103 protein-coding genes and 6 tRNA genes (2 of these 109 running past the window's edge) are annotated in these 113,441 nt (G+C 63.9%); 39 read left to right on the top strand and 70 right to left on the bottom strand.

What is annotated here, in order from left to right; all coding sequences use genetic code 11:
* The 4 genes in view from P2869_RS07400 to tsaB are tightly spaced (each overlapping or abutting the next) and all read right to left on the bottom strand, a layout consistent with a single transcriptional unit that may run on beyond the window.
* Positions 1-875, bottom strand: partial view of a DUF1853 family protein gene (locus tag P2869_RS07400; protein ID WP_277597895.1) — the 5' portion only. The gene continues 307 nt to the left of window position 1, outside the view; 875 of the gene's 1,182 nt are visible here — the first part of the coding sequence; its start codon is at positions 873-875; its stop codon lies off the left edge, out of view.
* Positions 872-1,909 carry a uracil-DNA glycosylase gene (locus tag P2869_RS07395; protein ID WP_277597894.1) on the bottom strand — a complete coding sequence of 346 codons (1,038 nt, stop codon included), beginning with the start codon at positions 1,907-1,909 and terminating at the stop codon, positions 872-874. The genes P2869_RS07400 and P2869_RS07395 overlap by 4 nt, the downstream gene beginning before the upstream one ends.
* On the bottom strand, positions 1,896-2,390 hold the full coding sequence (gene rimI / locus P2869_RS07390; protein ID WP_026122113.1) for a ribosomal protein S18-alanine N-acetyltransferase: 495 nt from the start codon (positions 2,388-2,390) through the stop codon (positions 1,896-1,898). Before rimI ends, P2869_RS07395 begins: the two co-directional genes overlap by 14 nt.
* Positions 2,387-3,229 carry a tRNA (adenosine(37)-N6)-threonylcarbamoyltransferase complex dimerization subunit type 1 TsaB gene (gene tsaB / locus P2869_RS07385; RefSeq protein WP_277597893.1) on the bottom strand — a complete coding sequence of 281 codons (843 nt, stop codon included), beginning with the start codon at positions 3,227-3,229 and terminating at the stop codon, positions 2,387-2,389. Before tsaB ends, rimI begins: the two co-directional genes overlap by 4 nt.
* Positions 3,230-3,368: 139 nt before the next feature.
* Between tsaB and P2869_RS07380 the strand changes: the two genes are divergently transcribed.
* The 3 genes from P2869_RS07380 (at position 3,369) to aceA (ending at position 7,404) form a co-directional block, all read left to right on the top strand.
* A complete protein-coding gene (locus P2869_RS07380; RefSeq protein WP_017778111.1) occupies positions 3,369-3,638 on the top strand; it encodes an acyl-CoA-binding protein in 270 nt (89 codons plus the stop codon).
* Between the two features lie 375 nt (positions 3,639-4,013).
* Positions 4,014-5,675, top strand: coding sequence for a DEAD/DEAH box helicase (locus P2869_RS07375; RefSeq protein ID WP_277597892.1), 1,662 nt, complete (start codon positions 4,014-4,016; stop codon positions 5,673-5,675).
* A 418-nt stretch (positions 5,676-6,093) separates the two neighbouring features.
* A complete protein-coding gene (gene aceA / locus P2869_RS07370) occupies positions 6,094-7,404 on the top strand; it encodes an isocitrate lyase (RefSeq protein WP_017778109.1) in 1,311 nt (436 codons plus the stop codon).
* Positions 7,405-7,706: 302 nt separating this feature from the next.
* Here the strand turns inward: aceA and P2869_RS07365 are convergent, their stop codons facing one another.
* Together P2869_RS07365 and P2869_RS07360 are read right to left on the bottom strand one after the other, a co-directional pair.
* On the bottom strand, positions 7,707-8,141 hold the full coding sequence (locus tag P2869_RS07365) for a universal stress protein (protein ID WP_026122112.1): 435 nt from the start codon (positions 8,139-8,141) through the stop codon (positions 7,707-7,709).
* A 184-nt stretch (positions 8,142-8,325) separates the two neighbouring features.
* On the bottom strand, positions 8,326-9,234 hold the full coding sequence (locus P2869_RS07360) for a LysR family transcriptional regulator (protein WP_017778107.1): 909 nt from the start codon (positions 9,232-9,234) through the stop codon (positions 8,326-8,328).
* A gap of 164 nt (positions 9,235-9,398) precedes the next feature.
* On the opposite strand from P2869_RS07360, the gene P2869_RS07355 reads away from it, so the two are divergent.
* Both P2869_RS07355 and aceB read left to right on the top strand, forming a co-directional pair.
* Entirely contained in the window at positions 9,399-10,178 is a 780-nt protein-coding gene (locus P2869_RS07355; RefSeq protein WP_277597891.1) for a haloacid dehalogenase type II, read from the top strand.
* Positions 10,179-10,261: 83 nt separating this feature from the next.
* Complete coding sequence (aceB, locus tag P2869_RS07350; protein WP_277597890.1) at positions 10,262-11,854, top strand: malate synthase A; 1,593 nt, start codon at positions 10,262-10,264, stop codon at positions 11,852-11,854.
* Between the two features lie 126 nt (positions 11,855-11,980).
* On the opposite strand, the gene P2869_RS07345 is transcribed toward aceB, so the two are convergent.
* Positions 11,981-12,391, bottom strand: a complete 411-nt coding sequence (locus tag P2869_RS07345; protein ID WP_017778104.1) for a gamma-glutamylcyclotransferase family protein — start codon at positions 12,389-12,391, stop codon at positions 11,981-11,983.
* Positions 12,392-12,407: 16 nt separating this feature from the next.
* Positions 12,408-12,899: a ribonuclease E activity regulator RraA gene (gene rraA / locus P2869_RS07340; protein ID WP_017778103.1), complete on the bottom strand. Its 492-nt coding sequence runs from the start codon at positions 12,897-12,899 to the stop codon at positions 12,408-12,410.
* A gap of 237 nt (positions 12,900-13,136) precedes the next feature.
* Between rraA and P2869_RS07335 the strand changes: the two genes are divergently transcribed.
* Entirely contained in the window at positions 13,137-14,036 is a 900-nt protein-coding gene (locus P2869_RS07335; protein ID WP_277597889.1) for a helix-turn-helix transcriptional regulator, read from the top strand.
* A 102-nt stretch (positions 14,037-14,138) separates the two neighbouring features.
* Here the strand turns inward: P2869_RS07335 and P2869_RS07330 are convergent, their stop codons facing one another.
* The 7 genes from P2869_RS07330 to gltX form a co-directional block, all read right to left on the bottom strand.
* On the bottom strand, positions 14,139-14,603 hold the full coding sequence (locus P2869_RS07330; RefSeq protein ID WP_026122111.1) for a GNAT family N-acetyltransferase: 465 nt from the start codon (positions 14,601-14,603) through the stop codon (positions 14,139-14,141).
* A gap of 203 nt (positions 14,604-14,806) precedes the next feature.
* Positions 14,807-14,883, bottom strand: a tRNA-Asp gene (locus tag P2869_RS07325).
* Between the two features lie 86 nt (positions 14,884-14,969).
* Positions 14,970-15,045: transfer RNA gene (locus P2869_RS07320), tRNA-Glu, on the bottom strand.
* A 59-nt stretch (positions 15,046-15,104) separates the two neighbouring features.
* Positions 15,105-15,181 (bottom strand) — tRNA-Asp (locus tag P2869_RS07315).
* A gap of 81 nt (positions 15,182-15,262) precedes the next feature.
* Positions 15,263-15,338, bottom strand: a tRNA-Glu gene (locus tag P2869_RS07310).
* 181 nt (positions 15,339-15,519) lie between these two features.
* A tRNA-Ala gene (locus tag P2869_RS07305) sits at positions 15,520-15,595 on the bottom strand.
* 106 nt (positions 15,596-15,701) lie between these two features.
* The gene (gltX, locus tag P2869_RS07300) at positions 15,702-17,111 is read right to left on the bottom strand and encodes a glutamate--tRNA ligase (RefSeq protein ID WP_277597888.1); all 1,410 of its coding nucleotides are present in this window, start codon (positions 17,109-17,111) and stop codon (positions 15,702-15,704) included.
* A 308-nt stretch (positions 17,112-17,419) separates the two neighbouring features.
* Between gltX and P2869_RS07295 the strand changes: the two genes are divergently transcribed.
* Positions 17,420-18,556, top strand: coding sequence for a patatin-like phospholipase family protein (locus P2869_RS07295; protein WP_277597887.1), 1,137 nt, complete (start codon positions 17,420-17,422; stop codon positions 18,554-18,556).
* 239 nt (positions 18,557-18,795) lie between these two features.
* Here the strand turns inward: P2869_RS07295 and P2869_RS07290 are convergent, their stop codons facing one another.
* From P2869_RS07290 to P2869_RS07270, 5 genes are all read right to left on the bottom strand, one after another.
* The gene (locus tag P2869_RS07290) at positions 18,796-19,470 is read right to left on the bottom strand and encodes a C40 family peptidase (protein ID WP_277597886.1); all 675 of its coding nucleotides are present in this window, start codon (positions 19,468-19,470) and stop codon (positions 18,796-18,798) included.
* Positions 19,471-19,584: 114 nt separating this feature from the next.
* Positions 19,585-21,231: a dipeptide ABC transporter ATP-binding protein gene (locus P2869_RS07285; RefSeq protein ID WP_277597885.1), complete on the bottom strand. Its 1,647-nt coding sequence runs from the start codon at positions 21,229-21,231 to the stop codon at positions 19,585-19,587.
* Positions 21,228-22,307 carry an ABC transporter permease gene (locus tag P2869_RS07280; protein ID WP_017778094.1) on the bottom strand — a complete coding sequence of 360 codons (1,080 nt, stop codon included), beginning with the start codon at positions 22,305-22,307 and terminating at the stop codon, positions 21,228-21,230. Before P2869_RS07280 ends, P2869_RS07285 begins: the two co-directional genes overlap by 4 nt.
* Positions 22,308-22,335: 28 nt before the next feature.
* On the bottom strand, positions 22,336-23,373 hold the full coding sequence (locus tag P2869_RS07275; RefSeq protein ID WP_017778093.1) for an ABC transporter permease subunit: 1,038 nt from the start codon (positions 23,371-23,373) through the stop codon (positions 22,336-22,338).
* A gap of 78 nt (positions 23,374-23,451) precedes the next feature.
* Positions 23,452-25,245 (bottom strand): extracellular solute-binding protein, encoded by a 1,794-nt coding sequence (locus tag P2869_RS07270; protein ID WP_277598069.1) that lies wholly within the window; start codon positions 25,243-25,245, stop codon positions 23,452-23,454.
* Positions 25,246-25,542: 297 nt separating this feature from the next.
* Between P2869_RS07270 and fabI the strand changes: the two genes are divergently transcribed.
* The gene (fabI, locus tag P2869_RS07265; RefSeq protein ID WP_126875680.1) at positions 25,543-26,334 is read left to right on the top strand and encodes an enoyl-ACP reductase FabI; all 792 of its coding nucleotides are present in this window, start codon (positions 25,543-25,545) and stop codon (positions 26,332-26,334) included.
* Between the two features lie 196 nt (positions 26,335-26,530).
* On the opposite strand, the gene P2869_RS07260 is transcribed toward fabI, so the two are convergent.
* Positions 26,531-26,893, bottom strand: coding sequence for a hypothetical protein (locus tag P2869_RS07260; RefSeq protein ID WP_026122109.1), 363 nt, complete (start codon positions 26,891-26,893; stop codon positions 26,531-26,533).
* 424 nt (positions 26,894-27,317) lie between these two features.
* Between P2869_RS07260 and P2869_RS07255 the strand changes: the two genes are divergently transcribed.
* Positions 27,318-28,169, top strand: coding sequence for a MipA/OmpV family protein (locus P2869_RS07255; protein WP_199541507.1), 852 nt, complete (start codon positions 27,318-27,320; stop codon positions 28,167-28,169).
* Positions 28,170-28,458: 289 nt separating this feature from the next.
* Positions 28,459-29,934 (top strand): glucose-6-phosphate dehydrogenase, encoded by a 1,476-nt coding sequence (gene zwf, locus P2869_RS07250; RefSeq protein WP_199541506.1) that lies wholly within the window; start codon positions 28,459-28,461, stop codon positions 29,932-29,934.
* A 38-nt stretch (positions 29,935-29,972) separates the two neighbouring features.
* On the opposite strand, the gene P2869_RS07245 is transcribed toward zwf, so the two are convergent.
* Positions 29,973-30,575 carry a LysE family translocator gene (locus P2869_RS07245; protein ID WP_277597884.1) on the bottom strand — a complete coding sequence of 201 codons (603 nt, stop codon included), beginning with the start codon at positions 30,573-30,575 and terminating at the stop codon, positions 29,973-29,975.
* A gap of 60 nt (positions 30,576-30,635) precedes the next feature.
* The gene (locus tag P2869_RS07240; RefSeq protein WP_026122107.1) at positions 30,636-31,892 is read right to left on the bottom strand and encodes an NAD(P)/FAD-dependent oxidoreductase; all 1,257 of its coding nucleotides are present in this window, start codon (positions 31,890-31,892) and stop codon (positions 30,636-30,638) included.
* Between the two features lie 117 nt (positions 31,893-32,009).
* Here P2869_RS07240 and P2869_RS07235 point away from each other — a divergent pair, with 117 nt between their 5' ends.
* Positions 32,010-32,747, top strand: a complete 738-nt coding sequence (locus P2869_RS07235) for a class I SAM-dependent methyltransferase (RefSeq protein WP_277597883.1) — start codon at positions 32,010-32,012, stop codon at positions 32,745-32,747.
* 61 nt (positions 32,748-32,808) lie between these two features.
* On the opposite strand, the gene P2869_RS07230 is transcribed toward P2869_RS07235, so the two are convergent.
* The 25 genes from P2869_RS07230 to cysS form a co-directional block, all read right to left on the bottom strand.
* On the bottom strand, positions 32,809-33,249 hold the full coding sequence (locus P2869_RS07230) for an excinuclease ABC subunit A (RefSeq protein WP_017778084.1): 441 nt from the start codon (positions 33,247-33,249) through the stop codon (positions 32,809-32,811).
* A 17-nt stretch (positions 33,250-33,266) separates the two neighbouring features.
* On the bottom strand, positions 33,267-33,725 hold the full coding sequence (locus P2869_RS07225; RefSeq protein WP_017778083.1) for a hypothetical protein: 459 nt from the start codon (positions 33,723-33,725) through the stop codon (positions 33,267-33,269).
* Positions 33,722-35,023, bottom strand: a complete 1,302-nt coding sequence (locus tag P2869_RS07220) for a beta-ketoacyl synthase N-terminal-like domain-containing protein (RefSeq protein ID WP_277597882.1) — start codon at positions 35,021-35,023, stop codon at positions 33,722-33,724. Before P2869_RS07220 ends, P2869_RS07225 begins: the two co-directional genes overlap by 4 nt.
* Positions 35,020-36,246, bottom strand: a complete 1,227-nt coding sequence (locus P2869_RS07215; protein WP_277597881.1) for a beta-ketoacyl-ACP synthase — start codon at positions 36,244-36,246, stop codon at positions 35,020-35,022. Before P2869_RS07215 ends, P2869_RS07220 begins: the two co-directional genes overlap by 4 nt.
* The gene (locus P2869_RS07210) at positions 36,246-36,971 is read right to left on the bottom strand and encodes a 3-ketoacyl-ACP reductase FabG2 (RefSeq protein ID WP_199541500.1); all 726 of its coding nucleotides are present in this window, start codon (positions 36,969-36,971) and stop codon (positions 36,246-36,248) included. The genes P2869_RS07215 and P2869_RS07210 overlap by 1 nt, the downstream gene beginning before the upstream one ends.
* Complete coding sequence (locus P2869_RS07205; RefSeq protein WP_277597880.1) at positions 36,968-37,465, bottom strand: hotdog family protein; 498 nt, start codon at positions 37,463-37,465, stop codon at positions 36,968-36,970. Before P2869_RS07205 ends, P2869_RS07210 begins: the two co-directional genes overlap by 4 nt.
* Positions 37,466-37,473: 8 nt before the next feature.
* Positions 37,474-38,673, bottom strand: coding sequence for a beta-ketoacyl-[acyl-carrier-protein] synthase family protein (locus tag P2869_RS07200; RefSeq protein ID WP_277597879.1), 1,200 nt, complete (start codon positions 38,671-38,673; stop codon positions 37,474-37,476).
* Positions 38,670-41,066, bottom strand: a complete 2,397-nt coding sequence (locus tag P2869_RS07195) for an MMPL family transporter (protein WP_277597878.1) — start codon at positions 41,064-41,066, stop codon at positions 38,670-38,672. The genes P2869_RS07200 and P2869_RS07195 overlap by 4 nt, the downstream gene beginning before the upstream one ends.
* A 23-nt stretch (positions 41,067-41,089) precedes the next feature.
* Complete coding sequence (locus P2869_RS07190) at positions 41,090-41,797, bottom strand: outer membrane lipoprotein carrier protein LolA (RefSeq protein ID WP_277597877.1); 708 nt, start codon at positions 41,795-41,797, stop codon at positions 41,090-41,092.
* The gene (locus P2869_RS07185) at positions 41,785-42,216 is read right to left on the bottom strand and encodes a thioesterase family protein (protein WP_277597876.1); all 432 of its coding nucleotides are present in this window, start codon (positions 42,214-42,216) and stop codon (positions 41,785-41,787) included. Before P2869_RS07185 ends, P2869_RS07190 begins: the two co-directional genes overlap by 13 nt.
* The gene (locus P2869_RS07180; RefSeq protein ID WP_277597875.1) at positions 42,213-43,805 is read right to left on the bottom strand and encodes an aromatic amino acid ammonia-lyase; all 1,593 of its coding nucleotides are present in this window, start codon (positions 43,803-43,805) and stop codon (positions 42,213-42,215) included. Before P2869_RS07180 ends, P2869_RS07185 begins: the two co-directional genes overlap by 4 nt.
* Positions 43,792-45,507, bottom strand: coding sequence for a glycosyltransferase family 2 protein (locus tag P2869_RS07175; protein ID WP_277597874.1), 1,716 nt, complete (start codon positions 45,505-45,507; stop codon positions 43,792-43,794). The genes P2869_RS07180 and P2869_RS07175 overlap by 14 nt, the downstream gene beginning before the upstream one ends.
* The gene (locus tag P2869_RS07170; RefSeq protein ID WP_277598068.1) at positions 45,504-47,228 is read right to left on the bottom strand and encodes an AMP-binding protein; all 1,725 of its coding nucleotides are present in this window, start codon (positions 47,226-47,228) and stop codon (positions 45,504-45,506) included. The genes P2869_RS07175 and P2869_RS07170 overlap by 4 nt, the downstream gene beginning before the upstream one ends.
* Positions 47,225-47,926 carry a hypothetical protein gene (locus P2869_RS07165; RefSeq protein WP_017778071.1) on the bottom strand — a complete coding sequence of 234 codons (702 nt, stop codon included), beginning with the start codon at positions 47,924-47,926 and terminating at the stop codon, positions 47,225-47,227. Before P2869_RS07165 ends, P2869_RS07170 begins: the two co-directional genes overlap by 4 nt.
* A complete protein-coding gene (locus P2869_RS07160; protein ID WP_017778070.1) occupies positions 47,926-48,177 on the bottom strand; it encodes an acyl carrier protein in 252 nt (83 codons plus the stop codon). The genes P2869_RS07165 and P2869_RS07160 overlap by 1 nt, the downstream gene beginning before the upstream one ends.
* Before the next feature lie 3 nt (positions 48,178-48,180).
* Positions 48,181-48,480 carry a phosphopantetheine-binding protein gene (locus tag P2869_RS07155; RefSeq protein WP_017778069.1) on the bottom strand — a complete coding sequence of 100 codons (300 nt, stop codon included), beginning with the start codon at positions 48,478-48,480 and terminating at the stop codon, positions 48,181-48,183.
* A complete protein-coding gene (locus tag P2869_RS07150; protein ID WP_277597873.1) occupies positions 48,455-49,249 on the bottom strand; it encodes a 1-acyl-sn-glycerol-3-phosphate acyltransferase in 795 nt (264 codons plus the stop codon). Before P2869_RS07150 ends, P2869_RS07155 begins: the two co-directional genes overlap by 26 nt.
* Positions 49,233-49,961 carry a beta-ketoacyl synthase chain length factor gene (locus P2869_RS07145; RefSeq protein WP_277597872.1) on the bottom strand — a complete coding sequence of 243 codons (729 nt, stop codon included), beginning with the start codon at positions 49,959-49,961 and terminating at the stop codon, positions 49,233-49,235. Before P2869_RS07145 ends, P2869_RS07150 begins: the two co-directional genes overlap by 17 nt.
* A gap of 536 nt (positions 49,962-50,497) precedes the next feature.
* The gene (locus P2869_RS07140; protein WP_277597871.1) at positions 50,498-51,364 is read right to left on the bottom strand and encodes a polysaccharide deacetylase family protein; all 867 of its coding nucleotides are present in this window, start codon (positions 51,362-51,364) and stop codon (positions 50,498-50,500) included.
* Positions 51,365-51,665: 301 nt separating this feature from the next.
* Positions 51,666-51,759, bottom strand: a tRNA-Ser gene (locus P2869_RS07135).
* Positions 51,760-51,985: 226 nt separating this feature from the next.
* Entirely contained in the window at positions 51,986-53,236 is a 1,251-nt protein-coding gene (locus P2869_RS07130; protein ID WP_277597870.1) for an aspartate kinase, read from the bottom strand.
* A 486-nt stretch (positions 53,237-53,722) separates the two neighbouring features.
* A complete protein-coding gene (gene tilS, locus P2869_RS07125) occupies positions 53,723-55,153 on the bottom strand; it encodes a tRNA lysidine(34) synthetase TilS (protein ID WP_277597869.1) in 1,431 nt (476 codons plus the stop codon).
* 55 nt (positions 55,154-55,208) lie between these two features.
* Positions 55,209-56,180, bottom strand: a complete 972-nt coding sequence (locus P2869_RS07120) for an acetyl-CoA carboxylase carboxyltransferase subunit alpha (protein ID WP_017778063.1) — start codon at positions 56,178-56,180, stop codon at positions 55,209-55,211.
* A 150-nt stretch (positions 56,181-56,330) separates the two neighbouring features.
* Positions 56,331-57,422: a DNA-3-methyladenine glycosylase gene (locus tag P2869_RS07115; protein WP_126875701.1), complete on the bottom strand. Its 1,092-nt coding sequence runs from the start codon at positions 57,420-57,422 to the stop codon at positions 56,331-56,333.
* A gap of 45 nt (positions 57,423-57,467) precedes the next feature.
* Positions 57,468-58,865, bottom strand: coding sequence for a cysteine--tRNA ligase (gene cysS / locus P2869_RS07110; protein ID WP_017778061.1), 1,398 nt, complete (start codon positions 58,863-58,865; stop codon positions 57,468-57,470).
* A 225-nt stretch (positions 58,866-59,090) separates the two neighbouring features.
* On the opposite strand from cysS, the gene P2869_RS07105 reads away from it, so the two are divergent.
* The 4 genes from P2869_RS07105 to P2869_RS07090 all read left to right on the top strand — a co-directional run bounded on the left by P2869_RS07105 (position 59,091) and on the right by P2869_RS07090 (position 61,980).
* Positions 59,091-59,789, top strand: coding sequence for a tetratricopeptide repeat protein (locus P2869_RS07105; RefSeq protein ID WP_017778060.1), 699 nt, complete (start codon positions 59,091-59,093; stop codon positions 59,787-59,789).
* Between the two features lie 75 nt (positions 59,790-59,864).
* Positions 59,865-60,446: a peptidylprolyl isomerase gene (locus tag P2869_RS07100; RefSeq protein ID WP_026122101.1), complete on the top strand. Its 582-nt coding sequence runs from the start codon at positions 59,865-59,867 to the stop codon at positions 60,444-60,446.
* A gap of 166 nt (positions 60,447-60,612) precedes the next feature.
* Complete coding sequence (locus tag P2869_RS07095) at positions 60,613-61,107, top strand: peptidylprolyl isomerase (RefSeq protein WP_017778058.1); 495 nt, start codon at positions 60,613-60,615, stop codon at positions 61,105-61,107.
* 75 nt (positions 61,108-61,182) lie between these two features.
* On the top strand, positions 61,183-61,980 hold the full coding sequence (locus P2869_RS07090) for a UDP-2,3-diacylglucosamine diphosphatase (protein ID WP_277597868.1): 798 nt from the start codon (positions 61,183-61,185) through the stop codon (positions 61,978-61,980).
* A 58-nt stretch (positions 61,981-62,038) separates the two neighbouring features.
* On the opposite strand, the gene cysE is transcribed toward P2869_RS07090, so the two are convergent.
* A complete protein-coding gene (cysE, locus tag P2869_RS07085; RefSeq protein ID WP_199541487.1) occupies positions 62,039-62,917 on the bottom strand; it encodes a serine O-acetyltransferase in 879 nt (292 codons plus the stop codon).
* A gap of 246 nt (positions 62,918-63,163) precedes the next feature.
* Entirely contained in the window at positions 63,164-63,943 is a 780-nt protein-coding gene (locus tag P2869_RS07080; RefSeq protein WP_277598067.1) for an RNA methyltransferase, read from the bottom strand.
* 407 nt (positions 63,944-64,350) lie between these two features.
* Between P2869_RS07080 and P2869_RS07075 the strand changes: the two genes are divergently transcribed.
* From P2869_RS07075 to P2869_RS07065, 3 genes are all read left to right on the top strand, one after another.
* Positions 64,351-65,148 (top strand): inositol monophosphatase family protein, encoded by a 798-nt coding sequence (locus P2869_RS07075; RefSeq protein ID WP_277597867.1) that lies wholly within the window; start codon positions 64,351-64,353, stop codon positions 65,146-65,148.
* Positions 65,149-65,401: 253 nt separating this feature from the next.
* Positions 65,402-66,700, top strand: a complete 1,299-nt coding sequence (gene lplT / locus P2869_RS07070) for a lysophospholipid transporter LplT (RefSeq protein WP_277597866.1) — start codon at positions 65,402-65,404, stop codon at positions 66,698-66,700.
* A 790-nt stretch (positions 66,701-67,490) separates the two neighbouring features.
* Positions 67,491-67,736 (top strand): hypothetical protein, encoded by a 246-nt coding sequence (locus tag P2869_RS07065; protein WP_277597865.1) that lies wholly within the window; start codon positions 67,491-67,493, stop codon positions 67,734-67,736.
* Between the two features lie 60 nt (positions 67,737-67,796).
* Here P2869_RS07065 and P2869_RS07060 read toward each other — a convergent pair whose 3' ends face one another.
* Together P2869_RS07060 and P2869_RS07055 are read right to left on the bottom strand one after the other, a co-directional pair.
* Positions 67,797-68,108: a hypothetical protein gene (locus P2869_RS07060; RefSeq protein ID WP_277597864.1), complete on the bottom strand. Its 312-nt coding sequence runs from the start codon at positions 68,106-68,108 to the stop codon at positions 67,797-67,799.
* The gene (locus P2869_RS07055) at positions 68,105-68,890 is read right to left on the bottom strand and encodes a hypothetical protein (RefSeq protein ID WP_277597863.1); all 786 of its coding nucleotides are present in this window, start codon (positions 68,888-68,890) and stop codon (positions 68,105-68,107) included. The genes P2869_RS07060 and P2869_RS07055 overlap by 4 nt, the downstream gene beginning before the upstream one ends.
* A 217-nt stretch (positions 68,891-69,107) precedes the next feature.
* On the opposite strand from P2869_RS07055, the gene P2869_RS07050 reads away from it, so the two are divergent.
* From P2869_RS07050 to P2869_RS07040, 3 genes are read left to right on the top strand one after another with little or no spacing between them, the layout of a single operon-like run.
* A complete protein-coding gene (locus tag P2869_RS07050; protein WP_277597862.1) occupies positions 69,108-69,647 on the top strand; it encodes a PAAR domain-containing protein in 540 nt (179 codons plus the stop codon).
* The gene (locus P2869_RS07045) at positions 69,644-70,378 is read left to right on the top strand and encodes a VRR-NUC domain-containing protein (RefSeq protein ID WP_277597861.1); all 735 of its coding nucleotides are present in this window, start codon (positions 69,644-69,646) and stop codon (positions 70,376-70,378) included. Before P2869_RS07050 ends, P2869_RS07045 begins: the two co-directional genes overlap by 4 nt.
* Positions 70,379-70,413: 35 nt before the next feature.
* On the top strand, positions 70,414-71,508 hold the full coding sequence (locus tag P2869_RS07040; RefSeq protein ID WP_277597860.1) for a type VI immunity family protein: 1,095 nt from the start codon (positions 70,414-70,416) through the stop codon (positions 71,506-71,508).
* A 162-nt stretch (positions 71,509-71,670) separates the two neighbouring features.
* Here P2869_RS07040 and P2869_RS07035 read toward each other — a convergent pair whose 3' ends face one another.
* On the bottom strand, positions 71,671-72,126 hold the full coding sequence (locus tag P2869_RS07035; protein WP_277597859.1) for a helix-turn-helix transcriptional regulator: 456 nt from the start codon (positions 72,124-72,126) through the stop codon (positions 71,671-71,673).
* Positions 72,127-72,289: 163 nt separating this feature from the next.
* Between P2869_RS07035 and P2869_RS07030 the strand changes: the two genes are divergently transcribed.
* The 3 genes from P2869_RS07030 to P2869_RS07020 are packed head-to-tail and all read left to right on the top strand — an operon-like array spanning position 72,290 to position 74,512.
* A complete protein-coding gene (locus P2869_RS07030; protein ID WP_277597858.1) occupies positions 72,290-73,402 on the top strand; it encodes a CAP domain-containing protein in 1,113 nt (370 codons plus the stop codon).
* 13 nt (positions 73,403-73,415) lie between these two features.
* Positions 73,416-74,114, top strand: a complete 699-nt coding sequence (locus P2869_RS07025; RefSeq protein ID WP_277597857.1) for a hypothetical protein — start codon at positions 73,416-73,418, stop codon at positions 74,112-74,114.
* Positions 74,115-74,140: 26 nt separating this feature from the next.
* Positions 74,141-74,512, top strand: coding sequence for a hypothetical protein (locus P2869_RS07020; protein ID WP_277597856.1), 372 nt, complete (start codon positions 74,141-74,143; stop codon positions 74,510-74,512).
* Positions 74,513-74,651: 139 nt separating this feature from the next.
* Here P2869_RS07020 and P2869_RS07015 read toward each other — a convergent pair whose 3' ends face one another.
* From P2869_RS07015 to P2869_RS07005, 3 genes are all read right to left on the bottom strand, one after another.
* Entirely contained in the window at positions 74,652-75,395 is a 744-nt protein-coding gene (locus P2869_RS07015) for an ankyrin repeat domain-containing protein (protein WP_277597855.1), read from the bottom strand.
* A gap of 220 nt (positions 75,396-75,615) precedes the next feature.
* The gene (locus P2869_RS07010; protein ID WP_277597854.1) at positions 75,616-75,939 is read right to left on the bottom strand and encodes a hypothetical protein; all 324 of its coding nucleotides are present in this window, start codon (positions 75,937-75,939) and stop codon (positions 75,616-75,618) included.
* 57 nt (positions 75,940-75,996) lie between these two features.
* Positions 75,997-78,030 (bottom strand): type IV secretion system DNA-binding domain-containing protein, encoded by a 2,034-nt coding sequence (locus P2869_RS07005; protein WP_277597853.1) that lies wholly within the window; start codon positions 78,028-78,030, stop codon positions 75,997-75,999.
* Positions 78,031-78,220: 190 nt separating this feature from the next.
* On the opposite strand from P2869_RS07005, the gene P2869_RS07000 reads away from it, so the two are divergent.
* A complete protein-coding gene (locus tag P2869_RS07000; protein WP_277597852.1) occupies positions 78,221-78,877 on the top strand; it encodes a hypothetical protein in 657 nt (218 codons plus the stop codon).
* 158 nt (positions 78,878-79,035) lie between these two features.
* On the opposite strand, the gene P2869_RS06995 is transcribed toward P2869_RS07000, so the two are convergent.
* Complete coding sequence (locus tag P2869_RS06995; RefSeq protein ID WP_277597851.1) at positions 79,036-80,109, bottom strand: site-specific integrase; 1,074 nt, start codon at positions 80,107-80,109, stop codon at positions 79,036-79,038.
* On the opposite strand from P2869_RS06995, the gene P2869_RS06990 reads away from it, so the two are divergent.
* The 4 genes from P2869_RS06990 to P2869_RS06975 all read left to right on the top strand — a co-directional run bounded on the left by P2869_RS06990 (position 80,108) and on the right by P2869_RS06975 (position 85,441).
* Positions 80,108-80,365 carry a hypothetical protein gene (locus tag P2869_RS06990; RefSeq protein ID WP_277597850.1) on the top strand — a complete coding sequence of 86 codons (258 nt, stop codon included), beginning with the start codon at positions 80,108-80,110 and terminating at the stop codon, positions 80,363-80,365. The two genes, P2869_RS06995 and P2869_RS06990, sit on opposite strands and share 2 nt — an antisense overlap.
* A 342-nt stretch (positions 80,366-80,707) precedes the next feature.
* Positions 80,708-81,136, top strand: coding sequence for a hypothetical protein (locus P2869_RS06985; RefSeq protein ID WP_277597849.1), 429 nt, complete (start codon positions 80,708-80,710; stop codon positions 81,134-81,136).
* Between the two features lie 27 nt (positions 81,137-81,163).
* The gene (mobF, locus tag P2869_RS06980) at positions 81,164-84,496 is read left to right on the top strand and encodes a MobF family relaxase (protein WP_277597848.1); all 3,333 of its coding nucleotides are present in this window, start codon (positions 81,164-81,166) and stop codon (positions 84,494-84,496) included.
* Between the two features lie 153 nt (positions 84,497-84,649).
* Positions 84,650-85,441, top strand: a complete 792-nt coding sequence (locus P2869_RS06975; protein WP_277597847.1) for a hypothetical protein — start codon at positions 84,650-84,652, stop codon at positions 85,439-85,441.
* On the opposite strand, the gene P2869_RS06970 is transcribed toward P2869_RS06975, so the two are convergent.
* The 4 genes from P2869_RS06970 to P2869_RS06955 form a co-directional block, all read right to left on the bottom strand.
* Complete coding sequence (locus P2869_RS06970) at positions 85,442-86,083, bottom strand: hypothetical protein (RefSeq protein ID WP_277597846.1); 642 nt, start codon at positions 86,081-86,083, stop codon at positions 85,442-85,444.
* A gap of 227 nt (positions 86,084-86,310) precedes the next feature.
* Complete coding sequence (locus tag P2869_RS06965; RefSeq protein ID WP_277597845.1) at positions 86,311-86,847, bottom strand: hypothetical protein; 537 nt, start codon at positions 86,845-86,847, stop codon at positions 86,311-86,313.
* A gap of 200 nt (positions 86,848-87,047) precedes the next feature.
* The gene (locus P2869_RS06960) at positions 87,048-87,401 is read right to left on the bottom strand and encodes a DUF1493 family protein (RefSeq protein WP_277597844.1); all 354 of its coding nucleotides are present in this window, start codon (positions 87,399-87,401) and stop codon (positions 87,048-87,050) included.
* Positions 87,401-87,838 (bottom strand): STM2901 family protein, encoded by a 438-nt coding sequence (locus tag P2869_RS06955; protein WP_259555414.1) that lies wholly within the window; start codon positions 87,836-87,838, stop codon positions 87,401-87,403. Before P2869_RS06955 ends, P2869_RS06960 begins: the two co-directional genes overlap by 1 nt.
* Positions 87,839-88,432: 594 nt before the next feature.
* Between P2869_RS06955 and P2869_RS06950 the strand changes: the two genes are divergently transcribed.
* The 6 genes from P2869_RS06950 to P2869_RS06925 all read left to right on the top strand — a co-directional run bounded on the left by P2869_RS06950 (position 88,433) and on the right by P2869_RS06925 (position 95,254).
* A complete protein-coding gene (locus tag P2869_RS06950) occupies positions 88,433-89,080 on the top strand; it encodes a hypothetical protein (RefSeq protein WP_259555412.1) in 648 nt (215 codons plus the stop codon).
* 990 nt (positions 89,081-90,070) lie between these two features.
* On the top strand, positions 90,071-90,748 hold the full coding sequence (locus tag P2869_RS06945; RefSeq protein ID WP_277597843.1) for an ImmA/IrrE family metallo-endopeptidase: 678 nt from the start codon (positions 90,071-90,073) through the stop codon (positions 90,746-90,748).
* A gap of 175 nt (positions 90,749-90,923) precedes the next feature.
* Complete coding sequence (locus P2869_RS06940; protein ID WP_277597842.1) at positions 90,924-92,018, top strand: patatin-like phospholipase family protein; 1,095 nt, start codon at positions 90,924-90,926, stop codon at positions 92,016-92,018.
* 1 nt (position 92,019) lies between these two features.
* Positions 92,020-93,045: a cyclic GMP-AMP synthase DncV-like nucleotidyltransferase gene (locus tag P2869_RS06935; RefSeq protein ID WP_277597841.1), complete on the top strand. Its 1,026-nt coding sequence runs from the start codon at positions 92,020-92,022 to the stop codon at positions 93,043-93,045.
* Positions 93,042-94,769, top strand: a complete 1,728-nt coding sequence (locus P2869_RS06930) for a ThiF family adenylyltransferase (protein WP_277597840.1) — start codon at positions 93,042-93,044, stop codon at positions 94,767-94,769. Before P2869_RS06935 ends, P2869_RS06930 begins: the two co-directional genes overlap by 4 nt.
* Positions 94,754-95,254, top strand: coding sequence for a Mov34/MPN/PAD-1 family protein (locus P2869_RS06925; RefSeq protein ID WP_277597839.1), 501 nt, complete (start codon positions 94,754-94,756; stop codon positions 95,252-95,254). Before P2869_RS06930 ends, P2869_RS06925 begins: the two co-directional genes overlap by 16 nt.
* Before the next feature lie 429 nt (positions 95,255-95,683).
* Here P2869_RS06925 and P2869_RS06920 read toward each other — a convergent pair whose 3' ends face one another.
* The 6 genes from P2869_RS06920 to P2869_RS06895 all read right to left on the bottom strand — a co-directional run bounded on the left by P2869_RS06920 (position 95,684) and on the right by P2869_RS06895 (position 103,421).
* On the bottom strand, positions 95,684-97,141 hold the full coding sequence (locus P2869_RS06920; RefSeq protein ID WP_277597838.1) for a hypothetical protein: 1,458 nt from the start codon (positions 97,139-97,141) through the stop codon (positions 95,684-95,686).
* Positions 97,138-98,811 (bottom strand): VPA1262 family N-terminal domain-containing protein, encoded by a 1,674-nt coding sequence (locus tag P2869_RS06915; RefSeq protein WP_277597837.1) that lies wholly within the window; start codon positions 98,809-98,811, stop codon positions 97,138-97,140. The genes P2869_RS06920 and P2869_RS06915 overlap by 4 nt, the downstream gene beginning before the upstream one ends.
* Positions 98,812-98,893: 82 nt before the next feature.
* A complete protein-coding gene (locus P2869_RS06910) occupies positions 98,894-99,991 on the bottom strand; it encodes an HNH endonuclease (protein WP_277597836.1) in 1,098 nt (365 codons plus the stop codon).
* A 140-nt stretch (positions 99,992-100,131) separates the two neighbouring features.
* A complete protein-coding gene (locus P2869_RS06905) occupies positions 100,132-101,844 on the bottom strand; it encodes a serine/threonine protein kinase (RefSeq protein WP_277597835.1) in 1,713 nt (570 codons plus the stop codon).
* Positions 101,825-102,580, bottom strand: a complete 756-nt coding sequence (locus P2869_RS06900; protein WP_259552924.1) for a hypothetical protein — start codon at positions 102,578-102,580, stop codon at positions 101,825-101,827. Before P2869_RS06900 ends, P2869_RS06905 begins: the two co-directional genes overlap by 20 nt.
* 7 nt (positions 102,581-102,587) lie before the next feature.
* Positions 102,588-103,421, bottom strand: a complete 834-nt coding sequence (locus tag P2869_RS06895; protein WP_277597834.1) for a vWA domain-containing protein — start codon at positions 103,419-103,421, stop codon at positions 102,588-102,590.
* A gap of 357 nt (positions 103,422-103,778) precedes the next feature.
* Between P2869_RS06895 and P2869_RS06890 the strand changes: the two genes are divergently transcribed.
* From P2869_RS06890 to P2869_RS06880, 3 genes are all read left to right on the top strand, one after another.
* Positions 103,779-105,866, top strand: a complete 2,088-nt coding sequence (locus P2869_RS06890; protein ID WP_277597833.1) for an AAA family ATPase — start codon at positions 103,779-103,781, stop codon at positions 105,864-105,866.
* A complete protein-coding gene (locus P2869_RS06885) occupies positions 105,863-107,629 on the top strand; it encodes a UvrD-helicase domain-containing protein (RefSeq protein WP_277597832.1) in 1,767 nt (588 codons plus the stop codon). Before P2869_RS06890 ends, P2869_RS06885 begins: the two co-directional genes overlap by 4 nt.
* A 346-nt stretch (positions 107,630-107,975) precedes the next feature.
* Positions 107,976-108,104 carry a hypothetical protein gene (locus tag P2869_RS06880; protein WP_277597831.1) on the top strand — a complete coding sequence of 43 codons (129 nt, stop codon included), beginning with the start codon at positions 107,976-107,978 and terminating at the stop codon, positions 108,102-108,104.
* On the opposite strand, the gene P2869_RS06875 is transcribed toward P2869_RS06880, so the two are convergent.
* From P2869_RS06875 to P2869_RS06865, 3 genes are all read right to left on the bottom strand, one after another.
* On the bottom strand, positions 108,101-108,460 hold the full coding sequence (locus P2869_RS06875) for a hypothetical protein (RefSeq protein ID WP_277597830.1): 360 nt from the start codon (positions 108,458-108,460) through the stop codon (positions 108,101-108,103). The genes P2869_RS06880 and P2869_RS06875 overlap by 4 nt on opposite strands.
* Before the next feature lie 203 nt (positions 108,461-108,663).
* Positions 108,664-109,251, bottom strand: coding sequence for a helix-turn-helix domain-containing protein (locus P2869_RS06870; RefSeq protein WP_277597829.1), 588 nt, complete (start codon positions 109,249-109,251; stop codon positions 108,664-108,666).
* A gap of 21 nt (positions 109,252-109,272) precedes the next feature.
* Positions 109,273-110,823 carry a tyrosine-type recombinase/integrase gene (locus P2869_RS06865; RefSeq protein ID WP_277597828.1) on the bottom strand — a complete coding sequence of 517 codons (1,551 nt, stop codon included), beginning with the start codon at positions 110,821-110,823 and terminating at the stop codon, positions 109,273-109,275.
* Positions 110,824-111,065: 242 nt separating this feature from the next.
* Here P2869_RS06865 and mutS point away from each other — a divergent pair, with 242 nt between their 5' ends.
* Positions 111,066-113,441, top strand: partial view of a DNA mismatch repair protein MutS gene (gene mutS, locus P2869_RS06860; protein ID WP_277597827.1) — the 5' portion only. It continues 345 nt past the right edge of the window; 2,376 of the gene's 2,721 nt are visible here — the first part of the coding sequence; its start codon is at positions 111,066-111,068; its stop codon lies off the right edge, out of view.

The raw sequence follows: 113,441 nt of genomic DNA, 5'->3' as shown, positions 1-113,441 counted from the left end.
GCGAGTTCGGGTGCGAGTTCGGGCACAAGCGCCTCCGCGTGGCCAGCAGCGTCGGTGGGCAGGTTCTCCGCCTGATAGAACAACCAGCCTTTGATGAACATCCGCGCCTCCCACGGCCCGCGATGCCCGAGCGTCCCGAACTCCTCACGTCCGCTGAGCGGCAACTGATGATCGAGCAGGTGGGACAACTTGATGTCGAAGCGATCCTGCAGATTCGGGCCGACGTAATCCGCGAGGCGCGCGTGCCCCTCGCCCGCATGCAGGTAGCACTTCACAGCCAGTTCCCAATGCAGGCGGCGACCGCTCTGAGTCTCCACGAGAAAATCGCATTCGCCGAGCGTGACGCCCGCGCGGCGTAGCGCGACGTTCGCTGCCACGAGCCGTGCGGCGGGACCGTGCTGGAGAAACCAGCCAAGCAGACATTCGGCATAACGGCCAAGACGCGTCACGCGCGCCGCCGCGATGGCGCTGTGCAGCGCGAGCGCGTCGCGATCGAGCGCAGCGAGCCAGTCGATGGTGGCGGCACGCTCGTTGGCCGATTCGAATGGATTCGCGAGCAGGTCGGCAAGCGGCTGCGCGCACAACAGGCCAGGACTGAAAAGCAGCCACGCGAGGTCTCGCACGGCGGTATCGCGCAGCGCATCGAGACGGGCATCGTCATGGGCATGTTCGCTGGGCTGCGACCGCGAGTCCCAAACGATATTGGATGGCCTGTCAGGTCGAACGTCGGTTGGCCGTTCGGCTGTCGGGTCGGGCTGAGCCTGCGAGGGCGACCCAACGTGCGCGCCCGCGTGCACCGACGTCTGCGACCGGGCCGGCAGTGCCGGCTCGTCCGGCACGGTGGCGTCGGACTCGCCCGGCACGCCGGTCTTCATTTCTCGCCGCCCCCGCCCTTGCGCCACGTGTCGCGGGCGAGGCAAAGGTCGGTCCACGCCTTCGCCTTGTCGTGGAGACTGCGCAGCAGGTACGCGGGGTGATACGTGACGATCACGGGCACGCCTTCGTACTCATGCACGCGGCCGCGCAGCGATGAGATGCTGGCGTCGGTCTTGAGCAGGCTCTGCGCGGCGAAGCGGCCGAGCGCAACGATAATCTTCGGCTTCACGAGCGCGACCTGGCGCTGGAGGTAAGGCTCGCAGCGCGCGACCTCGTCGGGCTCGGGATTGCGGTTGCCGGGCGGGCGGCACTTGATGACGTTCGCGATGTAGACGTTGTTGCCCCGCGCAAGCGCGAGCGCACGCAGCATGTTGTCGAGCAGCTTGCCCGCCTGGCCGACGAACGGCTCGCCCTGACGGTCTTCGTTCTCGCCGGGCGCCTCGCCGACCAGCATCCATTCGGCCTCGCGGTCGCCCACGCCAAACACCGTGTTGGTGCGTTTTTCGCAGAGGCGGCAGCGGTGGCAGTCCGCCACGCGGGCGGCGAGTGCGTCCCAATCGAGCGTCGAGACGGACGGCGCGTCGGGCGCATCCTGAGCTGCTGGCGCTTCCTGCACCGGCGCGGACGACGGAGCATCGAACCAGGCAAAGTCGTCTTCGGCGGGCGGTGGTTCGTCGACGAACGGAGCGGTGGTGGCCGAAGGCGGGACCACCGTGTCGGCGTCGGCTCCCCCGGACGCTTTAGCTGTCGGGGCGTTCGCGACGGCCGCAGCGCTGCCCGACGTTCGAGCCACCGCGGGCGATACGGCCACTGCCGGGGCGAGAACGCCCGAAGCCTGCGCCTCGTGCCGTGCGGCCGGCGCCGCGGCGCCAGGCGCAACGTCCGCATCACGATCCCCCGCCGCCACCGCTACCGGCGGCAGATCCGCACGAGATTCGGCGCTCGCGTCGGCAGGCCTTTGGTCTTGCGCACCGCGACGCACCCACAAAGGCGCGAGGCCCAGTTCTTCCAGCACGGTCTCATGGAGCGTCATGCGCGCCCTCCTCTGCAAACGAAAAACGCATCACGATCGCGTCCTCCCGGCTGCGATGGCGCGCCGGATAGTAATTCTTGCGCCGCCCGATCGACTTGAACCCGAAACGCTCGTACAGCCGGATCGCCCGATGATTCGACGGTCGCACCTCGAGCAGCAGTCCCTCGAGCCGTTGATTGCGAGCCGTGCGTACCGCCTCGCGCAGCAGCGCGAGCCCGGCGCCCGCGCCCTGCGCGCTGGGCGCCACGCAGAGATTGAGCACGTGCAGCTCGTCGACCACCGGCATCAACACGCAGTAGCCGAGCAGCGTGCCCGTCACGTGCCGCATGCAGATGCCGAAGTAGCCATTGCGCAGCGAGTCCTCGAAGTTGCCGCGCGTCCAGGGGAATTCGTAGGCGACCTTCTCGATCGATACGACTTCGTCGAGATCGCTTTCCGTCATCGGAGACAGATAGCGGTCGGCCAGCAACACGCCACTCATCGCGTGCCCTCGGAACCATCGTGGGCAACGGCGCCCCCCTGGCCGCCGCGCGCCTCGCGAGAGGCCGACGCGGCCGTGGTGCCGGCATGGGCTTGAGCCGACCTGGCCGCGAGGCGCTCGGCTACGGTTTGCGCAACCTTGTTGCGCACGTACTCGGGCGCGGCTTCGTCGGGGCGCACGGTGCGGCCGGCGCGCAGTGCACGCAGCGCCGCGGTCGCGACCGCTCGGGCATGCGGTACGGCATTGCCATCCACGCGCTGGGCATGTGCCGCTGCGGGCAGGCGCTCGCCGAACGCCGCCGCGGCATTGCCGGCGAGCGTGAACGGCACATCGGGAATTGAAAGTTGCGCAGGCGCATCCAGCGACGCTGCCTGAATCGTGCGCCATTCTTGCTGCTCACCGTCCCATGCGAAGTCCGCCCAGTAGACCTCGTCCATGCGGGCATCGAGCGCCGCGAGCACCCGCGTGACCGACGGGTCGGCAAGCCGCGCCGCCTCGGCGCATGCGAGCAGCGTGCCGACCGGCACGACCGGCATCCCGAGTCCGAATGCGAGCCCCTGGGCGACGCCCGTTGCGGTGCGCAACCCGGTGAACGAGCCCGGTCCGGCGCCGAATGCAATCGCGCCGCAGTCGGCGAGGACGAAGCCCGCCTCGTCGAACAGTTCGCGAATCGCGGGTAGAAGACGGGTGCTGGATACCGCGCCGGTGGCCTCGTGGCGCATCCAGATGCGCGGCGCGGCGGGTGCGGAAGCGCCGGACGTATCGCCGGCGGAGCAAAGCAAGGCGACCGAGCAGAATTCGGTCGATGTATCGATGGCAAGCAGCACGGTCTGAGTCATGCCCGCTATTGTAATGCCCCGCCCTTGCCCCCACGGGCGGTGGTTGGCCTGCGCGCCGTTTGGAAGGGTTGCTCCAGCGTCACGGGCAGCGCGGCTGTTACCATCGACGCCCATTCCCGCTACTGCCATGGAGAAAACGATGAGCGATGTCGATGCCCTGTTCGCACAAGCCCAGGAAGACGTGAAACAGCTGCCCGAACGGCCCGGCAATCTGACGCTGCTGCGTCTGTACGCGCTCTTCAAGCAGGCAACCGAAGGCGACGTACATGGCGACAAACCCGGTTTCGCCGATATCGTCGGCAAATACAAGCACGACGCCTGGGCCGCGCTCAAGGGTACGCCGCAGGAAACGGCGCGCCAGCAGTACGTCGAACTCGTGGAGTCACTGAAAAACGGCACGGCTTCCTGACGCTCGCGAGGCCGGGCGCAAAAAACCGAAATGAATGTGGCGCAGCGCAACAAATCTCTTTATAATGCGGGCTGCGTTTTGCCTTGGCCTCGGTGCAAACCGGTTTCGCGGCACAGCGCTTCGTAGCGTTATGCTCCAATCCAGTTTAGAACCTGTCCCCCTCTGCCTTGGCCCTGTTCGGGCCGTCAAAGATCAGGCTGGCGGCTTACCATCCCGGTGCGTCGCATCCGAAACAGCTTCTAACTAGAAACTCGCTCACAATTGCGAGTTGCCCCCGTTTTTCGATTTGCTCGCGGCTTCATGCCCGCTGAATCCGACGACCAGGGTTGTGTCGATTGGCGCCGACGTTCCATTTCCTGCGTTCCAAGGATTTACATGACTTCGAGTAACACCCCCAGCCCGCTGACCGCCCTCGCCAACGAAGTGTTCGCTGCCGACGAACAGCAGGCCGCGCCTGCGCACGACGCCGCTGCCACGCCGGAAGGCCCGACGTTCGCGTCGCTCGGCCTCTCGCCCGAAATCGTCTCGGCGCTCACCGCAGCGGGCTACAAGGCTCCGACGCCGGTGCAGGAGCGCGCCATTCCCGCCGCCATCGCGGGCCGCGACCTGCTCGTTTCGAGCCCCACGGGCTCCGGCAAGACCGCAGCGTTCATGCTGCCCGCCATCGAGCGCTTCGCCCAACTGCAGAAGGCACAAGCCAGCCAGCCGCGCGAGCCGCGTTCGGCCGATGGACAAGGCGACCGCCGCGGCCGCCGTCCGCAACCCGTCGCGCGCCCCGGCCTCCTCGTGCTCACGCCCACGCGCGAACTCGCCATGCAGGTAACCACCGCCGCGTCGACCTACGGCAAGCATCTGCGCCGCCTGCGCACACTGAGCATTCTGGGCGGCGTCGCCTATGGCCAGCAGTTGATGCTGCTCGCAAAGAACCCCGAGATTCTCGTTGCGACGCCGGGCCGTCTGCTCGATCACCTCGAGCGTGGCCGTATCGACCTGTCCGAACTCCAGATGCTCGTGCTCGACGAAGCCGACCGCATGCTCGACATGGGCTTCATCGACGACATCGAAACGATCGTCGCCGCCACGCCGGCCACGCGTCAGACCATGCTGTTCTCGGCCACGCTGGACGGCAAGATCGGCTCGCTCACGGGCCGCCTGCTGAAGGATCCCGAGCGTATCGAGATCGTGCAACGCATGGAATCGCGCACGAACATCGCCCAGACGGTGCACTACGTCGACGACCGTGACCATAAGAACCGTCTGCTCGACCATCTGCTGCGCGACACCGGCCTCGACCAGGCCATCGTGTTCACGGCGACCAAGATGGACGCTGACCAGCTGGCCGGGCGTCTTGCCGACGCCGGTTTCGAAACGGCCGCGCTGCATGGCGACCTGCCCCAGGGCGCCCGTAACCGGACCATCCGCGCGCTGCGCGAGCGCCGCGTTCGCGTGCTCGTGGCAACCGACGTGGCTGCGCGCGGCATCGACATTCCGGGCATCACGCACGTGTTCAACTACGACCTGCCGAAGTTCGCCGAAGACTACGTGCACCGCATCGGCCGTACGGGTCGTGCGGGTCGCTCGGGTATCGCGGTGAGCCTCGTGCATCACGCCGAGCAAGGCGCGCTCAAGCGCATCGAACGCTTCGTGCACACCACGTTACCCGTCAACGTGGTCGAAGGCTTCGAGCCGCGCAAAACGGCGCCGGCCAATCGCGGTTTTGGCCGTGGCCGTCCCGGTGGCGGCAACGGCGGCGGTAACAGCGGTCGCCGTTTCGGTAACGGCAAGCCGGGCGGTGGCTACGGCCAGGGCGGTCAACGCACTGGCGGCTGGGCCAACAAGTCTGCGGATGGTGCTTCTCGCGGCGGTTACGGCGCGCCGAGCGGCGGCCAGTCCCGCGATGGCTACGGCGCGCGCGACGGCCGCCCCGGCGGTCAGCGCAGCGGCTCCGGCGACTCGCGTGGCTTTGGTGGTTCCCGCGAAGGTGGCTACAGCGGCCGCCGGCAGGATGGTCCGCGCACCTCGCGCCGCGGCGACTAATCCCCGTTCGCGTCAAACGCAACACGCCTGATTTCCCGACCGGCGGCCTCTTGTGCCGCCGCAAAGGTTCTAAAGACCGGTGCCCCTGGCACCGGTCTTTTTTTATGCCTCGCCAAATTTCACGATATGAAAAAATCTTTTGAGTCGTAAAATTTCGTGCTGCGTGGCACAAGCTACCGCGTTCCAGGATGGAAAACGACATTTCTCATCATGGAACGAGCAAACCAAATATTTGATTTTAAACAATAATAAATCTCTCAAAAACCTGACTTCCGCCCTGTTGCAGCCGTCTGCTTTTGCCTAGACTCTTATATAAGACTTCACGAAACGAATCGCCCCGCTCCCCTCCCAGGGTCGCCGTTTCGCGAAGACAGCCAGTCCATCGATTCACTTCAAGGCAATCTAAGGAGAGCACATCATGACCACGACGCGTCAACAACAGGCTCAGGAACTGCAGCAGCAATGGGAAACCGATCCGCGCTGGAAAGGCATCAAGCGCGGCTATAGCGCCGAGGACGTCGTGCGCCTGCGCGGCTCGCTCCAGGTCGAGCACACGCTCGCGAAGCGCGGCGCCGAAAAGCTGTGGCAACTCGTGAACAACGAGCCGTTCGTGAACGCGCTCGGCGCCCTGACCGGTAACCAGGCCATGCAGCAGGTCAAGGCCGGCCTCAAGGCGATCTACCTCTCGGGTTGGCAAGTAGCGGGCGACGCCAACGTGGCCGGCGAAATGTACCCCGACCAGTCGCTGTATCCGGCGAACTCGGTGCCGCTCGTCGTGAAGCGCATCAACAACACGCTTACGCGCGCCGACCAGATCCAGTGGTCCGAGGGCAAGAACGAAGGCGACGAAGGCTACGTCGACTTCTTCGCACCCATCGTGGCCGACGCCGAAGCCGGCTTCGGCGGTGTGCTCAACGCATTCGAACTGATGAAGGCCATGATCGAGGCCGGCGCCTCGGGTGTGCACTTCGAAGACCAGCTCGCCTCGGTGAAGAAGTGCGGCCACATGGGCGGCAAGGTGCTCGTGCCGACCCGCGAAAACGTGGCCAAGCTCGTCGCCGCGCGCCTCGCCGCCGACGTCTGCGGCACGCCGACCGTGCTCGTCGCGCGTACCGACGCCGAAGCTGCCGACCTCATCACGTCCGACGTCGACGACAACGACAAGCCGTTCCTCACGGGCGAACGCACGGTGGAAGGCTTCTTCCGCACGAAGCCGGGCCTCGAGCAGGCCGTGTCGCGCGGTCTCGCCTACGCGCCGTATGCCGACCTGATCTGGTGCGAAACGGGCAAGCCGGATCTGGAATACGCGAAGAAGTTCGCCGAGGCGATCCATAAGCAGTTCCCGGGCAAGCTGCTCTCCTACAACTGCTCGCCGTCGTTCAACTGGAAGAAGAACCTCGATGACGCAACGATCGCGAAGTTCCAGAAGGAACTCGGCGCGATGGGCTACAAGTTCCAGTTCATTACGCTCGCCGGCTTCCACGCGCTCAACTACTCGATGTTCAATCTCGCGCACGGCTATGCGCGCCAGCAGATGAGCGCGTTCGTCGAACTGCAGCAGGCCGAGTTCGCCGCCGCCGAGAAGGGCTTCACCGCAGTCAAGCACCAGCGCGAGGTGGGCACGGGCTACTTCGACGCCGTCACGCAGACGGTGGAGCGCGACGCCTCCACCACGGCGCTGCACGGTTCGACGGAAGACGAGCAGTTCTTCGACAAGAAGGTCGCCTGACCCAGCGGGTTGCCGGCGGATTGCCGGGTCCGGTCCCCGGGCCCGAATAATCCCGGCTTCGAAAAACAAATCAGGGAGGAGGCGCGGCGGGTGGATACCTCAGGTACCACCCGCCCCCACACCAGGCTGCGCGTTGAGGTACGCGCGTTCGCAGGCCAGTATGGTCGACCCCATACGACGGACTGCAAGCCTGGAAAAAATGCCAACGCGGCACAACCGCGACAGCACGCAAAAGAACGGAACGCGCCGGACCACCGGCGCGATTTCGCTGCGGGCCGCGTTTTTGACGGCCTCGCTTGTCGCTATCGATACACGATCACAGGAATCTTCGTATGGGTCAGCACGCGCTGCGTCTCGCTGCCGATCAGCAGGCTGCCCAGGCCACGCCGTCCGTGCGAGGCCATGAAGATCACGTCACAACCGCCCTGTTCCGCGGCTTCGATGATCCCGAGATACGGTGACGGGTGCACGCTCGTCTGGCAGTCGCAGGCCACGCCCGCGCTGCGCGCAGCTTGCTCGACCTCCTGCAGATGCACCTGCGCTTCACGTTCGCTGCGCTGCTGGAAATCGACGGGCGGCTCGATCACGACTTCGGAAAACGGCGAGTACGGATATTGCGGCAGGCACGCATACGCCGTCACGCGCGCCCCCACGGCTCGGGCGAGATCGATGGCGCCGTCGATCGCCTTCTTCGACAGTTCCGATCCGTCGGTTGGAACGAGGATGTGCCTGAACATGGCGCCCTCCGTGGTGGGCAGCGGCGCGATCTGCACAGCGCCGGACTGCGGCGGTGGTGTCGGAATGGTCTCGCATCGCGGACCTCTTGCTTCGATTCTAGTGCGCCGAAAAACGCCCCAGCACACGGGTGCGGGTCTGTACCCATATCGGAAACCCGCGCGCAGCGCGGCGCAAGGCGGGGCGTCAACCTTCGCCCCAGTAGCCGGGCTGCTCGTAGGTATGTTTGAGGAAATCGAGAAAGAGCCGCACGCGCAGCGGCAAATGGCGGCGCTGGGGAAACACGGCGTGAATGCCGATGGGTGGCGCGGCAAAAGCGTCGAGCACGCTCACGAGCCGTCCGGCCAGTACGTCGGTGCCGACTTCCCACCAGGAGCGCCACGCGAGCCCGTGCCCTTCGAGACACCATTCGTGCAGGACCGCACCGTCCGAGCATTCCATGGTGCCCGAGACGCGGATCGAGACCACCTTGTCGTCCTGCTGGAACGTCCAGCCACGCTGCTGGTTGGCGCTCGCCGCCAGCGCAAGGCAATTGTGATGGGCGAGATCGGCAAGCGTGGCCGGCGCGCCGCGGCGTGCGAGGTAGCCCGGCGAAGCCACGCAGAGCCGCCGGTTCTCGCCCAGCCGCAACGACACGAGCGACGAATCCGGCAATTCGCCGAGACGCACGGCGCAGTCGAAGCCTTCGTTCACGAGGTCCACCATGCGGTCCGAGAGATCGAGCGTGACCGAGACGTCGGGATGTGCCACGGTGAACGCGGGCACGAGCGGCGCCACGTGGCGCCGTCCGAAACCCGCCGGCGCCGAGACGCGCAGGTGGCCGCTCGCCTTGACCCCGCCCGCCGACACGCTCGCTTCGGCGTTCTGCATCTCATGCAGCACGCGCTGGCAGTCTTCGAGAAACGCGGAGCCTTCGAACGTGAGCGTGATGCGCCGCGTGGTGCGCACGAGCAGTTTCACGCCGAGGCGCTCTTCGAGAGCGTCGATGCGCCGCCCGATGATGGCAGGCGCCACGCCCTCGGCCTGTGCCGCGGCCGAAAGGCTGCCCTTCGCCGCCACGGCAACGAAGGTTTCGATCTGTTTGAAGCGGTCCATCGCGTCACCGTAAGCGGTTCGAGCGTCGGAAAAATGAGTTTCCGAGCGGTGAGCGACAGATTAGGTAGATAGAAGTAAAAGATCAAGTGACGATTCAGGGCTTTCTTTGCTTTTACCATCACGAATAGAATCGTCGTTGACCTCTGATAACGGAGCGCACGGCTATGTCGGCCACAACGACACCCTTTCCCAAAGCAGTGATTTTCGACGCGTACGGCACGCTCTTCGACGTGCATTCGGTCGTCGCCGCAGCCGAGCAGTTGTTCGCGGGCCACGGAATCGCGCTGTCGCAGCTGTGGCGGCAAAAGCAGATCGAATACACGCAGCTGCGCACGCTCTCCGACCCCGAAGGCGGCGCGCGCTACCAGCCGTTCTGGAACATCACGCTCGACGCCTTGCGCTTCTCCGCCCGCAAGCTGGGCCTGCCGCTCACCGCCACCGGTGAAAAGCGGCTGATGGACGAATACGCGTGTCTCTCGGCTTTTCCCGACGTGCTGCCCGTGCTGCGGCAGTTGCGCGCCCGCAATAGCAGCAATAGCGCAGGGCGCGCGCCGGGCCTCGCCATTCTCTCGAACGGCAATCCGCAGATGCTCGACATCGCCATCAAGAGCGCCGGCATGACCGGGCTCTTCGATCACGTGCTTTCCGTGGACGCCGTGCGCGCCTACAAGCCCTCGCCCGCAGCCTATGCACTCGGCACGCAGGCTTTCGGTGCCGCCCCGCGCGACATCGTGTTCGTTTCGTCGAACGGTTGGGACGCCGCGGGCGCCGGCTGGTTCGGCTACACCACGTTCTGGATCAACCGCCAGGGTGCGCCCGCCGAGGAACTCGGCGTGCGGCCCGACGGCACAGGCAGCGGCATGGCGGAACTCGCCGCATTTCTCGAAACCCATGCGCCGCCCGACCGGAGCGCGGCCCGCGTGCGCCACAGCCCCGGCGCATGAAGGGCCGCCGTTCCGCGTGGACGGCGTACGCAGTAACCGCTTTCACATCCGATTCACATCTGACCGACCAGGGAGCAGCCATCATGGCCAATTCGTTGCAGACACCGCAGGGCATGCAGATTACCGGCGAGATCGCGCCGGGCTTCGAAACGATCCTCACGCCAGAGGCGCTGGCGCTCGTCGCGCAACTGCATCGCGCGTTCGAGCCGCGCCGCCAGGAGCTGCTCAAGGCACGCGCCGAGCGCACGAAGCGCCTCGACGCCGGCGAGCGCCCCGACTTCCTCGCTGAAACGAAGAGCGTGCGCGACGGCGACTGGACCATTGCGCCGCTGCCGAAAGACCTGGCATGCCGCCGCGTGGAAATCACGGGCCCGGTCGAGCGCAAGATGATCATCAACGCGCTGAACTCGGGCGCGGACTCGTACATGACCGACTTCGAGGACTCGAACACCCCGAACTGGAACAACCAGATCACCGGTCACCTCAACCTCAAGGACGCTGTCCGCCGCACCATTTCGCTCGAGCAGAACGGCAAGTCGTATCGTCTCAACGACAAGATCGCGACGCTGATCGTGCGTCCGCGCGGCTGGCACCTCGACGAAAAGCACGTGACCGTGGACGGCCAGCGCGTCTCGGGCGGCATCTTCGACTTCGCGCTGTACCTCTTCCACAACGCGAAGGAATTGATCGCGCGCGGCAGCGGCCCGTACTTCTATCTGCCGAAGATGGAGAGCCATCTCGAAGCGCGCCTGTGGAACGACGTCTTCGTCGCCGCCCAGGAAGCTGTCGGCATTGCCCGCGGCACGATCCGCGCGACGGTGCTGATCGAAACGATCCTCGCTGCGTTCGAGATGGACGAGATTCTCTATGAACTGCGCGAGCACAGCTCGGGCCTCAACGCGGGCCGCTGGGACTACATCTTCTCGGCCATCAAGAAGTTCAAGAACGACAAGGACTTCTGCCTCGCGGACCGCTCGCAGATCACGATGACCGTGCCGTTCATGCGCGCCTACGCACTGCAGCTGCTCAAGACGTGTCACCGCCGCAATGCGCCGGCTATCGGCGGCATGAGCGCGCTGATTCCGATCAAGAACGATCCGGCCGCCAACGACAAGGCAATGGGCGGCGTACGTTCGGACAAGGCGCGCGACGCAGGCGACGGCTACGACGGCGGCTGGGTCGCGCACCCGGGCCTCGTGCCCGTGGCGATGGAAGAGTTCGTCAAAGTGCTTGGCGACAAGCCGAACCAGATCGGCAAGCAGCGCGACGACGTGCAGGTGACGGCGAAGGATCTGCTCGACTTCCGTCCGGAAGCGCCGATCACCGAAACGGGTCTGCGCAACAACATCAACGTGGGCATCCACTACCTGGGCTCGTGGCTCACCGGTAACGGCTGCGTGCCGATCCACAACCTGATGGAAGACGCCGCCACAGCAGAAATTTCGCGCTCCCAGGTATGGCAGTGGATCCGCTCGCCGAAGGGCACGCTGGAGGACGGCCGCAAGGTCACGGCCGAACTCGTGCGCGCCCTCGCGAAAGAGGAACTCGTGAAGGTGAAGAACGTGGTGGGGGGCGATACGGCGCCGTACGAGCGCGCGGCTGAAATCTTCGAGCAGATGTCGACGGCAGAGCAGTTCACGGAATTCCTCACGCTGCCGTTGTACGAGGAAATCTGAGTATCGTGACTGCTATTGCGGGGCCGGCCCGGCTGTGAAAGGCGGGCCGGCTTGCAGTAGCGGGCGGAATGGGTGGCGGCGTAGCGCACGCGGATTGAGAAACCCTCGGGCGACCTCAGACGTCGCTCAGCGCGCGCGACGATGCGCCACCCAGTCTCCGTTCCTGATCTCCGGCAATCCTCTCGTCGACTCCAGCGCGACGGGATAGAACCGGCAGGTGAATGCCACGCCGTGCAGCTCGACCTGCGTGTGGCGGGCGAGAAACAACCCTTCCACGCCCGGATACACCTCTTCGATCTCATCGAGCACGGCGACGAGCGCATCGTCGATCTCGTAGACGTCGCCCTTCACGGGCAACGCGCGATCGCCCACCTGCTCCACCACCAGGCCCGGATACGCGCCGAAGTCGAACAGCCTTCCCGGCACACAGGCCTCGCCCACGAGCACCGGCGTCGCGATGTCGTAACGCGCCGCGGCTGCATTGATGTCGTTGATCTCTCCCGCCCGCAAGGTGCCGTAGACGAACACGTACTGCATCAAGCGTCTCCCGACTTCAGAGCGGCACGTTGGCAACCAGCACGCCGTCCGCATCGGCGTAGACCCATTCGCCAGGCCGCACGGTGGTGCCGGGCAAGCGCACCGGCACGTCGCGCTCGCCGCCGCCGCGTTTCTGGCTGCGCTGCGGGTTCGTGGCCAGCGCGGCAATACCGATCTCGCATTCGTTCAGTTCGACCGTGTCGCGCACGCAGCCGTACACCACGATGCCCGCCCAGCCGTTGGTCTCTCCGAGCTTGCCGAGGTTGCCCCCGACCAGCGCGCATCGCAGACTACCTCCGCCGTCCACCACGAGCACGCGGCCCTCGCCGGGCTGTTCGAGCGCGGCACGCACGAGCGTGTTGTCTTCGAAGACCTTCAGCGTGGCGGCCGGACCGCAAAAGGCCGGCGTGCGGCCGAAGAAACGAAAGACCGGATCGAGCACGCGCAGCGTGCCGGCGGCGAGCTGGTCCTCGTGCGCGTCGCAGAGATCTGCAGTGGCCTGGGTCATGGAGCTTCCTCCCAATGGTTCGGGTTTGGCAATGGGTTCGATGCCGTCGAAATCGCACGCATTATGCCCGCATATGAGGCAGGGAAGAAAAGGCGGCGGCAACCGGCCGACGGGGCTCCGCATGGGGTTGTGCCCCGGCGGGCATGCGAGCCTCGCAGACGCGAGGAGCGAGCCTGCAGCGTGTGCTTCGCCCGCCTACAATGTCGGAGCCGCCGCCGTCCCGGAGCCGCGCCCGCCATGCTACTCGACGCCACCTCGCCTTCTTCCGACCAAGTCCACTTCGCCGACATTCCGCCGGACTTCGCGCCTACGCCGGTTCATCCCATCCGCGTGCGTTCGCGGCCCATGCCGGCTGGCGTGCGCATCGCGCGGCACACACACGGTTGGGCGCAGGTCGCCTACGCATCGCGCGGCGTGCTGCGCGTGGCCACCAGCGGGACGACCTGGATGGTGCCGCCCTCGCGCGCAATCTGGGTGCCGCCGCATGTGACGCACGAAGTCGTCATCGTGGAAGATGCGTTCCTGCGCACGCTCTATGTGGACGAGACGGTGGTGCCCGAGGGACTGGATGCGTGCCGCGTGGTGGAGGTATCGGGGCTGCTGCGCGAGGTGATCGCGGCACTCGATACGCAAGGGCTGCCTTCGTATCGTGAGCGGCTGCTCGGCACGCTGGCCCTCGATGAGATCACGCGCTCCGAGCCGTTGCCGCTCTCGGTGCCGATGCCCGCGGAAAAGCGGCTGCGCACGCTCTGCGAAGCACTGATTGCCGATCCGGCCGGCTCGGTGTCGCTGGAACACTGGGCGGCCAGCATCGGCGCGAGCACGCGTACCATCGCCCGGCTGTTCCGCCAGGAACTGGGCATGAGCTTCTCGCAGTGGCGCCAGCAGGCCATCCTCGCTCGTGCGATTCCCTTGCTGAACCAGGGGCGGCCCATGTCGCTCGTCGCGGAGGAACTCGGCTACCAGAGCCAGAGCGCGTTTTCGGCGATGTTCCGACGGGCCTTCGGGCAGAGCCCGCGCGCATTCATCGCACGCGACATCGCGCATCGCGAGGACAACGGGACCATGCTCGCCACTCCAGACGAGCTGTTGTCGTCTGATGTTGAGGCCGACACCGCGCCACCCGTGCGCACGTAATCTGCGGTGGATGCAACTGCGGTATCACGCAATTGCTGAAGCGGGTTGGCGGGCGCAGAAGAGCTGGTTTAGAGACTGACGAAAGCGATGGGATCCATCGCATTACACCTTGCGCGCCATGTGCCGAATGGAGCCGAGCCGGGCCAGCCGGGGGCCCGCGGGCCGATATCCCATGCGCTGATAAAGTTTTGCCGCCGGGTTGTCGACGAACACACGTAGCTGAAGCTCCTTCAGACCGCGTTCGCGCGCCCACTGATGCGAGATGCCGAGCAGGAAGGTGCCTGCGCCCTGATGTCGGTGGCCTTCGGCGATCTGTACGTCCCGGATATGCAGCGAGTCGTTTTCTTCAGTCACCCGCAGTACGCCGATCGCTTCGCCCTCAGCTTCCAGAATGAAGTTCTCGGATTCGCGCCAGCTCGCGAGAAACAGGTCGCCGCGCCAGACGAGATGGTGCCGCCGATAATAGCCGTCCATGTTCGTGCGCGTAAGCGCTTCGGCGAACTCGAAGTCTTCCATGGTGGCGCCGCGCAGGTGGAAGCGGGATGGAACGTCGTTCGGGGCAAACATGGCACACTGGCGAGAGAAGAACCTGCACAACGGTAAGGCAGGCCGCGTGTGCTGGCAATGGCTGTTTTTCCCGAAGCGGCGGGGAACGACGGACTGGCGTTTCGATCCGGCAAGTTCAAGGCAAGCTCAAACGCGACCGCCCGGTGCCCATGGGACAAACAACAAAAAAGCCCGCTGGGTACTCCCAGCGGGCTTCTCGTTTCTGGCGGAGCGGACGGGACTCGAACCCGCGACCCCCGGCGTGACAGGCCGGTATTCTAACCGACTGAACTACCGCTCCAAACTCTACAGCTTCGCGCACATCGCCTTGTGGCCGGGTACGCTGCATCGCCTCATGCTGCACGGCGCTGCTACCCTGTGTGTCTTTGGCGTCCCCTAGGGGATTCGAACCCCTGTACTCACCGTGAAAGGGTGATGTCCTAGGCCTCTAGACGAAGGGGACAACACAGGCTTACACCTTAATAAAAAAGCCCGCTCAAGTGCGCCTGAACGGGCTTTGTCTGGCGGAGCGGACGGGACTCGAACCCGCGACCCCCGGCGTGACAGGCCGGTATTCTAACCGACTGAACTACCGCTCCAGTCTTTACATCATGGCTTACGGGCGTCGGTTAGTTCCCGCATGCTGCTTCGCCGGTTACTGCTTGGCGCCGCTAATGTCCTGGCGTCCCCTAGGGGATTCGAACCCCTGTACTCACCGTGAAAGGGTGATGTCCTAGGCCTCTAGACGAAGGGGACATAATCTTTGCAGATTGACCGCTTCTGCATCGTATTGCTCATTGCGCTGCTTATTGCCCGCAACTTACTGCCAACTACCTGCAACAGCGAAGACCGCTATATTAACTGCCCTACCGCTGCTTGTGAAGCCTTTTTTCTACAAACACCCGGCTGGGCAGAAAGGACATTCACGATGTTCTGATGGTGGAGGTAAGCGGGATCGAACCGCTGACCTCTTGCATGCCATGCAAGCGCTCTCCCAGCTGAGCTATACCCCCTTGCAGAACAGAAGCGAGATTGTAGAGACCGAATTGCGGTTTGTAAATACCCTTTGAGCTTTCACACGCAACTTTCTCGCTCGCAACGAACCCGCAGCGACCCCGCTTATGCCAGCGCCTTGCTGATGCGCTCCACCACTACCTCGCGCGAGAAGAGCGAAAGTACGCTATCGATCGAGGGCGTGTGTGTGGTGCCCACCACCAGCAGACGAACAGGCATCGCGAGCTGCGGCATCTTGAGCTTGTGAGCAGCGAGCGTGGACTTCAGCGCGGCCGCGATGCCCTCCTTCGTCCACTCGGCGCTGCGCAACGCCGTGGCGAGATCCGCGAGTGCGCCACGCACGACATCGGTTACGTGCTGCGCCAGCGCTTCAGGTTCAGGCTGCGGCTCGCGGTAGAACATGACAGCGTTTTCCGCGATCTCTCTGACGGTCGACGCCCGATCCTTGAGCAACGCGATCACACCGTCCAGTGACGGGCCTGCCTCGATCATCGCCGCTTCGATGCCAAGCGTCGCGAAGAACGGCTTGGCCAGTTCGGCAAGACGCGCGCTGTCGGTCTCTTTGATGTAGTGATTGTTGAGCCAGTTCAGCTTGTTGTGGTCGTACTGCGCGGGCGACTTGCCGAGGTGCTCGAGGTCGAACCATTCGACGAACTGCTCACGCGAGAAAATCTCGGCGTCGCCATGTGACCAGCCGAGCCGCGCGAGATAGTTGAGCACGGCCTCGGGCAGATAGCCCTCGTCGCGATAGCCCATCACGCTCATGGCGCCATGACGCTTGCTCATCTTCTCGCCCTGTTCGTTGAGCACCGTGGGCAGATGCGCGTAGACCGGCGGCTGCGCACCGAGCGCACGCAGGATGTTGATCTGGCGCGGCGTGTTGTTCACGTGGTCGTCGCCGCGAATCACGTGCGTGATGCGCATGTCGAGGTCGTCCACCACGACGCAGAAGTTGTAGGTGGGCGTGCCGTCGGGACGCGCGATCACGAGATCGTCGAGTTCCTCGTTGGAGATTTCCACCCGTCCTTTCACGGCGTCGTCCCATGCCACAACGCCGGTCAGCGGATTCCGGAAGCGCAGCACCGGCTTCACGCCTTCCGGGGGCGTGGGCAGCGTCTTGCCGGGCTCGGGCCGCCACGTGCCGTCGTAACGCGGCTTGAGGCCCTCGGCGCGCTGTCTTTCACGCAGCGCGTCCAGTTCTTCCGTCGACATGTAGCAGGGGTACACGAGGCCCTGCTCCGCCATCTGCGCCAGCACCTCGCGATAGCGGTCCATGCGCTGCATCTGGTAGAACGGGCCCTCGTCGTAATCGAGACCGAGCCACGCCATGCCTTCGAGAATGGCGTCGACCGACTCCGACGTCGAGCGTTCCAGGTCCGTGTCCTCGATGCGCAGCACGAAGGTCCCTTTGTGATGGCGCGCGAACGCCCACGGGTAAAGCGCGGAGCGAATGTTGCCGAGATGGATGAAACCGGTGGGACTCGGTGCGAAGCGGGTACGGACAGAGGTGGTCATATGGATGAGCTCGGAGACGGCGTCGCGCGTGCGGGCAAGGCTGCCTCGGTCTCGTGAAGGACTCGCCGCAGTTGCCCGAGCGGCAGTGCAAGATGCCTGCCGATGACGCCCTGCGGCGTTTTGCCTGCGCGACGCGAATAAAAAATTCGACCTGCGATTATACCCGCCGAGGCTTCGGTGGACCGGGCGTGCCCACGCGGCTCGCGCGCAAACGAGGCCAGGCGCGCAGCGCTTGCTGCCTTCCAGGCGCGGCATCCGGGCATGCCGCATGTCCCTGGCAGGACGTTTGGCGTCCCGCCGGAACTAGCATGTCCGCTCGGTTCGTGTATCCGTCCACTGCTGCCCGTTTGCTTTATGATGTGCCCGCGCCGGCGCCCGTTGCCGACGCGGTGCGCGCCGCACGATACACCACAGCCTTCGCGCCGCGCGCGTTGCATGATCCGCGGCATACGCCCCGGCTACGGGCCGGCCGCGCGTTGCCGCAGTTGGAGAAATCGTTGAAGCCTTCCTCGCCATCCATGGGCCGCCGCGCGTTTTCGCTCGCTGCGGCCTCGGCCGTGCTCACCGCCTGCGGCACCGCAGGCACACAGACCCACAACGCCCCCAACACGCCGAATGCCGCGGCCACGCCACCCGTCAGCAAGCCAACGCGTCCGCTGCGGGTCGGGCTCGCGCTCGGCGGCGGCGCTGCGCGCGGCTTTGCGCACATCGGCGTGATCAAGGCGCTCGAAGCACGCAATGTGCAGATCGATCTGGTATGCGGCACGAGCGCGGGCTCCGTGGTTGCCGCGCTCTACGCTTCGGGCATGAGCGGCATCGCGATCAACAAGCTTGCCTTGACGATGGATCAGGCATCCATCAGCGACTGGGCCATGCCGTTTCGCGCGCGCGGCCTGCTGCAGGGCGTCGCGCTGCAGAACTACCTGAACACGACGCTGAACAACCGCCCCATCGAGAAAATGGCGAAGCCACTCGGCGTTGTCGCCACCGATCTGAGGACCGGCGAGCCGATTCTGTTCCAGCGCGGCAACACGGGCATCGCGGTGCGGGCGTCGTGCAGCGTGCCGTCGATCTTCGAGCCCGTGAAAATCGGCGGCCACGAGTATGTGGACGGGGGGCTGGTGAGCCCGGTGCCGGCCGCGTTCGCGCACAAGATGGGCGCCGATTTCGTGATCGCCGTGGACATCTCCGCCCGCCCGGAAACGGGACTCACGCAAAGTTCGTTCGATGTCCTGATGCAGACGTTCACCATCATGGGCCAAACCATCAAGGCCTATGAGCTCGACAAATATGCGGACTTCGTGATCCGGCCGAATCTGTCCGCCATGAGCAGCAGCGACTTCGGTCAGCGCAATGCGGCGATTCTCGCCGGCGAAGAAGCCGTGGCGCGGATCATGCCTGATCTCGAACGCAAGCTCGCGCAGAGCCGGGCCACGGTCGCGTAAGGCGCGCTTCGATCAGACGGCGGGACTGCGGCCGGGCGAGTCTTCCCAAACTGGAATTCGTCCCGCGCCGCCATCTGCCGCGCTGCTCGCCCCGGTAGCACGAGCGCCACGTGCTCGATGGTTTACTGGTGGGCGATTGAGCCCCACAAGCACAAAAAGCCCGCTTTCAAACGAAGCGAGCTTTCTGTCGAATTTCCGAAGACCCGGGGAAAGGAAACGCCCCAGCGAAGCAACTTCGCTCAGTTGCCGCCGATGGTCGCGCTCACGCGCTGCTTCAGGTCCTGCTGCTGCGGATAGGTGGTCTCGACGCGGCGTGCGCCCGTGAAACGCTTTTCCCAGTAGCCGTCATCCATATCGTCGACGCGGATCGTGCTGCCCGTGGAAGGCGAATGCACGAACTTGTTGTCGCCGATGTAGATGCCAACGTGCGAGAACGTGCGGCGCATCGTGTTGAAGAAGACGAGGTCGCCCGGCTTCAGCTCCGAGAGGCGTACCTTCTCGCCCACCCGGCTCATTTCTTCGGCACGGCGCGGCAGCGCAAGTCCCAGCGTGTCCTGGAATACGTAGCGCACGAAGCCGCTGCAATCGAGGCCCGAATCCGGCGTGGTACCACCCCAGCGATAGCGCACGCCGATCATGTTCAGCGCGCCCACGACCACGTCGCCGGCCTTGCCCGCCATGCCCGACAGAAAGGACCGGGTACCGCTCGTGCTGTCGCTCGCTGCGGGGGCCTGGGTGTTGCTGGTGAGGGAGGGAGACTGCGAATTCGTCGAGAATTGCGACGAATTTGAGGCATTCTGACTAAAACTGCTTGCTTCGTCGGCGAACGTGCCGGAACTTGCTGCCATCAGGACGCCGATGAACATCCCGGCGACGGCGCGTGCGCAAGCCTGGGTCAAATGTCTGTGGTGCATCGGTCGGTAGAATTTGCCCGAAAATCAGGGGGTTAGAAGAAAACTTTGGACGATACTAGCCAGTAAGTATTCGCGTGTCAAAACAAATAGAAAAAAACAATCATCACACGCACCTCATTGGGGAATATGCCCGCCGAGGGCCGCCTGGAGCAGCTTTCGCGTATAAGGATGGGTCGGCTCGGCGAATATCTTGCCCACCTCGCCGGTCTCCACAATGGCACCGTTTTGCATCACCACCACCCGGTGCGCCATGGCGCCGATCACCTCGAGGTCGTGGCTGATGAAGACGTAGCCGAGGTTGTACTTGCGCTGCAATCCGGCCAGCAGCTTGAGCACCTGCTGCTGGATGGACACGTCGAGCGCGCTCGTCGGCTCGTCGAGAATCAGGATGCGCGGCTCCAGCACGAGCGACCGCGCGATCGCGATGCGCTGCCGCTGCCCTCCCGAAAACTCGTGCGGATAGCGATAAAGCACCGTGCGGTCGAGCCCCACTTCGCGCAGCACCGCGACGACCTTGTCGCGCCGCGCCTTCGCATCGAGTTGCGGCCGATGCAGCGCGAGCCCCTCGCCCACAATCCGCTCGATGGTGTGCCGCGGCGAGAGCGAGCTGAACGGATCCTGGAACACCACCTGCATGTTCGAGCGCAATTCGGTCTGCTCGCGGCCGCGATAGCTCGCAAGCGAGCGTCCCTGGAACTCGATTTCGCCGTGCGCAGTGCGCTGCAGCCCGAGCAGCGCCATCGCAAGCGTCGATTTACCGGAACCCGATTCGCCGACGATGCCGAGCGTCTCGCCCTGTCGCACCGACACGGTGGCGTCGTCCACCGCGCGAAAGCGCCCCGTGCGAAACCAGCCGCGAATGCCCGGCAACGGGGTGGGGAAATCGACGCTTACGCCGCGCGCATCCAGCAGCACGGGAGAAATCGGCAACACGGGCACGACGGTGCGCTCAGGCCGGCTGTGAAGCAGCCGCTGCGTGTATGGATGCTGCGGCGACTCGAAGATCGTCTCGACAGGCCCGCTCTCCACCAGTACGCCACGCTCCATCACGGCCACGCGCTGCGCAAAGCGGCGCACGAGGTTCAGGTCGTGCGTGATGAGCAGCACGGCCATGCCGCGCTTCTGCGCTTCGTCGCGCTGAAGCTCCAGCAGCAGATCGACGATCTGCGCGCGAATGGTGACGTCGAGCGCCGTGGTGGGCTCGTCGGCGAGCAGCAACTGCGGCCGGCACGCGAGCGCCATCGCGATCATCGCGCGCTGCCGCTGCCCGCCCGAAAGCTGATGCGGATAGCTCGCCACGCGCCGCTCCGGCTCGGCGATGCCCGTGCGCGCGAGCAGCGCCGCGGCCTGACGGTACGCCTGCGGCTTCGTCAGGCCATCGTGCAGCATGATGGTTTCCGCGATCTGCTCGCCCACCGTGAAGAGCGGATTCAGGGCCGTCATAGGCTCCTGGAAGATCATCGCGATGTCGTTGCCGCGCAGGGCGCGCATCTCGCGTTCGCTCTTCGCGAGCAGGTCCTCTCCGTTGAAGCGGATCGCGCCGCTCACCTGAGCGTCCGCGAGCAGACGCAGTACGGAAAGCGCCGTGACGGTCTTGCCCGAACCCGATTCGCCCACCAGCGCCACGCGCTCGCCGCGCGCAATGGAGAGCGTCACGTCGTTGACGGCCACCGTATCGCCGAACGCCACCCGCAGCCGCTCGAGCGAGAGCAGCGGCGTACCGGCCGCGGGCGCGGCCTTTTCGCTGACGGCGGCGCTCACTGGTTGCCTCCCGCGCGCATGGCGTCGGCAATGCGCGTATCGAGCGCGTTGCGCAGCGCGTCACCCATGAACGTGAGCAGCAGCAGCGTCACGACGAGCACGCCGAACGTCGACATCGAAATCCACCACGCGTCGAGATTGGCTTTGCCCTGGGCGAGCAGTTCGCCAAGGCTCGGTGTGGGCGCCGGCACGCCCAGGCCGAGAAAGTCGAGGCTCGTGAGCGCGAGAATCGCACCGCTCATGCGAAACGGCAGGAACGTGATGACCGGCGTGAGGCTGTTGGGCAGCACGTGTCGCCAGATGATCTGCCAGTTGGAGAGCCCCATCGCGCGCGCTGCGCGCACGTAGTCCTGATTGCGATTGCGCAGAAACTCGGCGCGCACGTAATCGGAGAGGCCGATCCAGCCGAACAGCGAGAGCAGCACGATCAGCAGGATGAAGCCCGGCTCGAAGATCGAGGAGAAGATGATGAGCAGATACAGTTCGGGCAACGCGCTCCAGATCTCGATCAGGCGCTGGCCGACAATGTCGACCTTGCCGCCGAAGTAGCCCTGCACCGCACCCGCCAGCATGCCGAGCAACGTGCCGATGGCCGTGAGCACGAGCGCGAACTCCACCGAAACGCGAAAGCCGTAGACGAGCCGCGCGAACAGGTCGCGACCGCGGTCGTCAGTACCCAGCCAGTTCGCGCGCGAAGGCGGCGCCGGATTCGGGACTTTCGAGAAATAGTTGAGTGTGTCGTAGTAGTACGGATTGGGCGGGTAGATCGCGAAGTTGCCCGGCTCGTCGAAGCGATGCCGGATGTACGGATCGAGATAGTCGGCGGGCGTCGGAAAGTCGCCGCCGAATGCGGTCTCCGGATAGTCCTTGAAGAGCGGGAAATACAGCTGCCCCTCGTAGCGCACGACGAGCGGCTTGTCGTTGCACCACAGCGGCGCCGCAAGGCTCGCCGCGAAGGCGAACACGAAGACGACGAGGCTCCAGTAACCGAGGCGCTGCTGCCTGAAGCGCTGCCAGATGCGCCGCGCCGGCGACGGCGACACGAATGCGCGCACCGGCTGCGCGGAGGAGGACATCTCAGGGCCAACGCGGGCTCGGCTCAACTCAGTGCTCCAGATGCTCGAATTGAATGCGGGGGTCGACCAGCACGTAGCAGAGGTCGGAGATCAGTTTCGTCACCAGGCCGATCAGCGTGAACAGATAGAGCGTGCCCAGCACAACGGGGTAGTCGCGCCGGATCACGGACTCGTAGGAGAGCAGGCCGAGCCCGTCGAGCGAAAAGAGCGTCTCGATCAGCAGGCTGCCCGTGAAGAAGGCGCCGATGAACGCGGCCGGAAAGCCCACGATGAGCGGCAGCAAGGCATTGCGAAACACGTGCTTCCACAACACCGTGCGCTCGGAGAGGCCCTTCGCGCGTGCGGTCAGCACGTACTGCTTGCGCACTTCGTCGAGGAACGCGTTCTTCGTGAGCATCGTGACGACGGCGAAGCTGCCCACCACCGACGCAACGACGGGCAGCGTGATGTGCCAGAGATAGTCCAGAATCTTGCCGCCGAGCGACAGCGAATCCCAGTTGTCCGAGACGAGATTGCGCAGCGGAAAGAGCTGCAAGAACGAGCCGCCGCCGAACAGCACGAGCAGCAGCACGCCCAGCACGAAGCCCGGAATCGCGTAGCCGACGAGTACGAAAAGGCTCGTGACCAGATCGAAGCGCGAGCCGTTGCGCACGGCCTTCGCGATACCGAGCGGCACCGATATGAGGTAGGTGAGAAAGAAGGTCCACAGGCCGATGCTGATCGACACCGGCAGCTTCGAGACGATCAACGACCACACGCTTTGATGCCGGAAATAGCTATCGCCCAGATCGAAGCGCGCGAAGCGGCCCAGCATCATGAAGTAGCGTTCGAGCGGCGGCTTGTCGAAGCCGTACAGCGCCTTGAGTTGAGCGATCTGCTGGGCGTCCACGCCCGTGTGGGCGCGCATGCCGAACGGCAAGCCCTGCTCCGCGCCTTTGCGCAGATCATGCAGCGCCTGCTCCACCGGCCCACCCGGCACGAACTGGATCACGACGAAGGTCAGCGTCAGTACGCCGAGGAGCGTCGGGATCATCAGTAGCAGGCGCTTGAGGATATAGCTCGACATAGGCGGAATCCGGATGTTTGAACGGGACGGCGCGTGTGAGCGGCGCGTGACGGGTCCACTCTCGCGCAAACCGCTGCGCTAGTGGCTCGCCGCTGCCGCAGGCGGTGTCTTGAACCACCACGTCGAGATGATCCAGTCGCTCGCGGAATAGTACAGCGGCAGCGTACGCGGCCGCGCGAGCGTGTTCTTGAACGCCACGCGATGCACCGCGCTATACCACTGCGGCACCACATAATAGCCATGCATCAACACCCGGTCGAGCGCATGCACCGCGTCGACAAGCGCCTCGCGCGTCTGTGCCGCGACGATGGCGCGCAACAGCGCATCCACCACCGGCGACTTCAGGCCGATCAGATTGCCCGAGCCCTCCTCGTCCGCCGCCTTGCTGCCGAAGCGGTCCAATTGCTCCGTGCCCGGCACCTGGACGTCGGGATAGCGGATCGTCGTCATGTCGAAGTCGAACGCGTCGAGGCGCTTCTGATAGAGCGCGAAGTCCACGGCGCGATAGCTGACCTTGATGCCGAGCTTCTGAAGGCTGCGCTGATACTGCGCCATGATGGGCTCCCAGCGCGCCGACCCGCTCGTGTCGTCGAGCACTTCGAATTCGAAGGGTTTGCCTTGCGCGTCGCGCAGCGCCCCGTCCCGATAGGTCCAGCCGGCCTGCGCGAGCAGCGCGCGCGCCTTGAGCAGATTGGCGCGCAGTGACCCGGGCGGGTCGGTATCGGGCTGCACGGGCGGCGGCCCGAACACCGCGGGATCGAGCTTCGAGCGCCAGGGATCGAGCAGCGCGAGTTCGCCCGGCGAAGGCAACCCTTTCGCCTGCAGGTCCGTATTCACGAAGAAGCTATCGATGCGCCGGTACTGGCTGTAGAACAGTTGCCGGTTCAGCCACTGGAAGTCGAGCGCGAGATCGAGCGCCTCGCGCACGCGCACGTCCTGAAAGAGCGGACGGCGCAGGTTCATGATGAAACCCTGCATGCCGGCGCCGTTGTGCTGCTCGAACTCGCGCTTTTGCAGCTCCCCGCTGTCGAAGCGCTTGCCCACGTCGCGTCGCACCCAGTTGCGTGCGACGTACTCGACGAGCGCATCGTATTCGCCGGCCTTGAATGCTTCGAGACGGGCGACGTCGTCGGCGTAGAGCTTGTAGACGATGCGCTCGAAGTTGTACATGCCGGCACGCACCGGCAGATTGGCACCCCAGTAGTTCGGGTCGCGGCGATAGGTGATCGTGCGTGCGTTCGAGTAGCTCTCGATCAGATACGGACCGCTGCCGATGGGCTTTTCGAACGCGAGCTGGTCGAACGGGATGCGCGTACCGTCGGGCCGCAATCCCCATTTGTGCGAGAACACCGGCATGCTGCCTGCCATCAACGGCAGTTCGCGGTTGCGCGCGCGAAACTCGAAGCGCACGGTGGACGGGTCGACCACCACGGCGCGCGTGATGTCGGCATACGACAGAACGACGGGCGGCGCGGCCTGCCGGCTCTTGAGCATGTCGAGTGAGAACTTGACGTCTTCAGCGGTGACCGGGTCGCCGTTCGAGAAACGCGCGTGCGGATTGATATGGAACGTGACGGACATGCCGTCGGGCGCAACCCGAATGTCGTCGGCAAGAAGCCCGTACGCCGATGCCACTTCGTCGGAGCTTCCCGTGGTCAGGCTCTCCAGCAGCAGCCCGAGACCAGGCGCCGCGTTGCCGCGCATCGTGAACGGGTTGAACTTGTCGAAGCTCGTGAGCCGGTCGGGGTTCGCGAGCACGAGCGTGCCGCCTTTGGGCGCCGCCGGGTTCACGTAATCGAAATGGCTAAACCCGGGCGGGTACTTCGGTTCGCCATACTGTGCAATGGCATAGGCGCCCCAGGCCGGCTGCATCGCGGCGAAGGCAACGAGCACCGTTGCAGCCGATAACGCCACTGCGGCACGCCCTGTGTTGCGCCACGTCCGCCAGGCACCACGGGCGACACTACGGGCAGCACTCCGGACATATATAACGACCGCATGACGGCCTCTTTCGAGCGATGCCCCGCCCCGTCGCGAGCCAGTCGGCGAGCCAGTTGTCATAAGGGCTTGTTTATCCAGTTGGCGGTTGCAGTGTGAGAGAATTCTACCCAACCTGCGCGACGCCGCGCACCATAGACAGCGGCGCGCTGCCCCACATTAGGAGAATTCATGGGCTTTCTGGCTGGCAAACGCATCCTGTTGACGGGTCTTCTGTCGAACCGCTCCATCGCCTACGGCATTGCTCAGGCGTGCCGGCGCGAAGGCGCCGAACTCGCCTTCACGTACGTGGGCGAACGCTTCAAGGACCGCATCTCCGAATTCGCCGCGGAATTCGGCAGTGACCTCGTCTTCCCGTGCGACGTGGCCGACGACGCCCAGATCGAAGCGCTGTTCGTCTCGCTCGGGCAGCACTGGGACAGCCTCGACGGGCTCGTGCACTCCATCGGCTTCGCGCCGCGCGAGGCAATCTCGGGCGACTTCCTCGAAGGTATGACGCGCGAGAACTTCCGCATCGCTCACGACATCTCGGCGTACAGCTTCCCCGCCCTCGCCAAGGCCGCGCTGCCGCTGCTCTCGCAGGACGCGTCACTGCTCACGCTGTCGTACCTCGGCGCCGAGCGGGCCATCCCGAACTACAACACGATGGGCCTCGCAAAGGCCGCGCTCGAGGCGAGCGTGCGTTATATGGCGGTTTCGCTCGGCGGCAAGGGCGTGCGGGTGAACGGCATCTCCGCCGGCCCGATCAAGACGCTCGCTGCGAGCGGCATCAAGAGCTTCGGCAAGATTCTCGACTTCGTGGAACACAACGCGCCGCTCAAGCGCAACGTGACGATCGAGCAGGTCGGCAACACGGCGGCGTTCCTGCTCTCCGAACTGGCTTCGGGCATCACCGCGGAAATCGTCCACGTGGATAGCGGCTTCAATGCCGTGGTCGGCGGCATGGCGCCCACGGAAGAATGAGCGGTGACAACAGGCGTTGACTGTCCCGAGGCTCAGCGACCGGTTTGATGTTGGCGCTTCACATCCGGCTTCACATCCGGGCTTCACCTCTTCTTCTCGCCTCATAAAAAAACCGCTCTTCCGAGCGGTTTTTTTATGCCTTGCACCTACCGGCCTTCCGGGCGCCATTGACCACAAAAGCGCCCAGCCGTCGCCCTCAATGGCGCCATCCGTCGTGACCGCCGCCATGGTCATGATCCCAGCCGCCGTGGCGGCCGCGGTCCCACCCGCGGTGATAGCGGTACCACTCGTCGCGATTCCAATAGCGGCGGCCGTCCCAATAGCGATCGCCGTGCCAGCCAATCACGATGGCCGGCGCCGGGTACACGGGCGCGGGATAGATGGGCGCCGGCTGATAGACAACTGGCGGAGGCGGCGGCGCATAAACGGGAGCCGGCGCGACATACACGGGGGCCGGAATGCCGATGTTCACCCCCACGCTCACGCCGGCCATCGCCGCACCGGACACACCGATTGCCAGTCCTCCTGCCACCCATGCAACAACACGCGCGAACTTCATGATTCACCCTTTTTGCTGATGTGCTTACGACCTAATGGTTGCGCGGACTATACCGCAGGCTCGCTTTTCGCGTATTTCAGCTTTGTAATAACTGCTGCATAAGATCGCACGAAAGCCCGCACGGTTACGTCCCGTAACATAAGGTTGTCGTGCCCGAAAGCGCAGGCCCGCGAACCGCGCCGGCACTGAGTGGACCCGCTGCGCGCGCCGTGCATCAAGGCCGCGCACGAACCGGGGCCAGGCCGAAACGGCAGCGACGCGGTCCCATCACGGCGCTTCGGAACGGCTCTTGCTTACCCGGGTGATTGCGCCCCATTGCAAGGCCATGGCCTCGGCGGCGACATGCGCCACCGGCGGGCGGTGGCGTGTCGCGGCGCGGGACCGGTCGCCGGAATCGCAACGGGCCGTCTACAGGAGCTCATTCATGCATAAGCGTACGACCGCCGCAGCGGCATCGGTCATTGCCACGCTCGCAGCAGCAGTGGCCACCCCCGCCTCGGCACAGACGCCGTCGCCGCTCGCCGAATGGCAGTACACGGCGGGCATTCCGCTCGAAAAACTCATGCAGCCGTCGCTGCCGACCTGGCGTATCCGCGTCGGTCCCGCTGCGAGCTTCCGGCCCCTTTACGACGGCTCGGACCGCTATCACATGGTGGCCGGCCCCAGCATCGACATCCGCTACCGTGACCTGTTCTTCCTCTCCACCGGCGAAGGCATCGGCATGAACGTGCTGTCCGGGCCGAACTGGCGGGTCTCGCTCGGCGCGGCCTACGACCTGGGCCGCCGCGCACGCGACGACTCCAGCCGGCTCGGCGGCATGGACAACATCAACCCGGCCCCGGCGGTCAAACTCGCCGGGGAGTACGTGATCTCGAAGTCGTTCCCGCTCGTGCTGCGTGCGGACGTGAGGCGCTATTTCGGCGGCTCGAACGGCTGGGTCGCGGACCTCGGCGCCTATATGCCGATGCCGGGCAGCTCCCGAAAGTTCGTCTGGTTCGCGGGCCCCGGCGTCACCTTCGCCGACTCGCGCTATATGAATAGCTGGTTCGGCGTGACGCCGAACGAAGCGGCCCGCTCGGGCCATCCCGCCTACCGTGCGGGTGCGGGCGTCAAGTCGTTCGGCTTCGGCGTGAGCGCGACCTGGATCATCAACAAGCACTGGCTCGCGAGCGGCGACGCCGCGATCCAGCAGCTGGTCGGAGACGCCGTCCACAGCCCGATCACGCAGCGCGCGACCGGCACGGTGCTCGACATGACGGTGACCTACCAGTTCTGACGGCCGGCTGCCGAATATCCCCTGAATATCCCCTAAGATTACGCACAGGCGGCCGTGCGCCGGCCTGTGCGGCCTGCATCTCTTCCGCGCAACGCCCTCCTGCACGAACGCCGATAAACGGGCACCATAGCGTGCACCGCAGATACCTGCGGAAAGACGCCCGACGCGTGCCCGCATGCGGGCGCCCGCGGTCCGGATCGGTCCGGGTCTATCCTGATCGATCTCGCCCGGTGCCGACCCGCTCGACCCGTCCCAACCCGGCCCCTAACCGTCCACCTCCAAACGCACCATGACCACTCAGGCCCCAACCGCTGCGTCAGACCGCCCGCTCGACATGATCATCTTCGGCGGCGCCGGAGACCTGTCCGCGCGCAAGCTGCTGCCGGCGCTCTACATGGCCCACCTGCACGGCAACCTGCCGGCCGACACGCGCATCATCGCCATCGGCCGCCGCGACTGGACGCGCGAGCAGTATCTGTCCTTCATGGAAGAACACTCGCGCCCGTTCGTCGACAGCAAGGCGCTCGATGCGCTCGCGTGGGACAGATTCCTCGCGCTCTTCGACTACGTGCGCATCGATGTGGGCGCCCAGGGCGACTACAGCCGCCTGTGCGCAGCCGCGCGCCGCAGTGCGCAGCGCGTGTTCTATCTCGCGACTTCGCCCGAGCTTTTCACGACCATCTGCGACAACCTCACGGCCTGCGGTCTTGTGGACGACCACGCACGCGTGGTGCTGGAAAAGCCGCTCGGCCACGACCTCGAATCGGCGCGCGCGATCAATGCCTCGGTGGGCCAGCACTTTCCCGAGCAGCAGATCTACCGGATCGACCACTACCTCGGCAAGGAGACGGTGCAGAACCTCATGGTGCTGCGCTTCGGCAACGCCATCTTCGGACCGCTCTGGCAGGCGCCCTACATCAAGAGCGTGCAGATCACGGTGGCCGAAACGGTGGGCGTGGGCAGCCGCGCGGGCTTCTACGACCAGACGGGCGCCATGCGCGACATGGTGCAAAACCACCTGCTCCAGTTGCTGTGTATCGTCGCGATGGAGCCGCCCGTCTCGCTCGACCCCGACGCCGTGCGTGACGAGAAGCTGAAGGTGCTGCGCTCGCTGCGCCCCATGACCATGGCCGAAATCGCGCGCGACACCGTGCGCGGCCAGTACACGGCAGGCGCCGTGTCGGGCGAGCCGGTGAAGGGCTATCTGGAAGAGGACAACGTGCCGGCCGACAGCCACGCCGAAACGTTCGTCGCACTGCGCGCGCAGATCAACAACTGGCGCTGGGCCAACGTGCCGTTCTTCCTGCGCACGGGCAAGCGCATGCCGAAGCGTCGCTCGGAGATCGTGATCGACTTCGCCGACCTGCCGTTCTCGATCATCCCGAGCGGTCCGCGTAAGTACGGCAATCGTCTCGTGATCCAGCTCCAGCCCGAGGAATCCATCCAGCTGCAGATGCTCGCGAAGGAGCCCGGCAGCGGCCTGCACATGCTGCCCGTCAATCTGAATCTCGACCTCCAGCAGGCCTTCACGGGGCGCCGCGCGGAGGCTTACGAGAGGCTGTTGATCGACGTGATCCGCGGGCGTCTCACCCACTTCATGCGCCGCGACGAACTCGAGGCGGCTTGGGCGTGGGTGGAGCCGATCCTGAACGGCTGGAAGGAACTGGGCGACCGGCCGCGCAACTACACGGCGGGCACCTACGGGCCGGCTGCGTCGTCGGCGCTGATGGCGCGCGAGAACATGGCCTGGGCCGAAGAAGCCTGAACGTCGGCGCGAATGGCGGGCACGTCCTGTCGTGCCCGCTATCGATTGAGCACCGAATACAGCAGCGAACCCGAGAACGCGACCAGCACGACCGAGGCGCCGCGCAACAGCGTCGACGTGTGCCGCGCCCACCTGCGCCGCGCCATGAGCAGACCGCCGAGGCTCGACCAGCCGATGCCCACCGGGATCAGCACGATCCAAAACGCGGCGATGGTCATGACGAAATAACGGATCGACTGAAACGCTTCCAGCGGAAACAGCGTGCTCGCAAACAGCAGCGCCTTTGGATTGAGCAGCGTCGTCACGAAGAGATCGCGAAACGTGACAGGGCCACCCGGCACGTCGTGCAACGCGCGGCTCGTCCCCCACATCTTCACCGCGAGCCAGAGGATATAGGCCGCGCTCACTAGCTTGACCGCCACCGGCAGCCACGGCCGGCCCACGGCGAGCGCGCTCAGGAAGAATCCCCACGCGGCAATGCCCACGAAGTAACCGAGCGCCTCGGCGATCAGAAGCGGCCACGTCCCGCGCAGTCCCACCTTGAGCCCTGACGAGAGCAACAGCGTGTTCGTGGGGCCCGGCATGACGAGCACGAGCGCCACGTACAGCGACATCTTCAGCAATATGTCGAGATTCGGCATCGCACTTTCTGGCTCACCTGGTTCATCACGCTTGCGGCCCGCGCGTGCAGAGGACCGTGCTCATTGCGCGGGCCGAAACACGGTGCACGCATCGTGCAGCGCGTCGAGCCGGCGCACCGGGTCCGCGACATAAGGGTTCGATTCGTCCCACGCATATCCCGCCAGCACGGCGCTGATCATGCGGCGAATGCCGGGCGTCTGTTGCGGGTAGTAAATGATGTCCTGCAACTCGCCCGTGTACCAGCGCTCGACGAACGCGCGAAACGTATCGATGCCCTTGCGCAGCGGCACGTCGTAATCGCCATGCCAGTCGACTGTCTCGCCGCTCAACTGGCGCTCCACCGCCTTCACGGCGAGATGCGCGGAGCGCAGCGCAATGGTGACGCCCGAAGAGAACACGGGGTCGAGAAACTCGCCCGCATTGCCGAGCAGCGCGTAGCCCGGTCCATGCAGACGCTCGACGTTCGCCGAATAACCGCCGATCTGGTTCACCGGCATCAGGAACGGCGCATCGCCGATGAGACGGTTAAGCGTGGGCTCCTCGCGAATCAGCGTGCGCAGTCTGGCTTCGCGTGCCGATGCCTCGACGTTCAGGAACGCCGCATCCGCCACGCACCCCACCGAGGAACGACCGCCCGCGAGCGGAATCATCCAGAACCAGACGTCGCGCCGCTCGGGATGAGTGGCGATGCAGATCTTGTTGCGGTCGGTCGCGTCGAGCGGCAAGCCATCGCGCACGTGGCTGAAGATGGCCGAGCGCGTGGGCAGCCCCGTGGGCGCCTCGAGGTTCAAGAGGCGCGGCAGCACGCGGCCGAAGCCGCTCGCGTCGAACACGAAGCGCGCGTGCACTTCGTAGCTCTGACCGTCTTCGTCGGCGACCTGAAGCACCGGCGCGCTACCCGTTTCGATCGCACGCACCGTGTGGCCGAAGCGCACCTCGGCGCCCTGCTGCGCGGCGCAGCGAATCAGCAGGTCGTCGAACTGCGCGCGCTCCACCTGCCAGGTCGTGCCCCAACCGGGCGTGTGCTTGTCGCGAAAATCGAACGATGACGACTGGTCGCGCCACACGAAATGCGCGCCGTTCTTGTACTGGAAACCGGCTTCCACAAGCGTCTGAAGCATGCCGGCTTCTTCCAGATACGCCATGCTCTGCGGCAGCAGGCTCTCGCCAATCGAAAAGCGGGGAAAGTGCTGACGTTCCAGCACGAGCACCGAACGCCCGGCCTTTCTGAGCAACGCAGCCGCAACTGCGCCCGCAGGACCGGCGCCAATGATCGCCACGTCTACCGCCTTCCTATGGGATGAAATAGTGCTCACGGCTTCCTCTCGTTTCTTCGTCGTGTGTTCATCGTGCTCAGGTCGTGCCTGGGTCGCGCTTGCCATTACAATGTCGCGCAGCCGTTCTACTCACCCAACATGCGCGGGGAATAAACCATGTCGCCGTCCGAAACATCCAGTGTGCCTTTCGTGCCAGAGACGGCATTCGGTGTCTGGTTCCTGCGCACCCACACGTGGGAACACCACGTGCTACGTGTGGCGATCAACGACCTCAAACGGCTCATCGATACGCCTCTGCCGGCAGCGCCGGTCATTGTCGACGTGGGCTGCGGTCAGGGCAAGTCGTTCCGCCTGCTCGCCAACGCGTTTAGTCCGCAGCGCATCGTTGGCATCGATTATCACGCCGAGTCGGTCGCGCTCGCGGAGCAATCGGGCGAGGCGTGTCGCGCTCAAGCCGCCGCGCCGCTCGACATCGAACTGCTGCGCGGCGATTGCGCGAATCTGCCGCAGGCATCGGCCAGCGCCGACATCGTGTTCTGCCATCAAACCTTCCATCACCTCGTCGAGCAGGAGCGCGCGCTCGCCGAATTCCATCGCGTGCTGAAACCGGGCGGCGTGCTGCTCTTTGCCGAATCCACCGAGGCCTACATCAAGTCGTGGGTGATCCGGCTGCTGTTCCGTCACCCCATGCAGGTCCAGAAAAGTGCCGACGGCTATCTCGACATGATCCGGCAGGCAGGGTTCCGCTTCGGGCCGCAGAACGTGTCGCTACCGTACCTGTGGTGGAGCCGCGCCGCCGACTTCGGCCTCTTCGAGCGGCTCGGCCTTCATCATCCGAAGCCCGGCAAGCGGCGTGAAACGCTCGTCAACGTGGCGGCCGTCAAAGCGTCCTGAGCCTCCAGGCGCACAGCGGCGGCGCTCGCACCAATCGGGCCGCCGCCGACGCCACCCCCGCCTACTTCCCGCCCTTCAGCGTCACCACATCGCCCACCAGCGCAACGCCCGCGATAAACGCCCCCGCCCCGCACGTGAACTGCGTGGGGCTCTCCGTCAACTGGTTCCGGTAGTTGCTCTTGATGTTGATGACCGCATTGCCGCCTTCCTTGCGCGCGCGGTCCTGCAACTCGATCACGGCCGACAGGAACACGTGCTGGCAAGCCGCTTCGTCGGTCTTGTTGAAGGCGTTCGTCTTCTTGTTGGTGGCGAACTGACCGAACGACTTCAGCACAGCCGGATGCTTCTGGCCGGCGAAGTACAGCGTGACGTCGTCAGTCACCTTGCCGGGCTCGCTGCGCAGCGCTTCGTCGACGGGGTAGCTCGACACCGTGTCGCGCGCGAACGCGTGCGAGGTCGCGAGCGCCGCGCACAGCGCGGCCAGCATCAAAGGCTTTTTCATCGCAATCCTCACCGGGTTCAGTTGGCCTGGAGGACGACGCGCTCGCCCTCCACTGCAATCGCCGCCGCGCTCGGGCTCACGCCGCAGGTGTAGTCCGTGGCCGACGCCGTTTCCGTGGAGTGGAAACGCGTTTTCACGTTGACGACGGCGTTGGCGCCGTGCTCGCGCGCGTCGGCCCGCACTTTCTGCAGCGCTTGTGCCAGCGCCTTGTTACATGATGCTTCGGGGCCGTCGGTGGTGCGCGCGATGCGCACCGAGTACGAGACGCGGCCGAGTTGGCGCTGCACCGCCGGATGAGCCTGCGCGCCGAAATACAGCGCCACGTCGGCGCCTTGCGACGAAGCCGCGGACACGGGCGCGAGCGGCAGCGACTTCACCTGGGTCGCGCAACCGGCCTGCGTGAGGGTAACAAGCGTGACAACAGCCACGGCACCCACACCGGCCACCGAGCGTAGCGTAAGGGAGTTCTTCTTCATTTTTCTCCTCGTGAGATCAAGATCGCCTGTGGCGTCCTGCCGTCTTCCAGGCACGACTTCCAGGCGCTAAACATCAGGCTCGCGCAACTGCCGCCGAACCCGAACGAAACGGACATTGCATGATCGATGGCGGCGTCGCGCGACGCTCGCACGAGCGGCAGGCCGGCCGCGCGCGCGTCGAGCGATTCGATGCCCGCCGTGCCCGCCATGTAGCCCTCGCGCATCATCAGCAGCGTGTAAATGGCTTCGTGCGCACCACACGCGCCTGGCGGGTGGCCCGTCAGGCCCTTCGTCGACGAGAACGGCGGAATCGATTCGCCGAATACGGCGGCGAGCGCGTCCAGTTCCTCGACGTCCCCGCGCGGCGTGGCGGGCGCGTGCGTGTTGATGTAGTCGGGCCGCGTGCCGGCCTCGTCGAGCGCGGCGCGCATGGCACGTGCGATGCCGCTCGCGTGGGGCGTCACCATGCCCGCGCCGTCGGTGCAATGGCCGAAGCCCGTCAGCTCCGCGTAGATGCGCGCGCCGCGCGCGAGTGCATGTTCGAGCGATTCGAGCACCAGCACGCCCGCGCCCGACGCGATCACGAAGCCGTCGCGGCCGGTATCGTAGGGCCGCGAGGCCCGCTCCGGAGTCGCGTTGAAGCCGCGCGAAAGCGCGCCCATCGCGTCGAACAGCAGCGTCATGTTGTCGTGCAGCGCCTCGCTGCCGCCCGCGAGCACGAGTGCCTGGCGCCCGGTCTGAATCAGCTGCATCGCCTGGCCGATGGCAAGCGCCGACGTCGTACAGGCCGACGAAGGCGAGTACGTCACGCCCTCCACACCGAACACGTGCGCGACATTGGCCGAGGTCGTGCTGCTCATCGCCTGCGGCACCGTATAAGGCGGCACGCGGTCGAGCCCGCGCGTCTCGCCGATGGCGAGCGCACTGTCGTAGGCCGACATGGCGCCCACGCCCGAGCCGATCACGGCGCCCGCCGCAGGCGTGCGCAACGCGGCCGCGTCGAGGCCCGCATCGGCGATTGCGCTGCGCGCCGCGTGGCACGCGAAGCGCGCGGTATCGCCCATGAAGCGTTCGAGCTTGCGCTCGAAAGGCGGCTCCTGCGCCACCGACGCCACACCGGCAACCTGACTCGCGAAGCCGCGCTCGCGCCAGGCTTCGACCCGCACGATGCCGCCACGGCCCGCGCGCAGCCGCGCGGACACCTCATCGAGCGTATTGCCGAGGCACGACACGATGCCCATGCCGGTTACGACCACCCGTCGCATGCCGGTCGAGGTCACGAGAGACGGCTCGCTCATCCGGCGCGCCTGAACACGAGCGATGTATTCACGCCGCCGAACGCAAAGTTGTTGCTCATCACGTATTCGGTGTCGATGGTGCGCGGCGCCTTCACGATGTAGTCGAGGCTCGCGCACGCCGGGTCCACGTTGTCGAGGTTCAGCGTGGGCACATACCCGTTGCGCTTCATCATCTCGATGGTCCACCAGGCTTCGATGGCGCCGCACGCGCCCAGCGTATGGCCGATATAGCTCTTGAGCGAGCTGATGGGCATGTGTTCGCCGAAGGTCTGCGCCGTGGCGTGGCTTTCGGCGATATCGCCGCGGTCGGTCGAGGTGCCGTGCGCGTTGACGTAGCCGATGGCATCCGCCGGCAGGTTCGCGTCGCGCAGCGCGAGTTGCATCGCGAGGGCCATCGTGTCGGCCGTGGGCTGCGTGATATGCACGCCGTCCGAATTGCAGCCGAAGCCCACCACCTCGGCGTGAATGCGCGCGCCGCGCGCCATGGCGTGCTCGTACTCTTCGAGCACGAGCGTGGCGGCGCCCTCGCCCACCACGAGCCCGTCGCGGGCCACATCGAACGGACGCGGCGTGAGTTGCGGGTCGTCGTTGCGCGTGCTCGTCGCGTAGAGCGTGTCGAACACGGCCACGGCGGGCCCCGAGAGTTCCTCCGCGCCGCCCGCCAGCATCAGCGTCTGTTTGCCGTAAGCGATCGTCTCGTAGGCGTAGCCGATTGCCTGGCTGCCCGATGCGCACGCGCACGAGGTGGGCACGATGCGCCCCTTCAGGTCCCAGAAGAGACTCACGTTCACGGCGGTCGTGTGCGGCATCATCTGCACGTAGCTGTTCGACGTGACGTCGCTCATCGAGCCCGTGTCGAGCATCTTGCCGAACGCGCGAATCGGGTCCACGGAACCGGACGACGAACCGTAGGCCACGCCCATGCGGCCGTCCTTGATCGAGGGATCGTCGAGCAGCCCCGCATCGGCCAGCGCCAGTTCGCTCGCGCGCACGGCGTAGACCGACACGGGCCCCATCGAACGCGTCTTCTTGCGCGGATAGTGCGCGGGCACGGGCAGTTCGGGAATCGGGCAGGCGAGCCGCGTATGCAGCGACTCGAAATAGTCCCACGCCGGGATGCGCCGCACCGCGTTGCGGCCGAGTTTCAACGCGGCTTCGATCTCGTCCCACTTGTTGCCGAGCGCCGTGACACCGCCCATTCCCGTAATGACGACGCGCTTCATCACACCATCCCGCCATTCACGCCGATCACCTGGCGCGTCACGTACGACGCCGCATCGGACATCAGAAAGCCCACCACTGCCGCCACTTCGGCCGGCTGCCCGACGCGGTTCATCGGCACCGCCTTGAGCGCCTGGTCGAGCGGCACGCTGTCGAGCATGCCGGTGTCGATGAGCCCCGGCGCCACGCTGTTGACCGTGATGTTGCGCGACGCGAGTTCCACCGCGAGCGCCTTCGTCGCGCCGATCAAGCCCGCCTTCGCCGCGCTGTAATTGACCTGCCCGCGGTTGCCGGTCACACCCGACACCGAGGCCACCGTCACGATGCGCCCGCCTTTGCGCGCGCGCACCATCGGCATCGTCAACGGATGCACGACGTTGTAGAACGCATCGAGACCGGTTTCGATCACGACGTCCCAGTCTTCGTCGGTAAGCGCGGGGAACGCGGCGTCGCGCGTCACACCGGCACAGCAGACGATGCCGTAGTACGCGCCATGCGCCTCGACGTCGGCTTCGAGCACGGTGCGGCACGCGGCGCGCTCGCGCACGTCGAACTGCAGCACGGTGGCCGTGCCGCCTTGCGCCGTGATGCCGGCCGCGACTGCTTCGGCTTCCTGACGACCGCTGCGGCAATGCACCGAGACGGCGAAGCCGTCCGCGGCAAGCTGGTAGGCGATGGCGCGGCCGATGCCGCGGCTCGCGCCGGTAACGAGAACACGGCGGCTCATGGCTTGAAAGCCTCCTCGATAAAAGTCTGGAAATTGCGCGGCTGATAGACCTTGACGATGGCCTCGGCGCACACGGCGTCTTCGTGGCCGATCGTACACGCGTAGGCGCCGTGGCCTTCCTCGCTGCGCAGCACTTCGTTGATGGTGATGTGCAACTGCGCACCGCACGGAAATGCGGGCATACGCGCCTCATAGCGGCGCGTGCCGAGCAGCACGCCGGGCTTCACGCTTTCGCCGGCACGCATGGCGAGCAAACCGACATGCGCCGCAATGGCCTGCGCCATCAGCTCGACGCCGATCCACGCCGGCATGGCGCCCGCGCGGTCGGCGTACCAGGCGTCGCCGCGCACGCTCGCATGCGCCGTCAACGATTCGTCGCCGAATGCGCTCACCGAGTCGAGCAACAGCATCGTGCCCCGATGCGGCAGGAGTTGCTCGATGGGCGGCAGTGCCGTGTCGCCTTCGAAGGCATGGGGCGGAGTGGGTAGCGTCATCGCAGGCCTCACCGGGCGAGAATCAGGCTGACATTGCTGCCGCCGAACGCAAACGAATTGCTCATCACGTATGGCGTGCCGCCATCGCGCGGCAAATGGCGCTCGTCTTCGACGAGATCGAGCGTGGGCAGTGCGGGATCGGCCTCACCATCCCAGACGTGACGAGGCAATGCGACGTCGCTGCGCGCGAGCGTGAGCCACGCGAAGCCGAGTTCAGTCGCGCCCGCCGCGCCGAGCAGATGCCCCGTGAGCGGCTTCGTGCCGCTCGCGGCCACGCCTTGCGGAAAAACGCGCGTCATCAGGTGTGCTTCCATCTCGTCGTTCTTGATGGTCGCCGTGGCGTGCAGGTTCACGTAGCCCACCGCCGACGGCGCGATGCCCGCATCGCCGAGCGCGGCGCGCAAAGCCAGTTCGCCACCCACGCCCTGCGGATCGGGTGCCGAGATGTGATGCGCGTCGCTCGATTCGCCCGCGCCCGCGAGCCGCACCGGCCCTTCGTCGCGGCTCATCAGGAACACTGCCGCACCCTCGCCGATGTTGATGCCGCGGCGCTGCGCGCTCATCGGGTTCATGCGCACGGGGCTGGTCGAATCGAGCGAGGCGAAGCCTTGCAGCGTCAGCTCGCACAGCGAATCCACGCCGCCCACCACCACCGCGTCGCACAGCTTGAGCCGCAGCAGACGGCGCGCAGACACGAAAGCCTTCGCGCTCGACGTGCACGCCGTCGAGATCGTGAACGCCGGCCCGCGCAGGCCCAGCACCGCGGCCGCGAACGGCGCGGCCGTGCCGATCTCCATTTGCCGGTAGTCGAACGTGGACGGCATCGTGCCGGTAGCGGAACGCTCGCGCAGCGCCGCTTCGGCCGCGCCGATACCCGACGTGCTCGTGCCGAGCACCACGCCGATACGCTGCGCGCCGTAGCGCTCGCGCGCGGCCTCGATAGCCGGCGCGATCTGCGCGAGCGCGGCGAGCAGCAGACGGTTGTTGCGGCAGTCGTAGGCGGCGAGCGCTGCGGGCGCTGCGAACGCTGAGGGCGGTACGAAATCGAGCGACGCCGTCACGCGGCCGGCGAACATCGTGCCGATACGCGTCTCGATGGGTCCCATACCCGGTGCGCGGTCGTTCGCGAGCGACGCGACGATGGTGTCCACGTCGTCGCCGAGCGCATTGATCATGCCGGGCGCGTGCAGATAGACAGGCGCGTTCACGCGGCCCTCCGTTGAGTAGCAGGTATGCCGAGCGGCGCGAGCAGCACGGACACCAGGATGCCGAGCGAAAGCGTCGCGCCGAAGCTCTTGAGCGCCGGCATCGAACTCATGCCGAGCAGACCGAACGACAGCAAGGTGGTCGCCGCGGACAGCAGCACGCCGGTCCAGACGGCGCCGAGTTGCGCCGGGGCGCGCAAGGCGCCTTCACGCAGGAACACCGCGTAGTTCGCGCCCACGCCGAGCACGAGCATCAACGCGAGCGAGTTGAAGAGCGTGAAGCGCACGTGGGCATAACCGAACACGGCAAGCGTGACGCCTATCGCGACGAGCACCGGCAGCCCGGTCGCGATGCCGCCGCGCAGGCCATAGCGCAGCATCAGCAGCACGAATACGAGCAACAGCGCGCCCGCGAGCCAGATGGCGCTGTCGAGCCGCCAGGCGCCGAAAAGGCGCGAGACGCTCGCGGCCTTGTCGACAAAGCTCACCCCAGGCACCGTGTGCGCCGTGGCGACCAGCGCCGCTTCGTTCGCCGCCGAAACGCCCTGAGGAATGACGACGGCCGCGAATGCGTCCGGCGCGCTCTTCGAGCGTCCGAGCCAGAGATGGCGAAACGGCTGCGACCACGGTTCGGCCAGCCAGTCGTCGACGTGCAGCGTGGCCCCGTTCGATTGCTCGTAGGCGGCGAGCCACGTGTTCGCCACTTCGTCGCGAAAACCGGCTTCGGTCAACATGGCGCGCAACGCCGCGGGGTCGCGGAACACGTGCGTAGCGATGAGCGCGTGATCGGCCCGTTGCTGCTCTTCAGATGGGACGAACGATGCGACCGATTGCCAGCCGCTCACGAGCGGCGCGCCCGATGCGTCCGTGAGCGCACCGAGCTTCGTCGCGAGCGCCTCGGCACGTTCAAGTACGCGCTCCGGCGACTCGCCGCTCACCACGAAGAACTGCGAGCTGTTGTCGACGCCCACGGCCTGGGTCACCACACGCTCCTGGGCGACGAGCGACGGGTCGCGCTGGATCAGCAGATGGATGTCGTCGTCGCTGGCAAGCCGGAGCCAGCCGGGCACCGAGACGAGGACCACCGCGGCAGCAACGAGCCCGACCCGCAACGTGCTGCGCCCTGCGAGCAATGCATGCCATCTCGTCAGCATCGCGGCGGCCACGGCGAACAGCGTGCGCGGCGTATGCCGCGCGGGCCGCGCGAGCAGGCTCGGCAGCAGCCACAGCACCGACGCGAAGGCGGTCGCGATGCCCACCATCGCGAAACACGCAATCTGCTTGAGCGCGGGGAACGGCGCGAAGGTAAGGATCGCGTAGCCCAGCAGACTCGTGGCGAGCGCGACCGTCAGGGCCGGCGCGACTTCGCGCGCGCCGCGCCGCGGCTCCCAGTTCTGCCCGGCGCCGAGATAGACAACGAAATACTGAATCGAATAATCGACCGCCTCGCCGATCAGGCTCGCGCCGAACACGAGCGTCAGCAGATGCAGTTGGCCGAATACGAGCAAGGTGGCCGCGAGCGCGCAGAGAATGCCGAGCGCGGTGGAGACGAAGCCCAGCGCGATGAGCCGCGGCGAGCGAAAGATCCACAACATCAGCAACGCAACGCCGACCAGCGAGCCGATACCGATGGCGTGCATCTCGCGCTCCGAGGCACGGCGCGCCGCCTCGGCGTAAAAGACGGCGCCCGTGCGCGCGAGCGTGACGTCGGGGAACGCAGCCTTGAGCCCCGCTTCACCTTGCGCGACGGCGGCCAGCACCGCGCGCTGGATGTCGGTCTCGTAGGCCGAGCCGCGCAGTGTCGCGACCACGAGCACGCCGGTGGACCGGTCGCGATGCGAAACCAGCAGCCCGTCTTCTATCGTCAGGTTCGAGGTGGCGAGCGGCAGGCCACCCAACCAATGCTGGAGCCAGCCGAACGGGTCGTCCGCGAGCGGCGCGGTGAGACCGGCGGCCGGCAGCCCGTAGAGACGCTGCAGCAGCGCATCGTGCAGCGCCGCGGCGCCACCGGCGATGCTCTGGCGATCGCGAGGCGTGAGCAGATTGAAGCGATACGGCAGGTAGAAGCGCGCGATTCGCGACAGGTCGAACGGCGGCAATTGCGCCGTCACTGCTGCGAACGCGCCGCTCGCTGTGAGCGCCACGCCGAGTTGTCGCGCGGCCGCCTTGGCATGCGCGCCATCGTCGCTCGACACCACGAAGACGGCGCGATTGCCGAGCGCGCCTGCGAGGCGGTCTACGGCTTCTTCCGCGACAGGGTCCGCCTCGGTTGCGGGCAGCAAAGCCAGCAGATTGGTTTGCAGCGGCGACGGCCCCGCAAAGCGCCACGCGCAATAAAGTGCCGCAGCAAGCGCGAGTACCAGCCACGCGGCGCGCAGGCACCCAGTCCGGGACACGGCGAACGTGCGTTGCGCCTCCACTACCGGGCCCCGAACAACGCGAGTTCGGCAGGCGCGAGTTCGCTCACCGCTGCGCTGCCTTCGAAGTCGAGTTGCGTCACGTCACCGTTCGCGTGTGCGATGCGCAGCGTGCGCAGATAGTCGCCGCCGCTCATCTGCAACGAGGCAATGGACTGCGCGATTTGCGGCTGATTCGGCACGAGCCGCATCTGCCAGCGTGCGGGCGTGCCCGTTGCCTCGACGTCGAACTGCGAATAGAGCGCGCTCAGGTCGCCCGCGAGCATGGCGCGCATCATCTTCGAGATGCCGGCCGCAGCGCGAGCGCCCTGGGCGCTGCGACTTGCCGTCTGCGTGCCCGCGGCGTCTACCGTGACGATGCCCGCGTCGGTCATGACCCACGTGGCTTTGTAGGGCGTGTCGATGTGCCAGATCGCGCCGCGTTCGCGCAAGAACAGCAGCGAGCCCGTGCTGACGAGCGGCGCTTTCATCGCCGCGAGCGTCTGCGTCTGCGTGAAACGTGCACGAACGCCCTTCGCTTTCGCGAGATGCGAGGCGATTTGCGAGACGAGCGCCATGTCGTTCAAAGCAGGCGATGCGGTGGACGCAGCGGTTCCGGCGGAAGCCTGCGCGGGCGTGCCGGCCCCCGAGGCGGCCCCGCAAAGTACCGGCATCGCGATCAGCGCCATTGCGGCCACCGAAGCCGACACGCGCACATTCAACGTTCCCATGCCCGCTCCAGCTTCTCGAACACCACGGTCGGCGACACGAATTGCAGTTCCTTCGTCTCGGCGTGCACCGCGACCTGGATCGTGTAGCCCTTCGTGAGCCGCTCGCCCGAGACGGCATCGACGATCTCGTAGCCGATCTTCAAGCGGTTCTCGTGTTCGAGCAGTTGCGCCCGCACTTCCAGGCGCTGACCGTAGACCGCGGGCCGCACGTACTTCAAATGAACCTCGACCACCGGCCAGAGATAGCCCGACGCCTGCATTTCACGGTAGTCGTAGTCGAACCTGCGCAGCAGTGCGGCGCGGCCTATCTCGAAGTACTTGAGGTAGTGGCCGTGCCAGCACACGTTCATGGCGTCGACGTCGTGGAACGGCACTTCGACGTCCGCACTTGCGCTCAGGACCGCACGCGTGTCGCTCATGCCGCGGCTCCTTCCGTGCGTTCAATGAGCCCGCCCGCCGCAATGCTCGCCGTCACGGCGCGCAGGTCACGTTCGAGCGGGCGGTCTTCGTCGACGAACGATGACAGCGCCGTCACCTCGCTCATGAAGCGTTGCAGCGGTGCGGGGATCATCGTCGCGCCGTTCATCTTCAGGCGCAGTTGCACGGCCTGCACCGTTGCGAGCGTGTGCGCCGCCGCGACCTGTTCGGTGAGTTGCAGCACGCGCAGGCAATCGCGCGCGGCAATCGTGCCCATGCTCACCTTGTCCTGGTTGTGCGCCTCCGTGGAGCGCGAGAACACGCTTGCAGGCATGGTGTGCTTGAGCGCCTCCGCGGTCCAGGCCGACGACGAGATCTGCACCGCCTTGAAGCCATGGTTGATGGGCGCGCGCGCCGGCGCCGCACCCGTGAGGTTGCGCGGCAGACCGTTGTTGAACTTGTCGTCGACGAGCAGCGCCAGTTGCCGGTCCATCAAGTCTGCGAGATTGGCCACTGCGGTCTTCAGCGCATCCATGGCGAACGCGATGTGGCCGCCGTAGAAGTTGCCGCCGTGCAGCACGCGACCGCTGTCGGGGTCCACGAGCGGGTTGTCGTTCGCGCTGTTCAACTCGTTCTCGACATCGCGGCGCACCCAGCTGAGTGCATCGCAGGCCACGCCAATCACGTGCGGCGCACAGCGGATCGAATAGCGGTCCTGCAGGCGATGGCCCGGCGTATCGGTGCGTCCCGCGAGATCGGCGCGAATCCAGGCAGCGGCTTCGGCCTGGCCCGCGTGGGGCTTCGCCTCGAAGATCAACGGATCGAAATGGGCGGCGCGGCCGTCGAGTGCAACCGTGGATAACGCCGTGAGACTGGCCGCGAGGCGCGCCAGCTGCGCGGCGCGCGCGAAGGCGAGACACGCGAGGCCCGTCATCACGGCCGTGCCGTTCATCAGCGCAAGACCTTCCTTCGGCGCGAGCGTCAGCGGCTCGTGTCCGAGCGCGCGCCAGGCTTCGCGCGCGGAGCACAACGCGCCGCGAAACATCACGTCGCGCTCGCCCACGAGCGCGGCTGCCACATACGAGAGCGGCGTGAGGTCGCCGCTCGCCCCCACCGATCCTTCCGACGGAATGCGCGGCAGCACGCGGTGGTTGATGAGATCGGCGACGCGCTCCAGCAGCACGGGCCGCACGCCGGAGAATCCGTAGGCGAGCGAATTGAGCCGCGCGGCGATCACGGCGAGCGTTTCTTCGTCGTCCAGATAGTCGCCCATGCCGCAGCCGTGATAGCGCGTGAGCTGCAACGGCAGGGCTTCGACCAGATGCATCGGCACCTCGACGACACACGCGTCGCCATAGCCCGTGTTGACGCCGTAGACCGTTGCGCCCGAAGCCAGATGCTGCTGCAGGAAATCTGCGCCGCGCTGGATGCGGGCACGCCAGGCGGGATCGCTGTTGAGCGATACGGCGGCACGCCGATGCGCCACGACCACCACGTCTTCGATGGTGAGCCGCCGGCCGCCGATCACGACACACGGCGCCGCCGCGTCGTTCGTATGAGCCGCTGCGTCCTTCAAATCATGTTCGGCCATTTGCGCCTCCGCTGGGGCGCGCCCAGAAGTCGTAGAAATTGAACCATTGATACGGCGCCTTGCAGCAATAGTGTTCGAGACGCGCGGCATAACGCTGGGCCCAGACGGCCAGATGTCGGGCACGGTCGCGCCGCGGCAGTTCGATGCGTTCGGCGAACGACTCGAAGTAGAGCCGGTAAGCGCCGCGCTCCTTGAGGCAGAAGAACAGATAGACGGGGCACGCCAGCGCATGCGCGAGCACGTACGGCCCCTGCGCAAACGGCGCGCTCGCACCGAGAAACGGCACGTGCGTGGTGCGGCCCGCTTCGCGCGCCGGCGTACGGTCGCCGACGATCACGAGCAACTCGCCGCGCTCGATGCGCTCCTGCATCATCAGCGCGGTCTCCGGCCCGAAGTCGCTGACCTCGACGAGATGCTGCGCGAAGTCGTGGTGCGCGGCGGCCAGCACGCTGTTGAAGCGGCGCGCGTGTTCGGTGTAGACGATCGCCGTCACCCTGGTCTGCGCGCTGCGCACGGCGAGCGCGCGCGCCATCTCCAGATTGCCGAGATGCGAACCGATGACGAGCGCGCCGCGCCCGCTGGCAAGCAAGGCGTCGAGCGCGCCGGCATCGTCGAACTTCACGTTGGCGAAATCGAGCTGGCCGGACCAGGCAGCGAGCTTGTCGAAACCCGATTGCGCGAATGTGAGCATGTGCCGATACGCGGTGAGCCAGCCCGGCAGCGGCGTCGACTCGTTCGGTCTGAAGCGTTGGAGTTGCGCGAAGTAGCGCGTGGAGGCGCCGCGCGCGGCGCGTCCCGTCAGCAGGAAATACGCAACGATCGGGTACAGCCACAGCGACGTGAGGCGGGGCCCGATTGTGCGGCAGCCCAGCGCGAGCAACGCCATGCCGAGGCGGCTGCCGCGCTCGGCCATGCGCCACCATGGCGTCGTGCGTTCGCCCTGCCCTTGCGCTGCGCGGCGCGGCATGAACTTGTGCGCGAGCAGCAACGGCGAGCGCATCAGCATGCCCGCCACGAGTCGCGTGTGGCTGCGGCTGATGCGCACGTTGTCCCACAGCACGTCGAAGTGCGAGACGCCGTCCGTCGCGTAGCGAACGGCGGTGGGAATCGAGACGAACTCGACGCGCCGCCAATAAAACCGCACGAGAATCTCGATGTCGAAGTCCATGCGTGTCGGCAACTTCACGCCGTCGATCAGATCGCAAGCCAGGTCGAGCGGATACAGGCGGAAGCCGCACATCGAATCGCGAATGGTGAACGAAAGCGTTTCGATCCAGACCCACACGTGCGTCAGATAGCGTCCATACAGCCGCGATTTCGGCACGCTCGCGTCGTACACCGGCCGACCGAGAATCACCGCGTGCGGCTTCGCATGCGCAGCGTCGAGAAAGCGCGGCACGTCGGCTGCGTCGTGCTGCCCGTCGGCGTCGATCTGCAGGGCGTGCGTGAAGCCCGCTGCGCGTGCGGCGCGCAGACCGGCCATCACCGCTGCGCCTTTGCCGCCGTTCACGGGCAGGCGCAGCAGCGTGAGCTGGCCGGCGTAACGCTGAGCGAGCGCGGCCAGTACGGCCTGGGTCGGCTCGTCGCTGCCGTCGTCGACCACGAAGAGCGGCAACCCGTGCGGAATCAGGTTCGCGACGGTTGCGCCAATCGCATCCTTGTGGTTGTAGATCGGAATGACGACACAGGCAGCCATGCTCATGCAGGCTCCCCGTAGACGACGACGCCCGACGCGCAGTCGCGTTCGCCCAGGTGATACGCGAATTGCAGGCGGCGGCGCGGCGCGTCGTGCGTCAGCACGAGCTTGAGCACAGCGCCGGGTGGCACGGGGGCCATGAACTTCAGCTTGTCGATGGACGTGAGCGTGCGCACGCCGGGCACGTAGTCGCTCGCGAGCCGCACGACCCAATCGATCTGCACGACGCCGGGCAAAATCGGCAGGCCGGGAAAGTGGCCGGCGAAATGCACGAGCGTGGGCGGCACGTGCAGCTCGTAGAACCGCTCGTTGGCGTCCCCTGCTTCGGCAAGTAGTTCGAAGCCGTCTTCGTGGGCCCCGAACGCGCGGGCAATGGCCGCTGCCTGCAGCTTGCCGCGCGCATCGAACGGCAACGCCTTGCGAAAGCGCCAGTGACGCGGCAGCACCGTCATGTCGAAATAGCCGGCGAGATGGCGCCGCAGCGTCTTCACGAGCTGCACGCGGCCCTCGCGGCGCAGCGCGGCGTTGCCTTCGCCCGACAGCACCACGAGCGCACCGACGCGCTTGCGCGAGGCACCGTCGAGCACCGTGGTCGCGGCCTCGGCCACGAACGGATGCAGCCGCAGGCGGCCTTCGAGTTCCGCCAGCGCCACGCGCTTGCCGTCCAGCTTGATGACGCGGTCGAGCCGACCCAGCAGGTTGAAACCGCCGCGCGTGTCGAACGCCACGGCGTCGTCGGTGCGATGCCAGCCGTCGTGGTCCAGATGCGGCGAACGCAGTTCCAGTGCACCGTCGTCCGCGCGGCGCACGTCGATGCCCGGCATGGGACGCCACGCATCGGAGCCGGTCTGCATCCGCCACGCAATGCCGCCCGTTTCCGTGCTGCCGTAGATTTCGAGCGGCGCGTGGCCGAGCACGGCAGCGAAGCGCCGGGCCGTGTCGAACGCGAGCGGCCCGCCCGACGAGAAGAACGCGCGAGGCGCGGGATCGAATGCATCGAAGCCGGGCAGATCGGGCCAGCGCGACAACTGCGCGGGCGTGGAAACGACCACCGTCGCCCCGCACTGCGCGATGCGCGCCTGCAACTGATGCGGGTCGACGCAGGTGGAGCGGTCGAACGCGCGGCCCGCCGCGAGCGGCCAGAACACGCGAAACAGCAGGCCGTAGATGTGATGATGCGGCACGCTCGCGAGCACCGTTGCATCGCCGGCGAGCGCGCCCCACTGCGCTTCAAGCGTGTGCACTTCGGCGTTGAACTGGGCGAGCGTCTTGCGTACGGGCTTCGGCACGCCGCTGCTGCCGGATGTGTAGAGCGTCAGCGGCGCGTTGGGGTCGATGGTGCAGGTGGCCGTTGTGGTGGCCGGTGCGGTGGTCGTTGCAGTGGCCGGTGCGTCAATCGACATGGCGACGATGTCGGCGTCGGTCAGCACCGCGTCGTACGCCTCGCTCAGGTCCGCGAGATAGCCCGGCGCGGAACTCGCCGGAATCACCGGCTCCTTGCCGGCAATGAAGAGGCCGAAGAGCGCGCACGCGAACGTATAGGGATCGTCGGCACACAGCGCGAAGCGCTGCTCCGCGCGCGGGGTCAGGCGGGCGGCAATGGCCAGCACACGCGTACGGAATGCGGGAAAGCGGATCGTATCGGCGCCGTCGCGACATACCGCGACGACTGTCTGCGTATCAACCGCCGCGCGCGGTGCGGCAAAGAGCTCGTGCAGCGCGATCACAATGCCCCCGTGCGCTGCGCCCTCGGCAGCATGATGTACTTGCGCCACACCACCTCGGCAACCAGCAGCACGCCCACCACGCCATACGCGATGGCGCCGTTGTAGAGCGACCACGACTCGCGCGACCAGCACAGCGCCGTGTAGGCGGAGAAGATGCCGTTCGCGGCGAAGAATGCCGTCCACAGCTGCGTGACGCGACGCGTGTAGCGCACCACGTGATCAGGCGGATCCGGATACGTGAAGCGCGCGAACCGTTCGATCATCGACGGTCCGTTTGCCAGTGTCGCGCCGAACGCCACGAGCAGCCCGACATTCACAAGCGACGGATAAAGGCGCAGCAGCAGCTCACTGTTGGTCGCGACGATCGCCACCGACGCACAGTTGAGCGCGCCGGCCACCGCCCAGTCCACGAGGCTCAGCTTGCGCAGCGAGGCCGCGAATGCACCCGTGCCCGCCACGCGTTGCAGCCACAGCAGCGCGAGCAGCATACAGCCCACGTAGCGCGGCGAGTCCCAACGCCAGGCGCACAGAATCACGACCGGATAGGCCAGGTTCGCCGCGAGGCGCACCGTGCGGCGCGCGCGACCGTATGCAGGCGGTGCTTCGGTCGCGGCGGGCACCGCGTGACTCGCGTCGGTCATGCGACGCGTGGCCGGGTCGCCCGCTGCCGGCGCGTCGCACGAAGGCGTGGATGGCATCAAGCCTGAGCCGCGAGCAGCGATTCCACAGCGGCGATCACGTCGCCCACCGTGCGAACCGACTTGAACTCTTCCGGCTTGATGCGCCGGCCGGTCATTTCCTGCAGCTTGATGGCGAGATCGACGGCGTCGATGCTGTCCAGATCCAGTTCTTCGAACAGATGCGCCTCCGGCGTCACGCGCGCCGGATCGATCGCGAAGTTTTCGTGGAAGATGGCGCGGATGCGCTCGAGAATGTCTGCCTCGGTCACGATTCAATCCCCCTTGCCTGCAGTTTCTTCCAGCACCGCCGCGTCTTTACGCTGAGACGCAACCAGCTCGGCGAGCGTGTTGACGGAACGAAAATACTCGCGCACGCGCGCGTCGTCGGCGGCGATGGTGAGCTTGTAGCGCTGGCGCAGCACGATGCCGATCTCGAGCGCGTCGATCGAGTCGAGCCCGACTCCGTTGGTGTCGAACAACGGCGCGTCGTCGTCGATATCGTCGGGCGTCAGGTGTTCCAGATCGAACGCTTCGATCAGAAGCTGCTTAATTTCCAGTTTTAAAGAATCCATGATCGAACAGGTGCTGGGTAATGTGTGCCTCAACGGCGCGGGTGACGCTGCGCGCGGCGAGCGCCGGCGGCATTTCGTGCGACGCGAGCTGCCCGACGCCCATGGGATCGAGCACGTTCACGGTGATGCGGAAAGGACGCTCCGGTACGTGATACCAGCGCATCTGCTTCGTGAAGGCGGGTGGATCGCAATGCATGAGAACGGGGACGATCGGCGCGCCGGCTTCGAGCGCGATATACGCAAAGCCGCGCGAGAAGGCGCGCAGCCGGTTGGGCGCCGGGCTGCGCGACCCCTCGGGAAAAATGATCATCGTGTAGCCCGCGGCGATCTGCTGCCGGCAATCCTTCACGAAACCGGCGGGATCGACGTTGCTCACATATTTGGCAGCCCGCACGATACCCCAGAAGCATGGGTTGCCCCAATGGGCGTTCTTCACGACGCAGCAGGCACGCGGCATGAGCGAAAGCAGCACCACGACATCGAGATAAGTCGGATGGTTCGCCACGACGATGGCCGGCGCGCCCGAACGCAAGGCGTCGGCGCCCGCCACGTCGAGTTCCATCACGCCCATGCGCTTCAAGGCGTCGACGAGCGCGCGAAAGAACCAGTGGATCACGGTCGTGACCGCGCGTTGGCGCGAGGCGCGATGTGGCCACAGGCTCGCGAACGGAAAAACGAGAACCGAGAAAAGCAGGCCGCTCAGCCCGAACACCGTGAAGCTGAGGCCGGTAGCGAAAAGACGCCAGCCACGACTAGACCGCACTGACATGCCACCCCCACTGCCAGATCGCTCCGGCGTGTTGCCACGCGGCGGCCGATTGCGTATCGAGACAGTGATGCAGCGCTGCGCTTTGCGTCGCGAAATGCGTCACGCCTGCCTTGCCTGCTTCATGTTCGATTTCGTGTTCGGTCTCGTGTTCGATTTCGCAGACGGTACACGCGAGATGTCCTTGCGCGACCTGTCCCGCGTCGAGCAGCAGCGCGAGGGCGCCCTGCTGCACTTCGTGATCGACCTGGCCGTATGCGCCGTCGGCCGGTTCGTCCGCATAGACGAGAAGCACCGGCACAGTGGGTTCTTCGGTGTACTGCGCATACGCTTCGAGCAACGCGTAACCGAGCGTTTCGGGGCCGGCTGAAATGGCGTTCGCGGGCGAGCGGTCCTCCCGCGCGATACCGAAGAGTCCCGACATGGCGTTGAGCACCGAGAGGCTGAAGGCATTCGGCAGGACCGGTTTGTCGGCCTCGATGCCGTGCAGGATGTCGGTGGTACGCCGTAGTTCGCCGTGCCTCGATGCGAATACCACCCGCGCTTGCGGCACGTTCTGCACGCAATCGTGGGCGACCTTCAACGCCATCCGGGAAAGCGAACTCAGCCGGCGGCGCATCATCGGATCGATGAAGGCGACTTCAGCTGTTTCTGCAACGGCAGGAGACCAGAAAGACCACCGGGCCACCGGCAAGGTCCACGACAAATCGGGCATATCGACATTCGGTGTGGGGTAGCCGCATCGTCCAGGCTACACACCGAAACGACGCATGGAAGCGTTTTCACCCGCGCACGTCGGCGCAACGGGGCCTTCTCTTACAGCCCATTAACGGCATCTGGCGCGGATTATTTAGATCAAAATCAAAAGCGGCGGCAGTGCACGTTAAGCATCGCCAACTTCTTTTTTGACGAAAGGTTTGAAAGAATCAGTGCAACGACTACTGCGCGGTATCGTCTCCTTCAATTCAGAGCGCATGCTTTGCTGGCCGCCACGCCGTGCTTTGCGCAAACCCGCTTGCTACGGGGCATGTTCGCGTCCAGCTCTCGCCCATCCATCTAATGACCAGCAATAAGCGGCCGATTATCTGCCGGGCCACCCTGAAAATCTGTCAAATCTTGTCAAAATAATCCACAAAAACGGTAACGAATTTGAATGACTAAACCAGGTTCGCACATTTAGTCAATTCGTGATGACGTGAACGGGTATCGCCAAACATCGGCCAGAACGCGCCCACGCGATCGACCAAATACCTACGCCGCGAGCAATGCTTCGCGCAACGTAATGAAATGCAATTGCTCGCTTTGGGCCGCGACGAATACCTGCGGAAGCGTGGAGAGGATAACGGGCAAGCCGTCCACCCCGTTCGCGGCGTTGCCGTCGTGGGCAAGCAGTATATCGCCCGCGGCAAGCCGGTGGACGAGACGTTGCGCGACTACATCAGCGCGAGTCTCGCGCGTATCGAACCCCCGCCTCGTCCATGACGCGAGGCGCAGGTCGAAGCGCTGCAAAACCGGTTCGAGAAACACATTGCGCAGGCCCGCCGGCGCCCGGAAGAATCGCGGCCACTCTCCCGTCAGGTCGGCAAGCGTCTGCTGGGCCGCTTCGATCTCACGAGCCAGCACGCCGGGCCCGCTGACCGAGAAGGTATGCCGATGCCTTTGCGAGTGGTTTTCCACGGCGTGGCCGCGTGCCACGATCTCGCGCGTGAGCGCCGGATACCGGCGTGCGTGCTCGCCGATACAGAAGAACGTGGCGCGCACGCCATGACGGTCGAGGAGATCGAGCACCTGCGGCGTGACTTGCGGGTCCGGGCCGTCGTCGATCGTCAATGCGATCGCGCGGCGTTTGCTTGCGGCCGCGGGCAACCGCGTCCAGTTCGGACCCAGTATCGACGAGCGCGGCCACAAACCCGCCGCCGTGACAATGGCGTGATTCGCGAACGTGCCGGCGAGCCACCATGGCCAGGCGGCCGGATCGAGCGCGCATCCAGTCACGGCGACCGCATGCCAGGCGGCCGAGAGCGTCAGGGCGGGCGGCTGCTCCAGGAAGGAGCGCGAGCGCGGACGCTCGTGCGCGGCGCCCAGCTTCAGTCTCGCAGGCGAATGGGGTTCAGGCATCGGACTTCTCGAGCCACAACGTAAAGAGAACCGCGAAGAGTAGCAAAGTTGCGTGAAGATACAAAATCGACGACAGGTCATGCAGCGGCGGACCACGCCACGTTCGCTCCCGAGCCAGTGCTTCAATTGCACCGAGCTCATTCGCACGGACAAAGGGCACGAGCGGCGGAACCGCGGGGCCACGCACAACGAGACCTACGCATTGTCGTTCGGCGATATTCCCGTCTCGTGCGCCAGCAATATTCCAGCAAAAGAAAAAGCCCCGTGAGTCGTCAAACTCACGGGGCTTTGTCACCGCTTTTGGCGGAGACGGAGGGATTCGAACCCTCGATCCAGGTTTTGGCCCAGATGCTCCCTTAGCAGGGGAGTGCCTTCGACCTCTCGGCCACGTCTCCCGAACCCTTCGCTCGCGCCAGGGAGGCAGCGCGACGAAGCCAAGATGATAGCGGTTCCGTGCTCACAGGTCAATTTGTTGCGCACGGTTTTTGCGTGCGCGTCACCAACCTGTCATGTCCATTCTCATTTGCGCCATTCGCACGCCGTTCCGTTTTACGCGGCAATCGTGGCGTGAAGCGGCGCTCCGTGAGAACCCGCTGTGGTTGGCACAGCGGGCACGTCACATCACGCCTGATCGAGCTCGAACACCTTGTGCAGCGCACGTACCGCAAGCTCCATGTACTTCTCGTCGATGAGCACGGAGATCTTGATTTCCGAGGTCGAAATCATCTGGATGTTGATGCCCTCTTCCGACAGCGTACGGAACATCTTGCTCGCGATACCCACGTGTGAACGCATGCCGACGCCCACCACCGAGACCTTCGAAACCTTCGGATCCCCAAGCACCTGCTCCGCGTTCACGTGACCCTTCACCTGGTTGGTGAGGATGTCCATTGCGCGCTGGTAATCGCCGCGGCCCACCGTGAACGTGAAGTCGGTCTTGCCCTGCACGCTCTGGTTCTGGATGATCATGTCGACGTCGATGTTCGCGTCCGCCACCGGGCCGAGAATCTGATACGCGATGCCCGGCTTGTCGGGCACACCCATCACGGCGATGCGGGCCTCGTCGCGCTGGAACGCGATACCCGAGATGACTGCTTGTTCCATGGTCTCGTCTTCTTCAAAAGTAATCAGGGTGCCCGAGGTCATTTCATCTTCGAGCGGCATGAGCGGATCGGTCAGGCTCGACAGCACCCGCGTCTTCACCTGATATTTGCCGGCGAATTCGACCGAGCGGATCTGCAGCACCTTGGAGCCGAGACTCGCCATTTCCAGCATTTCCTCGAAGGTGATCCGGTCGAGCCGGCGCGCCTCCTCCACTACACGCGGGTCCGTCGTGTACACGCCGTCCACGTCGGTGTAGATCAGGCATTCGTCGGCCTTCAGCGCAGCGGCCACTGCGACCGCGGACGTGTCCGAACCGCCGCGGCCCAGCGTCGTGATATGGCCGTCCGGGTCGATGCCTTGAAAGCCCGTGATCACGACCACCTTGCCGGCATCGAGATCCGCCGTTACGCGTTCGCTCTCGATGTCGCTGATGCGCGCCTTCGTGAACGCGCTGTCCGTTTTGACGGGCACTTGCCAGCCCGTATAGCTGACCGCCTCCACCCCTTCTTCCTGGAGCGCAATCGCAAGCAGCCCCACACTCACCTGCTCGCCGGTGGCGGCGATCATGTCGAGTTCGCGCGGGCTCGGACGAGCCGAAATTTCCTTGGCGAGACCCAGCAGCCGGTTGGTTTCGCCGGACATCGCCGACGGCACGACGACCATGCGGTGGCCGGCCTTGTGCCATTTCGCGACGCGCTTCGCGACGTTCTTGATGCGCTCGGTCGAGCCCATCGAAGTGCCGCCGTATTTATGTACGATGAGTGCCATTGTCGTTCTGAACTGGAGAGATAACCGCGCTGGCGCACTGTGGAAGTGCCGCGGGAGCCGGCGTGATCGGCACCCAAGCGCGGCAAGCGGCGCGTGTCACACTTTGGTGCTGACGACGCCGCACGACCGGCGGCGTAAATGCAGCGCGTGCAGCACGCGCGGATTTTGCCCCTGCACGCGGTGCAGCCGTTCCGGCGCCGCGTGCCCTGCCCGCGTGACGGCCCTGGCGCCTGCCGGATGCTGCCAGGCACAGGTCCGCGCCCGACGCTCGTGGCGACAAAAGCGGGTTGGGCAAACGCATTACCCTACCCGATCGGTAGCAAAAAGACAAGCCAAACGGACCGCGCGCACGGCCGAAAACGCTTATGTGGCAATGATTTGCGGCCTCGCCTCATAAAGCGGCAGAACGCGGCGAGTGAACGCGATGAGGCGAAAATCATGCGCGGCCCCGGCACATGCCATGCGGCGCTGCGCCGCATGCGCCGTTCACGCGATCAGAAGATCCACGCGCCACTCGATACGAAAGTGGCGAGTCGAACGCGTGCGGTCGCGGTCGCTCGCAGCCGCACGTTTGAGCGCAGTGTGATTCACCCCGAGCCACGGCACGAAGAGCAGCGTATCGCCGGAGAAGATCAACGGCACGTCGCGCTTCCATGCCGGCACGCCGCGCTCCTGGAAGAGATTTTTCAGCGTACGGCTGGGGCCGTCCGGGCTCGTGCGCATACGCTCGCCGCCCGCACGCGAACGCGCCGATAACGGCGCGTGCAGCAGCGCAGCTTCCGGTATTGCATCGGCCTCGCCCTCGGCGGCCGGTACGAACACGAATGTCCCGCGCCATTGCGGCAGACGCCAGACGGCCTCGCCGCGCCACACGAGCACCGCAGGCGCGCGCCCGGACAACGACGTTTCGTCGGCAGGTTCGGCGCTGTCGCCCGCTTCCCAGAACACGAGACCGCGATAGCTGCGCAGCGTCTGGCCCGCATGGTCCACGCGCAGTTGATGGTCGCCATCTACGGTGCGCAGTTGCCGCAATGCATCGGCAAGACGCGCAGCCGACGCCGCCGGCATGCCCAACGTGCGCATCCAGTAGCGCAGCAGGTTCGAGGCGCGGTCGTCGTCGAGTGCGAGCAGGGCTTCGCGTGCCAGCGCGCGACCCTCGTCGCGAGCCGCGTCGCGCAGGTCGATGCGGGCGAGTTCGTCGAGCAGCCGCTGGGCGGAAGCGGCGTGTGCGGCAGTGCGCGCAAGCGCGTCGCGAAAGCCCGGAAAGCGGACGGCGAGCGCCGGCAGAACTTCGTGGCGCAGCGCATTGCGCGCATAGCGCGTGTCCGCGTTCGATTCGTCGTCGATCCACTGCAAGGCGCGCGCCTCGGCGTACTGCTCCAGTTGGGCTCGCAGCAGGTGCAGCAACGGGCGCACACGCACGGGCCCCTGTGCACCCTCGCGGGACGGCGCCATGGCCGAAAGCCCCGCGAGACCCGCGCCGCGCAGCAACTGCAGCAGCACCGTCTCGGCCTGATCGTCGGCGTGCTGCGCGAGCCAGAGTGCGTTCACGCGATGCTGGGCGCACATCTCGTCGAGTGCTTCGTAGCGCAGTTCGCGCGCGCGCGCCTCGATGCTGACGCCCGCCTCGCGCGGCACGTCGACGTGACGGACATCGAAGCGCACGCCGTGCGATTTCGCGAACGCCTCGCAATGAGCGAGCCACTGATCGGCGTTGGCGCTGAGTCCGTGATGCACATGAAGCGAGACGCAACGCGAGGCGCCTGCCACGCGCACGGCGGCATCGAGCAAAACGGTGGAATCGAGGCCGCCGCTGAAAGCGATGCCCACGCACGCGTGGGATGGCAGCGCCGCAAGCGCGGCGCGGACCGCGTCGAGAACGACGCGGTCGGCACTCGATTCAGCGGGTTTCACCACGATTGGGCGGCGCTGGCGCGCCTCTCAGGAAGAACGATCCGGGCCGGCGTCAAACTCACGCGCCCGGCGTGGTCTGCTTGTACTTGCCATAGGACATCAGCCGGTCGAAGCGGCGCTCGCGCAGGTCCGCGATGCTCATGCCCTGGAACTGCCGCAGCGTATCGGCCAGCGCGCGGCGCAGCAGCGCGGCCATGCCCTTCGGGTCGCGGTGGGCGCCGCCGAGCGGCTCGTTGATGATCTTGTCGATGAGGCCGAGCGCCTTCAGGCGGTGAGCCGTCAGCCCCAGCGCTTCGGCGGCCTCGGGGGCTTTCGCCGCGCTCTTCCAGAGAATCGACGCGCACCCTTCCGGCGAGATCACCGAATAGGTCGAGAACTGGAGCATCAGCACGCTATCGGCCACGGCGACGGCGAGCGCACCGCCCGAGCCGCCTTCGCCGATCACGGTGGCGATGATCGGGGTCTTCAGCTCGGCCATCACATAGAGGTTGTGCCCGATTGCCTCGGACTGGCCCCGCTCTTCCGCGCCGATGCCGGGATAGGCGCCGGGCGTGTCGATGAACGTGAAGATGGGCAGGCCGAATTTCTCGGCAAGGCGCATGAGGCGCTCAGCCTTGCGATAACCCTCAGGACGCGGCATGCCGAAGTTGCGCGCGGCGCGTTCCTTCGTATCGCGGCCCTTCTGGTGACCGATGATCATGCAGGGTTGACCGTTGAAGCGGGCAAGGCCGCCTACGATCGACAGGTCGTCGGCGAATGAGCGGTCGCCGTGCAATTCGTGGAAATCGGTGAAGAGTTCGTTAACGTAATCGAGCGTGTAGGGACGCTGCGGATGACGCGCGATCTGCGAAACCTGCCACGGCGTCAGATTGGCGTATAGATCCTTGGTGAGCTGCTGGCTCTTCTTCGACAGCCGCTCGATCTCTTCCGAAATATCGACGGCCGAATCGTCCTGGACGAAGCGCAGTTCTTCGATCTTTGCTTCGAGCTCCGCGATCGGCTGTTCGAAATCCAGAAACGTGGTCTTCATTGGTTGTAATCCTTGGACTTACCGGCAGCGCGTATTCTAACCGCGCCCAACGCCATCAAAATCGGCTCGCAACTATTAAATCTCATCAACCAATAGCGTCGATGGAAAACGGCGCCATATCAAAGGCGAGCGCGCCTTGCCCGGCGCGACTCACGCCCCGGCGGGCAACGCCTCGAGACTGCGCCACATGTACCAGGTCGCGACCGTACGCCACGGTTCCCAGTTCGCCGCGACCTCGCGCGCCTCGCTGCGCGTGACCGGCTCGCCGCTGAAGTAGTTGACGCTGATGGCGCGAATGAGCCCGAGATCGTCGAGCGGCAGCACGTTGGGACGCGAGAGGTTGAAGATGAGGAACATCTCGGCCGTCCAGCGGCCGATACCGCGAATCTGCGTCAGCTCGGCAATCACGTGCTCGTCGTCCATCGACGCCCACTTGCCCACGTGCAGCGCACCCGACACGAAGTGCTGCGCGAGATCCAGGATGTATTCGGTCTTGCGTTTGGAGAGCCCGCACGCCGTAAGGCGTTCGTGTCCCAGCTTGATGAACTGCTGCGGCACGAGCTTCGCGCAGGCGTCTTCGATACGCTGCCAGACGGCCTGGGCCGCGGCGACGGAAATCTGCTGCCCCACCACCGAACGCGCGAGCGTAACGAACGGATCGCCGCGTGAAAGCAGATGGACGGGGCCGAATTTCGGAATCAGTTTTTTGAGAATGCGATCGCGCTTCACGAGATCGGCGCAGGCCTTGTCCCAATACGCGGGCCGCGTGACCTCGGGCGCGAGGCTGCCGATCTGCACGGGCACCGCAGCTTCCGTTGCGGTGGATGCGCGGCTCTTGCGGACAATCTCGCCCTCGTGAGCGGTATCGACGACGAGCTGACTGGTCAGGCGATCGTTGTCGACGTGCTGAACGCCGAGTGCGCCATTCGCCTTCGGGCGGGCGGTCTTTCCCGCGGTGCTCGATACGCGCGTTTCCTTTTGCGTCGGCTTCGCGACGTGCGGCGCACCTGCGGAGCCGTTGAGCCTGCGCTTCGACGGAGCGCCTGGCGCCTCGCCGTTCGCCGCGCCCGCAGCCGTTTTTGCGGTCTTTTTCAATGCGACCTTCGCCGCGGCCTTCATCGAGGTCTTCGCGGCGGTACTGCCTGCCGTGCGCGCTGCACGCGTTGCTCGCGCCGCCTTCCCTGCGGCCTGAGCGCTCTGCGACGCGGCTCGTTTAGCCGCCGCCTTCGTGGCCGTTGCCATCCTGCCTCCTGCCTGGCGAGTCGATCAATGGGTAGTCGACGGCGCTTAAACGCGGCGCCACTCGGTCAACCCGCCCGGTTTGTCTTCGAGTGCGACACCGGCTTCGAGCAGTTCCGCCCGGATCCGGTCCGCTTCGGCGTAATGCTTCGCCTTCTTGGCTGCCGCACGCTCGGCGATCTTTGCTTCGATCGCGGCTGCATCGAGACCGCCAGCCTCCGACGCGCCCGCTGCCTGCTGCAGATACGCACGCGGATCGCGACCCAGCAGACCGACGATGGCCGCAAGCTGCTTGAGCTGCCGCGCAAGCGCTGCGTCGCGCGTGCGGTTCACCTCGGTGGCCAGTTCGAACAGCACCGCGACCGCCACCGGCGTATTGAAGTCGTCGTTCATCGCCGCACGAAAACGCGCGGCATACGTTTCGTTCCAGTCGAGTTCGCCCGCGTCCGGCGCCACGTCTTTCAACGCCGTGTAAAGACGCGTGAGCGCATTGCGCGCGTCGTCGATATGAACGTCACTGTAGTTGAGCGGCGAGCGATAGTGCGCGCGCGCGATGAAAAAACGCACGACTTCGGCGTCGTACTTCGCGAGCACCTCGCGGATCGTGAAGAAGTTGCCGAGCGACTTCGACATCTTCTCGTTGTCGATCTGCACGTAGCCGTTGTGCATCCAGTAATTGACGAACGTTTGGCCCGTTGCGCCCTCGCTCTGCGCGATTTCGTTCTCGTGGTGCGGAAACTGCAGGTCCTGTCCGCCGCCGTGAATGTCGAAGTGTTCGCCGAGCAGCGTGCAACCCATCGCCGAGCATTCGATATGCCAGCCGGGACGCCCGCGCCCGTACTTCGAATCCCATCCGGTGTCGGCGGGCTCGTCGGGCTTCGACTGTTTCCAGAGCACGAAGTCGAGCGGATCCTGCTTCGCGTCGTTCGCAGCTACGCGCTCGCCCGCGCGCAAGTCTTCGAGCGATTTGCCCGAGAGCTCGCCGTAGCCCGCAAAACGCCGCACCGCGTAATTCACGTCGCCGTCCGCGGCGCGATACGCGTAGCCGTTCGCTTCGAGCGTCTCGATCATGCCGAGCATCTGCGGGATAAAGTCGGTTGCGCGCGGTTCGATGTCGGGCCGCGCGACGCCGAGCGCGTCGGCGTCTTCGTGCATCGCATCGATGAAGCGGCTCGTGAGCGACTTGATCGTCTCGCCGTTTTCGACGGCGCGACGAATGATCTTGTCGTCGATGTCGGTGATGTTGCGCACATACGTGACCTTGTAGCCGAGCGTACGCAGCCACCGCTGGACGATATCGAACACCACCATTACGCGCGCGTGACCCACGTGACAATAGTCGTACACCGTCATGCCGCAGACGTACATCCGCACGGAGCCTTCCTGAAGCGGCACGAAAGGTTGCTTGTCACGGGCAAGCGTGTTGTAGATGCGCAGTGATTCCATAGAGACGATGCGTGGGCCGAAAGACGTCCGCGTGGCAAATCATGCAAGCCGCGGGCCGTGCGACGGCGCCGGGGACAAACACCGCAAACTGGTACAGCCGGTGTTGTGCGGGATTGCGATCAGGCGGAGACGACCGAGGGTGACGAACAATGAGTCTGCGGTTAGGCGAAAACGCGCAGACCTTTTGTTAGAATGGCTCGGAGTATAACACCCCGACCTCTCCCTATGAAATCTTCCAGCGGCCGCGCGCGATACGCTGCAACCCTCGCCGCGACGGCCTTCGCGGGCTTCGCGTTCGCGCTTGGCAGCACGACCATCCATGCACAGACGAGGGCCGTGACCGACGGTACGCCGCAGATCGACGCGGCCATCGCGCAGAAGGACTGGGCGGGCGCGCTCAAGGACCTCGACGCGCGCATTGCATCGAATCCTCGCGATGCGCAGGCACGATTCAAGCGAGCCACCGTGCTCGCGCGCCTGAATCGCGACGACGAAGCCATCACCGCCTTCACCGAACTCACGCAGATGTACCCCGAGCTGCCCGAGCCGTACAACAATCTCGCGGCGCTTTACGCGAAGCACGGTCGTTACGACGAGGCGCGTGTCGCGCTCGAAACGGCGGTGAAGACCAATCCGTCCTATGGCCTCGCCTACGAAAATCTCGGCGACCTGTACCTGCGTCTTGCCGACGCATCGTATCGCCGCGCGCAATCGCTGGGACGTGCGAGCGCGGTGACGCAGCAGCGTCTTGCCGACCTGCAGAAGATCGTCTCGCCGCCTGCCGCGCCGCGGCGTGCGAAGAAGACTCCCGTCGAAGACTATACGAACCGCGCGTCGTCCGATCTGACGAACAATCCCGCCTTCACCTTCGGCGGTCCCACCGGTTCGCTCGCCGTGCCGCCGTACATGGCGCCGTCGCAATGAGCGGCGCACCACGCCAACGTCCGTGACGCGCTTTTCCAAGCTGTTTTTTCAACGCATCCCCCTCCGAGGATCTTCATGAAATGGTTGATGCTGGCGCTCGGCAGCGCCGCCCTGATTGCGAACGCTCCCGCCTTCGCGCAATCCGCGCAGACGGCGGCCCATCCGCAGGTCCTGCTGCACACGTCTGACGGCGACATCCGCGTCGAACTCTATCCCGAGAAGGCGCCGAAAACGGTCGCGAACTTTCTCGACTACGTGAAGTCCGGCCAGTACAGCGGCACGATCTTCCATCGCGTGATTCGCGGCTTCATGATCCAGGGCGGCGGCTACACGACGAGCTTTGCTGAGAAGCCGACTCGCGCCCCCATCCCGCTCGAAAGCCAGAACGGCCTGAAGAACGTGACGGGCACGATCGCGATGGCACGCACGAGCGACCCGAACTCGGCCACCGCGCAGTTCTTCATCAACACCGTGGACAACGCCGGTCTCGACTATCCGAATCCGGATGGCAACGGCTATGCTGTATTCGGCAAGGTGACGTCGGGCATGGACGTCGTGAAGAAGATCGAAGCCTCGCCCACCACCACGCGCGGTCCGATGGGCGACGTGCCGCAAAAACCCATCGTGATCGAATCGGCCACGGTCGTCGGCAAGTAAGAAGCGAACAAGCAGCACGCAGGAAGCGGCAGGCCGCCCGCTCTTCACCAGAGCAAACGGCCTGCGCCATCCAGACCACCCCCGCACCCGGTGCGGCACTGCCCGGCAGCTTTCACGCCGCGGTGCCGCACCGCTCTTTCACCCCTCCCCTCGCAAGGATCCCATCATGGTCGAACTGCATACGAACCACGGCGTCATCAAGCTCGAACTGGACGCCGAAAAGGCGCCGAAGACGGTCGAGAATTTCCTGAACTATGTCCGCAAGGGTCAATACGACAACACGATCTTTCATCGCGTGATCGACGGCTTCATGATCCAGGGCGGCGGCTTCGAGCCCGGCATGAAGCAAAAGCCCACCGACGCGCCGATCGACAACGAAGCCAACAACGGCCTGAAGAACGTGAACGGCTCCATCGCGATGGCACGCACGAACGATCCGCACTCGGCCACGGCCCAGTTCTTCATCAACGTGAACGACAACGACTTCCTGAACCACTCGTCGCCGACGCCGCAAGGCTGGGGCTACGCCGTGTTCGGCAAGGTGGTGGACGGACTCGACGTGGTCGAGAAAATCAGGAAGGTAAAGACCGGCTCGAAGGGATTTCATCAGGACGTGCCGGTCGACGACGTCGTGATCGAAAAGGCCGTCATTGTCGAATAAGCGTTCAACGCGTGTCGATAGCGCCTCGTCGACCCGCATTCGATGAGGCGCCAACCGGGTACCGACTGACGCCCCATGCTGCAGGAAAAATCATTACGAAACGCCGCTGCGGGCGTGCCCGGCGAGGGCAAACGCCCACACGCGGCACGCCCGTTTCTGTTCGTCTCGGATCTGCATCTGAGCGACGCGATTCCGCGCACGGTCGCCGCCTTCGAGCATTTCATCCGCGTCACCGCGGATCAGGCCGACTCCGTGTTCATCCTCGGGGATCTGTTCGAGTACTGGGTGGGCGACGACATGCTCGCCGACCCGTTCGTGAAGCGCATGGTCGAACTGATGCACACCCTCTCCGAGCGCGGCATCGCGCTTTACGTGATGCACGGCAATCGCGATTTCCTGCTGGGCAAGCGTTTCATGAAGGCGGCCGGCGCGATCTGGCTGCCGGACCCCATCGCCATTACCGCCTTCGGCACACGCATCGCGCTCGCGCACGGCGACGCCTTATGCACGGCCGACCGCGGCTATCAGATTTTCAGGCGCTTCGCACGCAACCGTCTGCTGCAACTACTGTTCCTCGCGTGGCCGTTCAGCTGGCGTCAGGCACTGGCCGAACGCATGCGCAGGTCGAGCGAGGCGGGACGCGAGCGTCCGCCGTTGCCGCGCTATGACGTCACGAAAAAAGGTGTGGATGCGCTCTTCAAGCTGAGCAGTGCGGCCGTGCTCGTTCACGGACACACACACCGGCCCGCGAAACATCGCGAGTCGGCGGGCACGCGCTGGGTGCTGCCCGACTGGGAACTCGACCACGGCGCACCGCGTGGCGGCTACCTGCGCGTCGACGCCGAAGGCTTCAAGATGATGCCGCTCGATTGACGAAGGGTTCGCCGGCGGTCAGCTTGCTCCGCTCGTCCGGAGCCGGGCGAGCCCACCGTCAGTCACGGGGCGCCGTTGCCGCAACTTCGGCATATTCGGCTGCAGTGCTATCGGCCTGATCGGCCTGCTGACTGCTGCGCTTCGCACGCTCGCCACTTTCGCTTCCTTCGATCACGGCGGACAGCCGCCGCAGGTCCACGAGCGCCGCATCGGCACCATGCAGGGCCTCCAGCTTTGCGCCAAGCCGTTCCAGCGCCGCGACGATTTCGTCGACGCGCTGCGTCTGCGTCGCCGCGTGGTCGATGAGTCCGTGAATGGCGAGCGAGACCGGATCGTCGGCGTTGGGTGTAATGCCGTAGGCGCAAAAGCCCGGGCGTGTGCCGGCCTGGCCGTGGGGTTTACCGCGCGCGGGCTCGGTTTTCGCCGGCAGGATCACGCGCGCGGGATTGCCCACGGCCGTACCGCCCGCCGGTACGGGCTTGATCACGACCGCGTTCGAGCCGATCTTGGCTTCCGCGCCGATGGTGAAGCCGCCAAGCACCTTTGCCCCCGCGCCCACGATCACGCCGCGCTCGAGCGTGGGATGGCGCTTCGCACCACGCGTGAGCGACGTGCCGCCGAGCGTCACGCCCTGGTAGATCGTGCAGTCGTCACCGACCTCGGCCGTTTCGCCGATCACAACGCCCATGCCGTGGTCGATGAACACGCGCCGGCCGATAGTCGCGCCCGGATGAATCTCGATGCCGGTCAGAAAGCGCGCCATCTGTGAAACGAAACGGGCCATCCAACGGCGCTTTGCGCGCCAGCATGCGTGCGCGACACGATGCAATACGAGCGCGTGGAGTCCCGGATAGCACGTGAGCACTTCCCAGGCGCTGCGTGCAGCAGGATCGCGCTCGCGGATCGTGGCGATATCTTCGCGAAGTCTCGTGAACATGGCAGTGACGCTCGGACAGGTGGGCAACGGCTGCGCACGGCGGGCAACGCGCAGCGGCGAACGGCGACAACAACGGATTCGATGACAGCAAGGACAGCTGCAACGACAACCGCGGGCGGCAACCGCAGCAACGACTGCCGCCAACGCATTTTTCCTGCTTTACTTCGAACGGTTCATGGATTGTAGGCGATCGGCCGCCGCCCGCCGGGTAACCCCTTTCGCGGCGGGGTTGCCCGTCACAACAGGTCACGACGGCCCTTCGCCCGGTTCCCGCGACTTGAGCAACAGGATGCGCTTCGCGATACCTCGAATGATATTGACCTCTTCGCGCTCCAGCCCCGAGCGGCTGAAGAGGCGCCGCAGGCGTGACATCAGTTTCTTGGGGTTCGCGGGATCGAGGAACTCCAGCGCGATGAGCGCGTTCTCCAGGTGCACGTACATCCGCTCGATTTCATCGTTCGCGGCGAGCGTCCCCACGGTCTGCGCCGGTCGCCCCGGCGCTGACGCAGTCTCGCCGCCCGCATCGAGGTAGGCCATCCTCAATTCGTACGACAGCACCTGGACCGCCTGCGCCAGGTTGAGCGAACTGTAGGCCGGATTGGCGGGGATGTGCGCCAACGCGGTGCAGCGTTCGACGTCTTCGTTCGACAGCCCCGTTCGCTCGTTGCCGAAAACCAGCGCGATGTCGCCTGTGGCGGCGAGCCGGCAGGCCTCGCCGGCCATGGCGCGCGGCGCCCCGGGCGGCGGACCGTATTCGCGCGACCGAGCGGTAAGCGCAAGCGACCAATGCACGCCGGCCAGCGCCTCGGCAAGTGTCGACACGACATGCGCGTTGGCGAGCACGTCGTCGGCCCCGCTCGCCATGGCAATGGCTTCCGGATCGGTCTGCACCTGCGCGACGCGCGGCGCGACCAGCACGAGGCGCGAAAAACCCATGGTCTTGAGCGCGCGCGCCGCCGCACCGACATTGCCCGGATGGCTGGGCTCCACCAGCACGAAGCGTGTCGAGGTAAAACCGCCGCGCACGGGACTGATGCCTTCGGCTGCGGCCTCCGGCGTTGCTACAGAAGAAGATGTTCGAGACGAGACCACGATCGGCTGGCTACCTACCATGCGAAAAAGGGTATGGTAGCGCGAGGCCAGGCGGGACGTGCCCTGGCCAGGCGGCCAACAGCAACGACCTCCCCGCAAACTCCTCGCACAGCCATCCGCGGCAGACCTCAAACGCTCCATCCTCCAACACGCACGCCGACTCGGGTAAAATCACGCTGTTTCGCGCGCGCCATAGCCGGTGCGCATCGCTCTTCTTCAATTCGTGTGTCGTTGGCAGGACGGCTGCGAGGCGCGCCGGGCCGGCCGCTTCAAGCTGTATCGCCCACTTTCGTTACATCCGGCGGACCGCTCCCGTGGCGCCGGCATAAGGATCCTGTCTCATGCATCCCATGCTCAACATCGCTGTCAAGGCCGCTCGCCGCGCCGGACAGATCATCAACCGCGCATCGCTCGATCTGGACCTCATCCAGGTGAGCAAGAAGCAGCACAACGACTTCGTCACCGAAGTCGACAAGGCCTCCGAAGCCGCCATCATCGACACGCTGAAAACCGCCTATCCCGATCACGCGATCCTCGCCGAAGAGTCCGGCCGTTCGGAGAACGAGTCGGAGTACCAGTGGATCATCGATCCGCTCGACGGCACCACCAACTTCATTCACGGCTTCCAGTACTACTGCGTGTCGATCGCGCTCGCGCATCGCGGCACCGTCACCCAGGCCGTGGTCTACGATCCGACGCGCAACGACCTCTTCACGGCGTCGCGCGGACGCGGCGCGTTCCTCAACGACCGCCGCATTCGCGTCGGCCGGCGCGACCGCCTGGCAGACGGCCTGATCGGCACGGGCTTCCCGTTCCGCGAAAAGGACACGCTCGACGCTTACTGCCGCCTGTTCGCCGAAATGACGAACGCCTGCGCCGGCCTGCGCCGGCCCGGCGCCGCCGCGCTCGACCTCGCCAACGTTGCTGCGGGCCGCGTCGACGGTTTCTTCGAGCAAGGCATCAGCGCGTGGGACATGGCCGCGGGCAGCCTGCTCGTGACCGAAGCGGGCGGACTGGTGGGCAACTACACGGGCGACTCGAACTTCCTGAATCTCGGCGAGATCGTGGCGGCCAACCCGAAGATCTACGCGCAGATGGTGCCGATCCTCTCGAAGTACAGTCGCACCAAAACGGCCTGACCGGACGCACACGCCAGCGCGGCACACCGCGTCGCGCTGCGTGCGGGGCGCTTCGTGACGCGCCTTTCGCGCACGCGCTATGATCGCAAAGCGGCTTCGGCCGCTTTTTTTGTTTGGCGCGGCGATTGCATGGCCCGCCTGCAAGCTCGCGAGCCGCGCCCTGTCTCGCGAGCCCAATGTTCTCGCGTTCTCGCGCTAGCTACGTGATGGCTTGCCAGCAGTGCACGTATCCGACGGTTTCTCCGCCCGCTCCATGAAAAAAGGCTTCTACACGATCATTGCCGCGCAGTTCGTCTCGTCGCTTGCGGACAATGCGCTGCTCATCGCCGCCATCGCGCTTCTCGCGGTCATCCGTTCGCCGTCGTGGATCACGCCGCTACTGCAGATCTTCTTCACGATTTCGTACGTGCTGCTCGCGCCGTTCGTCGGCGCCTTCGCGGATGCCCTGCAAAAGCGCCACGTGATGTTCATCTCCAACGCGCTCAAGGCCGGCGGCTGTCTGCTGATGCTCGTGGGCGTGCATCCCATCGTTGCTTATGGCGTGGTCGGCTTCGGCGCGGCGGCCTATTCGCCCGCCAAGTACGGCATTCTCACCGAACTGCTGCCGGCCGAGCGGCTCGTCGCGGCGAACGCGTGGCTCGAGTCGGCCACAGTGCTCTCGACCATCGTCGGCACGATGCTGGGCGGCGCGCTCGTGAGCGCCTATGCGGGGAAACTGGTGGCACACCTTGATCTGCCGGTCATCCGCAGCGCCGCGGACCTCGCCATGTTCGCCGTGATGCTGGTCTACGCGGCCGCGGCGATCATCAATATCGGCATACCGGATACCGGCGCGCGCTATCCCAATCGGCTCATGCAGCCGGCAAAGCTGACCGGCGATTTTCTGCACTGCTTCCACGTGCTGTGGGCCGACAAGCTCGCGCAGATCGCGCTGTGGGTGACCACGTTGATGTGGGGCGCTGCGGTGACGCTGCAATTGCTCGTACTCAAGTGGGCCGATGCGAACCTTGGGCTATCGCTTTCGAAGGCCGCCGTCATGCAGGGCGTGACAGGACTTGGCGTCGCGTTGGGTGCCGCTGCTGCGGCTGCGTGGATTTCGCTGCGCACGTCCCTTCGCGTACTGCCGATCGGCATGCTGACCGGCATCGTCACAGTCGCCATGGCGTTCTACAGCAAGGGACTTTTCCCAGCGGGCGCCGGCATCCGCTTCGCGGATTTCACGGTGCCGCTCTACATGCTCTTCGCGTGGCCGCTGATGATCGGGCTCGGCGCATTGGCGGGCTTTTTCATCGTGCCGATGAACGCGGTTCTCCAGCACCGGGGCGCCGCTTTGCTCTCGGCGGGCCACTCCATCGCCGTGCAGAACTTCAACCAGAACCTGGCGGTGCTGCTGATGCTGGGCGCCTATGCCCTGCTGCTCATTGCGAAGTTGCCGGTGCAATGGATCATCGTCGTGTTCGGATCATTCGTCACGTTGCTGATCTGGCTTGCGAAACGACGCAGCGCGGCGAACAGCCGCGAAGTCGACATGCGGGCACTGGTGGAGGAATGAGGCGGGCGCGCCGCTGCATCGTAGCGGGACACGTGTGCCACGCTTCGAATCCCCTAGAATGTAGGGCTTGTTTTCGACATTCGCCTCCGCTAACCGAGCCTGCTTCGCATTGACCTCGACGGCCTTTCGCTGCGTTTCAGGCGACTGCCTGTCCGATCGCCGCCGGGTCGAGGTTCGGCCATACGGCTGCCGTTCGCCGAAGCGTGTGCAGGCCTCCGGCAGGCGGGACGCGCGATTAACCGTCGGGCCCTCAGTGCGGAACGCTTTGGCCGGCTGGCCTATAGCCCGGCGATGGGGCGCGAAGTATAGTCGTCGAACCGAAGCTGCAGGTCCCCGTTCGCGCCCTGTCAACAATGAGTACACGGCCTAAACGGGACCGAATGTCCGCAAATGTCCGAACACGCCTTTCAGCAATCGATTGAATGAAAACAGAAACCAGCGTCGAAACCGTGCCCGAGCAGAGCTTCGCAGCCCATACGCCGATGATGCAGCATTACCTGCGTGCGACTTTTCAGGCCATGCAGGAGAAGGCTCCAAGCGTAGCGCGCCCGCCACAGTCCCCCACCAGTCCCCTTCAAAGACCAGCCGGTTCGCCTGAGAAAAATACCTTGGCTGGCCGAAAACCAGTGTTTTTCGTGTCCCGGCAACAATCCGACAGCTTCGCTACCCAGCCAAGAATTCTCTTAAGGACTGGCATCGGAACCCTAACACCAGCGGTTTCTCGATTCCGTTGCTGTCGGAAGGATATACAGCGCTCTCTTATCCTAATTTCCTCACCTAGAAGGACGGGATGGTCTATCGCCCCGACACCAAAGGCGGCCATCTCTTGGGCGACGCCGTCGCTCGCGAGCTGTTCGACATTCAAGAGGATGGCATGACTAAGGTCAGGGTCCGTTTCATCACGGAGGGAACGCAAAGGGAGCCGCGTGGAAAGGTAACCAAGGGTGGCTTGACCGTCTGGAAAATGAAGGCGGGGTCGCCGGCCGCGATCCAAGTGAACGATCTCGGCGATGTGTTAACAGAGTGCCTGAAATAACGGCTGCGCAATAAAAAAGAGCCCCAATCGGGGCTCTCTTCCACCAGTGTTGATCACGCGTTACGAATCCACTTCCGCAAAGCGCTCGCCGCTGTTCGACATTCTGTCGATGAGCGCTTTCGCCTCGTCCACGGTCTTGGGTCGCATCAGTCTGAACGACCGGTTGTGCGGCGCTGGCGCCACCTCCTCAGCAGCCTGGGGCTTGATTTCGACTGTGTAGGAGCCAACTCCAGGCTTCGGCGGGGAAACTGGAGCAGCGGCAGGCTTGTGCCAGACCCGATCCGCCACCTCGAAACCTAGCGTGACAGCTTGCTCCCGGGGCGCCCACACCCCCGCGATGGCCCGTCCTTTTTTCTTGGTGGCAGCCGTCATTTCACTTGCTCCAAAAGGTATTTGTCCAACAAATCCAAGCTGGCTTGGTCGAACACGCCGAAATCCATCAGCCAACCGTCGCCGGCGGCCGTCCAAAACTCTTTGCCACCGGCTAGCTTTAACACATCTCGAACCGTTTTGCAAGACCCAATTTTGGCTGGAAACTTCGGGAAATGGGGAAGAATTTCGGTCGTCGTCGGGTGCAGTTCCATGTTGAAACCACACTTTGGCCAAACGTTGTAACCGATCCAACGCTCCTTTGTCGTGTATCTGTCACCCCAGTTCCGTCCCCCTGCCGCCATCAGCTGAAGTTGGTCAATTTTTCTTGTTCCGGGAGGCATATTTTGAGCCCAGTTCAGGATTGAGCGCGTCATTAGCGCAGCGACTCCCGAAACTCCGAAATTCCTCGACAGAAAATCCACCGTCCCGATGTAGATACGCACTGTCCCGGATTCGCTGTTGAAGTAAATAAAAACCACATTCTTGTCTGCGATGTATTTCTTATTCGTTATCGTCGCTCTAAGGCCGGCGGGCAGAATTTCGTCCTTGTTTTCAGGATCGTCAAAACCAGGAGGAATCGTGTCAGTGTCAACGAGTTCAACAAGAATTTCCGAATCGCAGGGTGCCCCAACCAAACCAATGAGATTCGAGAGTGGTAAATCAAATCCAAGCTCCTTTTTAACGATCCCCTTATCGCCGAAAGATATTTTCGATTGCGATGGATCAAAATAAGCCTGGATTCGCCGCTCTATTTCTAATCGCTTATCGTTTTCGCTCGTCATTTTAATGTCTAGGCCAAGTCAACCGGTCGAGCCATCCCGCCGGCGGCGCACAGCCCTGCGCCGCGCGCGCCTGAGACGATACACCAAGAGGAGGGCAGCGGTCAGCGACATTTTCGAGCGCAATCGATCCGATGCATCCAAATCGCATATCGCGAAAGAGGCTCAAAAATTGATCATACTAATACGTTAAAATCACGACTCCTTTCCGGAGAAGTCGATGAGCGCGTTTATTCGAGAAGGCGACACGACGGACCACGGCGGCCGAGTGCTCGCCTGCTCTCCCCTCAGCCAAGTCGACGGCAAATCCGTCGCGCGGCTTGGCGACATGGTCTCCTGCCCTAAATGCGACGGCGTCTACCCCATCGTGCAGATTCTGCCTCGGGGCATGGGCATGGGCGGCAAACACCCTGCGTTTGAGGGCGACAAAACGGCTTGCGGCGCCACGTTGATCGCGTCGCAATCGAGCGCCACGGCGCAGCCGGCCTCCGGGCCGGGCGGACAGGCCGGGCCGATCGCAAACCATCAAACGGCGAGCGACGCGCCAGGACCATACCGAGGCCGGTTCCAGGTCCTCGACGAGTCGACCGGCCAGCCGATCCCCAACCACCCCTACACGCTGCGCGCATCCGACGGGACGGTGCTTTCCGGCCAGACCGACTCAAACGGCTACACGCGGTGGCATGAGGGCGCGGAGCCGGCTTCGCTGCAGTTCTCGTCGCCCTCCACGCAAGTCCCCGGCGGAGCGAGCGGCGAATGAGCGGCAACGCCTATGGAACCGGGGCCGGGTCCGGCTCGACCGCGTCGGGCCGTGGCCAGACGACAAGCGTCCAGCTGCGCGGCGCCGGCCTTGACCCGGGGGACAAAAAGGTCGTGTGCAAAGCGGTTTGCGTTTGCTCGCGCGAGCCGGACGAAGGGGCCTCCGGCCAGAGCCTCAAACAGCAGTGCGTGTCCCGCAATCTTCGCGATGTCGACCGAAGCATGGACTGGCAAAGCCCGTATAAGGCAGAGGTCAATTACGACATGTCAAAGGTCCCGCCGGCGCCGATCATGCGCTCGGCCAACCCCCTGGAAGCCCATCCATATCTTCCGGGATGGATCGCGAAATACTGGCCCGGCGGGCAAGACGAGTATCCCGCTGGCTCGGGGGCCGTGCGCCGGCCGGACGTGGTGATCGTGAAGGACGGCTCGCTGCCGCCGACACAGGACAACATCAAGAACATCGTGGAGGTCAAGTTTCCTCCCCAGTCCCCCGACCTCGGGCAAACCGAAGACTATGGGGTGATCGCGGGGTCCCCGGACAAGGTCGTCGTCCTCGGGCCGCAGAACTGCGACTGCTCCAACGACGACGAGGGCGAGAATCCCGTCAAATCCGCGGTGTCGGACGCGCTCTCCGAGCTTGGACGCTCGCTGAAATCGATTTTCACCGCGAGGCCGCCGACGCCAGGCTTCGGCCTGCCGCCGCCCGTTCCCCCGCTTCCGGTTCCCTGATAGCCTGTGTCGCCAGGCTCATCCCCATTCGCCCCATGACCGCCATAACGCAAGACTTTCTGAAATGGGCCAAGGCCAACCAGTCCAAAGCGCTGGTGGCGAACGCCCTTCTGGAACCTCGATATCCGCACGACGGAATCGGCGCGGCTTTTGTCATCCGCGCCTGCGTCTACTTTGAGCAAGCCGCCGATCCGGCCGTCCGCGAAGCGCTCGCGCAGACGTTCGACGAGTTCGCCTCGTCGATGGGCGACGAAAAGCTGACTTACATGTGGAGCAACGGCAAACCCGCGCAGCCCATGTCAAAGGCGAAATCGTTGCGCGCGGCGGCAGCCGGCCTTGGCCCCGAAGATAGGTTTGACTTCGATTTCATGAGCGGGGAGCGCCCGACTGACGCGAGCCTGTGGGAATTCCATGTCGGCGGTCAGCGCCGATGGCAAGAGAAGCTCGGCAACCGCGGCTTCAACGCCTTGTGGTTCTCGTGGCCCGTTTTCGCTGTCCAGGAGCGCCCCGACGCGTTCGCGAAGCTGTTCTTCGACGCGGTCGCGCGCCTCAAAGCGCCATGGGGCCATGCCGGGGTCGCCGTCAACCTGTCGCCCACGGGCCGCGAAGAGAACGAGGCCACGGAGCATTGGGCAAGCCAGACGATGCCCGGCCTCGATGTCGGCTTTCCCGCCGACCTGTCTGTCCGCATGCTCAAAGGACAAGTGAAAACGGTCGATTGGCTCACGGCGGTCAGCAAGCCGATGCTCGAGGCCGCGGGCGGCCTGGGCGCTTTGCGCGCTCATCTGCCGCCAAGTTGGTTCGCGATCGGCGACTACGGCCAAGGCGTCGTCATCCGGGCCGGCGTCCTGCCCGAAAGCGGCATATCGGAGGAGGAAGACAAGCCACCTTTCAATCCGCCTGCCTACGTGATTCTCGACGCGGCGTTGCGGCCGATCCGCGCGAGCGAGATGGACATCTTGCAGCGCGGAACCGTGAACGGCGACGCGCCGGTCTACAACACCAAGGCGTCGACGGCGGCATGGCTTCGCCGCTTCGAAACGGATGAAAACGGTCTGCTCGCCGCCAAGGCCGCGTTGCTCGACACGCCTGCGCTCGCGCCTTCCAACGCCCTGCCAAATCCGCTCTGACGCGACTCGCGCCCCCGCGCCGCCCTTCGGGTCAAGGGCGAGCGCTCGGCGCAGCGCACCCTTGACGCGCGACGATCACGGAAAATGCCGAATGGTTGCGGGCGACGCCTCTGCGCCCGCAACCATGGAAAGCCGCTTTTGACCTCGAGAATCGCGTCGCCGTCAAAGCTTCGAGCGCCGCGTCTTGGCCGGCGCCGGGGGCAGCGATTCAGACAAAACCCTGTGTTCAAGCTCCGCGCGCAGCCTTTCCACCTGCTCTCGCAAATCGTCGCGCTCGCGAGCGGTCGTCGCGAACTCCGACAGCATCCTGAGCGCCGACCGGCGTGCCTCAGGCGACAAATCGGCGATCAGCTCCGCGATTTGCGCGCCGTCTTCGCCTGATTTCCCCCGGTATTCCCCAAACAGCGCAGAAATGGGGCAATGGAAGAGTTCCGCGAATTGCCCGAGCCTGTGCAAAGTTGGAGTGATCGTCCCCGTTTCTATGCGGGAGACGGTCTCTTTTTCGAGACCCAACAGGTCGCCGACGCGCGCCTGCGTGTATCCGGCGGCCTTTCTTTGAGCGGCAATGGCCGCGCCCACCCGCTTGGCGAGCTCTTCGCCGACGCCCTCGCCTTTCATGGCTTCCTCCCCGCCTGCTGCAAAAAAACGACGTTTCGCGTCATTCTCGCCACGCGGGACGTTCACAAATTGACGTCTGGAGTTACGATGTATACGCCTTAGATCAATTTAAGGCTGGCAGGCGCTCGCGTCGGCCGTTTGGGCAACGAATAGCGAGAACAACATGAAGAGAACAATCATCGCGGCCTTGGCCGCGGGGGGTCTTGCCGCCTGCGGCGGGGGCGGCTCGTCCGGCGGCAGCGCGTCGAACGGCACAGGCTCCGGCGGCTCGACGGGCGGCGGCACGAGCACGCCGTCGTCATCGTCGGCGGTCACGCTCATGGCCGCTCCGGGCGCGAGCGCGGGCTCCTTCACGGCGACGGGCGACGTCGTCAACGACACGCTGGCGTATATCAACCACCAGCGCGCGCAAGTGGGCTTGCCGGCGCTCGCTTTCCAGTCGGGCGTGGCGCAAGCGGCGACGAACCACTCCGTTTGGGAGCAAGACAACAACGTCGTCGGCCACTATGAAACGTCGGGCACGCCGGGCTACACGGGCGTCTCCCCCTCGGACCGCGTGAACCAGTTCCACGCGACCAACTCGGTCGGCGAGATCACCGCGGGCTTCACGGGCGCCTTCTCGAACTCCACCGAGGCGATCCAAGCGCTGTTCGACGCCCCCTTCCACCGCGCCATCACGCTCTTCGACTCCGTCTACGCGGGCCCGGGCGTCGCGACGACGGCGAGCTCCTCGCAGCTCTCGACGCTGACGGTCGATTTCGCCGACCACAAGCCGTTCATCGGCGAAGGCCAGCTCGTCGCGTGGCCCTACAACGGCATGGCTGGCGTGAACACGGGCTGGCTCGCGAACGAAAGCCCGAACCCGGTCGCGACCTACAACAACGGCTCTCTGGTCGGCGCGGTAGTCGGCTACCCGATCACGCTCTCGGGCGGCGACAACGCGGCGTTCTCGAACGTCTCTTTCACGATCACGGACGCGTCTGGCGTCAACGTGCCTTGCGTCGAGACGGACAGCTCGAACAACGCGGACGCGACGCGCGAGGCCATGTGCGTGCCAATCGCGAGGTTGGCGAGGAGCACGATCTACACGGCCAAGGTCTCCGGCACGTTGACGAACACCTCGCTTGCGGCAACGGCGTTTTCCGTGAGCTGGGCGTTCACGACGGCGGCGACGGACAACACGCCCATCGGCGCGCCAACATCCGCCAGCGCGCAGGGGGCGAGCGGCGCTCGCGCCTTCGAGCAAGTCTCGCCCCGCCGCGTGATCTTGAACTGAGCGGGGGCCAGCAATGAACAGCGAAACCACAAAACGCATCGCCTCGCTCGCCCTCGCCGCCTCGGCGTTGTCGCCACTCGCCGCCGTCGCCCAAACGGCCGCGAGCCTCCCCGCGCCCGTCGCGCAGCCCGTCCCGCCAGCGCGGGCCGACGCGCCCGCGTTCGCCGTCGGCGAGGCGTGGACGTTCGCCTACGCCAACGCGTTGGAGCCGTCCAAGAACGCGACCTACACGCAGACGGTGTCCAGCGTCGCCGCCGACGGCTCCGCGAGCCTCAACGGCGGCGCGCTCGCGCTCGACGCGAGCGGCAATCTCGTCAAGACCGCGACGGGTTCGTATCAGCCCAGCGACGGCAAGCTTCAATTCCCCCTCTTCGTCGGCAAGTCGTGGTCCGTCTCCTACGTCTACCGGACGGGCTCTTGGGCCGCGAGCGGCGATCGACGCGCGAAGGTCGTCGGCGTCGAGCGCGTCGAGACGCCAGCGGGCGCGTTCGACGCGTTCAAGGTCGAGCAGACCGTGAGCTGGTCCGGCACGGAGGGCAACCGAGGCCAGGGCGTCACTCACGAGACGGATTGGTATGCGCCCGCCGTGGGACGCATCGTGAAGATGGACTTCGTCGACCAAGCCGCGCACGCCGCCCCGACGACGACCCATGTCGATCTCGTCGGATTCAAACCCGCGCCGGCCGCCCCGGCGCGCCCCGCATCGCAATGACGCCGTCAACAGAATTGGAGAGCCCCATGGAAAATCAAAAGATCGCAAGCGACGACGTTCAAATCAAACGGGCGAAGAGCAGCATGCGTTTCGCGATCGTCGTGATGTTCGTCGTTTGCATGTCCATCCCCTTCGTGAACTTGCTCTTCGGCATGTTCTTCGTGCTCTGGCTGTCGATGTCGATCTTCGGCGCAAGCGCGCGCCGTTCCGTTGACTTCGGTTGGCTGCTGCTCGGGGCCGCGCTTTGTCTCTTCGGCTTCTTCTTGCCGATGATATTCGAAGGCCCGACGGCGAGCGGGATGCTCTTCGGCTGGACGCTCGAAGCCGCGCTCAACATCGCGGTCGCCGTGTTCATCCTGCTCGGGCGGCTCGGGCATCTGCTGTTCAAACCGGACTGACGCGATCGCCGCCGCGATTCCCCCCCTCGAAAGGGCGAAGCCCGCCTTGGCCGCGAAAGCGGCCTTTTTTAATCTCAAATCGATCGGTTGCTCCGCGCTGGCGGCGCAGCGCATCAATGCGGCGTGTCCGCAGCCACGCTCACAGCGATCGCGGCCGCAGCGACCCGCACGCGGCCGAGCCGCTCTCGCCCAAAGCTTCGCCTATCGCCCCGCCCTCCTTCTCTGCCAACGCGCGGCGCAACGCCTGGCGAATCGGCTCGGCGTTTTCGTCGCTGCGCTCCAAGGCCAAGTCGAAGGCCGATTTTCCCTTCTTGTCGACGGCCAGCGGATCGGACAAGGGGGCGAGCAACTCAACGGCCTCGGGCCGGCCGGAGCTCGCGGCCAAGTGCAGCGCCGTCCGGCCACGCCTGTCCCTCTTGCCGGCGTCGGACGCCGGCAAAAGCGCCTTGAGGCACTCGACCGCCCCGGCGCCCGCGTCTTCGGCGGCCCACATCAAAGCCGTCCGGCCATCGCTGTCCATCGCGTTCGGCTCGGACGTGGGCAACAGCAGCCGCACGCATTCCGCGCTGCCCGCCTTGACGGCCAGGATCAGCAGCGTTCTCCCCGAATCGTCCCGCCGCGTCAAAGCCAATCGACTCTGGCGAGCTCCGCGCGGCCCGGACTCGATGGCGGCCAACAACAGCTTGGCCCCTTCGGCCCAGCCCGCCCCGACCGCGATCGCCAGCGCAGTCGTTCCGTTTCGGCTCTTGCGGGCCGCGTCAACAAGGGGCAGCAGCAACTTCACGCACTCGATTTTTCGGGAGGCCGTCGCCAGCATCAACGTCGTCCAACCGTCAGCGTCGGTCGACGCGACGCCCGCCCCTCGCGCGAGCAGATCGCGCATTGACTGCGCGCTCCCTTTGCGAGCGGCTTCCCGCAGCTCGGCGTCGAGCCGCTCCAAGTGTTCGATCGCCGGCCCCTTCACTGCGAAGTCTCCCGAGGTCTCGTTTCGCCAAGCTCCGCTGCCGCCCGGACCGTTCGTCGCGCGCTCGCGGAAAGCCCCAGCTCTCGGCGGCTTTCCAAACGCCTACAGACGTCTTTGATCGCGGCAAACGGGCGGCGGGTCAACCCTTGCGCGTCAAGCTCCGACGAGCGGACGCGAGCCGCTCCGCGCCGCGAAGGAGCGCGCGCCGCGCGAGAAGGGCCGCGTCGACAACCCTGCCGGGCAGCCACGCCAGCTTGCGCCTCCACCAAGCCTCTCGGACTTCCTCGAGCCACGCGAGACCGCGCGGGTCGTCTTCGCCGCGCGCCTCCCTGAGGCTCGCTTGAAGCCATTCGTCCTCGGGGTCCGCCGCTTCCCGAGCGTCCTCCGATTCGCTCGCGCCAAAAGCGAGCGCCCTCGCCTCGTCCAATTTCAGATCGCCCTCTCGCCGCTGCGTCGTTCTCACGCCGTCCCCTCCGTGATGGTTTTTCTCGGATTTCTCACAGCGCCAAGCCGTCTCCCGTCAGGGCGACGGGCGCGCCGCGGAAACCCGCGAGCCGCCTTCGACGTCGCCGCTCCCGCCGTCGTTTCCGGCGCCGCTTTCGCCGATGCCTTCGCTTTCGCCTGGCTCAGGAAAATCGCTCGCGAGCGCCTCGGCGACCGTTGGGTCAATCGCGGCCAGCTCCCCGGCAGCCGCGAAGGAAGCGCTCTGTCCGGCAGGCGCGCTCCCCGCGCCGGGCGAGCCGGGCGGCGGCGCGTCGCGGGGGGCGTCGTCCGGGTCGCCCGGCGCGTGCGCCTTGTCGGGCTCGCTCGGAGCGCTTGCCAGCTTCGCGGGCGCGACGCCGATCCCGAGCGTCCAAGCCGCCGGAAAATGAGCTCGACGCGCGCGACGAAAGCGGACGATCGGATAGAAGAGCTCGTGCGCGTCGCCGCCGGCGACGACGAGCAGCTTGACGCCTTTGCCATCGCGGGTCGGGCCGAGCCGCGACGCGAGCTCGGAGGGCGAATACAGCGGGACGCTTTCGCGAGAGAACGACACCGTCTCGGACCGCCTCGACCCGTCGACCGACATCGACACGTTCCGTCTTTCGTGCTCGCGCGAACCGAGCGTCTTGCAGAGCCGTTCGGCTGTCTCGCCAGGGGACATCTGGCCGACCACCAGGGTCCCGCACATCGATGTCAACGCGCGCACGAACAGCGGGCCGTGGACCTCCTCCAATTGAGCGAAGTCTTGGCAAGCGACGACGCAGCGCACTCCGCGCGAGCGGCCCACCTCGAACAGCTCGCGAATCGGAATCTTGCCCGCCTGCGGCAACTCGTCGGCGATGAACCATAGCTTGCGCGAGGGGTCGTCGCGCATCTCCACGCTGTTCACCCGCGCGGCGATTGTTCCGACGACCGCCTCGACGCAGCTTTTCGTGAGATCCGCGTAACTGCCGTGCCCCTGGACAATGATTTGACGCCAGCGCGACTTGCCGGCGGCCCATCGTCGGAAGCTGACACGCCGCTCAGGCGGCGTGGCGCCCCAAGCGCTCGCGAGGTCGACGATCGGCGCGCAAAAGGACGCCAAGTTGATGAGAATCCCTTGCGTCGTGACGGACGCCTTCTCGACTGCGCGAACGGCTTCTGGATGCCAGCGCGCCATGATCGTCAACAGATCGCGCTGAGAGAGGAACACAAGCCTGGCGAGATGCGCCCATCCCCAGTCGCGCCCTCGCGTCGCCCGCAGGTAAACCAGCAAGCCGACAAGCAATTGGCGAGCGGCGTTCGCCCACATCGGGTCGGAGCTTTCGCGGATCATCGCGGCGGCAAAGCGGCGCATGTCCTGCGTGTTGCGCAGGTCGCGCGCGATGTCCCAAGCCAAGGAGCGAGCGTCCCAAGGGGCCAGGATGGCTGGCTGCGCGAAAGCTTCGGTGAACTCGCCCTTCGGATCGAAGATCAGCGCTTGGTCGCCCGCCTCGACGACGCGCTTGATCAATGGCCGAAGGAACGTCGACTTGCCGGAGCCGACGCCGCCGACGATCAGCGTGTGGCGCGTCCACCCGTCCGCCGGCCAAGGCACGCCCGGAGCGATGGGATGGTCGGGCCGGCGTTTGGCTTGCGCCGCGAACTTGGCGCGCAGTTTGCGCGCCGCCTCCCGGCCCTCATGCCGGGAAGGGCCGCGAACGAGCGCAAGGCCGTCGCGCGCGGTCAGGGCGCGGCGGGCCGTCAGCGCGGCCGGCGCGCACGCCGCGAGCGCGGCGACAACGACGCGCCACTCGACCGCGAGGAGCCAGGCCGCCCCGAGTCCGCTCCAACGCGCGGCGCAAGCCCTCGCGCCGTCCGCGAACAAGCCGGGGGGAAGCTGGTTGGCCGCCAGCTTGGCCCAGCAGAGCGCGTGCGCGCCCAGCGAGCCGGAGGGCGCCGGCAGCCCCGGCAAGTCGCGCCACAGCGCCGCCAGCGCGAGCGCCCCGACCGCGGCCCCCTCCGCCGCGGCCAACTTCAACCAGGCCGCCCAATCCGTTCGTTTGACGCTCGGCGCGTCCGCGCCCGCCCCGTGCCCACGCCCCTGTCCCATGCGCGGCTCCCATGCCTCGAAAGCCTCCAAATCCTCCGACCGCGCTGCCGTCCAGGGCGCCGGCCACGAACAGCGACGAACGGCAGTCCTGCCGTTCGTCGGGACAAACCTGGGAAAACCCTAATCGGCGGATTTAGGGTCAGCTTTCCGCGTCGCGGAGGGCGCTCACCCAAGCAGACCCAGGAGGCATATGGCCCACGCAACAACACAACAAATCATTCAAGCGTTCAAAGGTCTCACCCCGCGAGAGCGCAAAGGCTTGCGATTCGCTGGCGACAGGCTCTCGGAAGCCATGGGGTCGGACGGCGGCTGCGACCTCTTGCAGGAGGCGCTCTTGCGCATGCTCGACGGCCGGCGCAAGTGGCCGCTCCACATCCGGTTCGACTTCTATGTCTACCGGGTGATGGACAGCATCGCGCATGGCGAGCGCAAGCGGCATAGGCACGAGCTGGGGTTCTCTTCCCCGTTTGACCACTGCGACGCGGGCGGCGGCTGGCGATGCCCCGGCCCGACGCCGGAGCAAGCGGCGATCGCCGCGGAGGAGCTTCGGCTCGCGGCGCGAGCGGCGCTTCGCGCTCGCCTTTCCCTCGGGAGCGATCTCGACCGAGCGGTGCTCGACGGCATGCTCGACGGAGAAACGCCGGCTGAAATCCGCGCAGCGTTGCGGCTTGCGTCGCGCGACTACGAGCTCGCCAGGCAGCGCGTGATGGGGCGCCTTCGCGCCGTTGGCTTGGCCGAAGGCTTGGCGCGCCCAGCTCCGGCCAAGCCCAAGCCGAAAGCGGATGGCGACGACGGCGCAGCCGGCTCGCCGCCTCCGGCCAAGCCTTCGCGACGACCGCGCAGATAGCGCCGCGCGCAACGCCCCGCCGGAATTCGGCGGGGCGTTTTCATGTCGGCGACTCGCGGCCATCGCCGATTCCGCCTCAAAGGCCAGTTGGGAAAGACGGTTGCGCGCAAAAATGGCGACGGCCTATCAGCCATCGCCATTCGCGGCTCGCTTGCGCGTCAATCGACGAGATCAAGCAAGTCTTCGCGCCGGAAATTGACGTATCTGTTGAACATCGCCATGTCCGAGTGGCCGACTGCGCGCATCACTTTGTATGCCTTGTCGGGGTTGAGAAGCAGCAATCGCGTCGCGCCTTCGTGCCGCAGGTCATGAAAGCGGAAGCCGACAAGGCCCGCTCGCTTGGCGTGGACTGCAAAGCGCTGGGAGGCCTGGCGTGGAATTCGCAACGCGATGAACATCGGCAGAGCGTCGTCGGGCTGCAATCTGCGGAGCGCGCGCAAAATTCTCCGCGCCTTTTCGCTCAGGGGCACCTCGCGACTCTTTTTGGTCTTGGTGTGCTCGGCGGGCATCAGCCAAACCCCCTTGTCTTTTCCTTCCTTGTCTTTGAAGAAATGGAACTCCTCCCATTTGGCGAACATCAACTCTTGCAGGCGCGCGGCCGTCTCGATCGCCAGCAGGACGAGCAGGCACAAAAAGCGGCCTTCTTCGTTTCTCTGGCGGCAGAGGTGATGAATGAGCGCGCGCTCCTCTCCCGGAGCCAGCCGACGATGGCGGGGAATGTCGTAGCTATCGGGAAAGAGCTGCGAGAAGTGGGGAAACACCGGTGCCTGGACGTCAAGCTGCGCGGCGCGCCAATCGATCGCCGCCGACATCAAGCACAGGTGGGAAAAGATGCTGTTGTAGGAAAACGGGGCGCCGCGCTTCGACGGCAATTCCCGCATTTTGTTGATGTATTCATCGATCCAGCGCAGCCGCACGTCTCCGACTTTGCGGCCGGACACATGCTTGGCGACAGTTGGCGCGAACCCAGGATGGCGCTTGCTCGCCCACTTGGTCTTTGCGAAAGCGGCGACGATCTCTCCGAGGTCCTCGGCAAGCAAATCCGGGGGCAAAGCGGGCTCGGCCGCTTTCGCGGCGAGCGCCCGCAACTCGCGGTCGACGCCCTCGCCAAAATCGCGAGCCGCCTGCCACGTTTCGAAGGTTTTGCTGACGCTGTTTTGGCCTGGAACTCGAATGGTCGCTTGCCATTGGCATTGACCGTTCTTTTTGACTCTCTTGGAAAGGCTAAGCATGGTTTGGTCTCCCTTTGTGGATGAAATCCCCCTTCGACAATCCTCGAAAAAATGGGGGATTCAGGATGCCTCTCGCGATGCTGCAAACTTCGTCGGATCGAAAATTGCAGCGACGTTTGGCGCCGACCGTTTACTCTCGAAAAAAGTCTTTGTTCGCAATAGCCTAGGATTGCCAAATCAACGTCGCACCGGATGGAGTGTCGCTGAGCGCCAGCGGGGTTTTTGGTATTTGATACTTAAAATCGTCTATTTATAGTCAGCTTTGAATTTAAATTGAAAGACTGCAAACCCTTGGTCCGAAAAAACTCCAAAAATCGAGCCTCCAAAACCTTTGCTGCGACCCTCCATTGCAGCAAAAATAGCTGGCGAATGCCGACGAACGGTTCAATAAACGACGAAAGAGAGAGACCTAAAAACAAAGCGGGTCTCGAGCGGCGCGTGCACTCAACTGCCGGCGGTCGGCGAAAGGGGGAACGCCCCATAGAAGATCGCTCCCGCGGAGGATATGGGGGTTTAGCTGATCCTCGGAGGAAAAATGGAGCGAAAGGTTGCCGCAGACGAGCAAGCCGCAGCGCCCACAGAGCGGACTGAAAGACGGATGACAGCCGACGAGGCCAAGGAGTCTCTCGCCCGGCGATACCGAATCGAGTCGGCGTTTGTCCGCGTCGCGCAGTTGTCGAAGATCTTGGGCATCGCCGCGCCGACGATCTACACGGCGATGCGCGAAGGCCGCTTCTTCCTTCCGCATCGCATGCTTTGCTCGATGCCCGCCGTGCGCCTGGACGATCTCGCCGAATGGTATAGCTCGCAAGAGCAGCCGTCGCCGACGATCCGACGCCAGGCAGACGAGAACCCCCCTGAATCTATCGAGCAAGCCCGGCAGAACCGCGAAACGCGCGATGAGATCATCGCGCGGGTTTTGGCGAGGGTGAAAGCCAAACACGCCATCAGCGACCGTGACGCCAGCGCGAGCCCAGCCGCGGCCGCCGTGGCACGGGAAACGAAACGGCACCCCCGCCCCCGCTGAGGCTCGACCCGACGCTCAATCGGCCGAATGCTTTCCCTCACGAAAATCAACTCGGCGAAGAATCAGAAGCGCAGCGCGCGAAGCGGCGACGGCTATCTGTTCTACATCCAGAGCCCCTCGACGCGCGAACGCAGCGACTTCGCCGAGTATCTTCGCGGCTCGCCTGAACTCGGCCAGCCCGCCCCGTTCTGGGCCGGCGATGGCGCGCGGCTGCTCGGCTTGGGCGAAACACCCAAGCCCGAGCACGTCGAGCGGCTGGCCCATGGCTTTCACCCGCTCACGGGCGAGCCCTTGGTCCAAGGCGCGGGCAACCGACACGTGATGGGCCTGGACATGACGTTCTCCGCTCCCAAGGACGTGTCCGCCGCGTTCGCCGCAGCAGACGCGAAGACCCAGCGCGACATCATCGCGTGCTTGCAAAACGCCGCCCGCGCCGCCCTGCGCTACGCCGAGTCGGGCGCGCTCACGCGACACGAGAAAGGCGGACGCGTGCAGCGCGAGGCGGACGCGACGCTGGCCGCATGCCACACCCACTTTGCAAGCCGATCGCTCGATCCGCAGCTCCACGTCCACGCGTTTTTGCTGAACGTTGGAAAACGCCAGGACTCGAAGGAATGGAGCGCGCTGGAACTGCGCCCGCAATTTGAGCGCAAGCTCGCGACCGGAGCGGTGTTTCGAGCGGAGCTCGCCTGGCGCATGCGCGAGTTGGGCTTCGCGATTGTGCCCGACGGCCCTTATTTCAATCTTGCTGGAATTTCCGACACGCAGCGCGAGGCGCTCTCGACGCGGAGCCGGCAAATACGAGAGCACCTCGACAAGCATGCCGCAGGCAACCATGGCGCGGCGGCAAAGAGCGTCGCGGCGCTCAACACGCGCGCCGGGAAAGCCGAGCCTCCGTTGCCAGAGCTGCTCGCGCTCTTCAAAGAGCAAGCCGCGAGCATTGGCCTGGACGCCGCCGCCGTCGCTCGAATGCGCGCCGGCCCGGCGGCCGCGCCGGCTCGCGCAACGCCCTCTCTCGCCGAGCCAGCGCCCTCCGATCGCGCCGCCCTCCTGCCTGCCGAGCAGCCGCCCCGTCATGCCCTGGCGGACGACGCCCTGCGCCCCGCGCCGTCGCCATTTGCGATCGACCGCGAGGCCCTGCTCGAAGAGCTCATGTCGTCCAAGTCGTGCGCGACTCGGCAAGAGGCGCTCGCCGCGATCTGCGCCCAGGCGATGGGCCAATGGTCCGCTGCGGAATGCTTGGCGGAGCTCGATGGGCTGATGTGCTCCGACTTGGTCGCGCGGCTTGGAACAACCGCGAGCATGACCGATGTCTTTTCGTCGAAAGCGCGCCAGACGCTTGAAGCCACAACCGACGCGCGCGTGCGTGCCGGAAAACAGAGCCGCGCGCATGCGGTCGATCCGGCGTTCGTCGACCGGGAGTTCGACGCGCTCGAACGCGAGCTGCGCGAGAAGCTTGGCGTCGAGGTCTCGCTCGGCCAACAGCGCGCCGCGGCCCTGCATGTCGCCTGCGAAACCGGACAACATGCGTTCGTCGTCGGCTGGGCCGGGACCGGAAAGACGACCATGCTGCGCGCGGCCATCCGAGCCTACGAAGCCTCGGGCTTCTCCGTCATTGGCTGCTGTCAGTCGGCCTCCGCCGCGCGGACTCTCGCGAGAGAAACCGGGGCGAAATCCCGCACTCTCGCGAGCCTTCTGCTCGCCGCCCGCTCCGGCCGCGCGCCGCTGACCGAGCGCTCGATCGTCGTCTTGGACGAAGCCGGCCTGGTGGGCTCGCCCGAGTTCGCCGCGTTGCAAGAGGTTGTCCTGGCCGCAGGCTCCAAGCTCGTTTGCGTCGGCGACCCCAAGCAGTTGCAGCCCGTCGCGGGCGGCGGCATCTTCGCGTCGTTGCTCCGCGCGCACGGCCACGCGGAGATTTCCAAAATCCAGCGGCAAAGGACGGCCTTCGAGCCGCTTCTCGAATGGCTCGACGCTCAGGCGCGAGCCGGGCGGGGCGTCGCCAAGGAGCAAGTCGCGGCGCTGCGCGCCGCGCCCGAGGACACCCGCCTCGCCGCGATGGAGCGGCTTTGCGCGAGCGCGCCGAAGCTCGCTCGCGGGTTCGCTCGGTGGCGGGATCGATTCGACCACCAATGGTTGCGCGAAGCGGTGTCGGGGCTCGCCGAAGGCTCCGCGCTCCCCGCGTTGCGCCTGCTCGACGAACGCGGACGGCTTCGCCTTCTCGGCGTCGGCGTTCAGCCGAGCGCCTTGACCTCAGAGGCGAATCGCCCCGCCGGACCCAACACGGCGCCAACCGGAACGCCAGCCATGCGAGCGGCGGTCGACGAGTGGGCGGCCGACAAAACGTCGCTGCCGTCGAAAATCATGATCGCAGCGACTCGCGCGGAAGTCGCCTCGCTGAACGCGATGGCTCGCGCGGCCCTGATCGAAGGCGGCGTCGTGCGAGACGAAGCCGGCGTCGAGTTGCCCGTCAACATCCGCGACGCGGAGCCGCAAACCAAGCGCTTCGCGCCGGGCGACCGCGTCGTCTTCACGAAAAACGATCGCGAGCTCGGCGCGACGAATGGAGCGACGGGAACCGTTCGAGCCGTCAACGCGCGGACCGCGCTGGCGGTCCTCGACTCCGAGCTCTGCGCCACCCGCCCCGATCTCACGGGCGAGCTCGTCGTCGAGCTGGACGACGCGATCAGCGACACGGGCAGGCGCGGCGAAAAGCTCGTCGCCGTTCCCGCGTCGTTCGGATGGCTCGACCTCGCCTATTGCCTCACCAACCACAAAAGCCAGGGGCGCACGGTCGACAGCGCGCACGTCCTCGTCAATCCGGCGACCGTGAGCCGCGAGTGGTCGTATGTCGCCGCGAGCCGCTCGCGCTTCGCGACCACCCTCTATGTCGACGCGCCCGCCGTCGCGGAGTTCGATCCCGAGTCGCACCTCGCGACAGCCCAGGCCGAGCGACAGGGCCCGCTCGACCGGGAGCAGCTCATCGAGGCTTTGGCGCGCAGCATGAGCAAGAGCCGGGCGAAAGAGACCACGCTCGACTATCGCGAAGCCCCGCCGAAGATCGAACGCGCCGCGACGCCCGCTCCTCTTTCCGCATCGCAACCGCCTCCGACTCTGGCGACCACGCCGGCCCGCCCGCCGGTCCGCTCCAATGACCTCGAGCGGCGTCGCCGCGCCGCTGGCGCGAACGCTAGGACCAACGCGCAAAAAAGAACGCAGAATGCGCGCGCCGAGAAAGGCAAGGTCGCCGCGCCATTTCCGGCCTCGCCGCAAGCGCGTCGACGCGTCCGGCGACTCATGGGCGCGAAGCCGACTCGCCAACGCGAGGCCGGCCCGGAGCCGGGCGACGATCTGCGCCGCTGAGCGACGCTCGAAATCACGAGGCCGGGATCACGACGCTTCGCGTCGGCGCGGCGACGAGACTCCGTTGGCCCAATCTGCTCGCGCGCCAGCCTTCAAGGCTGAACGACGCCACCAGCGAATGCGCATTTCCCCTATCGCGCGGAGACGGACAAGATGACGGACAAAGAATTGATCGGCGGCCGGTGGGACCAGAAGCAAGTCAGCGTTTGGCTGACGCGAAGGCGAAAGGAGAAGTTGCAAGCGCTCGCCGCTTCGCTTCCCGGCTCCGCCACGCCGATCGACGCGATCGACAAGGCGCTCGAACTGGCGACCACGCCCCTCTTCGTTCCCGCGAGCGAAATTGACGCGGCGCGCGAAACTCGCGAAGCGAGCGCGGAGACAATCGCGGCAATCGATCGACTCGAAGCCCGATTGCTCGCCGCCTTGGCGGCTTCCGACAGAAGCGCGGGGCAAACCGCACGGCAAATTCATGATCGCGTCGAGCGCGTCTGCGGGCTCGCCGAAGACATGCGCGCGATGATGGCCGCCGCGGCCAGCGACCACGATCTCGACGGCGAATTGGACGAGAAACCGCGCGAAGCTTCCCCCGTTTCGATCGGCGACTGGCTGCGCGCCACGGCGAAAGCGATCGCCGAGCCAACGCCCCGATCGATGTTGGCGCGCGCCGCGTGGCGATCGAAGGCTCGCGCGTCGGAGGTGTTCGTCTCGATGGATTTTCTCTGCCAGCTCGTCGCGGTGGACGGCGCCCGCGCGCAGAGCGCGCCGCCGCCCGCCCTCGTCCGCGTCGATCTGATCGAGGCGGACGGCCCGCTTTCTCGGCTCGATTCATTCAGCGCCGTTTGCTTCTCGTGCAGCCTTTCGCCGAGCGGCTCGTGGCAAGTTACAGCGTATTCGCTCGACGAACGGGGCAAACCCGGCGCTACTGTTGGGTCAATCACGACATAGTTAGGGCGCTTTGTCGTGTGGATTGCCTGTCAGCAATTCAAATACTCGATCGATAGCCGCTCTCATGTTGGGGCCGTGCGTTCCTGTGAACGCCTCATATTCATCGACGATGGCTCGCAGAACCGGCAACATCCCACTATCGTCTTCGGAAAAAATGAACGTTGATGCTATTGAAAAGAGTTCGTCCTCTTCCGGCTTCTTCAGGAAATCCATGTGGACGATTCTCTTATCCACCCATCCTTTGATTATCGTCTTCAAACTTTTGTTAAGAATTTTCCTTTCAAAAACGTCATCGATCTTTTTGGCTTTCTCGTCCTCTCCGCGAGCTCGGTAGACATTCTGCAAGGTCGAGTTTTTGTCTTCCGCTGGATCCTTCTTCTTGCGCTCCAAAAACAGAGCTCTGCAATCGACGAGAATCGACTCCACCAACACGTTGCTTAGAAATGGATCGACGCTGCGCAAACTCTCAAGTCGAGCGATCTTTTCTTTCATGCCGTGCAGCCGTTCGGCAAACGAATCCTCGATGCGGCTCTCTACCCAAGCAGCCCCTCCGTCCTCTATATACTTCCGGGCGTCCTCCTCAGTTTTAAGCTTTGGCAAGTAAGGGCTTCGATTGCCCTCACTCAAGTCATCCGTCGACATCCAACCCTCCCCTGTCTTCGTTATTGAAAAGCGGCCGAGCATGGCGCGATAGGCTAGTGAATTCCGCGAACAAACACGCCCAGCGCGAACACATTATCGCTCGTTCTTGCTCGCAGCCACGACGCGAGCTCGACAGCATTTTTCCGCTCGACGTGGCCGATGGTTTTTCACCTGGCAAGGGTGCGTCAGGTGTATAAACCAAGAAAGAGACGGAAACCAGCGACAAGTCAAGGCAGACCGCCATCACCGCCCGCCTCCGGCCTCTGCATTTCTCGAGAAAGACGCTCCGGAGTGGTCGACGTTTCGGGAGCGGTCACCGCGTAGCCCGCGTGGGTAAGAACCCGCTCGCACAAATTCAGAAAGACGCCAACCGACATGTCGCTCTTCGCGTCGTTGGTGCGCCAAGCGCAGATTTTGAAAGAGAGGGAGCTGAACGACGCGTCGACATGATCGACAGTCGGCAACAGCGCGAAGCCGGCTTTGTAATGGTGGCGCCCGATTTCGGACTCGGCGTTTGTGTATTTGCTGATGAGCGTCCAGTCGAGCTTTTCGCCGGTGTAGTCGTCGCGACCGCCGCTCGCCAAGACCGCTTCGTGAATCGCCTTGCGATACGCCGCTCCCATCGCGCCGTTCGCGAAGCGCTTGCGGTCTCGGCGCACGTGAGCGGCGGCTTTGCGCGCGAGCCAGCGGAAATAAGCCTGTTCCGCAACGACGCCGTCAAGGAATGGAGGCAACAAACGCAAGCGCTGCGCCATGATCTTCATCCCGTAAAAAAATCTTTGGCATGCCAGGTGATTTCGTCGATGGGCCTCGAAGCTGTTTCCGTTACCGCCGCCATCGACTAAGAGCCCTACTGGCGGCAGCCGCCCAGTGTCGGGTCCGCCCCCCTCCTTGGGACGATTAATACGGCGCAGCGCCCCGAAGTTGGCGATTCAAGGCTAGGCGAAATCCGCCGCGCGTCCGCTCACGAAAGGCCCGCGACGCTGGCGGACTCCCAGCGTTTGCTCAGCATCGCCTTGTGAAGCATCGCGAGCGTCAGCGGCTCGCGCTCGAAGGTGTGCGGCTTGCGCAGAACGACCCGGCGGAACAGCGAATACAACATCCCCTCGCCTTCCATCAGGAAATAGCGATGAAAGTCAAAGTCGCCCGGGTCAACCGAAAACTTCTCGAAGAACCGTCCCATGAATTCATTGGCGTCGTCGCCGGTCTGTCCAAGGTCCTCCGACAGCCGCGTGGCTGGCGACAATGGCTTGGATTTGCCGAGACCGGCTTCTGTCCGGACAAACGCTTCGAGCTCGCTCCATGAACGATCTTGCATCACAACACCTGATCCTCGGGTTTGACCATCCGATTGTATTTGAGGACCGTGTTGCAGCCGATCTCGAACACGTCGCGCGCAAGCAAGACCCAGCCGAGCCCCGGCACCGCGCGCCCGATGAACACGCTGAGCCGTCGCGTGAGAATGACCCGAAACGACTTCATGCTTTGAAGCGTGAGCGTTGGCAGCACCTTCCGTTTGAATTCGTATCGAAAGAGCGACCGAGACATGACCGACGCGACAGAGGTGCCTTTCGTCGCCCCAGCGAATTTCTGTCGTGTCGGCAGAATCGGCCAACCCGACAAAACGAGGATGACGCCCTCGACATCGTTGATCCCGACCTGGTCGCACGTCTCCGCGACCGCGATAAAAAAGAACAGCTCGGCGGGCTCGAGCCCGCTATGGCCGCCATAAGAGTAAGTGTTAGCGTTCGCCATGACCGCCCCTCAGCTCGCGCAGCGGCCAAAGGCGCGTGTCGTGGCCGATGCGCCGCCGCGGGCGACACCCGCAAGGGCGAGCGATAAATGGCGCTCATTGAGCCACGCGAAGCTCGATCGGTGAGCTTCTTCAGGATTCGCGCGCCGCTCGGCGCTCCGCGCAAATGTTGCGTTTTGCATAGACGTTCTTCCTTCTGATTCGGCCTGAATCGGTGGAGAGCTCTCGCCGCGACCTTCGGTCGCCATTTTTGTCGGAGGATTATATCGTCGAAGAAACGCGCAAAGCTCGTCGCAGCTTTGCGCGCTGATTCTCGCCTTCGCGCGCCATCCGCGTGAACCCCGCTCGCTTGTTCAAGCCGACGAGATCCATCGCCGACCGATCTATGCGAATTGCATGTCGCCTGCATCGAAATGGCGAGCAGGACAAGTTCGCGGTCGAGAAAATTGGGTTAAAGCAAACGGCTCGCACACGACGGCGGCACGCTGTGCGAAACTGACGCGCAAGCGCGGCATACCGCAAAGCCGCGGCGAGACCTAGCCCGAGTCGCATGCGAACGCATGTCGACAGGAGCCCCCACAGTCCGAGGAGCGCTCATGGCAAAGAAGAAACCGACCGCAGCAGAACCATCGCTCGAAAGGGATGTCGTCGAGCCGCTCCACCTCGCCTGGGACGCCCTCGGCCTCACCACAACGAACACGGCATTTGAGCGTCGATGGGCTGAGCCGACCAACGACGCGTTCGGAAAGCTGTGGCGTGGCATTGATCGGGAAATCGAAGAGGAGGTTCACAACCTTCTCTTCACGGACATCGCGGGCCGAGAGCTTTCGCGTTACGGTCAAACGCTGTTCCGTCAAGCCTACTTGCTTGCGCGGCTCCTGGACCACATCGAGAATCACGCGTCTGAACCAGCCAACGCGGAAATCGCGCGTTGCGCCGTGATGTTCTACGCTGGCGTCCATTTTGGAAGAGAGAAACCGGACTTTTGGGCGCTATACCTTCCGCTCAGAGACGCGACCCGCCGAGACAAGCCTGCCCTGTTCCCCACCAAAGGCGCCGTCGCCCCAAGCGCTCCGCCGAAGGAGGCCGCGGAATTCGCGGCGGCAGCGTGGTTTGGCATGGACCGGCTTTACGGGCAACAATATTTGCCCAAGTGGCGGCCCAATTTGTCCGCCAGCGCGCTCACCGAGCCGGATCCGTTCCCCTCAGACCTCATATACGGCGCGCGCGACTTGAACGACTAAGGCTGGTGAGCGCGCTCGCCCCGCCAAGCGCAATTCGGCCGCGGCGAAGCTCGCCGCAGCGAATCGAAAGTCTCGACGATCATGCCGCCCGCCGTTCGCGATGTTTGTTTATGGCTTGCGCGCTCGTCCGGTGCAAACATTGCCGCTTCAAAAGCGTGTTCGGACACGAAGCGATGTGGCGTGCGATAAATGCGCGGCTCATCGCTAGCGGATTTTGAACGGGATGTTTTCCTGACGCAGGAAATCCACGAATCCCTCGTTGACGTCGAATGTCCGCTTTTCGCCGATCGGCGGGTGCTCGATCCATACGATCTGGGCCAAGCCAATCTGTCCTGGCTGCTTTGGCAACGACCGTTGCCACTCACTCAACGCCCTCTCAATTCGACTCGTCTGACTCAAGTCAAAGCGGATTGTGGCCATCCCGAAATCCCTCCAAAGGCTGTGACTCATTGGCCCGGTGTCTCTATGATGCGCGCCGGAAAGTTCCCAGCTCCAAAACTTGCATGCCGAGTCACTCAACGACCCCTTCGCCACCCGGCGCAAACGCACTCCGCTCCGATGCCGTTGATGCGGCGTTAGTCGAACGCTTATTCAATATCGGATACACCGCGACCGGCGTATTGCCGCGCACGGTCGAATGACGCTGCTCATAGGTCCATATTTATCACACAAAAAGAAAAACAGGGCCAGCATAGTAGTGTTTCAATCAAGAATATCCCAGAAAACCAGTTTCGATAGAAAACCAAGCTTCCGCAAACGATTCGCAGATCAGAAAATGTCTCAACCAGAAAGAGCACCGACCTATTGATCCGACAAAATCCCAATGCAAAAAAAGCGATCTGCACGCGTATTTTTGGGCGCCATGCTCGCCCCCATTTTCATCCGACCATCCCGCAGGGACGAAACCCACCATCCCTTGTGCAACGCAGCTTGAAAAACACCATATCTAGTATAGAATCGCATTAACCATACGTATTACGGGGTTGCAATATGAACCGGCAGGCGATTAACGGCGAGGCTCGACGCCTCCATTATGAGATCTGGCACAAACGGAAGCTGCTTTTCCCCATGGGCGAGCCTTCCAGCATCGCCATGTGCAGCCCCGACGTGGCCGCGCGTGTTCTCGATGTCCAGTATGAATACCGAGACAATCTTGGCCGGTTTCGAGCCGGCCAAGCGTTCTACGAAGTGGCTGGAATTCTAAATCGCGATCGCGGAATTATTTCTGTTTCCACTCGCTTCCATCAGGCGGCGATCCGGTTTACCGGCGCGCACGAGATTGGGCACTTTCTTTTGCATCCCGGCGAAGTCTTTCATCGGGATCGCCCCGTCTCCAATGACCACGCTGAAAAGCGACCGCCTCGAGAACAAGAGGCTGACTATTTCGCGGCCTGCTTTCTCGCCTCGGAGAAATTGGTCACGCAGGAGTTTGAGCCCCGCTTCGGCCGTGGCCCGCTGCATCTGACCGACACAGTCGCCTATCACCTCCGCAAAGAGCGCATGCAGGAACTTCTGCGCGCGCCCACCGGATCGCTCGAATTCGCCGCGGCGGTGGCAGGCGCACGGGTGTTCGCCGGCAAGGGGTTCATGTCGCTCGCGGAGCGCTTCGGGGTGTCTATTCCGGCGATGGCAATCCGTTTGCAAGAGCTGGGGTTGGTCGGTGACTGACTCGCGCTCAGACCTCCCTGAACGGCAGCCGCCTCTTCTCCCGCCGCCTCGAATTCGGCTTGACCGGCAGACGACGCGCAACGCGCTGGCGCTTGGTCTTGATCGGCGCAGGCCTCGCGCCTGCAAAGCCCCAAAGGCTAGTCGCGGAGCGGACGACCGCCGCTAGGAAACGATCATGACCATGAAACCCTTCAGGGTGCTATGCCTCGACGGCGGCGGCATGCGCGGCGTCTACCAAGCGGCTTATCTCGACACCGTCTTGTCGCGCATCGCCGGCACCAACCGCGAGCACAAGCCCATCGACGCCGGGCGCTGCTTCGACCTCCTCGTCGGAACGAGCACCGGCGCCATCGTCGCCTGCGCGCTTGCTGCCGGCAAACGGCCCGGCGATGTTCGCAAGCTATACGAGGCGCACGGCGACAAGATCTTTCCGGGCCAGCGGCTCCGGTCGATGCCAGTTTTGAGCACTTTGCTGAGGGCGTGCGGCTTCGGCAATCGAGACGGCGAAGCTGCCTTGCGCTCCGCTTTGGTCGACGAACTCGGTTTAACGACGTTCGCCGACGTGCTGGACAAGCGCGGAATTGCGCTCGCGATTCCGACCGTCGACATGGCTCGCCACGCGGCCGTCGTGTTCAAGACTCGCCACATTGAGCGGCTCAATGGCCGCGACGACCAACGCACCCTCGTCGACGCTTGCATGGCCAGCACCGCGGCTCCGATTCTGCGAGCGCTTGCGTCGCTGACGGAGCCCGACAACGGCGTGTCGGTTGTCTACACCGATGGCGGCCTTTGGGCGAACAACCCCGGCGCGCTGGGCGCTATCGAAGCGGTTGAAATCTGCGACAGCGCCAAGCAGCCCGACCGGCCGATTCATCTCTTCATGCTCGGATCTCTTCCTGTGCAGGGCGGAGAGGAGATCGGCGACCGTGCGCGCTTTCGCGGCGCCGCCGGATGGAAAGGCGGCCTCAAGATCATGGAGGCGTCGATCAACGCGCAAGCTGTTGGCTACGACTACATCGCAAAGAAAATTCTCGAACTGCGCGGCAAGGACAGCGGCGGATGGCGCCTGCCCGCCCAATGCCCGTCCAACGAGCTCAGAAACTACCTTTCGAACATGGATGACGCGCGCCCTAAAGTCTTGAACGCCCTGGCACGGCAAGCTGTTTCCGATGTCGATTTTCTTTGGGCCGCCGCCGATCGGGGCGATGCGGCAGCGACGAACTTTCTCGAGGCGTTCAGATCTTGCCTCGCGAGCAACGCAGGAGATTAGCGTGTTTGATTGTCATAAAGAAATGACCGCCTTTCACGGCGAGGAAGTCACGCTCACGCAAGCGCAACGCGACGAGATGCGCGAGCGCAGGAACAACGGACGCACAAGGCTGGAAAATGGCCTGGATCGCGACGGTCACCCCCTGCCCGACCATCACTCGCAAGGCTCCTACGCGATGCACACGATGGTTCAGGATGACGACAACGAATACGACATCGACGACGGGGCCTATTTCAAAGAAGGGGATCTGGTCGACAGCGACGGCGACGCGCTCACTCCGCGGCAAGCGAAGGAGCGGGTCAGGGATGCGCTGGCGCAAGACAAGCGCATGGCGAGCGACGCCGAGGTCCACCGGAACTGTGTGCGGCAGCCCTACCCGCAGGGTTATCACATCGACATTCCTGTGTATCGGACGATCGTCGAGACCGGCCCCAAGGGAGAAAAAACGGAAAAATACGAACTCGCTAGCGAAGACGCGTGGGAAGTCTCCGACGCAAGAGAGGTCACGCGCTGGTTCAAAGACCAGGTCAGCAACGCCGGCGCGAACGCCAAGCAGCTTCGGAAAGTTGTGCGCCTGACGAAGTTCTACGCTCGCAGCCGCAAGGACTGGAAGGAAAAGACCGGGAGCGGAATCACGATCACGCGTCTTGTTTGCGACGAATTTTCCGCCGTTCAGGATCGCGACGACCAGTCGTTGCGCGACACGTGGAAGAAGATTCGCGCGCGGCTGATTCGATCCCTTAAGGTGGAACACCCTGTTGGCAACACGCCGCTCGCGAAAGAGGGGGACGAAAAGGTTGCGTTCTTGCGCGACAAGCTGAAAGAGGCGTTGGACACATTGCTCGTCCTCGACAACGATCCGACCCGCGGCGAGGCGCGCGCCGCATGGGACGAAGTTTTCAACACCGACTTCTTCTCCAAGCAGCCCACGCCCAACGGCGGCGACGGCGGTGAAAAGAAGTCACGATTCGTGGTCACCGACGATCGGCGCGATCAACGGGACGATGGCGGCAGGCGATACGGTTGAATACTGTTCCACAAATACCTGCCCCGGTAGCACATCCCTCGCCTGCCGAGAATGTCGAGGCTGCGCTGGAGAGGCTCTGGCCCGGCGAGTGGCGCCGGCTCCGCGCGGCGGAGCTCGAAGCGCTGCGCAAGCGGTTTCGATTCGCTCACGCGTGGCGCCTCGACATGCCACGCGCCGAACACCGCCACCCGCGCGTCGACCACGTCCTTCTGCTCATCGAGGATGTCTTCCCGCTTTCCGAACTTCGAATCTGCGCTCCCCAAGCCGATGGACTGCTCCATGAACGGTGGCCGCACGTCGAGGAGCTCGGTTTGCTTTGCCTTTCGCGCCGGCCGCTCGATCGCTCGATCCTAGACCGCGTTCAACTGGCTGTGTCCGATGCGGCAGAAGTGCTTCAAATGGATCCGGCGACGCGCAAGCAAGAATTCCAACGCGAATTCTTGTCTTATTGGGAGCGCGAAGCGAGCAACACGCCCTCGTGGAAGGCGCTCTTCCGACCGGCCGGTGACTCGCGCGTGGTCTTTTACGCGCATCATGGCCGCACCCTTGTCTTCGGCGAATCAGAGGAACAGGTCGTTTCCTGGTTGGAGCATTCTGGTGTGACCAACCCGCAAAAACCTCTGCGAGCTTGGTTCGCCATGCTCGACGAAGCGCTCGAACCAGCCGAGTATCCCGTCAACGGTCGCGCCTCGCTGGACCTTGTTGGGTCTGAACACGTCATGCCCCTGCTAGATCCGCCCAATGAATTTCCGGTGCTATTGGGCATGCCGACCGAAACCGGCGCGGTTTTCGCAGGCGTCAGACTCCGTTGCCCGCCAAAAACATCGATGTGGAAGGGCTTTCGCCCCGGCGCCCCGTTGCCCGCTCGTCATGTCGAACGCTGCTATGCCGGCCAAAAGGTGGAGCGCGTCAAAGTTTCGCGCACCGATCACTCATGGGTTCACGGCCGCGATCACGATCCAGTCGCAGAGCGCCTGGCCGAAAAGACGGTCGCGTTGATCGGCTGCGGCGCGCTCGGTGGCGAGCTAGCGCGCCTCCTGGTCCAAGCGGGCGTCGGCAAATTCATTTTCGTCGATGGAGACACTCTGGTGCCGGAAAACACTTCTCGCCACCTGCTCGGCGCGGGAGAAGCTGGCGACAACAAAGCGGTGGCGATGGCGCGGCGGTTGGCGAGAGACTTCCCGCACATCCGAGGGGTGTATCCGCTTGGCTGTAGGTTTGAAGATCTCTCCGCCGAACAGCTTGCAGAAATAGACGGCGCCGATCTGCTCATTACCGCGGGACTCTTCTTGCCGACCGACATCCGCGTCAACAAGCGCCGCCGCGACGCCGAGCAGAAACCGCCTTGGCTAGTATCTTGGACGGAGGAGTTGGCGTGTGCAGGCCACGCTGCGCTTCTCGCGGGGGACGCCGATTTGATGGACCTGTTCGACGAGGCGGGCAAGCCGAAACGAGTGATGACGTCCCAATGGCCGCCGGCTGTCGGCACGCTAGCGGAGGCCGGATGCGGAAACTTCTTTCAACCTTACGGCGCCATCGATATGCTCGGAACCATAGGGCTCGCTGCGCGGCTCGCGCTCGACGCATTGCTGGGCCGGTGCGCAACTTCAACGTATCGCATCTGGCTTGGAGATCGTGCACGCGCCGCAGCAGCCGGCGCCACTCTCGCTGGAGAATTCAACGCAAGCATGACTGAACGAGCAATCCCTTGGCCAAATCCATAATCGAAGACCAAGACAGAGCGCTGGTGTTCTATCACGTTGATTTTGAGCAGTCAGTCGAAATCAGCGACGGCGCGCTGGCGCATTTCCATCGTCACCGCCAACGCCGGATTTGCGCAAGAGAAGCTGGCGGACAGGTTTTCGGAACTGTCACCGCTGCAGTGGTTCGTGTTTTGGAAGCCTACGGCCCGCGCCGAACCGATGAACGGACACGGACATCGTTCCGTTCCGATCCTGTCGCCGCGCAACACGACATAGATAGCTGCACGGAGCGGGGACTCGTCTACTTGGGCGAATGGCACACGCATCCCGAGCCGAAACCGAACGCCTCGCCAACCGACTTAGACGCATTCACTCGACTCCTCGGTAGATCGAGCTTGCGCATGAACACCCTACTTTTGTTGATTCAGGGAACCGGCGATGGCGGCGATTCGCTCTCCCTGTATAGCGGACGCAGCAACGAAATCAAGCAATGGACAAATGGTTAGCGCTCAATTAGAACGATCTCGATTCGCATGGCGCGTTTGTCGACGCCTTCGCAGCGGCCGACCACGAGCAACCAAACCGGTTCCAATGCAACATAGCTTAATCGCTCCACAGCACCGGCCAGCGCAGCCCACCAGGGTAGGACCTTCCATCAGGATAGACCATTGGCGGCGAACGGCGAAGAGGGACATGGGCGCCAACCGAAGGTCGACGAATTGATGCGGGCACAGACCGGGCCACTCGACTTCGTCTCCGTTGCCGGCGCACACTCGTTCGGCGATAGGCAATCTCAGTCTTTGGCGGACGGCTTTCGCTTGTCAATCGGCGCGATGGCGCTCAGGCTACACGAGCTGGCCCCGTGATTTCGTAGAAAAAACGCGGCAAGCGCCTGCGCAAGCGCATTCCTGCGAAAGGTTCGAGCGACGGACCCCCTACCCCATTCGCCCAATTCCAAACATCATCTTCGAGTATCCGGTGCTGACGAACTCGGGCAGATATTGCTTCTCAGCAAGATACCCCTTCCCCTCGGCCCGCACGGCGTTCGCATGCGCATAAGGTTGCAGTCTCGACAACAAGCGATTGTGCTCCGACCAGCAATCAGTGATCGAACCGTGCCATCGGTCCTGGACCGAAGCGAGCTCGCGCAGAAGATCGTGTTCCTGTCTCAGTCTCTCCTGTTCATCCAAACACTCGAGACAATAGGCGACGATCGCGTAGTCGAGGTCGGACGAAACGATACGAAATAGATTTTGATCATCGTGCGCCCCGAAATTCCAATTCGCCCATCGTCGGTGAACACACGACCACATGTGCCTCTTCCTGTCTGGTGGCGCAAGGCGAGAGAATTCGTGCAAGCAAATCGCAACATGAGCCCGGCTATTCTCTCCGCCCGGGGAAAGATGAAAACTGTCCGCATATGCTTCCATCGCGTCGACCGACGCATGCGCCAGCGCCCTGCCGAGCGCAGCTTGCATCTGAGGGTAGCGCAGAGGAAAGCGATTGTAGGCCAGCATCCATTGCTTCCAGTTTTCACTGTCTTCCGAGGCATGGCCGAGTATTTCGGCAAGCAGCGTTGTCTCCTCTTCGTCAAGACTCGGAGTGCGGGATTTATCGTTGAAGCTCTCAAAGACGGACGCGAACCACGCCTTAGGATTGTTTGTTCGAACCCCGACGCGCAGCCGTTGTCGCCGAGGAAGCGCCTGCGCCGCCACCATGGCGACCTGGAAGGTAGCGATCCTATCGGTCGCCGCCACCAAACGCTCGAAATCGAATCGACACAAGCAACGAATCAATTGAACTTGAAACGCATTGGAAAAAATCGCATGCCGGAACTGCCCCCATAGCTCGCTGACCGTCAACCATTCGTTTTCGACTTCTGCGCGTTCGAGGCGCGCTACCGCTTGCCGCTCCCAATCTCGAACCACGTGCGCTTTGTGGAGATCAAACCCCGCGACAAAGCCCCCGTGGCCTCTCATCAACGCGTCGAACAACTCCGCGTTCCGGCCTATCCGAGATGGCAACTCGGCCCATTCCTGTTCCTCAAAACCGCAGCATTGGGCATACACAAGCAAAGCCACAATTTGTTCGAGTTTTGGGTCTTGGTCGACCCGCCACTCATCAAGCGCTTGAATGAACCACCGGAACAAGCCCGTCCACGCGACCTCGTTCTCCGGCGCAAGCTGCCCCTGCGGCGACCTTGCAGCGCGTATGAAATCGAATTCCTCGTAGAAAGCACCATATATTTCATTTGCCGAGTCCCGCTCTTCCATCGCCAACATCGGGTTCTCGAAACGCGCAATCGAGGCGAGGAGGCAGCGTGGCGAAAGCGATGGCCCATCGCTCTTGGCTGCTTCGAGAAATTTCAAGACGAATTCCTTGATATCCGTCATTCGTGTTTCCAAATCAGATGATGGGGGTCGTTGAGCTTGTTCCAGAGCGCGTCGAAAGCATCCATGATCAATCGGCCATTGTCCACGCGCTGCAAAATATGGTGAGCCTTTCCAGCGCTGTTCACGGATGTGCCGAGAGACCAGACCAACGGCTCTTCGCGCACATGCGGAAATATCAAGAAGCGATCGTGAAACTTGAACCCGGCAGATCCTCGTCGGATCCGATATTCGAGCCGCAATCCGTTGCAATCGCCGGCTGATCGTTCAAGGGTCGACCTTTGCTCTTTGACAAAAGCCTTCACGACGGCGTTGGGCAAAGCGGCGGCTGCGCTTCGACGCTCTGCCTTCCACTTCAGATAAGCCCTGAGCTGAGGATCCGAGGGACCAACCTTTCGGGCCTCCCGGGGCACAAGGCCTTGCGTCAGGGCGCGCAACGGAGCGCCGAACATGGAACAATGAAACAACGTGTCGAGAAGGTCTGTCGCCGACAGATACGGATCCCACAACCACGCCCCATGCTCCGCATGAGCGTTGATGAGGTGTCGCAAATCGTCCAGCGCCTTTTGCCGAGTCCAATCGATTCCTTTTTCATCCGGTCGATATTGAACAAAGTGACGTTCCTTTTCGAGGCGAGCCTCCTCGTTTTTATGAATGCGCTTGTGGGTCCATCCTCGATAGGAGTAGTGGTCAGGTTGTGCTTGCGGATCGACGCGCGCAGGCTGGCGCAACACCACTTGATGCGGGACAAGCTCATTTTTATCCGAAATGGAATAAAAAGTTCGCTGAGCTGGGTCGCCACTGATCCTTGACGACGAGATGGAAATCGCCCTGATGTAATAGAGCGGGCTCGTCGCCGCCAAAATCACCTGATGCTCGTCGTCCCAAATCAGATGGCGATTGGCCCCGGAGCTGTCGTGTGACCGTAAGATCGTGGACTGAGATTCCAGCGGCGCCGAGCCATAGCTGCATAGAGCGCCGTCGAATTCCATCGAGCTTATCGCGCGCAAAGGTCTCGGTTCCACTTCCGGATGCCATTCGACCTCAACCTTGAACTCCCAGTCGGTCAAGCTCTTCGCGAAGTTGTTCATGAGAGCGGTCACCGGCAATTGAATGAGAATGTTGCCGAGGCGGTCCGCCAAGCCCGCCAACTCAATGGGCACCCATTCAGTCACACGCGACGACAGCTCCTGCAACCGAGCCGGCTCCTTTTGGAACGGAGTGAGATGATGCTTAACGCTGTCGAAGAACTCGAGGACATACGAGCCGTTCCAAAAGTTGTTCTTGAGCAGCCTGTTCAAACTACTTGATTCCGTTCCATCCGGGGGAACAAATTGTGGCGCGACGGGAATCATTGTCCCCACACGCAGCGGCCCGCCCGAAAGCGACCAGTTCGCCGGGGCGCTCGATAACAAATTCAGCGCGGAAAACACGTCTTCGAGCTTCGTCATGTATCGGGCGATGCCGAATTTCCACTTTCTCAGCGAATTCAGCTCGATCGGTTTTGCGCCTTGAAGGAAGGAGAGTTCGCCAGTTCCCGTCGCATCAGCCCTCCGTTCCAAAACCACCAGGGTGAAGATGTTTATCGGGGGTTCACGTTGGTCCGGCGATCGACCAAACACCGTTGTCACCTCGGCATGCGTGTATATGCCCAACACACCAAACTCGGACACTCGTTTGAGCCACGCGAGCGAAAGTTCGTTTGACCACTCTTCCGGACGTGGCCTTCTGACATTTATCATGATTGGCGCGGACCTAGCCTTGGAAAACTTTCTCGCGGTGGAATTTCAGATAGGGAGCAAGTTCTTTCGGGACGAAACGCAACGACCTTGGGAGGTCGAGCGCGGCCCGATGCTTAGCGCCGAGGCGAGGTGACATTTGCATCCGCCCAGCGTCGTCGAACGTTATGAGCCCTTTATCGAACAGCGCATCGAGGTTCGCTGAGAGCAAAAGCCCGTTGTTGCTGTCCAGTCGTTGTTTGTGCGTGGAGACAGCCCACGGCTTCACGTGGGAAGCTCGCAGCACTTCGCGGCATTCGAGCCCAGTGACGGAGCAGGCTCCACCCCAAAGCCTAATCAAATCCTCTCGGAACTGCCCTTGGCCGCGTCGCGCATTGACGCGGGTTAGCACACTCGTCACGGGCTCGCTTCCATCGAACTTGTCGTCCGTCGCCAACGGCTCGGTCGGGGCGCACTGCATTGCGTCGGAGAGGCGCTTCCATTTCTCTCCTCGCTGAATTGCGGGGATCGCGTCGAGCATACGGGCGGCGGTCGCGGTGTTCAATTCGGTGTAACTGCCGAACATCCCCAGCAATCTAGCTTTTCCAGTGATCGTCCGCGGGTCAAGCGTTATGGGTTCGTCAAGCCACCAGTAAAAGTCGTCGGGACATATCCAGTTCGGGATCCAGTGCAAATCACGCTTCCAATCTCTCATGAATTGCTTTTGGTCGTTTTGATACTGTTCCTGCACGTTCGCAACCGCCCACGCATCCGCCCACAGCTTGTGCAGTGACAAATCTTCGACGATCTGGTCACGTTGCTCTCGATAGTGATCTTGCGAAAGTCCTGCAGCGTTTCCCGCAACTCCGACGAGCTGTTGAACGCCGTCGTGCGAAGCGGTCATGAAGATGAACGTTTGCCCGGCGTTGTCATCTAGAGGCGCGCTCCCCAGCCCTTCCGTGTGAAACACTCGATAGCGGAGCCCTCCACGAACGAGCAGCATTTGTGGAGAGTTATTCCATTCTTCGTGTCCGTATCCCTTGTCTTTTGGATAGCCACTAGTGGCGACGACCCCCGAAGGCACGACATAATTCCTTGTGTTCCAGAAAATCGGTTTCTGAATAAATAGCGCCATTTTTTTCTCCGTCCGAGGGTTCCAATTGCAGATATGTCGCCTGACAGCAAACTTGCGCAACCCTGCTGCCATCAACGACGGTTTTTCGATGCTGCCGTCGACAACCAAAAACGTTCATGCAATTGCCCCCTGGCGGCAGCTCAACGAAATAGCCAATCAAACAACCGTTGAAGCAAGCCGCGCTGCTGCGGTCGCGGTGCTGCCTCGGTGGGTCTGCCGCCGGTCGAACGGATCATTCCTTTCGGCCGTGAGCTGGGTTGCGCGGGCTGCTGCGCCGGACGCGTCGGCGGAGGGGGAGCCGACGACGCGCGGATGGCATTCAGCACGCTCTGATTGGGCGAAACGCGCGCTGGCGGTGGCGAAGCGGGCCGGGGCGGCGGTGTCGGCCCGGATGGCGGTGGCGGCATGGGCCGCGCCACCCGCATCGCACCATTCGGACGCGAGCTGTCTTGGACTTTGCCAAGGATCGTCCGATTGGCGGCAATGTCTCGCGAGGCCGGCGCATTGGCCGTCGGCCCGGCCAAGCGCCAGCGCGCATCGGCTTCAGAAAGGAGCGTCATTTGACCAACAGCGGTGACGTTGATCGAAAGATGCGTGTAGCGGAGTCTTTTGTTCTCAAACGGCGGCTCCATCAAGCCGATGACGCTAACCCATTTTCCAACCCAAGAATCGTCCGGCTTCACGCGCAAAGCGTCGAGCCCATCGCTCCATATTGCTATCTTGAAAATGCGCCCCTGCCACGGGCCGAAATTAACGAAGATGTAGGGCTTGCGATTCTTCGCAACATCGTGCTTCACCTCGACGATCTTCCCGATCACCTCGACCTTGTTGCCTACGCGCAGAAGGCAAGCCTCGTATGCAGTCGCGGCGAGGACTTCATACGCTCCGATGTATCCAGGCCTCGGCTTCCCTTCTACAATCTTGCCCGTCAGCACCACGGTCGCTGGGGGCGACGGCATGTTTATGCCCGCGATGAAGTCGGCCAACGTCGGGGTCTTCTGCATCGGCGAGGCGCAGATCGCGGCGAACGCCCTGGCTTTTTGCGCCAAAGTCGCCTTTGAAGCAAGCAGCGCAAACGCCGGCGACGAACTGGGGTCGATGAAATCGCTCGCACGAAATACGATTGCGTCGATTTCCGAGTTCGTCTTTCCCCAAATCGAGGGATCGGTTCGCAGCGCCTCAATCGACAGCCACAGCGAAATCAGCGAGAAGCGATCGAGCGTCGGGCCGAATGGATTGGCGTCTTTGCGGCCCGGGTGTTGGAAATTGACGTGCCCGACCTCCGCGCTGCCGAGATCTTTGATCTCGTCAATCCACATGCCGTCGTAGTCAATCAGTTGAACGCTCGCGCCACCACCGGACACCATGACGTTGCCCGTCTGAATGTCTCCGTGAGCGATGCGCTCCCTTTCGAGAAACACAGACAACGATTCAAGCGAAGAGGCCAACGGTCCCAAGGCTTGCGGAGAGCCGTGATTGTCCTCGAGAAACTCGCCGAGGGTCTCGCCTTTCGCCCAAGCCATCTTGACGATCGGATACTCACCGCCATCGACGCGGATTCCCTTGGGTTGGAACTGAAAGTCGAGAAAATACGGCGAGCGCAGAGAAGCCAGACGCCTGGAAATGGCCGTGTATCGCCGTTCCAACGCCCCCGACTCCCGATGGAAACAGCGCACAGCGTATTTTCTCGTCCCCGCCGTGATGGTGTAAGTCAGCGCGAACCCGCCGCTGATGGCGAGGGGCAGCCCCATGCCGGTCGTCCCCACCCTTCCCGCTTTGAGCTCGGGGTCGGCCAGCCACAACGAGTGGTTGTTGAAGGCGTTGTTGTATTGCTCAAGAGATGGATAGGCCATCGCGCGCTTCACGTTCAAACGAGAGAACGAGCAGCGTCGAGTCGTCGACCCGCATGCGCTTTGTCGCTCGCTCTCTCAAAACCAATTCCGCCAATTGCTCCGCGCTTCGCAATGACGCCAGCTCACGAAGTCCGTCGCCGTTGTCGCGTGTCGACGAGCGAAGAGCCCACTCGCCCAGCGCATCGGTCATGCAGAGCAGCCGTGGAGCGGTCAATTTACCGAGGTGAAGCGTCGTGCCGTGCCGCGTCCAAAAATCGCTCGCATCGAGAAAACCATTGTGGCGCTGTATGGTCGACAGCAACGACGGACGCTCTTGGAAGCGCTCGGGGTCGTCGAACGGCCAGGCGCTAACCAATTGATCCTCGTTGATCAACAGCGCGACACTGTCGCCAACGGCCAGCAGCTCCACGGCGTGATGCTCGGCAAGATACTCGCCACCCAGCAACGTGGCGAAGCTGCCGCGCTCAAAGGCCGCCTGCTTCGACCAGCTCATCGACGAAAAATCATGCGCCGCCTCGTAGTCCGCGAGAGCGAGGTCGACCCACGCCGGACTTATGCCGGGATCGTCGACAAAGCGATTCGCCAACAATTTGGCCCACAACCTCGAATTGAACGAATCGCTCGCGCCGTCCGACAGCGCGAAGCGGTTCGAGCCATCCGGGATCGCGAGCGCGTCTTCGTTGGCCTCCGGGCTGCCAGGCTCCTTCGGGACGCTGCCGGCAAACTCCTGTCTCATCGTAGAATCAACGCAATTGCGCGGCGCGTGTTCCGATGTCAAAGAACTGGACGATCTCCGCGGCTTCGGCGTTGAACGTGAATCCGCGCGCTTCCATGGCAACGGCGGCGCCGTCGTTTTGCGCGAAGCGAATCAGGTGGTCGGGCAGCGGGCTCGACATCCGGAACAGCATCTTCGCGAAGCTGTCCGGCAAGCCGGACTCGGCCGACGGAAAGCTGATCGGGTTGTGTCCCAGCGTGCTTGCATGGAGATTGAACAGAAGCACCTCGCCGTCGTTCGTGCGGATCTGCCGAACGTGGCTGGCAAGCTCCTCGGGATCGCCGTCCGTGGATTCGCCGTCGGTCACGTGAAGGATCGTCGGCGGATAGCTGTCGGGGTGGGCGTCGCACCAGGCGACGAGTTCTTCGGCGGCTCGGGTCAGCGCCGCGCGCATCGGCGTCCCGCCCGTGGCGACCGGATCGAACCAAATGGGAAACTTGATCGCCGTTTCAACGATGCCGCCCGCTCCGTCATCTTGCTTGCGCTTGCGATCTTCGATTCTCGACGGATTTCGCTCGAATGCCGAGATGGGATGCAGGATTTGTGATCCCAGCTCGCCGGACAACCCGTTTGACACGCCGTTGCCGTTGTATCCGATAACGCCGACGTCGAAGTAATCTCGAACCCCTTCGGATTTGGTGCAGCGAGTCACCAAATTCATCAGCGTGCGATTGAGCGCGTCGGCGACAAACTCTGCCTTGCTCTTGCCTGAGGACATTCTTTCCGACATCGAGCCGGACTGATCGACGACAAACAAAAATGCGGTCGGGCCGTTGCGGCTGATTTGCGCTTCGTATGGCATTGTTGGTCTCCCATAGGGTCGCTGAATAATACCAGCCGTATTGTTTCGTCTCAAATGTCATTCCAGCGCAACGCCGGTATCGCTTTTCGGCGCCTTTTTGGAGGCGGCGAGCCGACACTGGAAGCGCATCGACCGCCGCTCGCTTGCTCGATTGTTCAGGTGATTCTGTTTGACCTTCGATTATGCGAATTGATTTAAACCGAGAGTGTCCCCATGGATCGCGCTGCTGTCAGCGATGCATGAAAGTCGCCAAATCCCAAAGCATACGAAGCAGTTGCCATCGGTCTCGAACTCGCACAGACTCATGAGCATTCCGGAGACCACTCGACGTCCAACCTGACAAGGCGCGGCTACAAAATGAAAGTCGTTTCGCTAGAAATTGAAAATTTTCGCGGCGTCCGGTCGGCGAAAATCTTGCTGGATGGGCACACACTGCTGATCGGCGCAAACAATGTCGGGAAAAGCACTCTCTGCGAAGCGCTCGACCTGGTGCTCGGGGCAGAAAGACTGAACCGCCAGTCTCCGATCGACGAATTTGATTTCTACAACGCAAAGTATATGGAGCGGCAAGCGGCTGATGAGTCGCCCAAGATCGTAGAAATTCGTATCGAAGCGACGCTCGTCGAGTTCGGCGACGAGATCGGAGATCGCTGCGGTGGCCACACCGAATTCTGGCATGTGAATGAAAGGCGCCTTCTGGGGGTGGGCGAGATCGATCAGGCGAACGCTCCTGGCGCCGTTAGGTGCCTGAGAATCGTAACTATCGGACGGTATGATCCGGAAGAGGATGAATTTCACGCGGAAACGTTTTTCAGCCACAGCCCCGAAAGGGCCGAAGGCGAGCTCGCTTCCGTGCCGCGCTCAATCAAGAGGGCGTTTGGGTTCCTCTATCTGCGGACGCTGAGAACCGGGACGCGGGCCCTCAGCCTCGAACGAGGCTCGCTGTTGGACATCATCTTGCGGACCAAGGGAGGAGGCGCGCGAACCCAACTGTGGGAAGAGACCATCGAGCAACTGCGCAAGCTCGACGTCGAATCTAGCGCCGCGGAAATCGCGCCGATTTTGCGCAAGGTCGAGAGGCGCCTTGGGCGCTACGTTGCTCTCGAAAGCCCTGGCAGCGCGACCAAACTGCACGTCTCGGATCTCACGCGCGAGCACTTGCGCAAAACGCTGTCGTTCTTCCTGGCGCTGTCGGCAGATCAAAGCCACGTCCCATTTCCACACGCAGGGACTGGAACGATCGGCACGCTGATTCTCGCCATGCTGTCGCTAATCGCCGACCTCAAACCGTCCACAGTCATATTCGCGATGGAAGAGCCGGAGATCGCTCTTCCGCCGCACACACAACGACGCATCGCGAACTATCTGAAAACGAAGAGCACGCAAGCCTTCGTGACGTCGCACTCTCCTTTTGTGATCGAGCAGTTCGATCCATCGCAAACGATCCTTCTTTCACGCGAGGACGGGGTAGTTTCTGGCAAGAGGGTCTCCGAGGCGACGGGGCTAAAGGAAAACGACTTCAAGCGCTTCGCTCGTTGGGGGCTCTCGGAATGCATGCTCGGCAAAATCGCCATCGTCGTCGAAGGCATCACCGAATTCCATGCGCTGCCCGTGATCGCTCGCCGCATGGAGGATCGCGACGAAAACCTTCAACCGCTCGACATTGCCGGCGCCGCTTTCTTCAACGCGGACGGCGACGGAAACGGCCCTAAGTTTGGCCAATTTTTCAAGACACTTGGACTGTGCTCAGTGGCGTTCCACGACACGAATCCAAAGCACTCCGACGCCAAGGTCAAGGAATACGTAGACGCGTTCGACATTGACTTCAAACATCCTGAGAAGGGCTTTGAGCAATTGATGGTGAACGAAGTCCCTGCTGATCGACTGTGGGCATTCTTGCAGGAAATCAAGGAGAGCGGCGAAAGCGGAAACGTCGGGATTCCGGCGGAAAAACCGGACGAGAAGGCCATCCGGGACACCGCCTTGAAGGCGTTCAAAAGCGGCAAGGGCGCGGGGTGGGCCGCTCGCTTGTTCGAGATGTGCTCATTCGAAGAGCTTCCGCCCACGGTGATCAAATTCTTGGAGCAAGTCTACGAGCTGAGTCCGACGCGCGACGCCTTGGATGCGGATGACGATGCCGACTCTGATGCCGGCGCCAATGCAAAAGGCGCGGATGCTGACATCAAACTCACGGGCGAGCCATCCTCGGAGACACCCTCAGCGCCGGGCGCATCGTCGGCAGCTGTCGACGCCGGCGCAGCCAATCAGGGCACGGCAAAGACCTCGGCCGAGTTGCTCGACATAAAACCTCTATCCCCGGAAGATGAAGCCGGGATGTCTCGCTCTGAATCTGCTCGGCGCGCTCGCAGCCCTTCCGCGAAAAGAGCCGAACCGCCTCAAATTCCGCCGCCGCGGCCTAGCGCCCTTGATGGCGACGACGAATGAATCAGCCTGACCTGCGGCAACTCATCCTCGATTGCGAGGGGCACGCGCTCGTGCTCGGGGGGCCTGGTAGCGGGAAAACGACGATCGCGCTCAGGAAAGCGGTCAAGCGGATCAAGGGCGGCCTCAGGCCGGGGCAGCGGGTGCTGTTTCTCAGCTTCTCGCGCGCCGCCGTTGCCCGAATCGCCGACGCCGCAAGCGTGGAGGCTAGCGAGCCAGAACGCTCGCAACTCCTCATTCAAACTTTCCACTCATTCTTCTGGGACGTGCTTCGAGCCAACGCTTATCTTCTCGGCGCGCCCAAAAAGCTAAAAATCCTGTTGCCGCAAGACGAAAAGGCAATGTCGGGCGGCATCGACAAGGACGACGATGGCTGGAAAGAATGGGACGCCGAACGCCATCGCCTTTTTCACAATGAAGGACGGGTGGCATTCGACCTGTTTGCACCGGCCGCCGCTGATCTGATCGAACGCAGCGCCCTGCTTCGCGAAGCGATCGCCAGCCGCTACCCACTGTTCATCGTCGACGAAGCGCAAGACACGGGGTTACATGCATGGAACTGCGTGAAACTGCTCGCGCCCCTCACGCAAGTAATCTGCCTCGCAGATCTCGATCAGCAGCTTTTTGATTATTTGCCCGGCGTGGGCCCCGAACGAATCGCCGAAATCCGGCTCGCGCTGCAGCCGCAAGAAGTAGACTTCGGCGCCGAAAATCACCGAAGCCCGGGCACGCAGATTCTCGAATTTGGCGATGACGTGATGCACAATCGCGTGCGAGCTCAGCCGTATAAAGGCGTCTCGTGCATCGGGTATCGGCCTAAGGACGTGAACTGGAATCATCTGCTGCGTCGGGCCTTGGCGGCAATCTACAAGACGGTCAAAGACCAGACAGGAAAACGCGCCGAAACTATCGCTATCATTGCCTCCAACAATCGGACTGCGCTTCGCCTGTCCAACGCGCTAAACGCGCTCGGCTCGTTCGCCGAAAAGGGCAAAGCCGTCTCGCATCGCTTAATGTTCGATGAGGCCGAAGCTCTGCTATGCGCGCGGCTCGCGGCGTTTCTGTTGCAACCCAAATCGTCGGAGCAAGTCGACAGCGACATCGCCACAGCGATCGAAATGCTCGCGAGAGCCAAGTCGGCCACGGGCCAAGGCCACAAAGCCGTCGCGAAATTAAGAGAGCAAGCCGCGAAGATCCGCCAAGGGAAAAGCCTGTCCATCAATATCGCCAAAGCATTCCGCGCCGTGCTCGAAGCGTTGCATGCGGCGCCCTTTTCGGGCGACCCTGGAAAAGATTGGACGCGAGTTAAACACGCGTTGAGAGACAGCGCGCAGGCGGAGTTGACCCGCGCCGCGTCGCAGCTCGATTACATCGTTGCGCTGCGCCGCGGCCATCGGATTTCGACGGCGCTTGCCGACGAATGGCTTCGAGACGGTGCATACACGAACGCCATCGAGGCGCTCGACGCGGCGTTTGCACAGGAGCAGCTTCTCGACGGAATCGATGCTCCGACAGGCATCCACATCATGAATGTGCACAAGGCAAAGGGAAAGCAGTTTGACGGAGTGATCGTGGTTCGCGAAAGCCGTCCGAGCCGAAACGGGTTCGAATCATCGTTCGTTTGGCGAGACGATACGGTTCCATACGCAAAAAGCCGACGCATCGTCCGCGTCGCGATCACCAGGGCGCAACACCATGCGCTGATTCTTGACCCAATGTGGCCGCGCTGCCCGATCGTTGGCACTCATCGATTGGCACGGTCCTGAGCCGGGCAACCTCGGCCGAGATACAACACGGAAATGACGATATGAGACCAGGTGAATTTCAACGATGGCGCTTGCCAATCGAACCACTGGTTTGACGAGGAGCCCGGCCGTCGGTGTCCCTTCGCATCGACCTGCGGCTCCTATCTGCCAGTTGCCGCACCCGACAAACCTCTCGACTAGGAACTACTCAGATTGCCAGCACCGAGTCCTTCAACCCGCAACAAGTGCATCTATTGACAACGACTCGAAACGTGCTATGAACTCTCCAGCGAGTGCGTGCAGTTCTTGCGAACAACCTTCGAAAACTGGTTTCGCTTCGCTACCTGTTGATAATCGGAGAATCGAGATGGAAAAATCGACCTTGCGCAGAAAGATTTCAATATTTTTCAATAGCCGAGCCGGAATGGCAACGATTGGCATTATCGCCGCGGTTGCCACTCCGACTTTAGCCCTGTTCGCCAAGCTAATCGCTTAACTAAGCGCCTTGGCAACCATATCAAATACGAATGCCGCCGCGACGAAGAGGACTCCGAGCTCGCAATCCTTTGAAGATTTTTTGATCAGATCCCTTACGGCACCTGGGAAATTGTTCGGATTGACCACAGCAGCATCTAAATCTTTTGCGTCATCTCTAAGTAAAACAACCCCTCTCGAAATAAACATTACTCCGATGAAATTCAGAAAAGTCACCAAATATTCAAACCAATCCGACAACGTCAAATCGCGGCGGATGAACATCCTCTGGGTCACGAGGTGATGATTCACAAGAAATATTGGAACGACCCTGAATACAAAAACCAACAAGATTCCAATCACGATGAAAATCGTCATAAATTGGACCGTTGAATATTCAACATCTGTCTTATCTTTTATTTTTTTCGAAGCCTTAAGAAGTCCGCTTTCAATCTTGGCAGCAGTGTTAACTAGCAACCCCATATCATCCCCATTTTATTAATGAAGAAAGTTCACACACCCCCATCGAAGCTCTTGGGCGCATCAACCAGGAATCCCTCTTTAAAGATAGGTAAGTATAGTCAATTTTTATCGACCCCCTCATCGATGTCCGTCGCCTCCAGAGCTGAAGCTATTTTTTGATAAGCCATATTCAGAGCATTCAGAACTCCATCGGAGAATTCTTGATGCAAAGATAAGTGAACCCACTGGCGACCAGCCACGTCGATCACAGGCAACCAAACGACATCTAATGACGAAGAACCCAAGCGTTCAATCGCTACACTAAGCGACGCGTCTCCTGCCTGGCCTAATACCCGGCCCGCCACATCGAGATAAAAGGGTTCTTCGGCAACGAGATCGAAAATCGTCTTGAATGCGTGCCCTCTCCTCACCGCAGCCTGCATCGCATTAGATACCTGGTTTGCCCTTTGCCAGGCCAGCAGGTCTTCTTTCAAGTAGAAGCATTTCTGGTTGCCACCTCTCACTCCGGCAGCGCCTCCTTGGATATAAGTAGGCCCACTGCCGTCGAGGCGCATCCGCTCCATCGTCTTCGGAGAAAGTCGCAGAAAAAGAGCGGCCTCTGCCGTTGTGAGCGACGCCTGATCCGGCAGTGCATGCAACGCTGACAGCACCTCGTATGTATTTAAAGCAGCATCAAGGGACATCATATTCCCCTCGGAGGTCATTCATTATCTGACGGCGTCCGGCAAAGCCATCTTTTTCTCGCTCACATTTGCCTGCTTGCGCGGCCGGCCCGAACGCGGCTTAGCTGGCTTGCATATATGCGGATCTGGTGCAAACAACGGAGGCCAGTCGACCGGTTTCAACGCATTGTAGATGTTCGGCGTTTTCGACAAAACCGTTTGCTCGATTCGCTCCATCCATTCGCGAAGCATAAGCCACTCTGGCTTCGTGTATGTGTCCGTGACGCTGGCGTCAGCGTGGTTGAGAAAGCGCTTCTTCACGGTCTCCGGCACGTCGAGCGAAGTCATGACAGCCCCGAAGGAGCGGCGCAGATCGTGGGGCGCCAGCTTGGCGATCTGAGACTCTTCGCGCAGCGAGGCCAGCAGCGCGGTCGCGTCGGAGTAGTGCCCGCTCTTGGAGAACTTGCTGCGCGCCGGGAAAACATACGCGCGTGACTTTGCTCCGAAACCCCGCCGCAATGTCTCCTCCGCCGCGGCCTCCTGGCGACGGCGAAGCAGCTCCGTCGCCATCCGCCCGAGCGGAATCCGGTGATTGCGACCGTTCTTCGTCTTATGCAGAAAGACGTGCGGCCCGTATTCGCCGTCCTCGCCGAGCCACACGTGGCTCGTTGTTTTCAGTTCATCGACGGGCAACAGCTCGGCCCATTTGCACTTCGCATGCTCCGACTTCCGGCAGCCAAGCAAAAGCATGAGGATGAGAAAGTCGACGCCCGTGCGGTTGTCGTTCTCGAGCCGCTTGCTCCACGCGGCCTCGAGGAAGGGGCCAAGCGTCTCGCTCGGCGAAAGCGGATTCCGAGCGCCCCGCTCCTCGCGCTCCCGCGCGATCTGCGCGCGCGAGCGATACATGCCGTGCAGCGTCAGTATCGTGAACGGATTCACCGTCAGTGCCGGCGCGCGCCCCTCGTGTGTCGCGTCCAGCATCTCCTTGCCAATCGCCCATTTCGTCGCCGTCGACGCCAAGCGAAAGGTTTGCTCCGTCGCTGTGGGCGTCGCCGCGCCCTTATGGAACTGCTCAATGATCTCGTCGGTCCTGAGCTCTTTGAGCTTGCGCGGCGCCCAATTCCACTCCTTGAACTTGTTCGCCGCACGGTCAACCGCGCGAAGCGTCTCCGGGCTAGCTCGACGCTTGACGCGCGTCGCAAGGTGGTTGCGGTAGGACGCGACGACATCCCCCAAGGTCGGCTCCAAGGCGCTAGCCTCCCGCCTTGATTGGTTCGGGTTCTTGCCCGTCTCGACCATCGCCCTTGCGAGCTCTGCGGCCTTCTTGCGCGCCAGCCCCAAGTCGAGAAAGTCGCTGACGTTGCCCACCGTGGGCATGATGGACACGCCGTCCACCTTTCGACGGATGATGTAGGTCTTTTTCCCAGCGACACGAACCCCAAATCCGGGCGGCGCGTCGCGGTTCGAATCCCATAGAATGTAGGGCTTGTTTCCGACGTTCGCTTCGAAGACCAACGCGCCCTTGGCGTCGAGCCCGACCGGCCTGTCGCTGATCTTCAAGCGCTTTATCAGCGCCAAATTCAAGTCTGCTTTCACGGTTGTTGTTCGCTTCGAGTGTATGAACGCCCTCGGGCAAGGGGGACTGGAGAATCACTGCCAAGCCCTTGCTGCATATGGATTTAGCCGTTCGGCCGATTTCCGGGGGACTGCTCTCGAAGTATAGTCAACGAACGGGCGCTGAAAGTCCCCGTTTGCTCCCCTTTGACAGCGGGGAACATGGCGAAAAATGGGAGCGAATGTCCGCAAATGTCCGAACACGTTCTTCAGCAACTCTTTGAATGAAAACAGAATCCAGCGTCGCAGCCGCGCCCGACCAGACCCTCGCGAAGCATACGCCCTACATGCAGCAGTACTTGCGCATCAAGGCCGAGCATCCCGGCACACTCGTGTTCTACCGGATGGGGGACTTCTACGAGCTCTTCTACGACGACGCCGAAAAAGCCGCACGCCTGCTCGATCTCACGCTGACGCAGCGTGGCGCTTCGGCCGGCATCCCCATCAAGATGGCTGGCGTGCCGCATCACGCTGTCGAGCAATATCTCGCGAAGCTCGTGAAGCTCGGCGAGTCCGTGGCCATTTGCGAACAGATCGGCGACCCGGCTACCTCGAAAGGACCGGTGGAGCGCAAGGTGGTTCGCGTGGTTACTCCCGGGACGCTCACCGACGCGGCACTGCTCGCCGACAAGAGCGACGTCTACCTGATGGCCGTGTGCGCCGGACACAACCGGCGCGGCGTGGTCGTCAACGTGGGGCTCGCGTGGCTCAATCTCGCGAGCGGTGCACTGCGCCTTGCGGAAGTGGCACCCGACCAGGTGGCGGCTGCCTTCGAGCGCATTCGTCCCGCCGAAATCCTGGTCGCCGATGCTCCCGCTGACGCAAACGCGTGGTCGCCGCCACCCGGCTCCGGTGCATTGACGCGTGTTCCGGCGTGGCACTTCGATGTGGCAGCTGGCACGCAGCGGCTCTGCGAACAAATGGAAGTGGCCAGTCTGGACGGCTTCAGTGCTCAGACGATGACGAGCGCATGCGGCGCCGCGGGCGCCCTGCTGCTTTACGCTGCCGCTACGCAAGGCCAGCAATTGCGGCACGTGCGCAGTCTCAAGGTCGAATACGAGTCCGAGTACATCGGGCTCGATCCCGCCACGCGTCGTAACCTCGAACTCACGGAAACGCTGCGCGGCACCGAATCGCCGACGCTGTGCTCATTGCTCGACACGTGCAGTACGACGATGGGGAGCCGGCTGCTGCGCCACTGGCTGCATCATCCGCCGCGCGACGCGTCGATTGCCGGCGCGCGCCAGCAGGCCATCGGCGCGCTCCTGGAGGCGCCGCCGCCAGCCAGTCTGGATGCCCTGCGTACCGCACTGCGCCAGATCGCGGACGTCGAGCGGATTACGGGGCGGCTCGCCCTGCTCTCGGCACGTCCGCGTGACCTTTCGAGCTTGCGCGACACGTTCATCGCATTGCCGTCGCTGCGCGAGCAGATGGCTGCTGTCAGCAGCGCCTCACCTATGCTTTCCCACATCGAAGCGATGCTGGAGCCGCCTGCTCCCTGCGTGGAGTTGTTGACTCGCGCGGTCGCGCCGGAGCCCGCAGCCATGGTGCGCGACGGCGGCGTCATCGCGCGCGGCTACGACGCCGAACTCGACGAGTTGCGCGACATCTCGGAAAACTGCGGCCAGTTTCTGCTCGAACTCGAAATGCGCGAACGCGAGCGCACCGGCATCAACAATCTGCGGGTCGAGTACAACAAGGTTCACGGGTTCTATATCGAAGTGACGCGCGGGCAAACCGACAAGGTGCCCGACGACTATCGGCGGCGTCAAACACTCAAGAATGCCGAGCGCTACATCACGCCCGAGCTGAAGACATTCGAAGACAAGGCACTGTCGGCCCAGGAACGCGCGCTCGCGCGCGAGCGCGCGCTCTACGACGCGCTCCTGCAATCGCTGCTCCCGTTCATTCCCGACTGCCAGCGTGTTGCGGCCGCGCTCGCGGAACTGGACGTACTCGCCACCTTCGCGGAACGCGCGCGAGCGCTCGATTGGGTCGCGCCTGCGTTCGACCAAAGCGCGGGCATCGAGATCGAGCAGGGACGGCATCCCGTCGTCGAAGCCCAGGTCGAGCAGTTCATCGCAAACGACTGCCGGCTCGACGCGGAACGCAAGCTGCTGCTCATCACGGGCCCGAACATGGGCGGCAAGTCGACATTCATGCGCCAGACGGCGCTCATCGCGCTGCTGGCATACGTGGGCAGCTACGTGCCGGCGCGACGCGCGCGCTTCGGTCCGATCGACCGTATCTTCACGCGCATCGGCGCCGCCGACGATCTCGCGGGGGGCCGCTCCACGTTCATGGTGGAAATGACCGAGGCCGCCGCGATCCTCAACGACGCGACCTCACAAAGCCTTGTCCTGATGGACGAAATCGGTCGCGGCACTTCGACTTTCGATGGACTGGCACTCGCGTGGGCCATTGCCCGTCATCTGCTGTCGCACAACAGTTGCTATACGCTCTTTGCCACCCATTACTTCGAACTCACGCAGTTGCCCGCGGAGTTTCCTCAGGCCGCCAACGTCCATCTGTCGGCCGTGGAGCACGGGCATGTGATCGTGTTCCTGCACGCGGTCAACGAAGGTCCGGCGAGCCAGAGT

It is taken from the genome of Paraburkholderia sp. SUR17 (genome assembly GCF_029536165.1).
Taxonomy (GTDB): domain Bacteria; phylum Pseudomonadota; class Gammaproteobacteria; order Burkholderiales; family Burkholderiaceae; genus Paraburkholderia; species Paraburkholderia kururiensis.
The sequence above is the reverse complement of the archived record's forward strand: the minus strand, read 5'-3'. Positions and strand labels throughout refer to the sequence as shown.

What these genes read in the sequence shown, in the direction of transcription:
- P2869_RS06960 (WP_277597844.1), bottom strand. Translation starts at nt 87,401, where the DNA reads ATGCAAGATCGTTCATGGAGCGAGCTCGAAGCGTTTGTCCGGACAGAA.
- P2869_RS07345 (WP_017778104.1), bottom strand. Translation starts at nt 12,391, where the DNA reads ATGCAGTACGTGTTCGTCTACGGCACCTTGCGGGCGGGAGAGATCAAC.
- P2869_RS07150 (WP_277597873.1), bottom strand. Translation starts at nt 49,249, where the DNA reads ATGTCAGTGCGGTCTAGTCGTGGCTGGCGTCTTTTCGCTACCGGCCTC.
- P2869_RS07225 (WP_017778083.1), bottom strand. Translation starts at nt 33,725, where the DNA reads ATGAAGAAGAACTCCCTTACGCTACGCTCGGTGGCCGGTGTGGGTGCC.
- P2869_RS07190 (WP_277597877.1), bottom strand. Translation starts at nt 41,797, where the DNA reads ATGGGAACGTTGAATGTGCGCGTGTCGGCTTCGGTGGCCGCAATGGCG.
- tsaB (WP_277597893.1), bottom strand. Translation starts at nt 3,229, where the DNA reads ATGACTCAGACCGTGCTGCTTGCCATCGATACATCGACCGAATTCTGC.
- P2869_RS07205 (WP_277597880.1), bottom strand. Translation starts at nt 37,465, where the DNA reads ATGACGCTACCCACTCCGCCCCATGCCTTCGAAGGCGACACGGCACTG.
- P2869_RS07180 (WP_277597875.1), bottom strand. Translation starts at nt 43,805, where the DNA reads ATGGCCGAACATGATTTGAAGGACGCAGCGGCTCATACGAACGACGCG.
- P2869_RS07355 (WP_277597891.1), top strand. Translation starts at nt 9,399, where the DNA reads ATGTCGGCCACAACGACACCCTTTCCCAAAGCAGTGATTTTCGACGCG.
- P2869_RS07260 (WP_026122109.1), bottom strand. Translation starts at nt 26,893, where the DNA reads ATGAAGTTCGCGCGTGTTGTTGCATGGGTGGCAGGAGGACTGGCAATC.
- P2869_RS07295 (WP_277597887.1), top strand. Translation starts at nt 17,420, where the DNA reads ATGTCCGCTCGGTTCGTGTATCCGTCCACTGCTGCCCGTTTGCTTTAT.
- P2869_RS06880 (WP_277597831.1), top strand. Translation starts at nt 107,976, where the DNA reads ATGGAAAAATCGACCTTGCGCAGAAAGATTTCAATATTTTTCAATAGC.
- P2869_RS06875 (WP_277597830.1), bottom strand. Translation starts at nt 108,460, where the DNA reads ATGACGATTTTCATCGTGATTGGAATCTTGTTGGTTTTTGTATTCAGG.
- P2869_RS07000 (WP_277597852.1), top strand. Translation starts at nt 78,221, where the DNA reads ATGGCCCACGCAACAACACAACAAATCATTCAAGCGTTCAAAGGTCTC.
- gltX (WP_277597888.1), bottom strand. Translation starts at nt 17,111, where the DNA reads ATGACCACCTCTGTCCGTACCCGCTTCGCACCGAGTCCCACCGGTTTC.
- P2869_RS06900 (WP_259552924.1), bottom strand. Translation starts at nt 102,580, where the DNA reads ATGAGACAGGAGTTTGCCGGCAGCGTCCCGAAGGAGCCTGGCAGCCCG.
- P2869_RS07185 (WP_277597876.1), bottom strand. Translation starts at nt 42,216, where the DNA reads ATGAGCGACACGCGTGCGGTCCTGAGCGCAAGTGCGGACGTCGAAGTG.
- P2869_RS07090 (WP_277597868.1), top strand. Translation starts at nt 61,183, where the DNA reads ATGCTGCAGGAAAAATCATTACGAAACGCCGCTGCGGGCGTGCCCGGC.
- P2869_RS07270 (WP_277598069.1), bottom strand. Translation starts at nt 25,245, where the DNA reads ATGCAGCCGGCCTGGGGCGCCTATGCCATTGCACAGTATGGCGAACCG.
- P2869_RS07015 (WP_277597855.1), bottom strand. Translation starts at nt 75,395, where the DNA reads ATGCGCGATCTGCTCGCGCGAGGGGCGGGCGTCGCGTCGACCGACGCT.
- P2869_RS07235 (WP_277597883.1), top strand. Translation starts at nt 32,010, where the DNA reads ATGTCGCCGTCCGAAACATCCAGTGTGCCTTTCGTGCCAGAGACGGCA.
- P2869_RS06990 (WP_277597850.1), top strand. Translation starts at nt 80,108, where the DNA reads ATGGTTTGGTCTCCCTTTGTGGATGAAATCCCCCTTCGACAATCCTCG.
- aceB (WP_277597890.1), top strand. Translation starts at nt 10,262, where the DNA reads ATGGCCAATTCGTTGCAGACACCGCAGGGCATGCAGATTACCGGCGAG.
- P2869_RS07040 (WP_277597860.1), top strand. Translation starts at nt 70,414, where the DNA reads ATGACCGCCATAACGCAAGACTTTCTGAAATGGGCCAAGGCCAACCAG.
- P2869_RS06970 (WP_277597846.1), bottom strand. Translation starts at nt 86,083, where the DNA reads ATGTCGACGGATGACTTGAGTGAGGGCAATCGAAGCCCTTACTTGCCA.
- P2869_RS07030 (WP_277597858.1), top strand. Translation starts at nt 72,290, where the DNA reads ATGAAGAGAACAATCATCGCGGCCTTGGCCGCGGGGGGTCTTGCCGCC.
- P2869_RS07330 (WP_026122111.1), bottom strand. Translation starts at nt 14,603, where the DNA reads ATGTTTGCCCCGAACGACGTTCCATCCCGCTTCCACCTGCGCGGCGCC.
- P2869_RS06965 (WP_277597845.1), bottom strand. Translation starts at nt 86,847, where the DNA reads ATGAAGATCATGGCGCAGCGCTTGCGTTTGTTGCCTCCATTCCTTGAC.
- P2869_RS07290 (WP_277597886.1), bottom strand. Translation starts at nt 19,470, where the DNA reads ATGCACCACAGACATTTGACCCAGGCTTGCGCACGCGCCGTCGCCGGG.
- P2869_RS07335 (WP_277597889.1), top strand. Translation starts at nt 13,137, where the DNA reads ATGCTACTCGACGCCACCTCGCCTTCTTCCGACCAAGTCCACTTCGCC.
- P2869_RS07130 (WP_277597870.1), bottom strand. Translation starts at nt 53,236, where the DNA reads ATGGCACTCATCGTACATAAATACGGCGGCACTTCGATGGGCTCGACC.
- P2869_RS06985 (WP_277597849.1), top strand. Translation starts at nt 80,708, where the DNA reads ATGACAGCCGACGAGGCCAAGGAGTCTCTCGCCCGGCGATACCGAATC.
- P2869_RS07105 (WP_017778060.1), top strand. Translation starts at nt 59,091, where the DNA reads ATGAAATCTTCCAGCGGCCGCGCGCGATACGCTGCAACCCTCGCCGCG.
- P2869_RS07065 (WP_277597865.1), top strand. Translation starts at nt 67,491, where the DNA reads ATGGTCTATCGCCCCGACACCAAAGGCGGCCATCTCTTGGGCGACGCC.
- aceA (WP_017778109.1), top strand. Translation starts at nt 6,094, where the DNA reads ATGACCACGACGCGTCAACAACAGGCTCAGGAACTGCAGCAGCAATGG.
- P2869_RS07095 (WP_017778058.1), top strand. Translation starts at nt 60,613, where the DNA reads ATGGTCGAACTGCATACGAACCACGGCGTCATCAAGCTCGAACTGGAC.
- P2869_RS07165 (WP_017778071.1), bottom strand. Translation starts at nt 47,926, where the DNA reads ATGCCATCCACGCCTTCGTGCGACGCGCCGGCAGCGGGCGACCCGGCC.
- P2869_RS06955 (WP_259555414.1), bottom strand. Translation starts at nt 87,838, where the DNA reads ATGGCGAACGCTAACACTTACTCTTATGGCGGCCATAGCGGGCTCGAG.
- P2869_RS07395 (WP_277597894.1), bottom strand. Translation starts at nt 1,909, where the DNA reads ATGACGCTCCATGAGACCGTGCTGGAAGAACTGGGCCTCGCGCCTTTG.
- P2869_RS07075 (WP_277597867.1), top strand. Translation starts at nt 64,351, where the DNA reads ATGCATCCCATGCTCAACATCGCTGTCAAGGCCGCTCGCCGCGCCGGA.
- P2869_RS07025 (WP_277597857.1), top strand. Translation starts at nt 73,416, where the DNA reads ATGAACAGCGAAACCACAAAACGCATCGCCTCGCTCGCCCTCGCCGCC.
- cysE (WP_199541487.1), bottom strand. Translation starts at nt 62,917, where the DNA reads ATGTTCACGAGACTTCGCGAAGATATCGCCACGATCCGCGAGCGCGAT.
- rraA (WP_017778103.1), bottom strand. Translation starts at nt 12,899, where the DNA reads ATGACCCAGGCCACTGCAGATCTCTGCGACGCGCACGAGGACCAGCTC.
- P2869_RS07365 (WP_026122112.1), bottom strand. Translation starts at nt 8,141, where the DNA reads ATGTTCAGGCACATCCTCGTTCCAACCGACGGATCGGAACTGTCGAAG.
- P2869_RS06995 (WP_277597851.1), bottom strand. Translation starts at nt 80,109, where the DNA reads ATGCTTAGCCTTTCCAAGAGAGTCAAAAAGAACGGTCAATGCCAATGG.
- cysS (WP_017778061.1), bottom strand. Translation starts at nt 58,865, where the DNA reads ATGGAATCACTGCGCATCTACAACACGCTTGCCCGTGACAAGCAACCT.
- P2869_RS06890 (WP_277597833.1), top strand. Translation starts at nt 103,779, where the DNA reads ATGAAAGTCGTTTCGCTAGAAATTGAAAATTTTCGCGGCGTCCGGTCG.
- P2869_RS06945 (WP_277597843.1), top strand. Translation starts at nt 90,071, where the DNA reads ATGAACCGGCAGGCGATTAACGGCGAGGCTCGACGCCTCCATTATGAG.
- P2869_RS07280 (WP_017778094.1), bottom strand. Translation starts at nt 22,307, where the DNA reads ATGTCCTCCTCCGCGCAGCCGGTGCGCGCATTCGTGTCGCCGTCGCCG.
- P2869_RS07210 (WP_199541500.1), bottom strand. Translation starts at nt 36,971, where the DNA reads ATGAGCCGCCGTGTTCTCGTTACCGGCGCGAGCCGCGGCATCGGCCGC.
- P2869_RS07245 (WP_277597884.1), bottom strand. Translation starts at nt 30,575, where the DNA reads ATGCCGAATCTCGACATATTGCTGAAGATGTCGCTGTACGTGGCGCTC.
- P2869_RS07145 (WP_277597872.1), bottom strand. Translation starts at nt 49,961, where the DNA reads ATGCCCGATTTGTCGTGGACCTTGCCGGTGGCCCGGTGGTCTTTCTGG.
- P2869_RS07155 (WP_017778069.1), bottom strand. Translation starts at nt 48,480, where the DNA reads ATGGATTCTTTAAAACTGGAAATTAAGCAGCTTCTGATCGAAGCGTTC.
- rimI (WP_026122113.1), bottom strand. Translation starts at nt 2,390, where the DNA reads ATGAGTGGCGTGTTGCTGGCCGACCGCTATCTGTCTCCGATGACGGAA.
- P2869_RS07100 (WP_026122101.1), top strand. Translation starts at nt 59,865, where the DNA reads ATGAAATGGTTGATGCTGGCGCTCGGCAGCGCCGCCCTGATTGCGAAC.
- P2869_RS07005 (WP_277597853.1), bottom strand. Translation starts at nt 78,030, where the DNA reads ATGGGACAGGGGCGTGGGCACGGGGCGGGCGCGGACGCGCCGAGCGTC.
- P2869_RS07055 (WP_277597863.1), bottom strand. Translation starts at nt 68,890, where the DNA reads ATGACGAGCGAAAACGATAAGCGATTAGAAATAGAGCGGCGAATCCAG.
- mobF (WP_277597848.1), top strand. Translation starts at nt 81,164, where the DNA reads ATGCTTTCCCTCACGAAAATCAACTCGGCGAAGAATCAGAAGCGCAGC.
- P2869_RS06910 (WP_277597836.1), bottom strand. Translation starts at nt 99,991, where the DNA reads ATGGCGCTATTTATTCAGAAACCGATTTTCTGGAACACAAGGAATTAT.
- P2869_RS07060 (WP_277597864.1), bottom strand. Translation starts at nt 68,108, where the DNA reads ATGACGGCTGCCACCAAGAAAAAAGGACGGGCCATCGCGGGGGTGTGG.
- P2869_RS07050 (WP_277597862.1), top strand. Translation starts at nt 69,108, where the DNA reads ATGAGCGCGTTTATTCGAGAAGGCGACACGACGGACCACGGCGGCCGA.
- P2869_RS07360 (WP_017778107.1), bottom strand. Translation starts at nt 9,234, where the DNA reads ATGGACCGCTTCAAACAGATCGAAACCTTCGTTGCCGTGGCGGCGAAG.
- P2869_RS07035 (WP_277597859.1), bottom strand. Translation starts at nt 72,126, where the DNA reads ATGAAAGGCGAGGGCGTCGGCGAAGAGCTCGCCAAGCGGGTGGGCGCG.
- P2869_RS06885 (WP_277597832.1), top strand. Translation starts at nt 105,863, where the DNA reads ATGAATCAGCCTGACCTGCGGCAACTCATCCTCGATTGCGAGGGGCAC.
- P2869_RS07120 (WP_017778063.1), bottom strand. Translation starts at nt 56,180, where the DNA reads ATGAAGACCACGTTTCTGGATTTCGAACAGCCGATCGCGGAGCTCGAA.
- P2869_RS07115 (WP_126875701.1), bottom strand. Translation starts at nt 57,422, where the DNA reads ATGGCAACGGCCACGAAGGCGGCGGCTAAACGAGCCGCGTCGCAGAGC.
- P2869_RS07020 (WP_277597856.1), top strand. Translation starts at nt 74,141, where the DNA reads ATGGAAAATCAAAAGATCGCAAGCGACGACGTTCAAATCAAACGGGCG.
- P2869_RS07175 (WP_277597874.1), bottom strand. Translation starts at nt 45,507, where the DNA reads ATGAGCATGGCTGCCTGTGTCGTCATTCCGATCTACAACCACAAGGAT.
- P2869_RS06905 (WP_277597835.1), bottom strand. Translation starts at nt 101,844, where the DNA reads ATGGCCTATCCATCTCTTGAGCAATACAACAACGCCTTCAACAACCAC.
- P2869_RS07375 (WP_277597892.1), top strand. Translation starts at nt 4,014, where the DNA reads ATGACTTCGAGTAACACCCCCAGCCCGCTGACCGCCCTCGCCAACGAA.
- P2869_RS06870 (WP_277597829.1), bottom strand. Translation starts at nt 109,251, where the DNA reads ATGATGTCCCTTGATGCTGCTTTAAATACATACGAGGTGCTGTCAGCG.
- P2869_RS07220 (WP_277597882.1), bottom strand. Translation starts at nt 35,023, where the DNA reads ATGAGCGAGCCGTCTCTCGTGACCTCGACCGGCATGCGACGGGTGGTC.
- P2869_RS07255 (WP_199541507.1), top strand. Translation starts at nt 27,318, where the DNA reads ATGCATAAGCGTACGACCGCCGCAGCGGCATCGGTCATTGCCACGCTC.
- P2869_RS06975 (WP_277597847.1), top strand. Translation starts at nt 84,650, where the DNA reads ATGACGGACAAAGAATTGATCGGCGGCCGGTGGGACCAGAAGCAAGTC.
- P2869_RS07045 (WP_277597861.1), top strand. Translation starts at nt 69,644, where the DNA reads ATGAGCGGCAACGCCTATGGAACCGGGGCCGGGTCCGGCTCGACCGCG.
- lplT (WP_277597866.1), top strand. Translation starts at nt 65,402, where the DNA reads ATGAAAAAAGGCTTCTACACGATCATTGCCGCGCAGTTCGTCTCGTCG.
- P2869_RS07275 (WP_017778093.1), bottom strand. Translation starts at nt 23,373, where the DNA reads ATGTCGAGCTATATCCTCAAGCGCCTGCTACTGATGATCCCGACGCTC.
- zwf (WP_199541506.1), top strand. Translation starts at nt 28,459, where the DNA reads ATGACCACTCAGGCCCCAACCGCTGCGTCAGACCGCCCGCTCGACATG.
- P2869_RS07380 (WP_017778111.1), top strand. Translation starts at nt 3,369, where the DNA reads ATGAGCGATGTCGATGCCCTGTTCGCACAAGCCCAGGAAGACGTGAAA.
- P2869_RS06920 (WP_277597838.1), bottom strand. Translation starts at nt 97,141, where the DNA reads ATGACGGATATCAAGGAATTCGTCTTGAAATTTCTCGAAGCAGCCAAG.
- P2869_RS07140 (WP_277597871.1), bottom strand. Translation starts at nt 51,364, where the DNA reads ATGCCTGAACCCCATTCGCCTGCGAGACTGAAGCTGGGCGCCGCGCAC.
- P2869_RS07230 (WP_017778084.1), bottom strand. Translation starts at nt 33,249, where the DNA reads ATGAAAAAGCCTTTGATGCTGGCCGCGCTGTGCGCGGCGCTCGCGACC.
- P2869_RS06895 (WP_277597834.1), bottom strand. Translation starts at nt 103,421, where the DNA reads ATGCCATACGAAGCGCAAATCAGCCGCAACGGCCCGACCGCATTTTTG.
- P2869_RS06940 (WP_277597842.1), top strand. Translation starts at nt 90,924, where the DNA reads ATGACCATGAAACCCTTCAGGGTGCTATGCCTCGACGGCGGCGGCATG.
- fabI (WP_126875680.1), top strand. Translation starts at nt 25,543, where the DNA reads ATGGGCTTTCTGGCTGGCAAACGCATCCTGTTGACGGGTCTTCTGTCG.
- P2869_RS07215 (WP_277597881.1), bottom strand. Translation starts at nt 36,246, where the DNA reads ATGAAGCGCGTCGTCATTACGGGAATGGGCGGTGTCACGGCGCTCGGC.
- P2869_RS06950 (WP_259555412.1), top strand. Translation starts at nt 88,433, where the DNA reads ATGGCAAAGAAGAAACCGACCGCAGCAGAACCATCGCTCGAAAGGGAT.